General features: G+C 71.1%; 95 protein-coding genes and 3 riboswitches (1 of these 98 running past the window's edge). Of the genes, 35 read left to right on the top strand and 60 right to left on the bottom strand.

The window, feature by feature from the left end; translation table 11 throughout:
• On the top strand, window positions 1–209 hold the final stretch of the coding sequence (locus ACGF8B_RS30130; RefSeq protein ID WP_392744897.1) for a hypothetical protein. Its footprint begins 562 nt before the window's first position; 209 of the gene's 771 nt are visible here — the last part of the coding sequence; the start codon falls outside the window, past its left edge; it ends in the stop codon at window positions 207–209.
• Between the two features lie 71 nt (window positions 210–280).
• Here the strand turns inward: ACGF8B_RS30130 and ACGF8B_RS30125 are convergent, their stop codons facing one another.
• Entirely contained in the window at window positions 281–940 is a 660-nt protein-coding gene (locus ACGF8B_RS30125; protein ID WP_392744894.1) for an HAD family hydrolase, read from the bottom strand.
• Window positions 941–1,370: 430 nt separating this feature from the next.
• Between ACGF8B_RS30125 and ACGF8B_RS30120 the strand changes: the two genes are divergently transcribed.
• Window positions 1,371–2,090: a hypothetical protein gene (locus tag ACGF8B_RS30120; protein WP_392744891.1), complete on the top strand. Its 720-nt coding sequence runs from the start codon at window positions 1,371–1,373 to the stop codon at window positions 2,088–2,090.
• A gap of 291 nt (window positions 2,091–2,381) precedes the next feature.
• Here ACGF8B_RS30120 and ACGF8B_RS30115 read toward each other — a convergent pair whose 3' ends face one another.
• The 4 genes from ACGF8B_RS30115 to ACGF8B_RS30100 all read right to left on the bottom strand — a co-directional run bounded on the left by ACGF8B_RS30115 (window position 2,382) and on the right by ACGF8B_RS30100 (window position 5,455).
• Complete coding sequence (locus ACGF8B_RS30115) at window positions 2,382–2,897, bottom strand: lytic polysaccharide monooxygenase auxiliary activity family 9 protein (protein WP_392744888.1); 516 nt, start codon at window positions 2,895–2,897, stop codon at window positions 2,382–2,384.
• A gap of 329 nt (window positions 2,898–3,226) precedes the next feature.
• Window positions 3,227–3,742 (bottom strand): DinB family protein, encoded by a 516-nt coding sequence (locus ACGF8B_RS30110; protein WP_392744885.1) that lies wholly within the window; start codon window positions 3,740–3,742, stop codon window positions 3,227–3,229.
• 42 nt (window positions 3,743–3,784) lie between these two features.
• Window positions 3,785–4,561: a DUF4389 domain-containing protein gene (locus tag ACGF8B_RS30105; protein ID WP_392744883.1), complete on the bottom strand. Its 777-nt coding sequence runs from the start codon at window positions 4,559–4,561 to the stop codon at window positions 3,785–3,787.
• 156 nt (window positions 4,562–4,717) lie between these two features.
• Window positions 4,718–5,455, bottom strand: coding sequence for a tyrosine-protein phosphatase (locus ACGF8B_RS30100; protein ID WP_392744880.1), 738 nt, complete (start codon window positions 5,453–5,455; stop codon window positions 4,718–4,720).
• A 75-nt stretch (window positions 5,456–5,530) separates the two neighbouring features.
• On the opposite strand from ACGF8B_RS30100, the gene ACGF8B_RS30095 reads away from it, so the two are divergent.
• Entirely contained in the window at window positions 5,531–6,205 is a 675-nt protein-coding gene (locus ACGF8B_RS30095; RefSeq protein ID WP_392744877.1) for a YoaK family protein, read from the top strand.
• 193 nt (window positions 6,206–6,398) lie between these two features.
• Here the strand turns inward: ACGF8B_RS30095 and rpmG are convergent, their stop codons facing one another.
• Window positions 6,399–6,569, bottom strand: coding sequence for a 50S ribosomal protein L33 (gene rpmG / locus ACGF8B_RS30090; RefSeq protein WP_392744875.1), 171 nt, complete (start codon window positions 6,567–6,569; stop codon window positions 6,399–6,401).
• Window positions 6,570–6,959: 390 nt separating this feature from the next.
• On the opposite strand from rpmG, the gene ACGF8B_RS30085 reads away from it, so the two are divergent.
• Complete coding sequence (locus ACGF8B_RS30085) at window positions 6,960–8,432, top strand: PP2C family protein-serine/threonine phosphatase (protein WP_392744873.1); 1,473 nt, start codon at window positions 6,960–6,962, stop codon at window positions 8,430–8,432.
• A gap of 167 nt (window positions 8,433–8,599) precedes the next feature.
• Here the strand turns inward: ACGF8B_RS30085 and ACGF8B_RS30080 are convergent, their stop codons facing one another.
• A complete protein-coding gene (locus ACGF8B_RS30080) occupies window positions 8,600–10,099 on the bottom strand; it encodes a hypothetical protein (protein WP_392744870.1) in 1,500 nt (499 codons plus the stop codon).
• Window positions 10,100–10,330: 231 nt separating this feature from the next.
• On the opposite strand from ACGF8B_RS30080, the gene ACGF8B_RS30075 reads away from it, so the two are divergent.
• On the top strand, window positions 10,331–11,467 hold the full coding sequence (locus ACGF8B_RS30075) for an aminoglycoside phosphotransferase family protein (RefSeq protein ID WP_392744867.1): 1,137 nt from the start codon (window positions 10,331–10,333) through the stop codon (window positions 11,465–11,467).
• Between the two features lie 66 nt (window positions 11,468–11,533).
• On the opposite strand, the gene ACGF8B_RS30070 is transcribed toward ACGF8B_RS30075, so the two are convergent.
• The 6 genes from ACGF8B_RS30070 to ACGF8B_RS30045 all read right to left on the bottom strand — a co-directional run bounded on the left by ACGF8B_RS30070 (window position 11,534) and on the right by ACGF8B_RS30045 (window position 20,286).
• A complete protein-coding gene (locus ACGF8B_RS30070) occupies window positions 11,534–14,629 on the bottom strand; it encodes a ThuA domain-containing protein (protein WP_392744865.1) in 3,096 nt (1,031 codons plus the stop codon).
• 72 nt (window positions 14,630–14,701) lie between these two features.
• Window positions 14,702–15,574 carry a sugar phosphate isomerase/epimerase family protein gene (locus tag ACGF8B_RS30065; protein ID WP_392744862.1) on the bottom strand — a complete coding sequence of 291 codons (873 nt, stop codon included), beginning with the start codon at window positions 15,572–15,574 and terminating at the stop codon, window positions 14,702–14,704.
• Window positions 15,571–16,785, bottom strand: a complete 1,215-nt coding sequence (locus ACGF8B_RS30060) for an ABC transporter substrate-binding protein (RefSeq protein WP_392744859.1) — start codon at window positions 16,783–16,785, stop codon at window positions 15,571–15,573. The genes ACGF8B_RS30065 and ACGF8B_RS30060 overlap by 4 nt, the downstream gene beginning before the upstream one ends.
• Window positions 16,782–17,789, bottom strand: coding sequence for an ABC transporter permease (locus ACGF8B_RS30055; RefSeq protein WP_392744856.1), 1,008 nt, complete (start codon window positions 17,787–17,789; stop codon window positions 16,782–16,784). Before ACGF8B_RS30055 ends, ACGF8B_RS30060 begins: the two co-directional genes overlap by 4 nt.
• On the bottom strand, window positions 17,786–18,802 hold the full coding sequence (locus ACGF8B_RS30050) for an ABC transporter permease (protein WP_392744853.1): 1,017 nt from the start codon (window positions 18,800–18,802) through the stop codon (window positions 17,786–17,788). The genes ACGF8B_RS30055 and ACGF8B_RS30050 overlap by 4 nt, the downstream gene beginning before the upstream one ends.
• A complete protein-coding gene (locus tag ACGF8B_RS30045) occupies window positions 18,799–20,286 on the bottom strand; it encodes a sugar ABC transporter ATP-binding protein (protein WP_392744850.1) in 1,488 nt (495 codons plus the stop codon). Before ACGF8B_RS30045 ends, ACGF8B_RS30050 begins: the two co-directional genes overlap by 4 nt.
• Window positions 20,287–20,451: 165 nt before the next feature.
• Here ACGF8B_RS30045 and ACGF8B_RS30040 point away from each other — a divergent pair, with 165 nt between their 5' ends.
• The gene (locus ACGF8B_RS30040; protein ID WP_392744847.1) at window positions 20,452–21,639 is read left to right on the top strand and encodes an ROK family transcriptional regulator; all 1,188 of its coding nucleotides are present in this window, start codon (window positions 20,452–20,454) and stop codon (window positions 21,637–21,639) included.
• A gap of 55 nt (window positions 21,640–21,694) precedes the next feature.
• Here the strand turns inward: ACGF8B_RS30040 and ACGF8B_RS30035 are convergent, their stop codons facing one another.
• Both ACGF8B_RS30035 and ACGF8B_RS30030 read right to left on the bottom strand, forming a co-directional pair.
• Entirely contained in the window at window positions 21,695–21,967 is a 273-nt protein-coding gene (locus ACGF8B_RS30035) for a hypothetical protein (protein WP_392744844.1), read from the bottom strand.
• Window positions 21,968–22,053: 86 nt separating this feature from the next.
• On the bottom strand, window positions 22,054–23,385 hold the full coding sequence (locus tag ACGF8B_RS30030) for an N-acetylmuramoyl-L-alanine amidase (RefSeq protein ID WP_392744842.1): 1,332 nt from the start codon (window positions 23,383–23,385) through the stop codon (window positions 22,054–22,056).
• A gap of 384 nt (window positions 23,386–23,769) precedes the next feature.
• Between ACGF8B_RS30030 and ACGF8B_RS30025 the strand changes: the two genes are divergently transcribed.
• Window positions 23,770–25,983 carry a germacradienol/geosmin synthase gene (locus ACGF8B_RS30025; protein WP_392744839.1) on the top strand — a complete coding sequence of 738 codons (2,214 nt, stop codon included), beginning with the start codon at window positions 23,770–23,772 and terminating at the stop codon, window positions 25,981–25,983.
• On the opposite strand, the gene ACGF8B_RS30020 is transcribed toward ACGF8B_RS30025, so the two are convergent.
• From ACGF8B_RS30020 to ACGF8B_RS29990, 7 genes are all read right to left on the bottom strand, one after another.
• Window positions 25,959–28,352, bottom strand: a complete 2,394-nt coding sequence (locus ACGF8B_RS30020; protein ID WP_392744837.1) for a glycoside hydrolase N-terminal domain-containing protein — start codon at window positions 28,350–28,352, stop codon at window positions 25,959–25,961. The two genes, ACGF8B_RS30025 and ACGF8B_RS30020, sit on opposite strands and share 25 nt — an antisense overlap.
• A gap of 153 nt (window positions 28,353–28,505) precedes the next feature.
• On the bottom strand, window positions 28,506–29,006 hold the full coding sequence (locus tag ACGF8B_RS30015; protein WP_018550733.1) for a hypothetical protein: 501 nt from the start codon (window positions 29,004–29,006) through the stop codon (window positions 28,506–28,508).
• Between the two features lie 323 nt (window positions 29,007–29,329).
• Window positions 29,330–29,572: a DUF397 domain-containing protein gene (locus tag ACGF8B_RS30010; protein ID WP_392744833.1), complete on the bottom strand. Its 243-nt coding sequence runs from the start codon at window positions 29,570–29,572 to the stop codon at window positions 29,330–29,332.
• A 101-nt stretch (window positions 29,573–29,673) separates the two neighbouring features.
• Window positions 29,674–30,840 (bottom strand): thiolase domain-containing protein, encoded by a 1,167-nt coding sequence (locus tag ACGF8B_RS30005; protein ID WP_342283471.1) that lies wholly within the window; start codon window positions 30,838–30,840, stop codon window positions 29,674–29,676.
• Window positions 30,830–31,885: a thiolase domain-containing protein gene (locus ACGF8B_RS30000; protein WP_392744830.1), complete on the bottom strand. Its 1,056-nt coding sequence runs from the start codon at window positions 31,883–31,885 to the stop codon at window positions 30,830–30,832. The genes ACGF8B_RS30005 and ACGF8B_RS30000 overlap by 11 nt, the downstream gene beginning before the upstream one ends.
• Window positions 31,886–32,830, bottom strand: coding sequence for a Zn-ribbon domain-containing OB-fold protein (locus ACGF8B_RS29995; RefSeq protein WP_392744828.1), 945 nt, complete (start codon window positions 32,828–32,830; stop codon window positions 31,886–31,888).
• A 15-nt stretch (window positions 32,831–32,845) separates the two neighbouring features.
• On the bottom strand, window positions 32,846–33,646 hold the full coding sequence (locus ACGF8B_RS29990) for a crotonase/enoyl-CoA hydratase family protein (protein ID WP_392744826.1): 801 nt from the start codon (window positions 33,644–33,646) through the stop codon (window positions 32,846–32,848).
• Between the two features lie 166 nt (window positions 33,647–33,812).
• On the opposite strand from ACGF8B_RS29990, the gene ACGF8B_RS29985 reads away from it, so the two are divergent.
• From ACGF8B_RS29985 to ACGF8B_RS29975, 3 genes are all read left to right on the top strand, one after another.
• Window positions 33,813–35,441 carry an acyl-CoA synthetase gene (locus tag ACGF8B_RS29985; protein WP_392744823.1) on the top strand — a complete coding sequence of 543 codons (1,629 nt, stop codon included), beginning with the start codon at window positions 33,813–33,815 and terminating at the stop codon, window positions 35,439–35,441.
• Between the two features lie 136 nt (window positions 35,442–35,577).
• On the top strand, window positions 35,578–36,639 hold the full coding sequence (locus tag ACGF8B_RS29980; protein WP_392744821.1) for a nitrous oxide reductase family maturation protein NosD: 1,062 nt from the start codon (window positions 35,578–35,580) through the stop codon (window positions 36,637–36,639).
• A gap of 35 nt (window positions 36,640–36,674) precedes the next feature.
• Window positions 36,675–37,751, top strand: a complete 1,077-nt coding sequence (locus ACGF8B_RS29975; protein ID WP_392744819.1) for a methyltransferase — start codon at window positions 36,675–36,677, stop codon at window positions 37,749–37,751.
• A 70-nt stretch (window positions 37,752–37,821) separates the two neighbouring features.
• Here the strand turns inward: ACGF8B_RS29975 and ACGF8B_RS29970 are convergent, their stop codons facing one another.
• From ACGF8B_RS29970 to ACGF8B_RS29940, 7 genes are all read right to left on the bottom strand, one after another.
• Window positions 37,822–38,154 (bottom strand): TcmI family type II polyketide cyclase, encoded by a 333-nt coding sequence (locus tag ACGF8B_RS29970; protein WP_259928070.1) that lies wholly within the window; start codon window positions 38,152–38,154, stop codon window positions 37,822–37,824.
• Between the two features lie 75 nt (window positions 38,155–38,229).
• Window positions 38,230–38,709 (bottom strand): SRPBCC family protein, encoded by a 480-nt coding sequence (locus tag ACGF8B_RS29965; protein WP_392744816.1) that lies wholly within the window; start codon window positions 38,707–38,709, stop codon window positions 38,230–38,232.
• Between the two features lies 1 nt (window position 38,710).
• Window positions 38,711–38,968 carry an acyl carrier protein gene (locus ACGF8B_RS29960; protein ID WP_072484754.1) on the bottom strand — a complete coding sequence of 86 codons (258 nt, stop codon included), beginning with the start codon at window positions 38,966–38,968 and terminating at the stop codon, window positions 38,711–38,713.
• Window positions 38,969–38,983: 15 nt separating this feature from the next.
• Complete coding sequence (locus ACGF8B_RS29955) at window positions 38,984–40,234, bottom strand: ketosynthase chain-length factor (protein ID WP_392744814.1); 1,251 nt, start codon at window positions 40,232–40,234, stop codon at window positions 38,984–38,986.
• Window positions 40,231–41,499 (bottom strand): beta-ketoacyl-[acyl-carrier-protein] synthase family protein, encoded by a 1,269-nt coding sequence (locus tag ACGF8B_RS29950; RefSeq protein ID WP_392744811.1) that lies wholly within the window; start codon window positions 41,497–41,499, stop codon window positions 40,231–40,233. Before ACGF8B_RS29950 ends, ACGF8B_RS29955 begins: the two co-directional genes overlap by 4 nt.
• Window positions 41,496–41,930, bottom strand: a complete 435-nt coding sequence (locus tag ACGF8B_RS29945; protein WP_124721962.1) for a cupin domain-containing protein — start codon at window positions 41,928–41,930, stop codon at window positions 41,496–41,498. Before ACGF8B_RS29945 ends, ACGF8B_RS29950 begins: the two co-directional genes overlap by 4 nt.
• A 76-nt stretch (window positions 41,931–42,006) precedes the next feature.
• A complete protein-coding gene (locus ACGF8B_RS29940; protein WP_392744808.1) occupies window positions 42,007–43,128 on the bottom strand; it encodes a SchA/CurD-like domain-containing protein in 1,122 nt (373 codons plus the stop codon).
• Between the two features lie 267 nt (window positions 43,129–43,395).
• On the opposite strand from ACGF8B_RS29940, the gene ACGF8B_RS29935 reads away from it, so the two are divergent.
• Window positions 43,396–45,024 (top strand): FAD-dependent oxidoreductase, encoded by a 1,629-nt coding sequence (locus ACGF8B_RS29935; RefSeq protein WP_392744805.1) that lies wholly within the window; start codon window positions 43,396–43,398, stop codon window positions 45,022–45,024.
• A gap of 22 nt (window positions 45,025–45,046) precedes the next feature.
• On the opposite strand, the gene ACGF8B_RS29930 is transcribed toward ACGF8B_RS29935, so the two are convergent.
• Window positions 45,047–46,564 (bottom strand): alpha/beta fold hydrolase, encoded by a 1,518-nt coding sequence (locus ACGF8B_RS29930; RefSeq protein WP_392745293.1) that lies wholly within the window; start codon window positions 46,562–46,564, stop codon window positions 45,047–45,049.
• A gap of 172 nt (window positions 46,565–46,736) precedes the next feature.
• Between ACGF8B_RS29930 and paaK the strand changes: the two genes are divergently transcribed.
• Window positions 46,737–48,038 carry a phenylacetate--CoA ligase PaaK gene (gene paaK, locus ACGF8B_RS29925; RefSeq protein WP_392744802.1) on the top strand — a complete coding sequence of 434 codons (1,302 nt, stop codon included), beginning with the start codon at window positions 46,737–46,739 and terminating at the stop codon, window positions 48,036–48,038.
• 90 nt (window positions 48,039–48,128) lie between these two features.
• On the opposite strand, the gene ACGF8B_RS29920 is transcribed toward paaK, so the two are convergent.
• On the bottom strand, window positions 48,129–49,628 hold the full coding sequence (locus ACGF8B_RS29920) for an acyl-CoA synthetase (protein WP_392744799.1): 1,500 nt from the start codon (window positions 49,626–49,628) through the stop codon (window positions 48,129–48,131).
• Window positions 49,629–49,778: 150 nt separating this feature from the next.
• Here ACGF8B_RS29920 and ACGF8B_RS29915 point away from each other — a divergent pair, with 150 nt between their 5' ends.
• Window positions 49,779–52,196, top strand: a complete 2,418-nt coding sequence (locus ACGF8B_RS29915; RefSeq protein WP_392744796.1) for a penicillin acylase family protein — start codon at window positions 49,779–49,781, stop codon at window positions 52,194–52,196.
• A gap of 41 nt (window positions 52,197–52,237) precedes the next feature.
• Here ACGF8B_RS29915 and ACGF8B_RS29910 read toward each other — a convergent pair whose 3' ends face one another.
• The 3 genes from ACGF8B_RS29910 to ACGF8B_RS29900 are packed head-to-tail and all read right to left on the bottom strand — an operon-like array spanning window position 52,238 to window position 56,061.
• Window positions 52,238–53,344 (bottom strand): calcium:proton antiporter, encoded by a 1,107-nt coding sequence (locus tag ACGF8B_RS29910; protein ID WP_392744794.1) that lies wholly within the window; start codon window positions 53,342–53,344, stop codon window positions 52,238–52,240.
• 60 nt (window positions 53,345–53,404) lie between these two features.
• A complete protein-coding gene (locus tag ACGF8B_RS29905; protein ID WP_392744791.1) occupies window positions 53,405–54,955 on the bottom strand; it encodes an acyl-CoA synthetase in 1,551 nt (516 codons plus the stop codon).
• Window positions 54,952–56,061: an NAD(P)H-dependent flavin oxidoreductase gene (locus ACGF8B_RS29900; RefSeq protein WP_392744789.1), complete on the bottom strand. Its 1,110-nt coding sequence runs from the start codon at window positions 56,059–56,061 to the stop codon at window positions 54,952–54,954. The genes ACGF8B_RS29905 and ACGF8B_RS29900 overlap by 4 nt, the downstream gene beginning before the upstream one ends.
• A gap of 182 nt (window positions 56,062–56,243) precedes the next feature.
• Between ACGF8B_RS29900 and ACGF8B_RS29895 the strand changes: the two genes are divergently transcribed.
• From ACGF8B_RS29895 to ACGF8B_RS29885, 3 genes are all read left to right on the top strand, one after another.
• Window positions 56,244–58,091, top strand: a complete 1,848-nt coding sequence (locus ACGF8B_RS29895; protein WP_392744786.1) for a serine hydrolase — start codon at window positions 56,244–56,246, stop codon at window positions 58,089–58,091.
• 233 nt (window positions 58,092–58,324) lie between these two features.
• Window positions 58,325–59,203, top strand: a complete 879-nt coding sequence (locus tag ACGF8B_RS29890; protein ID WP_392744784.1) for a phosphotransferase — start codon at window positions 58,325–58,327, stop codon at window positions 59,201–59,203.
• Window positions 59,204–59,481: 278 nt separating this feature from the next.
• Complete coding sequence (locus tag ACGF8B_RS29885) at window positions 59,482–60,702, top strand: MFS transporter (protein WP_392744782.1); 1,221 nt, start codon at window positions 59,482–59,484, stop codon at window positions 60,700–60,702.
• 40 nt (window positions 60,703–60,742) lie between these two features.
• Here the strand turns inward: ACGF8B_RS29885 and ACGF8B_RS29880 are convergent, their stop codons facing one another.
• From ACGF8B_RS29880 to ACGF8B_RS29855, 6 genes are all read right to left on the bottom strand, one after another.
• A complete protein-coding gene (locus tag ACGF8B_RS29880; RefSeq protein ID WP_392744780.1) occupies window positions 60,743–61,642 on the bottom strand; it encodes a MurR/RpiR family transcriptional regulator in 900 nt (299 codons plus the stop codon).
• Between the two features lie 28 nt (window positions 61,643–61,670).
• On the bottom strand, window positions 61,671–62,921 hold the full coding sequence (locus ACGF8B_RS29875; RefSeq protein WP_392744778.1) for a M20/M25/M40 family metallo-hydrolase: 1,251 nt from the start codon (window positions 62,919–62,921) through the stop codon (window positions 61,671–61,673).
• Window positions 62,921–63,691 carry an amino acid ABC transporter ATP-binding protein gene (locus ACGF8B_RS29870; protein WP_392744775.1) on the bottom strand — a complete coding sequence of 257 codons (771 nt, stop codon included), beginning with the start codon at window positions 63,689–63,691 and terminating at the stop codon, window positions 62,921–62,923. Before ACGF8B_RS29870 ends, ACGF8B_RS29875 begins: the two co-directional genes overlap by 1 nt.
• Entirely contained in the window at window positions 63,688–64,674 is a 987-nt protein-coding gene (locus ACGF8B_RS29865) for an amino acid ABC transporter permease (protein WP_392744773.1), read from the bottom strand. Before ACGF8B_RS29865 ends, ACGF8B_RS29870 begins: the two co-directional genes overlap by 4 nt.
• A gap of 1 nt (window position 64,675) precedes the next feature.
• Window positions 64,676–65,632: an ABC transporter substrate-binding protein gene (locus ACGF8B_RS29860; RefSeq protein ID WP_392744770.1), complete on the bottom strand. Its 957-nt coding sequence runs from the start codon at window positions 65,630–65,632 to the stop codon at window positions 64,676–64,678.
• 455 nt (window positions 65,633–66,087) lie between these two features.
• A complete protein-coding gene (locus ACGF8B_RS29855) occupies window positions 66,088–66,369 on the bottom strand; it encodes a hypothetical protein (protein ID WP_392744767.1) in 282 nt (93 codons plus the stop codon).
• A 98-nt stretch (window positions 66,370–66,467) separates the two neighbouring features.
• Between ACGF8B_RS29855 and ACGF8B_RS29850 the strand changes: the two genes are divergently transcribed.
• The gene (locus ACGF8B_RS29850) at window positions 66,468–67,028 is read left to right on the top strand and encodes an EamA family transporter (RefSeq protein ID WP_392744764.1); all 561 of its coding nucleotides are present in this window, start codon (window positions 66,468–66,470) and stop codon (window positions 67,026–67,028) included.
• Between the two features lie 70 nt (window positions 67,029–67,098).
• Here the strand turns inward: ACGF8B_RS29850 and ACGF8B_RS29845 are convergent, their stop codons facing one another.
• On the bottom strand, window positions 67,099–68,208 hold the full coding sequence (locus ACGF8B_RS29845; RefSeq protein WP_392744761.1) for a LacI family DNA-binding transcriptional regulator: 1,110 nt from the start codon (window positions 68,206–68,208) through the stop codon (window positions 67,099–67,101).
• Between the two features lie 225 nt (window positions 68,209–68,433).
• Between ACGF8B_RS29845 and ACGF8B_RS29840 the strand changes: the two genes are divergently transcribed.
• From ACGF8B_RS29840 to ACGF8B_RS29790, 11 genes are all read left to right on the top strand, one after another.
• Complete coding sequence (locus ACGF8B_RS29840; protein ID WP_392744759.1) at window positions 68,434–69,702, top strand: ABC transporter substrate-binding protein; 1,269 nt, start codon at window positions 68,434–68,436, stop codon at window positions 69,700–69,702.
• Between the two features lie 12 nt (window positions 69,703–69,714).
• Window positions 69,715–70,683: a carbohydrate ABC transporter permease gene (locus ACGF8B_RS29835; RefSeq protein WP_392744756.1), complete on the top strand. Its 969-nt coding sequence runs from the start codon at window positions 69,715–69,717 to the stop codon at window positions 70,681–70,683.
• Window positions 70,670–71,593, top strand: a complete 924-nt coding sequence (locus ACGF8B_RS29830; protein ID WP_392744753.1) for a carbohydrate ABC transporter permease — start codon at window positions 70,670–70,672, stop codon at window positions 71,591–71,593. The genes ACGF8B_RS29835 and ACGF8B_RS29830 overlap by 14 nt, the downstream gene beginning before the upstream one ends.
• Window positions 71,594–71,657: 64 nt before the next feature.
• Complete coding sequence (locus tag ACGF8B_RS29825) at window positions 71,658–72,422, top strand: SDR family NAD(P)-dependent oxidoreductase (protein ID WP_392744751.1); 765 nt, start codon at window positions 71,658–71,660, stop codon at window positions 72,420–72,422.
• Complete coding sequence (locus ACGF8B_RS29820) at window positions 72,410–74,200, top strand: heparinase II/III family protein (protein WP_392744748.1); 1,791 nt, start codon at window positions 72,410–72,412, stop codon at window positions 74,198–74,200. The genes ACGF8B_RS29825 and ACGF8B_RS29820 overlap by 13 nt, the downstream gene beginning before the upstream one ends.
• Window positions 74,201–74,203: 3 nt before the next feature.
• The gene (locus ACGF8B_RS29815) at window positions 74,204–76,189 is read left to right on the top strand and encodes a hypothetical protein (RefSeq protein WP_392744746.1); all 1,986 of its coding nucleotides are present in this window, start codon (window positions 74,204–74,206) and stop codon (window positions 76,187–76,189) included.
• A 5-nt stretch (window positions 76,190–76,194) separates the two neighbouring features.
• On the top strand, window positions 76,195–76,797 hold the full coding sequence (locus ACGF8B_RS29810; RefSeq protein WP_392744743.1) for a DUF624 domain-containing protein: 603 nt from the start codon (window positions 76,195–76,197) through the stop codon (window positions 76,795–76,797).
• Window positions 76,794–77,873 (top strand): DUF1565 domain-containing protein, encoded by a 1,080-nt coding sequence (locus ACGF8B_RS29805; protein WP_392744740.1) that lies wholly within the window; start codon window positions 76,794–76,796, stop codon window positions 77,871–77,873. The genes ACGF8B_RS29810 and ACGF8B_RS29805 overlap by 4 nt, the downstream gene beginning before the upstream one ends.
• A complete protein-coding gene (locus tag ACGF8B_RS29800; protein WP_392744739.1) occupies window positions 77,870–79,021 on the top strand; it encodes an SGNH/GDSL hydrolase family protein in 1,152 nt (383 codons plus the stop codon). Before ACGF8B_RS29805 ends, ACGF8B_RS29800 begins: the two co-directional genes overlap by 4 nt.
• A 7-nt stretch (window positions 79,022–79,028) precedes the next feature.
• A complete protein-coding gene (locus ACGF8B_RS29795; protein ID WP_392744736.1) occupies window positions 79,029–81,473 on the top strand; it encodes a polysaccharide lyase 8 family protein in 2,445 nt (814 codons plus the stop codon).
• A gap of 4 nt (window positions 81,474–81,477) precedes the next feature.
• Entirely contained in the window at window positions 81,478–82,452 is a 975-nt protein-coding gene (locus ACGF8B_RS29790) for an acetylxylan esterase (RefSeq protein WP_392744733.1), read from the top strand.
• Between the two features lie 10 nt (window positions 82,453–82,462).
• Here the strand turns inward: ACGF8B_RS29790 and ACGF8B_RS29785 are convergent, their stop codons facing one another.
• The 3 genes from ACGF8B_RS29785 to ACGF8B_RS29775 are packed head-to-tail and all read right to left on the bottom strand — an operon-like array spanning window position 82,463 to window position 86,776.
• Window positions 82,463–84,007 carry a phytoene desaturase family protein gene (locus tag ACGF8B_RS29785; RefSeq protein WP_392744731.1) on the bottom strand — a complete coding sequence of 515 codons (1,545 nt, stop codon included), beginning with the start codon at window positions 84,005–84,007 and terminating at the stop codon, window positions 82,463–82,465.
• 52 nt (window positions 84,008–84,059) lie between these two features.
• Entirely contained in the window at window positions 84,060–86,303 is a 2,244-nt protein-coding gene (locus ACGF8B_RS29780) for a tetratricopeptide repeat protein (RefSeq protein WP_392744729.1), read from the bottom strand.
• A complete protein-coding gene (locus ACGF8B_RS29775) occupies window positions 86,285–86,776 on the bottom strand; it encodes a hypothetical protein (protein ID WP_392744726.1) in 492 nt (163 codons plus the stop codon). Before ACGF8B_RS29775 ends, ACGF8B_RS29780 begins: the two co-directional genes overlap by 19 nt.
• A 424-nt stretch (window positions 86,777–87,200) precedes the next feature.
• Between ACGF8B_RS29775 and ACGF8B_RS29770 the strand changes: the two genes are divergently transcribed.
• Entirely contained in the window at window positions 87,201–87,986 is a 786-nt protein-coding gene (locus ACGF8B_RS29770; protein ID WP_392744724.1) for a hypothetical protein, read from the top strand.
• 157 nt (window positions 87,987–88,143) lie between these two features.
• On the opposite strand, the gene ACGF8B_RS29765 is transcribed toward ACGF8B_RS29770, so the two are convergent.
• The 8 genes from ACGF8B_RS29765 to ACGF8B_RS29730 all read right to left on the bottom strand — a co-directional run bounded on the left by ACGF8B_RS29765 (window position 88,144) and on the right by ACGF8B_RS29730 (window position 98,395).
• Window positions 88,144–88,320 carry a hypothetical protein gene (locus ACGF8B_RS29765; protein ID WP_392744721.1) on the bottom strand — a complete coding sequence of 59 codons (177 nt, stop codon included), beginning with the start codon at window positions 88,318–88,320 and terminating at the stop codon, window positions 88,144–88,146.
• A gap of 20 nt (window positions 88,321–88,340) precedes the next feature.
• Entirely contained in the window at window positions 88,341–88,589 is a 249-nt protein-coding gene (locus tag ACGF8B_RS29760; protein WP_392744718.1) for a hypothetical protein, read from the bottom strand.
• Between the two features lie 113 nt (window positions 88,590–88,702).
• Window positions 88,703–89,584 (bottom strand): dihydropteroate synthase, encoded by an 882-nt coding sequence (gene folP, locus ACGF8B_RS29755; protein ID WP_392744715.1) that lies wholly within the window; start codon window positions 89,582–89,584, stop codon window positions 88,703–88,705.
• Window positions 89,581–91,161, bottom strand: a complete 1,581-nt coding sequence (gene aceB / locus ACGF8B_RS29750) for a malate synthase A (RefSeq protein WP_392744712.1) — start codon at window positions 91,159–91,161, stop codon at window positions 89,581–89,583. The genes folP and aceB (ACGF8B_RS29750) overlap by 4 nt, the downstream gene beginning before the upstream one ends.
• A gap of 736 nt (window positions 91,162–91,897) precedes the next feature.
• On the bottom strand, window positions 91,898–94,222 hold the full coding sequence (metE, locus tag ACGF8B_RS29745; RefSeq protein ID WP_392744710.1) for a 5-methyltetrahydropteroyltriglutamate--homocysteine S-methyltransferase: 2,325 nt from the start codon (window positions 94,220–94,222) through the stop codon (window positions 91,898–91,900).
• Between the two features lie 188 nt (window positions 94,223–94,410).
• Window positions 94,411–94,566, bottom strand: a riboswitch (cobalamin riboswitch).
• A 184-nt stretch (window positions 94,567–94,750) separates the two neighbouring features.
• Window positions 94,751–95,890 (bottom strand): bifunctional 2-methylcitrate synthase/citrate synthase, encoded by a 1,140-nt coding sequence (locus ACGF8B_RS29740; RefSeq protein ID WP_392744708.1) that lies wholly within the window; start codon window positions 95,888–95,890, stop codon window positions 94,751–94,753.
• A gap of 88 nt (window positions 95,891–95,978) precedes the next feature.
• The gene (gene prpB, locus ACGF8B_RS29735) at window positions 95,979–96,884 is read right to left on the bottom strand and encodes a methylisocitrate lyase (protein WP_392744706.1); all 906 of its coding nucleotides are present in this window, start codon (window positions 96,882–96,884) and stop codon (window positions 95,979–95,981) included.
• Window positions 96,884–98,395, bottom strand: a complete 1,512-nt coding sequence (locus tag ACGF8B_RS29730; RefSeq protein WP_392744703.1) for an MmgE/PrpD family protein — start codon at window positions 98,393–98,395, stop codon at window positions 96,884–96,886. Before ACGF8B_RS29730 ends, prpB begins: the two co-directional genes overlap by 1 nt.
• A 208-nt stretch (window positions 98,396–98,603) precedes the next feature.
• On the opposite strand from ACGF8B_RS29730, the gene ACGF8B_RS29725 reads away from it, so the two are divergent.
• Window positions 98,604–100,043: a short-chain fatty acyl-CoA regulator family protein gene (locus ACGF8B_RS29725; RefSeq protein WP_392744700.1), complete on the top strand. Its 1,440-nt coding sequence runs from the start codon at window positions 98,604–98,606 to the stop codon at window positions 100,041–100,043.
• Window positions 100,044–100,128: 85 nt separating this feature from the next.
• Here ACGF8B_RS29725 and ACGF8B_RS29720 read toward each other — a convergent pair whose 3' ends face one another.
• The 6 genes from ACGF8B_RS29720 to ACGF8B_RS29695 form a co-directional block, all read right to left on the bottom strand.
• Window positions 100,129–100,557, bottom strand: a complete 429-nt coding sequence (locus ACGF8B_RS29720) for a CbtA family protein (protein WP_392744698.1) — start codon at window positions 100,555–100,557, stop codon at window positions 100,129–100,131.
• 66 nt (window positions 100,558–100,623) lie between these two features.
• On the bottom strand, window positions 100,624–101,400 hold the full coding sequence (locus ACGF8B_RS29715) for an enoyl-CoA hydratase (RefSeq protein WP_392744696.1): 777 nt from the start codon (window positions 101,398–101,400) through the stop codon (window positions 100,624–100,626).
• Window positions 101,397–102,299 carry a 3-hydroxyisobutyrate dehydrogenase gene (gene mmsB, locus ACGF8B_RS29710; protein ID WP_392744693.1) on the bottom strand — a complete coding sequence of 301 codons (903 nt, stop codon included), beginning with the start codon at window positions 102,297–102,299 and terminating at the stop codon, window positions 101,397–101,399. The genes ACGF8B_RS29715 and mmsB overlap by 4 nt, the downstream gene beginning before the upstream one ends.
• Window positions 102,296–103,381 (bottom strand): enoyl-CoA hydratase/isomerase family protein, encoded by a 1,086-nt coding sequence (locus ACGF8B_RS29705; RefSeq protein ID WP_392744692.1) that lies wholly within the window; start codon window positions 103,379–103,381, stop codon window positions 102,296–102,298. The genes mmsB and ACGF8B_RS29705 overlap by 4 nt, the downstream gene beginning before the upstream one ends.
• Window positions 103,378–104,532 carry an acyl-CoA dehydrogenase family protein gene (locus ACGF8B_RS29700; RefSeq protein WP_392744689.1) on the bottom strand — a complete coding sequence of 385 codons (1,155 nt, stop codon included), beginning with the start codon at window positions 104,530–104,532 and terminating at the stop codon, window positions 103,378–103,380. The genes ACGF8B_RS29705 and ACGF8B_RS29700 overlap by 4 nt, the downstream gene beginning before the upstream one ends.
• Complete coding sequence (locus ACGF8B_RS29695; protein ID WP_392744687.1) at window positions 104,529–106,028, bottom strand: CoA-acylating methylmalonate-semialdehyde dehydrogenase; 1,500 nt, start codon at window positions 106,026–106,028, stop codon at window positions 104,529–104,531. Before ACGF8B_RS29695 ends, ACGF8B_RS29700 begins: the two co-directional genes overlap by 4 nt.
• A 193-nt stretch (window positions 106,029–106,221) precedes the next feature.
• A riboswitch (cobalamin riboswitch) is annotated at window positions 106,222–106,407 on the bottom strand.
• Window positions 106,408–106,453: 46 nt separating this feature from the next.
• Between ACGF8B_RS29695 and ACGF8B_RS29690 the strand changes: the two genes are divergently transcribed.
• The gene (locus ACGF8B_RS29690) at window positions 106,454–107,410 is read left to right on the top strand and encodes a cobalamin-binding protein (protein WP_392744684.1); all 957 of its coding nucleotides are present in this window, start codon (window positions 106,454–106,456) and stop codon (window positions 107,408–107,410) included.
• Here ACGF8B_RS29690 and ACGF8B_RS29685 read toward each other — a convergent pair.
• A complete protein-coding gene (locus ACGF8B_RS29685) occupies window positions 107,376–108,779 on the bottom strand; it encodes a short-chain fatty acyl-CoA regulator family protein (RefSeq protein WP_392744683.1) in 1,404 nt (467 codons plus the stop codon). The two genes, ACGF8B_RS29690 and ACGF8B_RS29685, sit on opposite strands and share 35 nt — an antisense overlap.
• A 414-nt stretch (window positions 108,780–109,193) precedes the next feature.
• Between ACGF8B_RS29685 and aceA the strand changes: the two genes are divergently transcribed.
• The 4 genes from aceA (at window position 109,194) to ACGF8B_RS29665 (ending at window position 114,040) form a co-directional block, all read left to right on the top strand.
• Window positions 109,194–110,483: an isocitrate lyase gene (gene aceA, locus ACGF8B_RS29680; protein ID WP_392744680.1), complete on the top strand. Its 1,290-nt coding sequence runs from the start codon at window positions 109,194–109,196 to the stop codon at window positions 110,481–110,483.
• 79 nt (window positions 110,484–110,562) lie between these two features.
• Window positions 110,563–112,161, top strand: coding sequence for a malate synthase A (aceB, locus tag ACGF8B_RS29675; protein WP_392744678.1), 1,599 nt, complete (start codon window positions 110,563–110,565; stop codon window positions 112,159–112,161).
• Complete coding sequence (locus ACGF8B_RS29670; protein ID WP_392744675.1) at window positions 112,158–113,051, top strand: 3-hydroxybutyryl-CoA dehydrogenase; 894 nt, start codon at window positions 112,158–112,160, stop codon at window positions 113,049–113,051. The genes aceB (ACGF8B_RS29675) and ACGF8B_RS29670 overlap by 4 nt, the downstream gene beginning before the upstream one ends.
• A gap of 261 nt (window positions 113,052–113,312) precedes the next feature.
• Window positions 113,313–113,386, top strand: a riboswitch (cobalamin riboswitch).
• 165 nt (window positions 113,387–113,551) lie between these two features.
• Complete coding sequence (locus ACGF8B_RS29665; RefSeq protein WP_392745292.1) at window positions 113,552–114,040, top strand: DUF4430 domain-containing protein; 489 nt, start codon at window positions 113,552–113,554, stop codon at window positions 114,038–114,040.
• Window positions 114,041–114,054: 14 nt separating this feature from the next.
• Here ACGF8B_RS29665 and ACGF8B_RS29660 read toward each other — a convergent pair whose 3' ends face one another.
• Window positions 114,055–114,447 carry a hypothetical protein gene (locus ACGF8B_RS29660; RefSeq protein ID WP_392744673.1) on the bottom strand — a complete coding sequence of 131 codons (393 nt, stop codon included), beginning with the start codon at window positions 114,445–114,447 and terminating at the stop codon, window positions 114,055–114,057.
• Between the last annotated feature and the right edge of the window lie 203 nt (window positions 114,448–114,650).

Genomic DNA, 114,650 nt, shown 5'->3' with positions numbered 1-114,650 from the left:
CCGGGGCGGTGGACGGCCGCTCCTGGACAAGTGTTGTGGAATGCGATGTGAACACCGGAGAGGGGAATGAACGCGCTCGTCTGGTGGAGTTGGGGCGCAAGGGCAACGGTGTCGTGGGCTGGGACATCGAGGCGGACGAGGTCGTCAACGGCATCAACTGCGGGGTCTCCGAGAACGATGTGGTGCGCGCGCCGTTGTGGCGCTCCTGAGGACGGGCCCGGTGGGTTTCTCGGCGCGAGGCAGCCTCTCCTCCGCCACGACCGGTTGATCACGCCCTGCCTCAGTGGGTGACGGCCGCCAGCAGCCCGGGGAGTTGGGCCATGTCGTCGAACACGGTGGTACGTGGCCCTTCGAGCCGTGAGGCCGGTGTGAGACCGCCGCAGTAGCCGAAGGCCCTCATCCCGGCGGCGCGGGCCGCCCGGACCCCGTACGCGCTGTCCTCGATCACCGCACAGAGTCCGGGGTCCACGCCCATGGAGCGGGCGGCGTGGAGAAAGAGGTCGGGGGCCGGCTTGCCCGTCGCGACATCGTCGGCGCTGAAGATGTTCTCCGCGAAGTGGTCGCTCAACCCCGTGAGCCGGAGGTTGCGCCTGATGCCGTCGTGATCGCCGTTCGACGCGACACAGACGGGGGTGGTGAGGCGGTCCAGTACCTCGGCGACGCCTTCGACAGCGGTCAGTTCGGCGTCCAGCGCCGTACGGTACAGATGCTCGTACTTCTGCTGCCAGTCCTTCTCCAGCCGGCGCCCGAGCCGCTGCTCGACGGCCGCCGTACAGACCTCGCCGGACGAGCCGACGAACTGCTCGATGATCTCGGCTTCGGTGAACGGGCATCCCAGGTCGGCCATGACCGTCGCGTCCACCCTGACGCATATCCGTTCACTGTCCACGAGGACACCGTCACAGTCGAAGATCACCAGTTCGAGAGGGCTCCGGGTCATGGGCTGCAGCATAGCGCCGTGCGATGTCCCCAGGTCCCGGCCCGACCCGGGCCGGTATCAGCAGCGGACCAGTACGAGCAGCGGGTCAGGAAGGAGCAAGCACCGGCCGGGCCCGTTGACTCGTGGCATCCAGTTTCGGACATGCGCAGGATGGCCGTGTTCCGTTGCGGGACCGGCGTGTTGGCTCGTCCGCACCCGGCGGCCTCGGCGCACCGACGACCGGTTCGGCGACCCGGCGGTCTCCTGTGGACCGTGCCCGCTGACCACTGCGGCCGGGAGCGGACCGAATCACCACACCTGACACATCGTCAGAAACATGGCTTGCGTACGCCTCCACCTCGGTGCGTTCTATTTCCGGATTTCTACGTTCTTGTCAGTGACATACGCCACGCTGGGCACATACCGCCCAACACCGGCTTGGAGGCCAGTAGTGGACGCCCAGGACCTCGCGCAGCTCGCCGACAAAGAGTTCGAGCAGATTCTCACCTCGAACATTCACCCGCCCACCCGCGACGCCAGAACGTGGGCGGCGATCACGCATCCCGACAATCTGCCGCGCGCCCGGAAGATCCTCACGCATGTCCACGAACGCACCGCGAGCGTACTGCGCCGCCGGAAGACGGAGCGCGAGGAGTTCCGCATCGAGTGCTTCGCCCGGGGTGAGGCCGGCAAGCGCGAGTGGTTCGCCACCCGGGCCGAATTCGAATCGCTGCGGCGCCGCACCGCCAACTTTCACCAGCGCGTCCAGCGAGCCATCTCCGAACTGGGCCAGGAACAGCGCAACGTGAACCGTGCGCAGAGCCTCAACTCCGGTCAGCAGAGCCGGGAGACGCTCCGCGAACTGGCCGTCGCCGTGCAACGCCATCAGGCGGTCCACGCCCGCAACGGCGGCGGCGCCGAGCCGGCGGACCACGAACTGTGGCGGCACCTCGACCGGCTGACCGTGCCCACCGGCCCCGGGCAGGATCCGACGACGCTGCGCACGATGCTCAGCATCTACTGGACCGACATGCACCCGGTCACCGACGATGCGGAGTACCGGACACGGGCCGAGCACATCGCCCGGAGCACGCCCGCCGCCCCCTCCGCCGCCCACTGCTGTGTGCCGCAGGCCCGGCGTGTCCATGACCGGGAGGACCGCGCGACATAGCCGCTGTCCCACCGGGCCGGCGGTGCGGGTGCGGGGCGCGGCGGAGGTCGTCCGTCGCGCCCCGCACCCTGGATCGTCCGGGTCAGGAGGCCTTGTACAGAACCGGCTTCGCCACGTGCGGGTTGGCACGGGCGCCGAGGACGCGCAACCGGACCTCGGTCGTTTTGACGGGCACGCTCAGCTGCTCGATGCTCCTGCACCGGTGCAGGCGGCGGCGATTCCGTGTGTTGGTACGCCGAGGCCCGCGCGAGTGGGCGAGGGCTTCGGCGCACCGTCGGCCGGGCCCCTCGGTCAGCCGACGTTCACATCGATGCAGGCGTAGAAGGCGTTGGCCGTGTCCGCGATGTTCCACACCGCGAGAACCTTCTGCCTGCCCGACAGGCCACCGAAGTCGACCTGATGGGTGACGGTGGAGCCGGGCTGCGCACCGTTGTCGTTGAACTCCGCGATCTTCCGGCCGCCCGCGAAGTACTGCCAGGTGCTCGTGGCGTGCCGGGCGGTCAGGACCCACTGGAACGATGTGCTCCGGCCCACCGGGGTGACCTGCCACCCCTTGGAGTCGTCGTCGAGATCGGCGAACCTGCTGTTGCCGCCACTGCAACTGGTCAGCCCCTTGGGGCCTTCCACACTCTGCGGCTCGTACTTGATCTCCCCGCAGCTCACCGTTCCGGCGGCACACTGGGCCTGGCGGCTCGGAGGCGACGAGATGTATCCGTGGGCACTGGCGGAGCCGACCGGAAGGCTCAGGACCAGTGCGGGGGCGAGTAAGGCACCGATGACTGCGGCCGTTTTCCTTTTCGCGTGCATGCTTCTCCTTCACATGAGGCGTCGCCGCACACGAGCGGGCTGTGGGGGCCCGGGGGTGGCAGACCGGCCTCTCCAGTGTGGGGGCCAAGAAGTGCGAAGGGCACGGCAGGAACCTGCCGCGTACGCCCGGGACTCGCGACGTCCGGCAGGGCCCTGCACTTGGACTAGACCATACCCATCGGCGCGTTCACGTCAAGGAGCCCGGCAACATTCGGTACCACCCCTCGCCGGGCGGGCGGCGCCTCGGCCGCACCCGGCGACGGGCCGGACGACGGGCCGGGCCCACCGGCCCGCGCACCGCCGGCGCGGAGCCTCCGTCCAGTGGCGCGTCACCACCCCGTCGCGCCGTCCACGCCCTCCCGCACCAGGTCGGCGTGGCCGGTGTGGCGTGCGTACTCACCGATCATGTGCAGGTGGATCAGGCGCAGCGAGAACTCCTCGCCGCCATGGACGAAGGTGTCGTCCAGCGAAGCGGTGGCGACGATCTCGTCCGCGAGCCGGCATTCCTCGACGAGGCGGGCGTAGTCCTCGGCCGCGCGGGACGGGTCCAGGTCCTCGAAGTCCGCGTCCTTGCCCTTCGCCGGGTCGTACATGGAGTCGAACGACTGCCCGGCGAACCGCTCCCGGAACCAGACCCGTTCGACCTTCGCCATGTGGCGGATCAGCCCGAGCAGGGTGAGGTTCGAAGGCTGCACGGTCTGTCGGGCGAGTTGCTCCCCGGTCAGGCCCGTGCATTTGTGAAGCAGGGAGCTGCGGAACCATGCGAGGTAGCCGGTGAGCATCTCCCGCTCGCCGGCCACGAGTGAACCGGATGTGCGCGTAACCTCGGGTGCTGTCCATGTCATGCCATGATCATGCCTCGCCCGCCACGTGGCCGTGGAGGGTTTTCACCTGCCGTCGGTGGACCCGCTCGACCGGTCGGTCGTGGAGGACGTGGTGATGGAGGTGGCCGCCCCGAGCACCAGGAACAGGATGAGCAGCCACTTTCCCGCACCGCCCATGACGAGCGGTCGCGTGGCGGAGCGCGGCTGCTGCTGCGGTACGGAGAGGTCGTCGTCGCCGAAGAAGCCCTTGGGGTAGGCCGGAGTGAGCATCATGGCGTAGGCGCAGAAGCGCATTTCGTACCGGAGCACGGCGGCCGTGGCCTCGAAGAGGGGGCGGGGCATGCGTCCCAGGATCAGGGTGATCAGCCACCAGATGATCGCCACAGTCCACCAGCCGGCCACGGCGAGGCTCTGCACGACGGCCGCCGGAATCATCAGGATCAGCCGGAAGAGGACGGCCAGGCGGTTGAGGGCGGTGGGTCTGACCTCGATCCGGGCCGGGTAGTCCGGCGGGGGGTCGAGGGCGAACGGCGGATACCGGTCCACGAGCAGCATGCTGCCGGCGCCGACCCGCACCTGGTAGCCGAGGTATCCGGCGAGGAACCGGAAGAGCGGTTCGGGCAGCCGCCCCAGGACCAGGGCGGCGAACCAGCCCACGATGACGGTCAGCACGGCCGCGATGTGCAGGAAGAACAGCACGATGAAGTGCGGGATCAGGATCAGCAGCCGCACCAGCACGGTGAGCCGGCGCTGCCGTGGCGGCTCGACGATGTCCAGCACGGGCAGCCACTCGGCGGCGGTCCATGCCCTCGGGCCCGGACTCCACTGGGCGTCGGCCATGTCGCTCCTCGTCGGCGGGTGGTCCGTACGCCGTCGGCGCGTACGACGTCTCCCCACGCTGGGCCGGGTGGCGGCGCCCCGCAATCGGCAATGGTCCGAACGGGGGCCGCCCCTTCGAGGTGGTTCCACGGCGTACGGGTGGCCGGGTGGCCGGGTTCACCCGGCGGGTTCGAGCAGCCTTCCGCGCAGTGCGGCCACCAACTTGTCGTCCGTACCGAGGAATTCGGTGACGTAGGCGTGGACGGAGCCGTGTGTGGCGGTCAGGTCGGCCAGGAAGAACCGCATGATGTCGGCGGGCGCCGTGCCGTATCCGGGCCAGCGGGGCTCCAGGCCCGGATGGTCCGCCCGCCAGTCGGCCAGCAGCCGTTCGGTGGCGAGCCCGGTGAGGGCGAAGTCGGCGACGATGTCGTCCTCGGCCACACCGAGCAGGGACAGGACGAGTGCGGCGAGCAGCCCGGTCCGGTCCTTGCCGGACGCGCAGTGGAAGACGACGGGACCGCTGTTCTCGTCGGCGATCACTTCCAGGGCGCGGCGGAGTTCGACCACTCCGTCGTGGGCGACCTCGGCGTAGCGGTCGGCCAGGAAGCGCCCGGTCTCCACCTCCGGCCCCAGGGCGGCCTGGTCGTAGGGCCGGTGCTCGATGCTGAGGTTGTGGTAGCGGAGCCCCGGCGCCTCGGGCACTCGGCCCTTGGCGGCGATCTCCCAGTCGTACCGCAGGTCGATGACCGTGCCGATCCCGAGGGCCCGGAAGCGCTCCTCGTCCGCGCCGCGCAGCTTGCCCAGTGAATCGGACCGGTAGAGCCGGCCCCATCGGACCGGTCGGCCGCCGTCCCCCGGATAGCCGCCGACGTCGCGGAAGTTGTGCAGTCGCTCGAATGCCAGGTGCCTGTTCACGGCGGAGGACTCTAGAGCCCCACGGCCGAGTACGTCGACATCGCGGTGGTGCGGGCTCGAAACGAGAATGCAGGCGTGTCCACTCCCGAGCGTCGCCCTGCCCCCGCCCGCCGTGCCGGGCCCGGCCGATGGGGCGAATGGGCCCTGCTGCTCCTGTCGGCCGCCTCCGGGGCGGCCGACGCGTTCGTCTTCATCTGCGTCGGCCAGGTCTTCGCCGGGGTGATGACGGGAAATCTGGTGCTGCTCGGAGCTTCCGCCGCCGGCGCCGGAGAGCAAGGCGTGGCGCTGCGGGTGATCACCGCGCTGGTCGCGTACGCCGTCGGCGTCGGCTGCGGTGCGCGGATGAGCGAGCGTTTGCGGTGGTCACTGCCGGTGATGTTGCTGGTGGAGGTGGTCCTGCTGGCGGCCGCGGCCGTGCTGTGGGCGCTGGGGCTGATCGCCTCGGGCGGGGACCGGCTCGGGCTGCTGGCACTCATCGCCGTGGCCATGGGAGTCCAGGGCCGGATCCGGGCGACGCCCACGAACTATTTCACCGGCACGCTCACCGCCCTGGTCGGCCGGGCGGCGCTGCGGTCCTGGGAGCGGGGGGACCACTGGGTGGCCGGCCGGCTGGTCGCGGTCGTGGCGGGCGCGGCCGTGACCGCGCTGACCGTGCGCCTGTGGCCCGGTGCGGCTGCCGCGGTGGCGGCGGTCCCGGCAGCGGGCGCACTGCTCGCAGAGCTGGCACACCGGCGGACCTCAGGGAGCTGACCTGCGACGATTCCCGGGACAGAGGAAAGCCCCGGCCGGATCGGGGGAATCCAGCCGGGGCGGCTCAAAGGTGGGCGCGGTGCGCGGCATCCACATATGGGTGAACGATAAACCACCACTTCCCGTTCCCGGAAACGCGCCCCCCGCACTGTGATCCACAGCACGGGACGCGCCCCCTGCACCCCCTACGACTTCACGGTCGGCGCTCCTCACGGAAGAGCACGTGCTGACCCGCCACGGGGTCGAACTTGCGCAGCACCAGCCGGTCGGGGTTGTTGCGACGGCTCTTGCGGGTCACATAGCTCTGCCCCGTTCCGGCCGTCGACCGGAGCGTCACGACAGGGCGGGTCCCACTGCGTGCCATGGGCACCTCCAGACTCTCGCACCGACCCCACTCCCCACGATGGGAATGGGTGTCGTTTTCGTTCTGCTGACGTAACGCGACGGCTCACCGCCGCATTCCCGCCGCCGGGCGACGGCGCCCCGCATATGCCCCCGACCGGAACCGGCGTGCGGTGAGAGGACGCCGCACGCGGGCGCACAACCGTCCCCACACGCCGGATGACTTGCGCCAACGTCCGTCGAGAGCAAGGGTGTTCGACGGACCGACGCCCTGCGCAGCCTGTGACATATGCCAGAAGCAACAACGTCTCGAGTGTTGCCAAATCACTTACGGGCTCCCGCAGGCTGTGCCACAGTCATCTTCGGCCCACCCTTCAGACCTGGTCGTGCCGCGCCTGTATCGGAGTACGAGATGCCGTCCCCTCTGTCCGCGGACCGCCCCGCCCCACAACCGCCCGAGCGCGACACCGTCGATGCCCTGATCAACCGGACCCTCCGGCTCCGTGGCGACGTGGATGCCGTGCGGCGGGACACGGTGCTGATCGACGAGGAAGACCCGCAGCTCCGTTGGCAGCGGGCGCTCTGCGATCTCGCGGTCCACCATCTCGACGACCTCGGGGCACACCTGGGACAGCTCAGGGAGGGCCTGCCGCCCAGGACCGCGCAGCACCACGCACGGATCCCGGCGCCGGGAGCAGCGCAGGACACGTCGTCGCGGGAGGACCCGCGGGAGCGTTACGAGGAGCCCAAGCCCGGCTCGCTGATCGGCCGGGTGGGCAGCGCCGAGTGGAACCTGCTCACCGACGACGTCAGCTGGTCCGAGGAACTGTTCCAGATCTTCGGCAGGCCCCCCGCGGCAGGACCGCTCTCGCTCGACGAGCTCCCGTCCATGCTCCTTCCCGAGGACCAGCCCCTGCTCACCGCTCTGGTGACCGACTGCCTCGTGGACGGCAAGCCGATAGACGGCGAGTTCCGCATCACGCGGACCGACGGCCGGGTACGCACGCTCCACATGATGGGCGAGCCCGTCCTGGATTCACACGGGTGCACCGCCTCCATGTGGGCCGTCCTGCGTGACGTCAGCGAGCTGCGGCGCAGCCAGCAGGCGGTGCGCCGGACCCATGACTCGCTGCGCAGCCGGGAGCACCGGGCGCAGACCGAGCACCGTCTGGCGGTCGAACTCCAGGAGGCCGTGCTCCCGCCGTGGCGGGGTTCGCTGCGGCTTCCCTCGCAGGGGCCCGGCGCCCTGGACATCGCGGCCCACTACCTCCCGTCGGAGTCGAGCTCACTCATCGGCGGCGACTGGTACGACGCGCTGGAAATGCCGGACGGCCGGACCGTGCTCACGGTCGGTGATCTGACCGGGCACGGCGTCCAGGCCACCTCGGCCATGGCGATGCTGCTGGGCGCGCTGCGCGGCATGGCCGTGGCCGGCATCGAGCCGGGTCCTCTCATGGGGCACCTCAATCAGTTACTGGAGTCCTCCGTTCAGCCCGCTCTCGGCAGCGCGGTGTGCTGCCGTGTCGATCCGGCCACCGGCACCCTCGTCTGGGCACAGGCCGGACACCCCGCGCCGCTGCTGTTCCGCGACGGTGTGGGGCGTCCGCTGCCCGCGCCGGACGGGGTCCTGCTCGGCGCGGCCTCCGGGGTCGCGTACGAGCAGGACGAAGTGCGCCTGCTGCCCGGCGACGTGCTGGTACTGCACACCGACGGACTGAACCGTCACAGCGACCGGGGTGCGGGCCCGGACACGCTGCCGGCTCTGGCACCGCGGTTCGCGCAGGCCCGTTCGGCACAGGAGTGCCTGCGGACCGTCGTCGCGGAGTTCGGCGGCGTCGAACGCCTGGACGACGCCTGCGTGCTGATCGCCCGCATCGGGGCATAGCGCACGACGGCATGCGTACAGGATCACGGACACACGGAACACCGGACACGACGCAGTACGCAGGAGGGCGTGCCCGCCCACGGGTGCGGTGCTCGGACGGCCGGTAGCAGGAAAGACGGTGGTCGGATGGTCAGTGCCGGGCGCCCCTTCGTCGCGGCGCCCGCAGGTCAGATCTCCGAGGACCGCCTGCGCTGCTTGATGATGGAGCTCTGCGGCAGGGAGAGCTTGATCTCCTCCCGCAGGTCCTCGATCCTCGCGTAGCCCGCGAACTGGCCCGTGAGCCGGTACATTTCGCGAAGCCGGTCCCAGGTACGGTGCGAGGAGGTCTCCCCCATCGTCACCAGCGCAAGTCGCGCGTAACGGTCGGCCTGCTCGGGATCGTCGGCGATGAAGCAGGCCGAGGCGAGCGAGATGTAGTCGAAGATCTTGGACCGCTGGCGTCCGTTGGCCCGCAGCTCCAGCGCCAGCTTGGCGTGACGCTGGGCCACGATCGCCGCCGACGGATCGTGTTCGGCGAGCGTACGGAAGGCCAGGGCCTGCATGCCGTGCATGTCCGCCTCGTCGAACATCTGCATCCAACTGGGCGGCGGCACATCGGTCTTGTCCGAGGTGAAGAGCTCCTCGGCCTTCCCGAGCGTGCGCCGCATCGCCTGGCCGCGGCCCATGGACGCCTGTGCCCAGGCCTCGATGGTGTGCAGCATCGCCTGGGTGCGGGGCAGAACCATGTCCCCGGAACCGGACTTGGCGAGCTTCATCAGATCCAGGGCGTCGTCGGGACGCCCCAGGTGGACCATCTGACGGGCCGCCCTGGAGAGCGCCTCGCCCGCGCGGGGACGGTCGCCGCCCTCGCGCGCCGCGTGGGCCGCGATGATGAAGTACTTCTGGGCGGTGGGTTCGAGGCCGATGTCGTGGGACATCCAACCCGCGAGTACCGCGAGGTTGGCCGCCACGCCCCAGAGCCTGCGCTGGAGATGATCGGGGTGACGGTAGGCGAGCATGCCGCCCACCTCGTTGAGCTGGCCCACCACGGCCTTGCGCTGGAGTCCGCCGCCCCGTGAGGCGTCCCAGGCGCGGAACACCTCGACGGACCGTTCGAGCGCCTCGATCTCGTCCGACCCGATGGGCGCGGCCTCGTACCGGTCGAAACCGGCCGGGTCCGCGTGCAGCGGGTCTTCGATCCTTGGCGCGTCGGCCGCCAGTACGGGGTCGGAGTGCAGCCAGTCGTGCATGGGGCCGGTGATGGTCGATCCTGCGGCGAGCGCGGCGCCCGCGCTCACCAAGCCGCGTCGGTTGAGCATGAGGTCCATTCCCGTGAATTCGGTGAGGACCGCTGCCGTCCGCTCGGGCGCCCACGGCAGTCCGTCGGGATTGTCCTGCGTCCCGGCCTCCCGCCGCTTCCCCACACGCCCGCGTCGGCCGAACCCGAGGTCCTCGATGGTCACGACACGACCGAGCCGCTCGGTGAACAGGGCAGCCAGCACCTTCGGCACGGGATCGCGGGGGGACTCCCCCATGTCGATCCAGCGCCTCACCCGCGAGGTGTCGGTGGCCAGTTGCGGGTGGCCCATGGCCGCCGCCTGCCTGTTCACCATTCTCGCGAGTTCGCCCTTGGACCAGCCGGCGAGGCCGAACAGGTCGGACAGGCGGGTGTTGGGTTCTCCGGTCACGTCAAGCCCCCAGGTTCTCGGCTGTGTCGACAGTAACCCCCTGTCAGAGGCCTTGCGACAATTCGCCAGGGTTCGCCAGGGTCCGCCAGTTGGTCTGCCACCCGCCTGCCGGTGTCAGGTAGGAAAGCGCCACCCCGCCCGGCAGCCCTAGGTACTCCCCAGGGTGCCGAACGGCCGCCGGCCGGGGCGGTGCACGCAACTTGTCGGCGCGCGAAGGGATCTGTCTCGCCCATGTACACAGCATCGTCCTCCGTGACCGCCCCGCCCCGGCCGCTCCGTCCCCTGGGGGCGGGCGGCGGTCCGTACCTCTCCCCGCACGCCGCTCCCCCGGCGCCCGGCACGGTCCGGCCCCGCCGGCCGGCCGGGACGGTCGGCCCGCCGCTCAGCGGCCGGCTGGACCTGTCCGGCCCGCAGGGGGCGCAGCTGAGAATGGCGATCGCCTCGGTGCACCGGATCTGCCCCGAGTTCAACCCCGTCCAGGTGCTGCGCCGCAGCGGCCGTTCGGTGCTGCTCGTGGGCTCCACCGGCCGGGCCACCGCGGTCGCCAAGTGCTTACTGGACCACTCGCCGGCGTGGTCGGAGCGGTTCCGTCACGAAATAGCTGCATATCGTGCGTTCGTCCGGCACCGTCCGCCGGTGCGCGTGCCGCGGCTCATCGCGGCCGATCCGGAGAACTGCACACTGGTGATCGAGCGGATGCCCGGCCGGGTGGCCGCGTTGACCCGGCATCCCTCGGAGGCTCCGCCCCGTGCCGATGTCCGGGCCGCGCTGGGCGCGATCAGCCGGGTCAACGCCTGGCGGCCGGCGCCGGGGCTGTTCGACGCCCCGCTCGACTACGCCTCGCGGATCGCGCGCTATCACGAGCTGGGGCTCTTCACCGACCGCGACCTGGGTGATCTGCAGAAGCTGCTGCACGGTCTGGCGCACGCGGGCGGGCGGCAGGGCATGGGGCAGTTCTGTCACGGTGACGCCCTGCTCTCCAACATCCTGCTGTCGCCGACGGGTCCGGTGCTGGTGGACTGGGAGCACGCGGGCTGGTATCTGCCCGGGTACGACCTGGCCACGCTGTGGACGGTCCTCGGTGACGCACCGGCGGCGCGGCGTCAGATCAGCCAGCTGGCGCAGGCCAACGGACCGGCCGCGCGAGACGCGTTCCTGGTCAACCTGATGCTGGTGCTGACCCGCGAGATCCGTACGTACGAGACGGCCGTCCAGCGGGCCATGCGGGATTCGACGGCCTCGGGCGCCGGTCATGAACGCCCGGGCGCGCTGTCGTCGAGCGAGGAGCAGCGGCTGTTGCTGCGCCGGCTGCACGACGACTGCGCGATGGCCCGCAGGGCCGTGCGTGCCGCGGTCGGCACCCGCTGACCCTGCCGGGGATGCGCGTTGCGGGTCCGGTGCCGACACACCGGGCCCGCAGCGCGCCGGGGTACGTCAGGGGCTCTTGAAGTCGACCGCGTCGATGTCGAACGAGTTGTCCTGCGGGGACGTGAGGACGAGGTACAGCTTGTGGGTTCCCTTCAGTTCCTGGACGGGCACGGGCGGGGTCGCCTCGTAGTTGTCCCAGCCGCCCGTGTTGGGCACCGGGGTGGTGGCGAGCAGCGGGCCGTCGGCGGAGTCCGCGCGGAGTTCGATCGCGCCGACCCCGTTCGGTGAGGACAGCCGGTAGCTGACGGTGCCGATTCCCTCGACACTCATCGGGTCGAACGCGACCCAGTCGCCGTCGGAGATGTCGCCGATCCGCTTGCCGTTCTCGGCGCCCTCCTGGGCGACGATCCGGGTGCCGGACTGCGCGTCGTAGTACTCCGCCTGCTTGTGCTTCGGCTGGAGCACGGCGCGGCCGTAGCCGGTCAGTGCGGAGACTCCGTCGCCGCCCTTGTCGGTGTACTTGGCGTTGAGTACGTAGGTGAGGTCCGCCCCTTCGGGGTGGCCGCCCAGGTCACCGGTGTCCACGGTGCCCTCGCAGCCGGGGATGTCGGTGGTGGGGTGCTCGTGGTCGTCGTGGCCCAGGGCCGGGTTGACGGTCACCCTGGTGCAGTCGACCGGGCCGTCCTCGGGATCGGTGACCGTGACCTTGTACGGGATCTTGTCGCCGAACTCGATGAGTCTGCCGCTGACCGGGAATTCGATGGTCACCTTCGGCGCCGTGTTGCCTGCGGTGACGGGGATGTTGGCGTAGCCGGACTTGCCGGTGGAGTCGGTGACCTTCAGCTGGGCGGCGAAGTCTCCCTTGGCCGTGTAGGTGTGGCTGGGCGACGCCTCGGTGGAGTCGTAGGTACCGTCGCCGTCGAAGTCCCACGCGTAGCTGAGCGTGTCTCCGTCCGGGTCGTTGCTGCCCTCGCTGGAGAAGTCGACCTTCAGCGGTACGGGGCCGTCCGTGGCGGAGGCGGCGGCCTTGGCCACCGGGGCGCGCTGCCCCTGGGCGTAGTCGATGCGGTAGAGCCCGGAGTCGTTGTTGCCGCCGCCGAACGAGCTGCCCCATTCGAGGACGTAGAGCGAGCCGTCGGGCCCGAAGGTCATGTCCATCGGCTTGTTGAACTTCTGGGTGGCGAGGAAGTCATTGATCTTCAGGACCTTCTGGTCCTTGTCGAAGCGGACTTCCTTGACGAAGTCGCGCGACCACTCGTAGAAGAAGCTCGCGCCCTCGAAGTAGGCGGGGAACTTCGTGGTGGAGGGATTCTTCCCGTCGTAGTGGTAGACGGGGCCGCTCATCGGGGCCGAGCCGCCGCTGCCGACCTCGGGAAATTCCTCGGAGGCGCCGTAGCCGTACCAGATCTCCGGCTGCTGGACGGGCGGGAGTTGGGTCAGACCGGTGTTGTTGGGTGAGGGGTTGACGGGCTTGGCGCAGTCGAACTTGGCGCCGACCTCCTTGGTGTCGGGGTTGTACGGGGCGTAGGCCTGGTTGTTGCCGTGGCAGAACGGCCAGCCGAAGTTGCCGGCCTTCTTGATGACGTTGTACTCGACGAGGCCCTCGGGTCCCCGGTCGGTGGTGGGCAGTCCGCGGTCGGGGCCGTAGTCGGAGGCGTGGACGTAGCCCGTCCTGGGGTCGACGGTGAAGCGGAACGGGTTGCGGAAGCCCATCGCGTAGATCTCGGGTCGGGTCCTGGCCGTACCGGGGGCGAAGAGGTTGCCCTTGGGGACGGTGTAGCCGCCGGAGTCCTTCGGCTTGATGCGCAGGATCTTGCCGCGCAGGTCGTTCGTGTTGCCAGCGGTGCGGGCGGCGTCCAGCATCTGCTTGCCCTCGCGCCAGTCGAGCGGGGCGTATCCCTGCCAGTTCGGGTCGAGGTTGGGCGGGGTGTCGTCTCCGACGCCGAGGTAGAGCGTGCGGCCGGGGCCGAACTCGACGGCGCCTCCGGTGTGTCCGGGTTCGGGGAAGCTGCGGTCGCGGTAGGCGGGGACGTCGATGACCTTCTTCTCGCTGGCGGGGTCGAGGGTGTTGCCCTCGACCGTGAAGCGGGAGAGCCGGTTGACGTCCTCGGTGGCGCCCGCGGGGGCGTAGTAGAGGTAGATCCAGTGGTTCCTCATGAAGTCCGGGTCGAGTTCCATGCCGACCAGGCCGTCCTCGCCGCCGGTGTAGACGTCGAGCTTTCCGGCGGTGGTGGTGGCATGGGTCGCCGGGTCGTAGATGTTGATCTCGCCGCTGCGCTGGACGTAGAAGACCCGGCCGTCCATGGCGACGTCGAGTTCCATCGGGTCGGCGGTGTTGTCGTCGAGAGCGACCTTCTCGTAGCCGCTCCAGACGGTGCCGCCGCAGTCGCCGGGCTTGTTGCCCGCGGCCCACCTGACGCCGCCCATGACATGGGTGCGGAAGGCGGCTTCGCTGTACGAGGCGGTGTCGTGGCCCATGGCGGTCGCCCAGACCCGGCCGCCCTCGGTGTTGCGGCACCAGGAGATCGGATGGTCGGCGCCCATCGCGGAGCCGCCGGGGTCGTAGGTGGTCTCGTCGGCGGTGACCAGGACGTGGACGTCACCGCGGGGGTTCCGGTCGAAGTTGTACCACTCCTCGGGGCGCTCCCAGCGTTCGGGGAGCCCTGCGGTGGAGGGGTGGACCCGGTCGGCGACCTTGGCGGTGCCCTGGAGGACGCCGGGTGAGTGGGCGGGCATGTGGACGCCGCCGTTGATGGCCTCGTCCCACCAGGGGAAGGTGTCCTCGATGCCCATGTCGAGGGTGTTGTGGAGGGCGACGACGCCGCCACCGCCGCGTACGTAGGACTGCATCGCCTCGCGCTGGCCGTCGGTGTCCCAGACCATGCCGGAGTTCTGGAGCATGACGACGACGTCGAAGTCCTTGAGCTTCGCCGGGTCGAAGACCGCGGGGTCGGCGGTCTCGACGAGTTCGAAATTGCCGGCGGCCGCCTCCTCCTTGAACATCTGGATGCCGGCCGGGATGGAGGCGTGCACATAGCCGACGGCGCGGGTGAAGAGCAGTGCGCGGAAGGCAGGGGCCTTGCCGGTGGTGGCTGCGGTCGCGGGCAGTGCGGTCAGCGCGAGGAGCAGTGCGCCCAGCAGCGCGATGAACGTACGTCGCATGTCGCGGACATGACAGCACAATCGGTGACGGCTCACGAGCGGGTCCTCTCTGCGGATTGCGGACGAGCGGGGTCAGGCGGTGGTGCCGAGGGCGTGGCGCAGAAAGGCCAGGCCGTCGACGGCGATGCTGTCCTGGGTGCCGGCGAGCGGGCGCCAGACCGAGGCGGCGACCGCGATGGCGTCGTTGTGCGCGGTGAACGACTCGATGCAGAGCGGGCCCCAGTAGCCGCACGTGGTGAGCGCGGCGAGGAAGCCCGGCCAGTCGAGACAGTCCGCGCCGGGGGTACCCCGGTCGTTCGCGCACACCTGGACGTGGACGATGCGGCCCGCCGCGCGGTGCACGGCCTCGGGCAGCGAGCGCTCCTCGATGTTCTGGTGGTACACGTCGAGCGCGAGGCCGATGGTCCTCTCGGGAAGGCCGGTCAGCGCTTCGAGGGTCTGGTCCACGGTGTTGAGCAGACTCGTCTCGTACCGGTTGAGGGGTTCCACGGCGAGCCGCACCCCCGCCGCGCGGGCGTGCGCGACGACCGGGGCGAGGTTCTCCCGCAACTCCTCGTACGCGGCGGCGCGTTCGGCACGGTCCATCCGCCAGGTACGGCCCACCGCCGCGTACATGGGTCCGGCGACGGTGGGGGCGCCGAGAGCCCGGGCGGCGTCGACGCACCGGTACAGATAGTCCTGGGTGACCCGGACGGTCGCCGGGTCGGTGTGGACGAGATTGCGGTCGGGCGGCATCACGGCGATCACCGCGGCGGGGGCGAGACCGGAGGCGTCGAGCAGCTTGGCGACGGATCCCGGTGCCCAGTCCCGCTCGTTCTCCAGCGGGATCTCGACACAGTCGAAGCCCCATGCGGACAGCTTCGGCAGCACGTCACCGAGCGTTTCGTAGGTCACCGGCGAGTGCCAGATCCACGGGTTGGCGCCGAGCGGCAGGGCGACGGTCATTTCCTGCCTCCCCACTTCTCGGGGAATCCGGGCAGGTTCTCGCAGCCGCACATCGCGTAGTGCAGTGGCGGCATGCCGGGTTCGAAGTACCGGTCGAGGGTCTCCTGGGTGACGGTGGGCTGCGGCAGCTTCCACTCCTTCGGGACCTGCTGCCCCTTGAGGATCCTCAGCGCGGCGATGACCGGTGTGCGCCACTGGAAGGTGGGGTAGGAGGGGGCGATCGCGGTGAGCTTCTTCTCCTTCCATGCCTGGAGGAAGTCCTGCTGGTCCTCACCGGTGATGGGCGGCACGTCCCGTCCGGCGTCCTCGAATGCCTCCACCGCGGCGACGGAGGTGGCCCCGGAGTCCATCCAGACGCCGTCGATGTCGCCGTTGCGGGTGAGGGCGTCGGTGACGATCGCCTTGGTCTTCGCCGGGTCGCCGTCGGTGAACTTCACGTCCACGACGTCGAGTCCGCTCTTGTCGAACGCGAGCTTCGCCGCCGACCAGCGGGTCTCCAGCACATCGACGCCGGGGGAGATCCGCAGGGCGAGGACCTTCCCCCCGGGCTTCACCTTTCCGACGAGGAAGTCGGCGGCGACCGCTCCGTAGCCGTAGCCGCCGATCGGGTTGATGAAGGTGACGGCGCAGTCGGTCTCGACGCCCCGGTCGAAGACGATCACGGGCACCTTGCCGCAGGCCTGCTCGACCGCGGGGGTGAGGGTGGCGGTGGTGTTCGGGGAGACGATCAGCGCGTCACAGTCCTGGCCGGCGAGCTCCTGGATGTCGGAGATCTGCTTGTCGTCCTTGCCCTGGGCGTCGAGCACGGTGAATCCGGTGATCTCCTCGTGGAGTGCGGCCTCGGCCCGCATGTTCTTGAGGCCGACCTGACGCCAGGGGTTGAAGACCCCTGCGTTGGAGAAACAGAGATGGATTCCGCCGGAGCCCTTCTTCTTGTACTGGCCGGTGTCGACGAGCTCGGGGCTGAGCATCTGCTCCCACGGCCTTCCGGCGGGTCCCTGCGGGGTGACCTCGGCGAGGCCGAGCTGGCGGTCGTACTCGGCCCGGTCGAAGAACCGCGACTGCTTGCCGGTGCCCGGGGCGCCCGTGCCGCCGCTCGCTCCGGCGGCGGGCGCGTCGGGCGGGGCGTCGCTGGTGCAGCCGGCCAGCAGGGCCGCGCCGAGCAGTGCGGCGACCGGCGCGAGGACGTGTCCGAGCTTTCGCGTACTCATGAGGTTTTCGCTCCCGGGGATTCGGTGCCGCGGCGGCGCAGCCTGGACCAGTCGGCTGCGCCGAGGGCGACGGCGGCGATGACGATGACGCCTTGCACGGTCGATTCCAGGGCTCCGGAAACGCCCTGGAGATTGAGCAGGGTGAACAGTGCCTGGAGCGAGAACGCCCCGGCCATCGCGGCGACGACGGAGCCCCGGCCGCCGCCGAGCACCACGCCGCCCAGGACGACGGCGGTGATCGCCTCGAACTCGTAGCCGCGGCCGGCCTGTGCCGAGACCCCGGAGAACCCGCCGACCAGTACGGCCGCGAGCGCGGCGGCGGCGCCGGAGAGGACGAACGCGACGGTCCGGGCGCGTGCGACCCGGACTCCGGCCAGTGCCGCGGCGCGTTCGCTGTCACCGGTGGCCAGGAGAGTACGGCCGAAGTCGGAACGCATCAGGCGTACCGCCAGCAGACCCGCGACGGTGCAGGCCAGTACGGCCCACGGCAGCCAGCCGAACGCGGTGCCGCGCCCGAGCCTGCGGAACTCCGCGGGCAGCGCGCCGTGCGGTGAGCCGCCGGTCCAGAAGAAGACGGCGCCTTCGAGGATCAGCATCATGCCGAGCGTGGTGATGAACGAGGGCACCCGCAGCAGGGTGGTGATCAGGCCGCTGACGAGTCCGGCGAGGGCTCCGGCGAGCAGCAGGACCACGGTGACGAGCGGCCAGGGCGCAGCCGGGAACGAACCGTACAGTTCGGCGGCGACGACCACCCCGGCGGTGACGATCGCTCCGACGGAGAGGTCGAACTCGCCGCAGACGATGACCAGGTACTGGCCGGCGGCCAGGATGACGAGGGGGGCGGCGCGCTTGACGAAGGCGAGAAAGCGGTCGGGTTCGTAGAAGCCCGGATCGGTGAGGGCGAGCGCGGCGAGGAGCGCGGCGAGCAGGAGATAGACGGGTGTGCCGGTGCTGAGGACGCGCAGGACTCGGCGGCGTCCGGCGGGTGCCTGGGCGGTGGTCATGCGGTCCGCTCCTTCGGGGTGCGGCGGCCTCGGGCGTAGAGGGCGACGGCGGCGATGATGACGACGCCCCGGACGACGTTCTTGAAGAACGGGTCCACGGACAGCTGGTTGAAGACGCTGTCGAGCACGGCGAGGACGAGGACTCCGCCGAGGGTGCCCGCCACTCCCCCGCGTCCCCCGGCGAGCGCGGTGCCACCGAGGACCACTGCGGCGATGGACTCCAGGTCGTAGCGGGCCTCCGTGCCCGCCCAGGGGGCTCCGGCGCCGAGCCGTGCGGCGAGGAAGAGGGCCGCGGCGCCGACGCACAGTGAGCACAGGAGGTGTGCGGCGACGACGGTGCGCCGGGTGCGTACGCCGGAGAGCCGGGCGGCGTGCTCGTCGCCGCCGGTCGCGTACATGTGGTGGCCGAGCCGGGTGCGGCGGGTGATCAGCCAGAGCCCGGCGGCGACCGCGAGCAGGAGGAAGAGCGAGACGGGGACCGGTCCGATCCGGTCGTAGCCGAGGTGCTGGAAGGAGGCGGGGACCTTGCCCGCGGGGCCGGTGTAGTTGTCCTCGATCCAGCCGCGCAGGATGAAGGCGGTGCCGAGGGTGGCGATGAAGGCGTTGACCTTGAGACCGGTGACGATCAGCCCGTTGGCCAGGCCGACGGCGGCGCTGAGGGCGAGGACCGCGACGACCGCGACGGGCACGCTGCCGCTCTGCATCGTCTCCGCGGCGACGAGGGTGCCGAGGCTGATGAGGTGGGCGACGGAGAGGTCGAGCGATCCGGTGAGAATGACGACGGACTGGCCGACGGCCACAAGGCCCAGGACGACGCAGTTCTGAAGGATCGTCACCACGTTGGTCACGCTCAGGAAGTCCCCGCCGCGGGCCGCGACGACGATCCAGCCGAGCACGGTGACGGCGAGCGCGGCGAGCCAGACCCCGGCCACGGGGCCGGTGAGGCGCGGGCGGGCGGTGCGCGGTGCGGCGGCGGGGGGCCGGGTGCCGAGGCCGGGCCGGAGGGCGGTCATGCCGCTCCCTCCGTCGCGCCGGCACCGCCGGTGGCGACACGCATGACGGCTTCCTCCGTTGCTCCGGCGGGCAGTTCACCGGCGAGACTGCCTTCGGACATGACCAGGATCCGGTCGCTCATCCCGATCAGCTCGGGCAGTTCGGAGGAGATGATCAGTACGGCGAGGCCCTCGCGGGCCAGTTCCCGTACGAGGGTGTGGATGGCCGCCTTGGCGCCGACGTCGACGCCGCGGGTGGGTTCGTCGAAGAGGAGGATCCGGGGGCGGGCGGCGAGCCATTTGGCGATGACGACCTTCTGCTGGTTGCCGCCGGAGAGGTACTGGACCTGCTGGTCCTCGCCATGGGCATGCAGGCGTACTCGTTCCAGCAGCGCGGTCGCGTCACGGTTCGCGGCCGGTCTGCCGCGCGCGGGGACGGCACGCGTCACGAGCAGTGCGTTGTCGGCCACGGACTGGTGGAGCGCGAGGCCCTCCCCCTTGCGGTCCTCGGTGACCAGGGCGATTCCGGCCCGGACGGCTTCCCGGGGGGTCGCCGGGCGCAGTGGTTCCCCGCCGACGGTCATGGCGCCCGTGGTGAAGGGGGCGGCGCCGAAGAGCGCGCGGGCCAGGGAGGTGCGGCCGGAGCCCTGGAGACCGGCGACGCCGACGACCTCGCCGGCCCGCAGGGTCAGGTCGATGCCGGAGATCCTGGAGTTGCCGCCGCCGCGCACCGTGAGCCGCTCCTCGCCGCTCTCTCCCGGGCTCGCCCGGGGCGGGTAGTAGGCGCCGAGCTCCCGTCCGACCATGGCGCGCACCACCGTGCCGGCGTCGGTGTCGCGGGTGTCGAGGGTGGTGACGCGGCGGCCGTCCTTGAGGACGGTGATGCGCCGCGAGAGGTCGAAGACCTCGCGCAGGCGGTGCGAGATGTACAGGATGCCGATGCCGCGGGCGGTCAGGCGGTGTACGAGGGAGCCGAGTTGCTCGACCTCGTGGTCTGCGAGCGCGGCGGTGGGTTCGTCCATCACCAGGATGCGGACGTCCGACGCGAGGGCCTTGACGATCTCCACGGTCTGTCTGCGTGCGACCGGCAGTTCGTGGACGGGGGTGCGCGGGGTGATGCCGGTCTCGTCGAGTTCGGCGAGGAGTTCGGCGGTGCGCCGCTCCATGGCGCGCCGGTCGACCAGTCCGTACCTGGTCGGTTCGCGGCCGAGGAAGACGTTCTCGGCGACCGTGCGGTGGGGAAGGAGCGCGAACTCCTGGTGGATGATGCCGATTCCGGCGGCCTGGGCCTCGGCCGGGTGGCCGAAGGAGTGGTCGGTGCCGTCGATGGTGATGGTCCCCGCGTCGGGTAAGTGCTCCCCCGCGAGGATCTTCATCAGGGTGGACTTTCCCGCGCCGTTCTCCCCCACCAGGGCATGCACTTCTCCGGCTTCGAGGTCGAGCCCCACCCCATCGAGCACACGCACCCCGAGGAAGCTCTTGGACACACCCTGCATCGTCAGCATCGAACTGCTCCTCGCTCAGTGGTCTGCAGAGCAGAGTCGTGACAGGCATTGGGAGTGTCAAGGGCTCAAGCGCCCTTGTTTCAGGGTGACTTGGCATGCACTTACGCCGATGGCCGAACAATTGATGCCTTGTGAGCAGCGGAAGTCGTCCCTAGGGTGACTGCCATGTCTTCGCCGTCGGATCGCAATTCCGCTGCCGCGTCGCACTCGCCGGGCGAGGTGCTCGCGCTGATCGGCTCGGGGGCGGTGACGACCCGTGCCGACATCGCCCGGGTCACCAGGATGGCCCGCTCGACGGTCTCCCAGCGGGTGGACGCACTGATCGCGCACGGCCTCGTGGACGAGGACGCCGACGGCGGTTCCACCGGTGGCCGGCCCCCGCGACGGCTGGCACTGCGCACCCGTGAGCACGCGGTGGCCGGGGTGGATCTGGGTGCTTCGCACTGCCGGGTGGCGCTGATGGACATCGGTGGGACCATGCTCGCCTCGCACGAGGAACCGCTGTCGATCGGCGACGGCCCGGATTCCGTGCTGCGGCATGTGGAGCGCACCGTCCGCGCCCTGCTGGAGGAGACCCGCAGGGAGCCGAGGACGCTGCGGTCCATCGGCGTCGGGGTGCCGGGTCCGGTGGAGTTCTCCACCGGCCGTCCGGTCGATCCGCCGATCATGCCGGGCTGGCACCAGTATCCGATCCCGGAGTTCTTCGCCTCCCGGTTCGGGGTGCGGGCACTGGTCGACAACGATGTGAACGTGATGGCGCTGGGCGAGCAGCGGCGCGCGTTCCCGGACTGCCGCTATCTGCTGTACATCAAGGTCGGTACGGGGATCGGCTGCGGAATCGTCGCGGACGGCAGGCTGCACCGGGGCGCGCAGGGGTGTGCCGGCGACATCGGCCACATCCGGGTCGGGGATCTCGACGATCCTTGCCGGTGCGGCAACTCGGGCTGTCTGGAGGCCGTCGCGGGAGGCGCGTCACTGGCGGCGAAGCTGGTGGCCCTGGGGCTGGACGCGACATCGGGCAGCGATGTCGTGCGCCTGGTGCGGTCCGGGAACCGGGACGCCGTGCGGATGGTCCGGGAGGCCGGACGGGCGGTCGGTGAGGTGCTCGCCGGCCTGGTGAACTTCTTCAATCCGGACACGGTGGTGATGGGCGGCGCGCTGGCCGCCGTTCACGACCAGTTGCTCGCGGGGGTCCGGGAGGCTGTGTACCGGCGCTCGCATCCGCTGGCCACCCAGTTGCTGCGGATCGAGCCGAGCCGTACGGGCGAGAACGCGGCGGCGGTGGGAGCGGGGATCCTCGCCATCGAGCACGCGATGTCTCCCGCGCAGGTGAATCGGCTGGTCGCGGGATGAGACGGAGTGCCCCTCCTCACGCCCCGGGGCGTGAGGAGGGGCACTCGTCGGACGGTCAGGCCGGAGTCATCAGGTCCCACCGCGCCTCGAACAGCACGCACCGGTACTGCGCCCAGCTCCCGTCGGCGACGCCGGCGTCCCCGGCCGCGACGCACTCCTGCTGGGTGTCGAACGAGCCGGAGACGTCCCAGCCCTGCGCCCCGGTCCCGGACGCCACGGTGGCGGCCGAGGCCGTCGCCGTCGTGGCGACGGCTCCGGCGCCGGTGAGTGCGAGTGCCATGACGACGCCCGCGGCGGCGGTGGCGGCGGTCCTGGTCGGCTTGTGCATGAAGGCCTCCTTCTCGGGGGTGCGGATTTCCGGTGGTACGGGTTCCCGGCGCTCCGTCGTCGCTGCGGCGGAGGGCCGGGACGATCTCAGCGGGTGCGCACGATGTCCACGTCGGACGCCTTCACGAAGGCGATCCGGTGGCCGATCTGGACCGTCACGTACTTCTCCCCGCCCGCGAAGTACGTGTGGTCGAACGGGTACGAGGAGTCGATCGTGGACGCGTAGAAGAAGCCCGTGGGCGCCTCGCCGCCCCCGGGGTAGGACTGTCCGGCCTTGATCGTGTACGGGAGCGGCGCGCCGACCCGCTTGTCCGTGAAGTCGGCGGGGTACTCGGACTGCTCCGGGTACGCGACGCCGTAGACCGGTACATCCGTGCGGCCGGCCTTCGGCCTCACGACATGACCGGAGGTGGGCGTGGTGTTCCGGCTGCGGGCCGGGGTCTCGAACCAGGCCTTGCTGCCGTACCACCAGATCGCCGTCCAGCCGGGCGCGTGGTCGGCGACCACGGCCTGCTGGGTGGCGCTGATCTTGCTGCCCCAGTCTGCGACGCAGTTGGTGCCGGGCGAGCCGTCGGTGTGCAGGCCCGGGTCGGAGAAGAAGGGTGCTTCGGTGGACGGCGCGGTGTGCAGCGGCAGTGCGCTGGAGCCCTGGACCGGCAGGTCGACGCCCTTCTCGCAGTCTCGGAACGCCTGCTGGTTCCTCTTGAAGTCCGGGCTGACGGTGATCAGTTCGCTGCTCCTGGGGGCGCTCGGCACAGTGGGTTTGCCGAGCAGCGCCATGAAGCGGTTCCAGTCCCAGTACGTGCCCGGGTCCCAGTGCATGTTCTTGGTGCCCGCCGCACTGGTGGGCGGCACCCCGTCGTGGCCGATGATGTGCTGGCGGTCGAGCGGTATGTCGTACTTGGCCGCGAGGTAGCGCACCAGTCTGGCGGTGGAGCGGTACATCTCGGGGGTGTACCACTTGGCGCCGTCGACGGCGACGCCCTCCTGCTCGATGCCGATGGAGTGGCTGTTGAGGTACCAGTTGCCGGCCTGCCAGGCGACGTCCTTGCCCTTGACCATCTGGGTGACGTGCCCGTCGTCCGAGCGCACCACGTAGTGGGCCGAGGTCTGCTTCAGCGGGTTCTTGAAGATCTTCAGGGTGGTGTCGAAGTCTTCCTCGGTGTCGTGCAGGACGATGAATCTGACCTTGTTGGTGTGCGGCCGGTCCGCGGTGTCGTAGTTCCCGTACGTCTCCTTGTCGGCCGGGTCACCCGTCTGCTGGTAGGCCGCCGGTACCCAGTCGCATGAGAGGCTGCGCGGGCATTCCGGTCGCACCCCGTCCGCACCGGCCTGCGTCACGGGGCTGAGCAGCGTCATGCTCAGTGCGCCGACACCCGTCAGCGCGAGTGCGAGTCCGGTCCTCTGCTTGGACGTCATGACAACCCTTCCTGGAGCCGTGCGTGATGGAGCCGTGCGTGTTCCGATCCCACTGATCCGCTGTGCGCGCACACTCTCCGACCTGAGATGACAGCGCGTCAAGGGATCCGTGGAGGTCACGGTTCGAGCCAGTGGACCAGACCACTGGCAGGGTGTCTGACCTGCGTGGGAAAGATTCAACCGGTCATTGCCAAAGGCCTGTTGTCCGCGTCCCGGGCACGTTCCCGGGATCCGGCCGGGCGCACCCGGGCACCACCAAAACCCGATCCTTTTATGTGACTGATCCGGAATGTGCGTACCCCGAACGGCCGAAGGGTAGTGCTCGCGCCGACACGATCACGTCCGCGCGATGTCCGCGCGGCGCCCCAGGAAGGCCGTACGCACATGGCTCAGCCCTTCACACTGCCGGACTTCTATGTTCCGTATCCGGCGCGGCTCAACGTCCATGTCGAGGAGGCCCGGGTACACACCAAGGAGTGGGCACGCACCATGGGGATGGTGGAGGGGTCGGGCATCTGGGAGGAGAAGGACATCGACTCCCACGACTACGCGCTGCTGTGTGCGTACACCCATCCCGACTGCTCGGCCGAGGCTCTCTCGCTGGTCACCGACTGGTACGTGTGGGTCTTCTTCTTCGACGACCACTTCCTGGAGCTGTTCAAGCGCAACCCCGACCGTGAGGGCGCCAAGCACTATCTGGACCGGTTGCCCGCGTTCATGCCGATGGAACGCGGGGCGCCGATGCCGGAGCCGACCAATCCGGTCGAGGCGGGGCTGGCCGATCTGTGGACACGGACGGTGCCGGACATGTCCGACGCCTGGCGGGCCAGGTTCGCCGAGGCGACGGAGAACCTGCTCAACGAGTCGCTGTGGGAGCTCGCCAACATCAACGAGGGACGCATCGCGAACCCCGTCGAGTACATCGAGATGCGCCGCAAGGTGGGCGGCGCCCCCTGGTCGGCGGGGCTCGTGGAGTACGCGGCGGGCGCCGAGGTCCCCGAGGCGGTGGCCGGTGAGCGTGCGCTGCGGGTGCTGCGGGACGCCTTCTCCGACGGCGTGCATCTGCGCAACGACCTCTTCTCGTACCAGCGGGAGGTGGAGGAGGAGGGTGAGAACAGCAACGGTGTGCTCGTCCTGGAGCACTTCCTCGGCTGTTCCACACAGGAGGCCGCCGACGCGGTGAACGATCTGCTGACCTCCCGCCTCCACCAGTTCGAGAACACCGCGCTCACCGAACTCGGGCCGCTCTGCGCCGAGAAGGGACTCGACCCGGCGCGGACCGCGGCGGTGCTCGCGTACGTCAAGGGCCTGCAGGACTGGCAGTCCGGCGGCCATGAGTGGCACATGCGCTCCAGCCGTTACATGAACGACGGCGCGGTCGAGGCGGCCGCCACCGGCTTCGGGATGGCCGCGGCGTCGATCCGGTTCACATCGCGATCGGAGACGGCCCGGCTGCGCAGCCACACCCATCTGCCCCACCAGCGCGTCGGCCCGTCGCTGCTGCCCGACATCGAGCTGCCCTTCGGCACGACGCTCAGTCCGCATCTGGACGGCGCGCGGGTCCGCATCGTCGACTGGGCGGGCCGGATGGGCATCCTGGAGGCGCAGCCGGGGGTGCCCGGTTCGCACATCTGGGACGAGCGACGACTGATCGCGATCGATCTGCCGCTGTGCGCGGCGGGGATCCACCCGGACGCGACACCCGAGGAGCTGGACCTGTCCTCGCAGTGGCTGACCTGGGGAACGTACGGCGACGACTGGTTCCCGGTGGTGCACGGGCGGGCCCGCGATCTGACGGGGGCCAAACTGGCCAATGAGCGCCTGTCGCTGTTCATGCCCCTGGACGGGGGCGGGACGCCCGAGCCGGTCAACGCCCTGGAGCGGGGGCTCGGTGATCTCTGGGCGCGCACCTCGGCGCCGATGGACGCGGACGGGCGCCGGGCGTTCCGGAAGGCGGTCGAGGACATGACCGCCAGCTGGGTGTGGGAGCTCGCCAACCAGGCGCAGAACCGTATCCCCGACCCGGTGGACTACGTCGAGATGCGGCGCATGACGTTCGGTTCCGACCTCACGATGAGCCTGTGCCGGCTGGGCCACGGCAGGAAGGTTCCGCCGGAGATCTATCACAGCGGGCCGCTGCGCTCCCTGGAGAACGCGGCGGCGGACTACGCCTGTCTGCTCAACGACCTGTTCTCGTACCAGAAGGAGATCGAGTTCGAGGGTGAGGTGCACAACGGCGTCCTGGTCGTGCAGAACTTCTTCGGGGTGGACTATCCGACCGGGGTGGCGATCGTGTACGACCTGATGAAGTCGCGGCTGAGGCAGTTCCTGCACGTCGCCGAGCAGGAACTCCCCGTGCTCTACGACGACTTCGGGCTGGACGCTGAGGCGCGGGAGGTGCTGGCGGGGTATGTGCTGGAACTCAGGCACTGGCTCGCGGGCATCCTGATCTGGCACCGGGACTGCCGGCGCTACCGCGAGCAGGATCTGCTGCGCGGCACCGGAACCCCGTGGCACATCAGCGGTCCCACGGGGATCGGTGTCTCGGCGGCGCGGGTGACCGCGCTGTTCGCTCAGCCCTCGGCGACCAGGGTGTAGCGGCCGCCCGCGCGTGCCTTGAAGACCTTCTCGCCGCTCGCGAACAGGGTGCTGCGGACGGTCACTTCGCGGGTGCGGCTCGCCGTGATCAGCACACGGCGGGCCTGCCCGGCGGCCCATTCGATGTCGACGGTGAACCCTCCCCTGGCACGCAGCCCGCGCACCGATCCGTCCGGCCAGCCCGACGGAAGGGCGGGCAGGATGTCGACGGTGTCGTGCTGGCTCTGCAGCAGCATCTCGGCGATGCCCGAGGTGGCGCCGAAGTTGCCGTCGATCTGGAAGGGCGGGTGGGTGTCCCAGAGGTTGGGCAGGGTGGAGCTCTTCAGCTGCTCGGCGAGCATCCGGTGGGCGTGGTCGCCGTCACGCAACCGCGCCCAGAAGTTGATCTTCCAGGCCTTCGACCAGCCGGTGCCACCGTCGCCGCGCGCCCCGAGGGAGACCTCGGCCGCCCGTGCCCATGCGCTGCCGGGTTCGATCTGGCGGCCGGGGTGGAGGGCGAAGAGGTGCGAGACATGGCGGTGGGTGTCGGCCGGGTCGTCCCGGTCGGTCTTCCACTCCTGGAGCTGGCCCCACGACCCGATCCGCAGTCCGGGATCGAGCCGCTCCAGGGCCGTCTCCAGCCGGCCGCGGAAGGCCGGTGAGTCACCGAGGGTGCGGGCGGCCTCCAGGGTGTTGGTGAGGAGGTCGTGCACGATCTGCTGGGACATCGCGCCACCGGCGGTGAAGTCGCCGTGCTCGGGTGAGTAGCTGGGGGTGACGACGAGCAGTCCGTCGCGCGGGTCGGTGCGCAGATTGGCCAGCCAGAATTCGGCCGCCTCCTTCATCGCCGGGTATGCGGTGGAGCGCAGGTAGCCGGTGGAGCCGCCGAACCGGTAGTGCTCGTACAGCTGCTGGGTGAGCCAGGCGGCGGCCTCCGGGAACCAGAAGGCGGTGGACCAGTCGTGGACGCCGGTGAAGCCGTACGGGTTGGTCTCGTTGTGCACCACCCAGCCGGCGGTCCCGAACATCTCCTTCGCCGTCCTGCGGCCGGGGGCGCGCATGGCCTCGATGTAGCGGTCGTACGGCGCGGTGGTCTCGGCGAGGTTGGTGACCTCGGCGAGCCAGTAGTTCATCTGCAGATTGATGTTGCTGTGGTAGTCGGCCGACCAGGGCGGGGTGGTCGAGTTGTTCCACACTCCCTGGAGGTTGGCGGGCAGCGACCCGGCACGTGAGGAGGCGATCAGCAGATAGCGGCCGTACTGGAAGAACAGCGCCTCCAGGGCCCGGTCGGCGGGGCTCGCTCCGCCCGTGTAGCCGGCGAGCAGCCGGTCGGTGGGCAGGTCGGGCAGTTCCTGGCCGATGTCGAGGGCGACCCGGTCGAAGAGGGCGCGGTGGTCGCGTACGTGGGTGTCGCGGACCTTCTCGTACGGCGTCCGGGCGGCCAGGTCGACGGCGGCGGTGACCGCGGGGTGCGGGTCGGCGCCCCGGTAGGCGGGGTGGCTGTCGGCGTAGTCGGTGCCCGCGGCCAGGAAGAACCAGGCGCTGTCGGCGCCGGTGACGGTGAGGGTGCCGTCCGTGCCCGCGGTGACGGTGCCGCCACTGGTCAGGACGCGGACCTGGGCCTCGAAGCGCAGGCCGTTGTCCTTCAGGGCGCCGCGTACGGTGAGCCGGTCCCCGTCCGCGGTGACGGTGCAGTCGTCGCGGGGCGAAGTGTGGCGCAGGGTGAAGGACACCTGTCCCGGACGGTCGGCGGCGAGGCGCCCCGCGATCACTCTGCCCGGGTGGGAGGCGAAGAACTCCCGTGTGTGGGAGACCTGTTGGTGGGTGTAGGTCACGGTGGCGAGGGCATTGCGCAGGTCGAGGGTGCGGCGGTAGGAGGCGTCGGGGGCTGCCGGGGCGTCGGGCAGATCCAGTCCGAGGTCGCCGAATACCTGGTAGGCGCCGTAGCCGCGCCGCGCCTGGCCCAGTTCGGCGGCGACGGCGTCCGGGCCGAGCGCACCCTCGCTGTCGAGACGCTGCCGCACTCCGGCGAGGGCGCCGGGTCTGGGAGCGGTCCAGTTCCCGAAGTCGTAACCCTGGGCGGAACCGGGGCCACCGGTCCACAGGGTCTTCTCGTTGAAGGTGAGCTGCTCGGAGGCGAGCGTCCCGAAGACACTCGCGCCGAGGGCGCCACCGCCGATGGGCAGCGACTCGCGCTCCCAGTCCGCAGCGGGCGCGTCGTACCGGAGCGTCGGTTCCGCCTGTTTCTTCGAGTGGGCGCCTCCCGTTGATTCATCGGAGGTACCGGCAGCAGCAGCCGTGCCGGAAAGGGCCGGAACTCCCAGTGCCAGCGCACCGGTTGCTCCTATCGCTGTCTTCACGGTGGTACGTCGCGTGATCCCGGATGTCATGCGGCCGACGGTAAAGGTCCGACGACTGACCCGACAAGGAGCATGACAAAGCGGCCTCTTGGACGGAGGCCGCGAGCACTTGGACGGATCTCGGGATACGCGCCCCGCAGCCGCCCGGTAGGTGCGGACGGCCTGCGGGCGGGAGGGGCGGATTCAGCCCTGCTGGAACAGCTCGGCGGGCAGCGGCTTGAGCAGGGTGTACAGGTCGTCGGTGATCGGCCGGTCCCAGCTGGCGATGGTGACGAGCACGCCGTCGCTGCGGTCGAACTGGACGCAGGAGATCCGGCTCTCGGAGAGCTTGACGCGGCGCACGATCAGCAGGTTGTCGCCCTGCATCACGGGCATGTCCTCCGTGCCGGTGACCTCGACCGGCTCGTCGTTCTCCAGCGCGAGCAGCAGCTGGGCGACCTCGAACGGGACCTGGCCCTCCTCGGTCTCGCGGGCGGGCGAACCCTCCGGGAGGTTGCCGATGATCATCGCGGGGCCGCGGCCGCCGAACAGGTCGTAGCGCAGGAAGACGCCCTGACAGCTTCCGTCGGGCGCGGGCAGCAGACCGGCGCCGAGGTTTCCGGGCCAGTCCCCCGGGTCCATGGCCAGGACGTCGAAGTCGGGGCCCGCGGGTGTGGCGGCGCTACGGCGGCGGAGGAAGGACATGCAGACATGTTACGTGTCCGGGCTCACCTTGCGGAGCCGGGTCCGCGCAGGCCGGGGCGCCGACGGGTGTGCGGCCCGTCGCACGGAACGGACAGGTCGTCGCGTCGGCGAGCGGCCCGGCCGCCACCGGCACGGCACCGCCGGGCACGGCCGCGAGGACCCGGCGGCCGGTCCGGCCCCGGTCGCGGTCCGCTCGGCGGGGTCCGGCCACTCCCGGCGCCCGTACCGTCCACGGTGCGCGATCCCCGTGGACGGCACCGCGCACCGCCGTGCCGCCGATCGGGTGATCACGGCCGGACACCGGATCACGGCACGGCTCGCCCTCAGGTGAGGTCGAATTCGCCGTCGCGGGCGTTCACCACGAAGGCGCGCCATTCTGCCGGGGTGAAGACGATCGACGGGCTGCCGGGCTTCCCGGCGTTGCGCATCGCGATGAATCCCTCGACGAAGGCGATCTGGACGTCCCCCACGCCCCGACTTCCCGATCTCCACTGCGCGTTGCTGAGATCGAGATCCGGTTTGTCCCAGCCCGCGAAGGGCTGCTGGGTCGTGGTGCGCTCCGCCACGTCGGCTCCTCCCGCTCGTCGTCCCGGGCCAAGGCTAGTCACCCCCGGCGGTCCCGGACAGGGCGCGCAGGGGGCTTCCGGCGGCCCGGGACCGAGCGGTGTCAGCTGCTGGGCGGCTCGGCTCCGACCAGCCACATGGCGAAGAACTGCGCCCCGCCCCCGTACGCGTGGCCGAGCGCCTTCCGGGCCCCCGCGACCTGGTGTTCGCCGGCCCGTCCCCGTACCTGCAACGCGGCCTCGGCGAAGCGGATCATGCCGGAGGCACCGATGGGGTTGGTGGAGAGCACACCGCCCGACGGGTTCACCGGCAGGTCGCCGTCGAGTTCGGTGACGCCGGACTCGGTGAGCTTCCAGCCCTCCCCCTCGTCGGCGAAGCCGAGGTTCTCCAGCCACATCGGCTCGTACCAGGAGAAGGGTACGTACATCTCCACCGCGTCGATCTCCCGTCGCGGCTCGCTGATGCCCGCCTGCCGGTAGACGTCGGCGGCGCAGTCCCGGCCCGCCCGCGGCGAGACGAAGTCCTTCCCCGCGAAGAGCGTCGGCTCGCTGCGCATCGCGCCGCCGTGCACCCAGGCGGGCGGATGCGGCGAACGGTCCGCCCCGGCACGGTCGGTGAGGATCATCGCGCAGGCCCCGTCGGAGGACGGGCAGGTCTCCGAGTAGCGGATGGGATCCCAGAGCATCGGTGCCGACCGGACCTTCTCCAGGGTGATGTCCGGGTCGTGGATGTGCGCGTACGGATTCTTCAGCGCGTTGCGGCGGTCCTTGTACGCGACGAGGGACCCGACCGTGTCGGGCGCGCCGGTGCGGCGCATGTACGCCCGCACGTGCGGGGCGAAGAAGCCGCCCGCTCCGGCGAGCAGGGGCTGCTGGAACGGGATCGGCAGCGAGAGCCCCCACATGGCGTTCGACTCGGACTGCTTCTCGAAGGCGAGCGTGAGGACGGTGCGGTGCACCCGCGCGGAGACCAGGTTGGCGGCGACGAGTGCGGTGGAGCCGCCGACGGAGCCCGCGGTGTGCACCCGGAGCATCGGTTTGCCGACCGCGCCGAGGGCGTCGGCGAGGTACAGCTCCGGCATCATCAGGCCCTCGAAGAAGTCGGGTGCCTTGCCGATGACGACGGCGTCGATGTCCGCCCAGGTCAGGGCCGCGTCCTGGAGGGCGCGGACGGCGGCCTCGCGGACGAGTCCCGCGATGGACACGTCCCGGCGTGCGGACACGTGCTTCGTCTGGCCGATGCCGACGACGGCCACGGGCTCACTGGACATGAGCGCTCTCCCCTTCGAGGACGGCGACCAGGTTCTGCTGCAGGCAGGGCCCGGAGGTGGCGTGGGCGAGGGCCCGGTCGGACTCGCCGCGGTGGATGCGGGCCGCGGCCTCGCCGAGGCGGATCAGCCCGGCGGCCATGACGGGGTTGGCGGCGAGCGCGCCGCCGGACGGGTTGACGTCGACGCTGTCGTCGAGCCGGAGCGCCTTGCGCAGCACGACCTCCTGGGAGGTGAACGGGGCGTGCAGTTCGGCGGTGTCCACGGGCCGTTCGAAGACCCCGGCGCGGGTCGCGGCGAGCCGGGTGGAGGGTGATTCGGTCAGCTCCCGCACCCCGAGGGAGTGCGCCTCGATGCGGTGGTCGATGCCGCGGATCCAGGCGGGGCGGGGGCACAGGGCCCGTGCGGTGTCACCGGCGGCGAGCATCACGGCGGCCGCGCCGTCGCCGACCGGCGGGCAGTCGCCGGTGCGCAGCGGCTGCACGACGTATTCGCCGGCCGGGACCGGCCCCCCGAGCTGGGCGTGCGGGTTGTCCGCCGCGGCGGCGCGGCTGCGGTGGGCGATCGCGGCGAGGGCGGCCTCGTCCGTGTCGCCGGCGTCGATCAGGGCCCGGGCCTGGAGGGCGGCAAGCGCCACGGAGTCCGGCCAGAGCGGGGCGGCGTAGTACGGATCGAGCTGGCGGGTGAGGACGTCGCGGACCTCGCCGGGCGAGGACTTTCCGTAGGAGTAGACGAGCGCGGTGTCCGCCTGCCCCGTCTGGATCTTCACCCAGGCCTCGTACAGCGCCCAGGCGCCGTCCATCTCCACATGGGACTCGGAGATCGGCGGGTACGCGCCGACGCCGTCGAGCGCCATGGTGAAGGAGAAGGCGCGGCCCGCGAGGTAGTCGCTGGAGCCGGAGCAGGTGAAACCGATGTCACTGGCCTTGAGCCCGGTCGCGTCGAGGACCTTGTGCAGGACGGGCATCAGCATCTCGACTTCGGAGAGCTCGTCGGTGTGGCGCACGTGGTCGGTCTGCGCGAAGGCGACGATCGCCGTGTCTCGCATCTACAGCAGCTCCTTGTACGCGTCGTAGTCGGCGTCCGGCTCGCCGGTCGGCCGGTAGTGGTCGGGGTGCCGCCCGCTCTCGGTCCAGACGGGTTCGACGCGCAGGCCCATGCGCACCTGGTCGTACGGAATGCCGCCGATGCGGGCGTGCAGTGCGAGGTCCGCGCCGTCGAGGGCGATGTGCGCGTAGACGTAGGGGACTTCGATGTCGAGGGTCTTCGCCTTGATGTTGACGATGCAGAAGGTGGTGACGGTGCCGCGCGGGCCGACCTCGACCCGTTCGGTGGTGGCGACCCCGCAGGTGGGGCAGGCGCCGCGGGGCGGTACGTACACCTTGTGGCAGGACGGGCAGCGTTCGCCGACGATCCGCTGTCCGCAGAGCGCGTCGAGGTACGCGCTCTGGGCGCGGCCGGGGGTGTAGCGGTAGTCGAGCCGGGCGGGGGTGACGATGCCGGTGATCGGGTCGGTGAACTCGCCGTCGTGCGGGGCGCAATGCCCGGTGTCACCGCCGTCGTACGGTTCGAAGCAGGCGATGTCGGTGATCGCGCCGGTGCGCTCGGCGGCCCAGCGGATCCGTACCCGCATGCCGGTGCGCACCGCCTCGGGGCCGGGGGCGTCGAGGGCGTGCAGCAGCGCGGTGTCGGCGCCGTCGAGGCGGACGAGAACCCAGGCGAAGGGGGTGTCGAGGGGTTGGGCGGGACGGGGTGCGGGGTTCCAGGCCCAGGTGGTGACGGTGCCGGTGGTGGCGACCTCGGTCAGTTCGCGGAGTTCCTCGGCGGTGACCGGGTCGTACTCGACGGGCGGGACCAGAACCTTTCCTTCGGCGGTGCGGACCCCGAGCACGGTGCGTTCGCGCAGTCCCGTGAGGAAGGCGCTCTGTACGGGGCCCAGGGAGCGGGTGAAGGGGAATTCGACCACCAGCGGTGCGCTGAGGGCTTCGGGCACGGTTGCCTCCTGGGCTCAGGTGCGCCGGTAGACGGGCGGGCGCTTCTCGGCGAAGGCGCGGGCGCCCTCCTTGGCGTCTTCGGTCGCGAACACCGGCCAGCCGCGCTTCAGTTCTGCGGCCAGCCCCTCGGTCTCGGTCATCTCGGCGGTCTCGTACACGGAGGCCTTGACGGCCTCGACGGCCAGCGGTCCGCAGGCATTGATCCGCTCGGCGACGGCGAGGGCCTCCTCCAGCGCGGTGCCGTCCGGGACGACCCGGCCGATCAGTCCGATGCCGGCCGCTTCCGCGGCGCTGTACGGGCGTCCGGTGAGGAGCATTTCGAGTGCGTGCGTCCGGGCGATCTGGCGCGGCAGCCGGACCGTGGAACCGCCGATGGGGAAGAGGCCGCGCTGCACTTCGAAGAGCCCGAAGGTGGCGCCCGCTCCGGCGATCCGGATGTCGGTGCCCTGGAGGATCTCGGTGCCGCCCGCGACGCAGTGGCCCTCCACGGCGGCGATGACCGGTTTGCGGGGGCGGTGGTGGCGCAGCATCGCCTTCCAGTGCAGATCGGGGTCGGCGGTCATCCGGTCCCGGTACCGCTCGCCCTCCATTCCCTTGCCCGCCAGGGCCTTGAGGTCCATGCCCGCGCAGAAGCAGCCGCCCGCGCCGGTGAGGATCACCGAGCGGATCGTGTCGTCCTCGTCCGCCGCCAGCCAGCCGTCGTGGAGCCCGACCAGCATCGGCAGCGACAGGGCGTTCTTCGCCTCCGGCCTGTTCAGCGTGAGCACCAGTGTGGCGCCCTCGCGCCGCACGACGAGGTGTTCCGTACCACCCATTGTCCGCCTCCCGTCTAAAGACCTAGAACAGGTTGCAGTAGGTGGTGGCCCAGTTCAATAGTTTTCTGACAGCTAGTCAGATTTCTTCGACGGCACCCTTCCCAGTTGCGCCTCCCGGCGCTCTAATGACCGCCGGGCCAGTCAGCTTCCGGGGTCAGGAGGAACGGTGGAGTACAACCTTGCCGACCTGTTCGAGTCGGTCGTCGACGCGGTTGGGGAACGCGAGGCGCTCGTCTACCTCGACCATCCCGGCACGGGGGCGGAGCGACGGCTGACGTACGCGGAGCTGGACGCGGCCGCCAACCGCCTGGCCCACCACCTGATCGAGGCGGGCATCGCCCCGGGCGAGCACCTGGGGCTGCACCTCTACAACGGGGTGGAGTACCTCCAGACCGTGCTGGCCTGCCTGAAGGCCCGCATCGTTCCGGTCAATGTGAACTACCGTTACGTGGAAGAGGAGTTAATCTACCTCTACCGTGACGCCGATCTCGCCGCACTGGTCTTCGACGCCGAGTTCGACGAGCGGGTCGCGGCCGCCGCGCCGAAGGCGCCGGGCCTGCGTCATCTCGTGCGGGTGGGGGTGCCGGAGGCGGGTGTCCGTGGTCCGGACGCGGTCTCCTTCACGGACGCGGAGGCGGCCGGCAGCGCGGAGCGCGGGTTCCCACCGCGCTCGGCCGACGACCAGTTCATCATCTACACCGGCGGCACCACCGGAATGCCCAAGGGTGTGATGTGGCGGCAGGAGGACCTCTTCTTCTCCGGCCTCGGCGGGGGCGCGCCGACCGGTGAGCCGGTGAAATCACCGCAGGAGCTGGCCGAGCGGGTCGCCGCGGGCGGCGACGGGATCACCTTCTTCCCCACTCCCCCGCTGATGCACGGCACCTCGACGCTCACCGCCTTCATCGGCTTCAACTTCGGGCAGCGGGTCGTGGTCCACCGCAAGTTCGTACCGCACGAGGTGCTCCGTACGATCGAGAAGGAGAAGGTCACCAGTGTGTCGCTGGTGGGCGACGCGATGCTGCGGCCGCTGATCGACGCGCTGAAGGGCCCGCTGAAGGGCACCGACTGCTCGTCGATGTTCTCGGTGTCCAGTTCGGGCGCGATCATGTCGGACTCGGTGCGCGCGGAGTTCCAGGAACTGGTGCCGACAGTGATGCTGCTGAACAACTTCGGCTCCTCGGAGTCCGGGTTCAACGGCACGGCGACGGCCGACTCGGGCCCGGAGAACGGGTTCCGGCTCCGGGTCAACTCCCGTACGGCGGTGGTCGATCCGACGACGTACGAGCCGGTGGCCCCGGGTGAACCGGGACGGATCGCCCAGCGCGGGCACGTGCCGCTCGGCTACTACAACGACCCCGGCAAGACCGCGGAGACCTTCTTCCGGCGGGGCGAGGAGCGATGGGTCCTGCTCGGGGACATGGCGACGGTCGACGAGGAGGGCATCGTCACGGTCCTCGGCCGCGGCTCGCAGTGCATCAACACCGGGGGCGAGAAGGTGTACCCCGAGGAGGTCGAGCAGGCGCTCAAGGCCCACCCGGACGTGTACGACGTACTGGTCGCCGCGGTGCCCGACGAGCGGTGGGGCAACCGTGTCGCCGCGGTGGTGCAGCTGCGCGAGGGAGCGGCCGAGCCCTCGCTCGACGATCTCCAGACCCACTGCCGGACCCGGCTGGCGGGCTACAAGATCCCCCGCCGGCTGGTGATCGCCCACCGGATCCAGCGCTCGCCGAGCGGCAAGGCCGACTACCGCTGGGCCCGCTCGGTCGTCGCGCCCGGGCCCGAAGCCGGGGAATGAGGGCGGGCCCGGCCGCGCGGGCGGACCGGGCCCGGGTCACCGAGCGGCGGAGCCCGCGTCACCCGTTCGGGCACGCTGCGGACCCATCCGCTCACCCTATGTGGCAACGGGGGGAGATCGCCCATAGTTTCGGCTCATGAAGAAACGAAACATCAGGGCTTTTGTCCCGATCTTGGCTCTATCAGCTGCTGGGTGCGGAATGTCCTCCGCCTCGGCCACGGATTCGCACGAGGTCCGTCCGGGCGAGTCGATCCAGAAAGCGGTGGACGCCGCCCAGCCGGGTGACACCATCGTCCTGCTGCCCGGCACGTACCGGGAGAGCGTCCTGGTCACCAAGCCCGAACTGACCCTGCGCGGCTCCGGCAGCAGGACCGTGATCCGGCCGGCCGAGGCGGGCACCAAGGCCACCGACGCCTGCGCGAAGGCCGGCAGCGGAATCTGCGTCCAGGGCCGCTCGGGCAAGACCGTGGACGGCGTCCGCGTGGAATCGCTGACCCTGTCCGGGTTCAAGAAGAACGGCGTCTGGGCCTCCTGGACCGACCGGCTGACCGTCCACCGCGTCACCTCCGAGCACAACGGTGTCTGGGGCATCGCCCAGGAGCGCTCCACCCGCGGCGCGTTCATCGGCAACACCGCCCGTGCCAACGGCGACGCCGGCATCTTCGTCGCGAACACCGTCGACAAGGAGGGCGGCGCCACCGACACCCGGGGCACCGAGGTCCGGGACAACGCGCTGAAGGACAACCGGATCGGATTCACCGCCAGACGGGTCCGGAACCTGTCGGTCCACGACAACACGGTCTCCGGCAACTGCACCGGTGTGTTCGTCGTGGGCGACGAGGGAAAGCCGCAGGCCGGCGCCATGACGATCGAGTCCAACAACATCACCGGCAACAACAAGTTCTGCTCCGCGACCGAACGGCTGTCGGCCATCCAGGGCTCCGGCCTCGTGCTCACCGGCGCCGCGGACACCAAGGTCCGCTCGAACACCATCCGCGACAACTCCGGCACCACTCCGATGTCCGGCGGCGTCGTCCTGTTCAAGAGCTTCGTGGGCACGAAGAACACCGGCAACACCATCAGCGGCAACGTCGTGCTCGGCAACAAGCCGGCCGACCTCGCCAATGGGGACACCGGCAAGGGCAACACCTTCACCGACAACGTCTGCGCCAAGTCCGCACCGACCGGCATGTGCTGAGTGGTGCACCCCCGCACGAGGAGAAGCGAAACAGCATGACCACTGTGAGCCCCAACCCCACCCCCTCCCCCGTACACGCCGCCCTCCCGCACCCCGTCACTCCCCCGCAGCCGGCCATGCAACTGCGTGAGCTGGTCTTCGGCGCGGCCCGGGCCGCCGCCGTGCGCGCCGCCGCCCGTCTGGGCGTCGCCGACGCGCTGGGCGAGACGCCCGCCTCCGCGCAGGAGCTCGCGGCGCTGGTGAAGGCCGAGCCCGCGCCGCTGCGGCGGCTGCTGCGCGCCCTGGCCTGCTACGGGATCTTCACCGAGACCCCGGACGGGGAGTTCGCCCACACGGAGATGTCGCGCCTGCTGCGCAAGGACGACCCCCACAGCCTGCGCGACATCTCGCTGTGGTGCACCGAGCCCTGGACCTGGGACGTCTGGCCGCGCCTCGACGACGCCGTACGCACCGGCAAGAGCGTCTTCGCGGACGTGCACGGCAAGGGGTTCTTCGACTACCTCCACCAGGAGGCCCACGAGTCCGCGCAGATCTTCAACCGTGCGATGACCACCTCCAGCATGCAGTCCGCGCTGGACGTCGCCGAACTCCTCGACCTCGCCGGGGTCTCCACGGTCGCCGACATCGGCGGCGGCCAGGGGCACGTGCTGGCGAGCCTGCTGGAGAAGCACCCGTCGCTGCACGGCACGCTGATGGACCTGCCGGGCGTGGTGGCCCGGGCCGACGCGCGGCTGCGGGACGAGGGCGCGCTCGTCGACCGGACCCGGATCGTCGCCGGGGACTGCCGCGAGGCCATCCCCGTCCAGGCCGATCTCTACATCATCAAGAACATCCTGGAGTGGGACGACGAGAGCACCCGCCGGACGCTGCGCAACATCGTCGCCGCGGCCCGTCCGGGCGCCCGGGTCGTCGTCATCGAGAACCTCGTCGACGACACCCCCTCGATGCGGTTCACCACCGCGATGGACCTGCTGCTGCTCCTGAACGTCGGCGGCGCCAAGCACACCCGGGAGAGCCTGGTCACCCGGATCTCGGACGCCGGGCTGCTGATCGGCGACATCGTCGCGGTCAACCCCTACCTGCACGCCTTCGAGTGCGTGGTCCCCGACTGACCCTTCCTCCCCGGGCACGCGAATCGCCCCGGGTTCGGCCGAAGGGCCGGACCCGGGGCGATCGTCCGTCTCAGGCGGGGGTGCCGCGCTCCCACCGGTAGAACTCGTGGGCCATGGCGTCCTTGGGGCTCCGCCAGGTCTGCGGGTCGTACGCGCTGACGTAGGCGGTGAGCTTGTCGCTGATGTCCTTGAACTCGGGGTGCTGCGTCACCTTCGCGATCTCGGGGCCCGGCGGCTGCTCCGACTCGATCAGATGCAGGTACACATCGCCGAACTGGAACAGCTTGCGCCTGGTCACACCGACGAGGTGGGGCAGTTCGCCGCTGTCGGAGGCCGCGAACAGTTCGGCGATGTCCGGCGCCGAACCCGGTGCCATCCGGGCGACGATCAGAGCATGGTGCATCGGGAGATGCCTTTCTGGTTCCCGGCCCGGCACCCGGCCCTGGGGCGGGGTGCCGGGCCGTGGGCGGACGGCGGGTCAGCGGGCCCCGACCGGGGCGGTGCGGCGCTCCCGGTCGCGCTGCTCGATCTTGTCCCGGATCAGCTCCATCTGGACCTTGGAGTTGCGGTTGATGTTGTCGGTCATCCAGGCGTCGTCGACGGGGGCGTCGGGACGCATCGCGAAGTCCTGGGTCCAGTGCATCCTGGTGCCGCCGGGCACCTCCGAGTACTCCCAGCGGATGTTCATGTGCTGGAACGGACCGGGCTCGACACGACGGGCGCGGACCGTGCGCCCGGCACGGTCCACGGTCCGCTCGGAGACCCAGCTCCACACCTTGTCGTTCTCGTCGGGGTGCATCGTCAGCCGGAAGGTGGTGCTGTCGCCGTCCCGCTCGATGATCTCCACCGCGGCGTACTCGCTGAACAGTCGCGGCCAGTTCTCCAGATCGTTCGTCACGTCCCAGACCAGGTCCAGGGGGGCGGCGATGGTGATCTCGTTCTCGGTGTGTCCGGGCACGTCAGGCTCCTGTCATGAGGCTGTTGTTGACGAGGTCGAGAAATTCCTGGGGGGTCTTGCAGCGGTCGGCGTCGGCCGGCAGCGCCCGGCCGTGCCGGTTCTCCAGCACGCCGACGATGCCGAGCAGGCCCAGCGAGTCCAGGCCGTACTCGTCGAAGGCCGAACCGGGCCGCTGCTCCATGTCGCGCGGGTCGACGGTGACTCCGGCGCCCTTCTTCATCAGGACGGCGAGTTCCGTGTAGGTCAGTCGGTCGGTCATGAGGACATCTCCTTCTCACGTTCGGGGGTCGGTGGAGCACCGCAGCACGATCGCCGCGTTCGAGCCCATGAGCCCGCGGCTGAGCACCAGCGCCGTCCGCAGTTCGGCGGGGCGGGCGCAGCCGGTGACGACATCGAGGTCGTGGCACACCTCGAAGACGTTCGGTGTGGGCGGTATGAGCGCGTTCTCCATGGAGAGCACCGCGGCGGCCGTGTCCAGCACCGGCGCACCGCAGTAGGCCCGGCCGATCCCGGTCTTGGGCGCCGTCACCGGCACCCGCTTGCCGTGCGCGCCGAGTGCGTCGGCGATCGCCAGCGCCTCGGCGCGGTCGGCCGCGGGTACGCCGAGGGCGTCCGCGAAGACGACGTCGATCTCGTCCGGCGCGCAGTCGGCCTCCCGCAGGGCGCCGATGATCGCCTGGGCGAGGCCCTCCCGGGAGTCCTCCCACCGGGACGCCCCGGTGAACGTCGCGGCGTGCCCGGCGATCTCGGCCCGTACCTTGGCGCCGCGCCGGCGCGCCGACTGCTCCTCCTCGACCACCAGCATGGCGCCGCCCTCGGCCGGCACGAAGCCGCAGGCGTCCGAGGTGAACGGCCGGTAGGCGCGGGTGGGGTCCTCGACGGTGCTCAGGTCCTCGTACCCGAGCTGGCAGACGACCGAGTAGGGCGCCAGCGGGGCCTCCGCCGCGCCGACCACCACCGCCTCGGTGCCGCCGCGGATCGAACGGGCGGCGTGCGCCAGTGCGTCCAGGCCTCCGGCCTCGTCGCTGGCCACGACCGCGCACGGCCCCTTGAAGCCGCCGCGGATCGAGATCTGGCCGGTGCTGGCCGCGTAGAACCAGGCGATGGACTGGTAGGGGCCCACATAACTGGAGCCCTGTCCCCACAGCCGCTGGAGTTCCCGCTGGCCGAATTCGCCGCCGCCGGACCCGGCCGCGGTGACCACGCCGACGTCGAAGGGTGTGTTCTCGTAGTCGGCGCGGCCGAGCCGCGCGTCGTCCAGCGCGATGTCCGCCGCGGCCATCGCGAAGTGCGTGAACTTGTCGGTCTGGACGAGGAAACGCTCCTCGATCAGCTCGACCGCCTCGAACCCCCGCACCTCGCCCGCGACCCGCAGGGGCAGGTGCTCGCAGCCCTCGCGGGTGACCCGGTCAAGGACGCTCATTCCCTCGTGCGTCCGCTTCCAGAAGGCCTCGGTGTTGTTGCCGTTGGGGGCGACCACACCGATGCCGGTGACGACGGTACGCCGGGCTTTGCGGGTTCTCATGGTGTCCTCCCACCTGTTCGGGTCAGGGCCACCGCGGACTGGAAGCCGCCGAAGCCGCTGCCCACCGAGAGGACGCTGCGCAGCTTCATCGGGCGTGCGGTGCGGGGCACGTAGTCGAGGTCGCACTCGGGGTCGGGGCTCTCGTAGTTCGCTGTGGGCGGCACGGTCTGGTGCTCAAGGGCGAGCACGCAGGCCGCGATTTCTATCGCGCCGATCGCCCCCAGCGAGTGGCCGACCATGGATTTGATCGAGCTCATCGGGATGTCGAAGGCATGGGCGCCCAGAGCCCGCTTCACGGCGGCCGTCTCGTGCCGGTCGTTCTGCTTGGTGCCCGAGCCGTGCGCGTTGACGTAGTCGATCTGCGAGCCGTCCATGCGGGCGTGGCCCAGTGCCCGGTTGATCGCCTCGGCCATCTCCAGGCCCTCCGCGGTCAGCCCGGTCATGTGGTAGGCGTTGCCGAAGGTGGCGTAGCCCGCGATCTCGCAGTACACCGTGGCACCGCGGGCCCGGGCGTGTTCCAGCTCCTCCAGGACGAGGACCGCCCCGCCCTCGCCCATCACGAAGCCGTCGCGGCGCGCGTCGAACGGCCGGGAGGCGTGCTCCGCGTCGTCGTTGTTCGCCGAGGTGGCCTTGATCGCGTCGAAGCACGCCACGGTGATCGGGGTGATCGGTGAGTCGGACGCCCCGGCGATGCACACATCGACGCGGCCCTCCTCGATGGACTGGAAGGCGTACCCGATCGCGTCCAGGCCGGAGGTGCAGCCCGTGGAGACGGTCTGCACCGGGCCGTGCGCACCGACCTGCTCGGCGACCGCCGAGGCGAGCGAGCTGGGTGAGAAGGCCCGCTCCAGGTGCGGACCGGCCGGCAGGTGGTCGACGTCCCAGCGCGCACCGCTCTCGCTGACCGCGACGTAGTCGTGCTCCAGCCGGGTGGTGCCGCCGACGGCGGTGCCCAGCGACACCCCCATGCGCCAGGGGTCCACCTTCTCCGGGTCCAGGCCCGCGTCACCGAGGGCCTCCCTGGCCGCCACCATCGCGAACTGGATGTAGCGGTCCGACCGCTCGACGGTGTCGGTGTCCAGCCCGTGCGCCGCCGGGTCGAAGTCGCACTCGGCGGCGATCCGGGAGCGGAAGCCCGCCGGGTCGAAGAGCGTGATGCCCCGGGTCGCGGTGCGTCCGTTCGCGAGGAGGTCCCAGAAGGCCGGTGCGCCGATGCCGCCCGGGGCTACGACGCCGACGCCGGTGACCGCCACGCGGCGGGTCATGAGGCGGCCTCCGTTCGTTCCGGAGGCGCGACGCGGTCGGCGGATTCGGTGTGCTCGGTGTCGACGTGGCCGAGCTCCGGGCGCGGGGCGAGCGGGCCGAGGTGGAAGACCATGCGGGCCTCGACATCGCCCACGTTGCGGAATCGGTGACGTACATGGGGAGGGATCAGCAGGCCCTGGTCGGGCCGCATCCGGTGCGGTTCACCGTCCAGATCCACTTCCAGCAGTCCGTTCACGACGTACACGAACTCCTCGGAGTACGGGTGGTAGTGCTCGCCGATGCGGTCGCCGGGCTGAACGATCGCCAGCCCCATGAAGCCGCTGGTGGCTCCCACCGCCGTCGGGGTGAGCAGGGCACGAAGGTCTCCTCCACGCCTGCGGTTGGGCTGCGTCTCACTGAGGTCCACGATGCGTGGCCGGTGCATGGTCATGACTGCTTTCCTCCTGGCGCATTGCGCGTTGTAATGACGGGTTGAGCGAGAACCCCCCAGGGTGCGGATGCGCGGTTCAGGACTCCAAGGCCCGCCGATCTGTGATCAGGGTCATCTCGGACTGCCCGAGGAAGCGCGAGATGCTCTGCTCGTCCGTGGGCACGGCGTTGTCGCCGTCGTCGAGGAGACGCCCGAGCCTGGCCACCTTGCCGGCGCCGTCGATGCCCACCGCCTGGGCGGGCTGTGCGTCGATGGGTTCGACCGCTTCGAGCAGACGGACGACGACGTCGTCACGCTGGAAGATGGTGCTGCTGTCGATGATGCTCGCCGGGTCGTCGGCCGCCTCCTCGTCGTGCTCGGCCAGGAGCCGGGCGAGTGCCATGCCGCAGCCTTCTTTGGCCTGGTAGAAGAGCGCGTGCCGGCGGACGTCCTCGGCCTTGTGCCGGCCGGCGGTGACGTGATGGACGGTGGGGAGCGCCGCCCGGGTGAAGAACATCCGGGCGGAGTCCGGGTCGCTGAGGTCCCGGTCCTGCTCCAGGTACGGGTTGATCGCCTCCTCGACGGCCCTGACCTCGGGCTGCCGGGCGACGTGACGCAGTGCGGCGAGCAGGTCGCCCTCGACCTCGACGGCCCGCACGACGCGGTTTCCGTGCATGAAGAGCGAGGTGCGGCGCAGTCGGGTGTCCTCGTCGACCCGTGCGTTGGGGGAGTCGTAGTCGGCGAGGATCTTCGCCACGATGTCCTCGGTGCCCGGCTTGACGGTGAAGGTGAGCGCGTGGCGCACCACTCCGTCGCCCAGGCGCGGGGACGCCTGGAGGCGGCCCTTGGCCGGCTCGGGCGTCATCTCGAAGGCCCTCCCGGTCTCCCGCAGCACACTGAAGCGCAGCGAGCGGGTGTCGCGCACGCAGTTGTGCAGCGGCTGGACGGTCGCCACGTGCTCCTCGCTGTTCACCCAGGCGAGGAACGGGGGCGCGCTGTCCCACTCACTGGTGATCAGCCACTGGGAAGGGTTCTCGATGGACTGGCACAGCTGGTCGCTGATGTGCCCGGGGACGGATGCCACCTGATTGCGCAGGTGTTCGTACGCCTCCAGGAACTCCTTCTGGGCCCCGTCGTAGAGGTCCAGCAGCAGCACGACACGCAGCCGGGAACCGTCGAAGGCGGACTGGGAGATCCGTTCCGAGAGGGTGGTGGTCATCTTTCGATCTCCTTCGAGACGGTTTCGTGATCGAGCCGGGTGGCAGGCCGTCAACCGTCGGTTGGCGAGTGGATTCGGAGCGGGGACTCTCCCGGCGGATGTGATTGGTCCGCCCCCATGACCGCGGGCGTCGTCTCCGTGACCGATCGTGAAACGCTGGTCCGGGTGGCGCGAGATTTATGAACCGTTCAGGTGAGCGGGCGTCCGAACCGCTCTCACCAGGGCATTGAACAATGCATCCGAACAGCGTCCGAGCTGGAGCAACTGATGAACGAGAACGTCGACATTCGCGTACCGGTCCTCATCGTGGGCGGCTCCCTGGTGGGTCTGTCCGCCTCCCTGTTCCTCGGCCGGCTCGGCATCGAGCACCTGCTGGTCGAGAAACACCGGGCCACCTCGACACACCCGCGCGGCCGCGGCAACAACGTCCGCACGATGGAGGTGTTCCGTACGGCGGGCGCCGAGGCGGGCATCCGGCAGGCGGCGTCGGTCCTCGCCGACAACCACGGCATCCTGCAAGCCGGTTCGCTCACCGGGGACGACCAGGAGTGGCTGTTCAAGGAGATCGACCCGGGGGGCGGGATCGCCCGGTTCAGCCCGACCGGATGGTGCCTGTGCAGCCAGAACGATCTGGAGCCGGTGCTGCTGAAACAGGCCCGGGAGCAGGGCGGTGACCTGCGGTTCTCCACCGAGATGCAGAGCTTCGACCAGGACCCGGCAGGGGTGGACGCGGCGCTGAAGAACCGGGAGACCGGCGAGCACATCAGTGTGCGCGCGGACTACCTGATCGCGGCGGACGGGCCGCGCAGCCCCATCCGCGACCAGCTGCGCATCGACCGTACGGGCCCCGGAGACCTGTTCCACAACGTCAGCATCACCTTCCGCTCCCGGCAGCTCGCCGATGTGCTGGGCGACCGGCGGTTCATCGTCTGCTATCTCACCAACCCCGAGGCGGACGGTGCCCTGTTGCCGGTCGACAACAAGAAGGAGTGGGTTTTCCACGCTCCGTGGAAGCCCCAACTCGGGGAAACCCTGGAGGACTTCACCGACGAGCGGTGTGCCGAGCACATCCGTACCGCGGTCGGCGCCGCGGACATCGACGTCGAGATCACCGGCAAGGCGCCGTGGCACGCCGCTGAGCGGGTGGCCGAGCGGTACTCCTCGGGCCGGGTCTTCCTCGCCGGTGACTCGGCGCACGAGATGTCCCCGACCGGGGCGTTCGGATCCAACACCGGCATCCAGGACGCGCACAACCTGGCGTGGAAGCTCGCCGCCGTGCTCAAGGGCGAGGCGGGCCCCGGCCTGCTGGACACCTACGAGGCGGAGCGGCTGCCGGTGGCCCGGGCGACGAGCGCACGGGCTTCGGCGCGCTCCGGCGAGCACAGCCACCCGGGGTACTCGGCGGCTCCGGGCGTGGGCGGCGGGAAGCAGGGCGGCATGCTCAGTGTGGCGTTGTGCTACCGCTATGTCCGCGGCGCGGTGCTGGACACCGATCCCGAGCAGCCGGTGGTGCCGCGGGGAGTGCAGTTGAACGGTGAACCGGGTAGTCGCGCGCCGCATCTGTGGGTCCATCAGGACGGTGAGCGCAAGTCCACGCTGGATCTGTACGAGCAGACACTGGTGTTGCTCACCGACGGTGCGGACGTGGCGTGGCGGCGGGCGGCGGCGCGGGTCGCCGACCGGCTCCAGGTACGGCTCCAGGCGTACGGGATCGGCCCGGGCGCCGATCTGGAGCCGGAGAACGGCGCGGACTGGGCCGAGCTCCACGGGACGACGGCCCAGGGTGCGGTGCTGGTGCGCCCCGACGGTTTCGTGGCCTGGCGGTCGACGGGCCCCGCGGCGGATGCCGAGAGCACCCTCCACGAGGTCCTGACCACCCTGCTGCACCGCTCCTGACGCGCCGGCGCCCGCGGCACACTCAGGACAGGCCGAACGCCCTCAGTTCCGCGAGGAATTCTTCCGGCCGGTCGGTATGTACGAGGTGCCCGGCGTCGATGGTGACGAACCGGCCGTCCGGTATGCGCCCCGCCAGCCGGACCAGCTCCTCCTGGGCGATCTGGCTGGTGGGGCCGCCGCCGATGACGAGGGTCGGAGCGGTGATCCCGCCGAGCCGTTCCGACCAGTCGGGATCCGGTGCGTTCAGCTGGGCGTCGGTCGACGGCACCACCGGCCAGTCGAAGTCGAGTTCCCCGCCCGGCCGTTCGGCGCGGGCGCGCGGTGGATCGAGCGGGAACGGCGGCGGCATCTCCTCCAGGACGAGCCTGCCGATCAGCCCGGGTTCACGTGCGGCGAGCAGACAGGCGGCAGCGGCGCCCATGGAATGCCCGATCACGGTGGCTCCGGCCAGGTTGCGGGCCTCCAGAAAGGCGTGCAGATCGTCCCGGAACAGCTCGAAGGAGTAGCGGCCGGGCCAGTCGCTGAGCCCGTGGCCGCGGAAGTCGAAGGCGTACACCCGGTGTTCGGCCGCGAGGCGTTCGGCGATCGGGATCCAGGTGCGGCTGTCGCCGCAGCGGCCGTGGGCGAGCACGACGGGCGGCGCCGACGGATCCCCCCACACCCGGTGGGCGAGCCTGGTGCCGCCGGCCTGCACACTGTGCACTTCCGGGTCGAGGAAGGCCGCCACGGCACGGACGAAGGCGCCCGGGTCGTCCAGCCAGGGAAAGTGCGCGGCGCCGCGCTGCACGACGAATTCGGCGTCCGGGAAGAGCGCGACCAGTTCGGCGGCCCGGTCCGGAGTCGGTCCCGCGTCGTACTCCCCGGCGAGGACGAGGACCGGCGCGGTGACCGCGGCCAGGGCGGCTTTCGTGGCGGCCGGGTCGAAGACGCCGTCCTGGTAGAACACGGCTGCGGCAGCCGAGTTGGTCTGTCCGGGGCCCGCCGCGGCGTGGGCCCGGGCGGTCTCGTCCCAGCGGCCGTAGGCGAACGGTGCGACAGCGGCCCGGTCCGAGGCGCGGCCCGCGAGAAAGCCGTCCAGGGCCGCACGTGCGTCCGCGAACCACGGTTCACCGCGGCGGAGTTCGCTCGCTTCGCGCCAGTCCCCGTCGGTGACCTCGATGCCCACGGCCCGGGTGCCGGGGGTGACGAGTGTGAGGGTGCGCAGCCGCTGCGGGTGCCGGGCCGCGTACAGCGAGGCCAGGTTCCCGGACGCCGAGTGGGCGAGCAGGTCGATGCGCTCCTCGCCGAGGTGTTCCCGCAGCGCCTCGATGTCGTCGGTCAGCCGGTCGCAACGGTAGCTCGTCGGGTCCTCGGGTGCCGCGGAGTCTCCGCTGCCGCGCAGATCGAGCACCACGAGCTGCCGGCGGGCACGGAGTCCGCCGAGGTCCCCCAGGTACGCACCGGCCCTCATCGGTCCGCCGGGCAGACAGATCAGCGGTGCGCCCTTCCCCAGAAGGCGGTAGGCGAGTTCGGTCCCGTCGTGTGCGTGGAAGATCGGCATGCCCGTCATCCAAACAGCGTCCGAGCGGCGGCGCAGCCGTGTTCGGTACGAGCGAAGCCGCGATGTGGATCAGCTCCGTCTCCCCTCTTGCCATCGGACGGAACATACTGAATTACTGCTACCGAAAGATCGACCGAATGATCGGTCGCCTGCTCGGGAGAGGGAGACCCGGATGACGCCCCTGCTGGACGAGGCGGAACGGCTGGGCCGGGACGAGCTGGAGGCACTCCAGCTGGAGCGGCTGCGGGCCACCCTGCACCATGCGTACGAGAACGTCGGCCACTACCGGGCGGCGTTCGACCGGGCCGGGCTGCGCCCGGACGACTGCCGCACGCTCGCCGATCTCGCCCGCTTCCCCTTCACGACCAAGGCCGACCTGCGGGACAACTACCCCTTCGGCATGTTCGCCGTCCCCGAGGAACAGGTGAGCCGGATCCACGCGTCCAGCGGGACGACGGGCCGCCCGACCGTCGTCGGCTACACCCGTCGGGACCTGGACACCTGGGCCGACATGGTGGCCCGCTCCATCCGGGCCGCCGGCGGGCGCCCCGGGCAGAAGGTCCATGTCGCGTACGGGTACGGGCTGTTCACCGGCGGGCTGGGCGCGCACTACGGGGCGGAACGGCTCGGCTGCACGGTCATCCCCGCCTCCGGCGGCATGACCGCCCGCCAGGTCCGGCTGATCCAGGATTTCCGCCCCGAGATCATCATGGTGACCCCGTCGTACATGCTGACCCTCCTCGACGAGTTCGAACGGCAGGGGGTCGATCCGCGGTCGACCGCCCTGAAGGTCGGGATCTTCGGCGCCGAACCGTGGACGCAGGAGATGCGGCGCGAGATCGAGGAGCGCTTCGCGATCGACGCGGTCGACATCTACGGGCTCTCGGAGGTGATGGGGCCGGGCGTGGCGCAGGAGTGCGTCGAGACGAAGGACGGGCTGCACATCTGGGAGGACCACTTCTATCCGGAGGTCGTCGACCCGTTCACCGGTGAGGTGCTGCCCGAGGGCGAGGAGGGCGAGCTGGTCTTCACCTCGCTGACCAAGGAGGCCATGCCGGTGATCCGCTACCGGACGCGGGACCTGACCCGGCTGCTGCCGGGCACGGCGCGGGTGTTCCGGCGGATGGAGAAGGTGACCGGGCGCAGCGACGATCTGGTCATCCTGCGCGGTGTGAACCTCTTCCCGACGCAGATCGAGGAGATCGTGCTGCGCACCCCGGGGGTGGCCCCGCACTTCCAGCTGCGGCTGACCCGCGAGGGCCGTCTCGACGCGCTGACGGTGCGGGCGGAGGCACGCGCGGAGGCCACCTCGCAGCAGCGGGCGGCGGCCGCGGCGTCGATCACGGCGGCCGTCAAGGACGGGATCGGGGTGTCGGTCGGGGTCGAGATCGTCGATCCGCAGACGCTGGAGCGGTCGGTCGGCAAGTTCCGGCGGATCGTGGACGAGCGCGACGGGGCCGGGGCTCCGGAGTGACGGGCCGGCCGGCCCCGCCCGCCGCTCCTTCGCCGACCGCCCCGGGACGCGGAGGCGGTCGGCGAGCCGGTCGCGCAGGCGGCCGGCAGACTATGCGAACCGGTCGCGCAGCTCCCGCTTGAGGATCTTCCCGCTGGCGTTGCGCGGGAGCTCGTCCACGAAGAGGACCTTCTTCGGGGCCTTGAAATGGGCGAGCCGTGCGCGGGCGTGCTCGATGAGTTCGGCCGCGGTCGCGTCGCCGCGCAGCACCACGACGGCTGTGACGGCTTCGATCCAGCGCTCGTCGGGCAGTCCGACGACTGCGGCCTCGGCGACGGCGGGGTGGGTGTAGAGGGCGTCCTCGACCTGCCGGGAGGCGACCAGGACGCCACCGGAGTTGATGACGTCCTTGACCCGGTCGACGACAGTGAGGAAGCCCTCGGCGTCGCGCACCGCGAGGTCGCCGGAGTGGAACCAGCCGTCGCGGAAGGCCTCCGCGGTCTCCCCGGGCTTGTCCCAGTAGCCCTCACACAACTGGGGTGAGCGGTAGACCACTTCGCCGGCCGTGCCGTCGGGGACCTCCTTGCCGTTCTCGTCGACGACCCGGGCCTCGACGAAGAGCACGGGCCTGCCGCAGGAGTCCATCCGGCCCTCGTGCTCGTCCGGTCCGAGGACGGTGGCGAGCGGGCCGATCTCGCTCTGCCCGAAGCAGTTGTAGAAGGCGAGCGCGGGCAGCCGCTCACGGAGCCGTTCCAGCACGGGTACGGGCATGATCGACGCGCCGTAGTACGCCTTGCGCAGACCGCCGAGTTCCCGGGTGGTGAAGCCGGGGTGCCGGGAGATGCCGATCCAGACGGTCGGCGGGGCGAAGACGCTGTCGGCCTGCCCGCTCTCGACGAGGTCGAAGATCCGGTCGGCGTCGGGCGCGTCGAGGATGGTGTTCTGCGCCCCGACCGCGAGGTAGGGCAGCAGGAAGACGTGCATCTGCGCGGAGTGGTAGAGCGGCAGCGAGTGGACGGGCCGGTCGGTGGCCCGCAGGTCGAGTGCCGTGATCGCGCTGACGTACTCGTGCACCAGTGCGCCGTGGGTCATCATCGCGCCCTTGGGCAGGGCGGTGGTGCCCGAGGTGTAGAGCAGCTGGACGAGGTCCGTCGCGCCCGGTTCCCACTCCGGGACGAAGGGGCGGGGGGTGGCGGTCGCCGCCAGCAGTGAGTCCGGTGCGTCGCGCAGCGGGCGTACGGGGAACGCCGTCGGAATCCGGTCGGCGAGGTCCGGGTCGGTGAGGACGAGGGCGCTGCCGGACTGTTCGAGGATGTACGTGAGGTCGTCGCCGGTGAGGTTCTGGTTGACCGGTACGTGGACCAGGCCCGCGCGGGCGCAGCCGAGGTAGCCGATCAGATACGCGTCGGAGTTGTGCGCGTAGCAGGCGACCCGGTCGCCGGGGCGCAGTCCGTGCTCGCCGCCGAGGACGGCGGCCGCGGTACTGACGGCCGCGTCGAGCTCCGCGTACGTCCAGGTCCTGTCCGCGTACCGCAGGGCGGTGCGGTCGGGGGTGCGCCGGGCGCTGCGGGCCACGACTCCGTCGACTGTGCTGCTCCGTACACCTGTCATGGCGTGATCCTGTGCGGCTGGCACCCGGGGGTCAAGTGGCCTGATGGCGGTGTGGAAGTTGACAGGGGCGCCCGGGTGCTGGCTGAGTGGCGCGTGGCGGTCCGAACCATCGGGCAACCGCCTTACACAACCGCGCAGTTGGGAGATCCCTTGCCTCTCCGCAACCGTCTGAGACTACTCGCGATATCGGGCCTCGCGCTGTTCACCGTTTCGGCTTCGCTGCCGCCCGCCGCGGCCGACGGCCCGCGTTCCCACCATCCTTCGGGCGGTGGGCTGTCCGCCACGATCCGGTACACCGAGTACGGCATCCCGCACATCCTGGCGAAGGACTACGCGAGCCTGGGCTTCGGCAATGGCTGGGCCCAGGCCGCCGACCAGGTGTGCACCCTCGCCGACGGCTTCGTGACCCTGCGCGGCGAGCGGTCCCGGTTCTTCGGCCCGGACGCGGCTCCGGACGGTTCGCTGTCCTCCGCGACGAAGAACCTCTCCAGCGACCTGTACTTCCGCGGGGTCCGCGAGAGCCACACCCTGGAGAAGCTGCTGAGGACGCCCGCTCCGGCGGGTCAGAGCCGGGACGTCAGGGAGCTGGAGCGCGGCTGGGCGGCCGGCTACAACGCGTGGCTGGCGCAGAACCGGATCGCGGACCCGGCCTGCCGGGGCGCCGACTGGGTGCGTCCGGTGACGACGCTGGACGTGGTGGCGCGCGGCTTCGCGCTCTCGGTGCTCGGCGGTCAGGGGCGCGCCATCGACGGCATCACCGGCGCCCAGCCTCCCACCGGGGCGGTGCAGGTGCCCGAGGCCCCGTCGCCGGGTGACGCGGCGGACGCGGCCCGGCGGCTGCTGTCGACGCAGAACGCGGACATGGGCTCCAACGCGGTCGCGTTCCGCGGTGACACGACGGCGAACGGGCGCGGCCTGCTGCTCGGCAATCCGCACTACCCGTGGCAGGGCGGCCGTCGCTTCTGGCAGTCCCAGCAGACGATTCCCGGCGAGCTGAACGTCTCGGGCGGTTCGCTGCTCGGCGCACCGACCGTGTCGATCGGGCACAACGCGTACATCGCGTGGAGCCACACCGTCGCCACCGGGGTGCCGCTCAACCTCCATCAGCTCACCCTCGATCCGGCCGATCCGACGGTGTATCTGGTGGACGATCGGCCCGAGCGGATGACGAAGCGCACGGTCTCGGTCCCGGTGAAGGGCGGCGGGGCCGTGACCCGCACCCAGTGGTCGACCCGCTACGGGCCCGTCTTCACCTCGCTCGGTGGCGGGCTGCCGTTGCCCTGGACGGCGACGACCGCGTACGCGCTCAATGACCCGAACGCGGTGAATCTGCGGTTCTCGGACGCCGGTCTCGGCTTCAGCCGGGCGCGCAGCACCGCGGACGTCGCGGCGGCGCTGCGCCGTACCCAGGGGCTGCCGTGGGTGAACACCATCGCCGCCGACTCGTCCGGGCACTCGTTCTTCTCGCAGTCGCAGGTGCTGCCGCGGATCACGGACGAGCTCGCGGAGCGTTGTTCCACCGAGCTGGGCAGGGCGACGTATCCCTCGTCCGGGCTGGCGGTGCTGGACGCTTCGCGGAGCGGCTGCGCGCCGGGGTCGGACCGGGACGCGGTGCAGCCGGGCATCTTCGGTCCGGGCCGGATGCCCACCATGAAGAACGCCCCGTACGTGGAGAACTCCAACGACAGTGCCTGGCTGACGAACGCCGCCGCGCCGATGACCGGCTACGAGCGGGTGTTCGGCGCGGTCGGCACGCAGCGCTCGCTGCGGACCCGGGGCGCGGTCGAGGACGTGTCCGCGATGGCGGCGAAGGGCCGGCTGACCGTGGCCGATCTTCAGCGTCAGCAGTTCGCGAACCGCGCACCGGCCGGTGATCTGGTCGCCGGGGACCTGGCCGCGGCCTGTGCGGCACTGCCCGGCGGCAACGCGGTCGGCAGTGACGGCGGGGCGGTCGATGTGTCGGCGGCGTGCGACGTGCTGCGGCGCTGGGACCGGAAGGTCGACACCGGCAGCCGGGGCGCGCTGCTCTTCGACCGGTTCTGGCGCCGGGCGACGGCCACGGTCGCGGGGGCCGAGCTGTGGAAGGTGCCCTTCTCCCCCGCCGATCCGGTCGGGACGCCGAACACGCTGAACACCTCGGCGCCCGGCGTCGCCACGGCGCTCGCCGACACGGTGGCCGAACTGCGGGCGGCCGGGATCGCGCTGGACGCCCCGCTGGGCCGGCACCAGTGGGTGGAGCGGAACGGGAAGCGGATCCCGATCGGCGGCGGCACGGAGTCGCTCGGCATCTGGAACAAGACGGAGCCGTTGTGGGACGCGGCGGCCGGCGGCTACCGGGAGGTGCCGGCCGGTTCCAGCTATATCCAGGCGGTCGGCTGGAACGGCAGCGGTTGCCCGGTGGCGCGCACCCTGCTCACGTACTCCCAGTCCTCCGACCCGGGCTCGGCGCACTACAGCGACCAGACCGAGCTGTACTCGGCCGAGCGGTGGGTGACGTCCCGGTTCTGCGAGCGGGACATCCTGCGCTCGCCCGCGCTGCGGGTCGTGCGGGTCCACGAACGCCGGTAGTCCCTCGCGGTGCGATCGGCCCCTGCCCGTCCGGCGGGCGGTCAGGGGCTGATCGCGAGGAAGACGAACGCGGCGAAGATCGACAGATGGACGCCGCCCTGGAGCAGGGTGGCCCGTCCCGGTACGACGGTCAGCGCGCCCACCATCACGGTGAGGGCGAGCAACACCATATGGGTGGCACCGAGGCCGAGATGGAGCGGTCCGTCGAGCCAGATCGAGGCGAGGGCGATGGCCGGGATGGTCAGGCCGATGCTCGCCATCGCCGAGCCGAGGGCGAGGTTGAGACTGGTCTGGATCCGGTCGCGGCGGGCGGCCCGTACCGCCGCCAGGGTCTCCGGCAGCAGCACCAGCAGTGCGATCACGACGCCGACCACCGCCTGGGGCATTCCGGCCGCCTCCACCCCGGACTCGATGGTCGGCGACACGGACTTGGCGTCACCGACGACCGCGACCAGCGCGACCAGCAGCATCACCAGGCTCAGCGCGGTGGCGCCGCGCCCGGGCAGCGCCGCGTGGTGCTCGTCCGGCTTGAGCGCGCCCTCGGGTGTGAGCGGCAGGAAGTACTCGCGGTGCCGCACCGTCTGTACGGCGACGAACAGCCCGTACAGCAGGAGCGAGGCGACGGCGGCGAAGGTCAGTTGGGCGGTGGAGAACTCGGGGCCGGGTTTGCCGACGGTGAAGGTCGGCAGGACCAGGCTGAGGGTGGCGAGGGTGGCGACGGTCGCGAGGGCCGCCCCGGAGCCCTCGGCGTTGAAGACGACGACACGGGAGCGGACGGCGCCGACCAGCAGCGACAGTCCGACGATCCCGTTGCAGGTGATCATCACGGCGGCGAACACGGTGTCGCGGGCGAGCGCGGACGTCTTGGGGCCGCCTCCCACCATCAGGGTGACGATGAGGGCCACTTCGATGACGGTGACGGCGACGGCCAGGACGAGCGAGCCGAACGGTTCGCCGACCCGGTGGGCGATGACCTCGGCGTGGTGCACGGCGGCCAGGACGGCGCCCGCCAGGCAGAGCGCGACCACGGCGACGGCGAACCCCGGCAGTTCCCGGCCCCAGCTGAAGACCAGCGCGAGCGCGGCGACGAGCGGCACGACCACCGTCCACCGGGTCGCCAGCGACCGGATCGTAGCGCTCGCGTTCATGGGCCACACCCTGCCAGAGCCGGTACGGGGGCGCTCGTCGGGCGGCGGCCGTACGGCGGCTCACACGGCCCGTGAGTGACCTTCCCAGTACGGGTCGCGCAGCCGACGCTTGTAGAGCTTGCCGTTGGGGTCGCGGGGCATCACCTCGATGAAGTCGATGCTCCTGGGCCGCTTGTATCCGGCGAGCCGCTGTTCGCAGTGGCCCAGGATCGCGGCGGCGAGCTCCTCCCCCGCCCGGTGTCCCTCGGCCGGTTCGACGACCGCCTTGACCTCCTCGCCCCAGTCGGGGTGCGGGATGCCGAAGACGGCGACATCGGCGACGGCGGGGTGTCCGAGCAGGGCGCCCTCGATCTCGGCGGGGTAGATGTTGACCCCGCCGGAGATGATCATGTCGATCTTGCGGTCGCGGAGGAAGAGGTAGCCGTCCTCGTCGAGGATGCCGAGGTCGCCCACGGTGAAGAAGTCGCCGATGCGGTTCTTCTTCGTCTTGGTCTCGTCCTTGTGGTAGCTGAAGCCGCCGGTGTTCATCTTCAGGTAGACGGTGCCGAGCTCGCCGGGCGGCAGCCGGTTGCCGTCGTCGTCGAAGACGGCGAGTTCACTGATCGGCCAGGCCCGGCCGACCGTGCCCGGCTTCTTCAGCCAGTCCTCGGCGGTGGCGAAGGCGCCGCCGCCCTCGCTGGCCGCGTAGTACTCCTCGACGCACCTGCCCCACCAGTCGATCATGGCGCGCTTCACATGGTCGGGGCAGGGCGCGGCGCCGTGGATGGCGTGCCGCATGGCCGTGACGTCGTACCGCCGTTTCACCTCGTCGGGGAGAGCGAGGAGGCGGTGGAACTGGGTCGGGACCATGTGGGTGTGGGTACAGCGGTGGGTGTCGATGAGCCGGAGCATCTCCTCGGGCGTCCACCGGTCCATCAGGACGAGCGGGTGTCCGATGTGCAGGGACGCGCCCGCGAACTGCAGGACGGCCGTGTGGTACAGGGGCGAGCAGACCAGGTGGACGTTTTCGTCGAACGGTCCGATGCCGAAGATGCCGAGGAATCCGCCGAGGTGGCTCTCCTCGGGAAGCCGTCCGGAGAGCGGACGGCGGATGCCGCGCGGGCGGCCCGTGGTGCCCGAGGTGTAGTTCATGACCCAGCCCAGGGTGCGGTCCTCGGGGGCTGCCCCGGACTGCCCTTCGAGGAGTTCGGCGTACGGGCGGAAGCCGTCGACCGCGCCCACGGCGAAGCGGTGGCTCGCCGGCAGTCCCGCCTCGTCGGCGGCCTCGGTGGCGGCCGGTGCGAACCGCTCGTGGGCGATGAGCACCTTGGCGCCGGAATCGGCGACGATCCAGGCGATCTCGGGGCCGACGAAGTGGTGGTTGACGGGGACCAGGTAGAGGCCGGCCTGGGAGGCGGCGAGGTAGGCGGTGAAGAACTCGACGCCGTTGGGCAGCACGACCGCGAACGCGTCACCCTTTCGGAGCCCGGCCGCGCGCAGTCCGTGGACGAGGCGGTTGGCGGCGGCGTGCAGCCGGCCCGCCGTCCAGCTCTCGCCGTCGGGTGCGATCAGTACCGTGCGGTCGGGGTCGGCGGTGGCCTGGGCCCAGAAACCGTTGGGCGGCTGACTCATGAGGCGCTCCGTCCGGCGATGCGGTTGATCCGGTCCACGGCTCGCTCGAAACCGCGGGTCAGGTCGTCGAAGACGGCCTGCACACTGCGTTCGCTGTTCATCCGGCCGACGATCTGGCCGACGGGGGTGCCGAGCAGCGCGCCGGTCTCGTACTTCTGGATGCGCGAGACGGCCTCGGCCACCAGCAGCCCCTGGAGCGGCATGGGCAGGGTGCCGGGCCCGGCCGGGTCGTCCCAGGCGTCGGTCCATTCGGTACGGAGCTGGCGTGCGGGCTTGCCGGTGAGGGCGCGGGAGCGGACGGTGTCGCCGGAGCCGGCGGCGAGGAGCTTGCGGGTCAGCGCGCGGGAGTGCAGATCGGCCTCCTCGGCGGTCAGCCAGAGGGAGCCGAGCCAGACGCCCTGGGCACCGAGGGCCAGTCCGGCGGCGATCTGCTCGCCGCTGCCGATTCCTCCTGCGGCGAGGACGGGAAGCGGTCCGACGGCGTCGACCACGTCCGGGACCAGGACCATGGACGCGATCTCACCGGTGTGGCCGCCCGCCTCGTAGCCCTGGGCGACGACGATGTCGATGCCCGCTTCGGCATGGTGGCGGGCGTGCTTCGCGCTCCCGGCCAGGGCGGCGACGAGCACGCCCCGATCGTGGGCGCGCCGGACGACGTCGGCGGGCGGCGATCCCAGGGCGTTGGCGAGGAGCTTGATGGGGTAGTCGAAGGCGACGTCCAGCTGGTTGCGCGCGACCTCCTCCATCCAGCCGGTGATGCGCCAGCCGGACGCCTCGCCCTCGGCGAGTTCCGGCACTCCGTGCTCGGCGAGGGTGTCCTGGACGAACTTCCGGTGGCCGGCCGGGATCATCGCCTCGACATCGGCCTCGGTCACCCCCTCCACCTTCTTCGCGGGCATGACGACATCGAGGCCGTACGGCTTGCCGTCGGTGTGCTCCTGCATCCAGTCGAGATCGCGCGCGAGGTCGTCGGGGGCGGTGTAGCGGACCGCGCCGAGTACGCCGAATCCGCCGGCCCGGGTGATGGCCGCGGCCACCGCGGGGAACGGCGTGAAGCCGAAGATGGCGTGCTCGACTCCCAGTTTCTTGCTCAGCTCCGTCTCCATGGGGCGCAGGATGCCTCAGCCCGACATCCGAGGGAAGAGATTTTCTGATGCAGTGTCAGATTCTTTGTGACGCAGGGGGCCTCCGTGGCGGCGGGGGTGACAGTAATCTCTGCGGCGGCAGGAAGTTTCATTGCCGGACGAATTTTCGAAAGTTACTTTCGCGCAGTGAGAAGGAGTTCCGGATGACCGAGGACGCGGCGGGCAGAGGGATCAGCCGGCGGAGGCTGGGCGGTGGGATGCTGGCCCTGGGCGGGGCACTCGCCCTGGCGCCGATTCCGTTCGCGGAGCGGGCGTCGGCCATGGAGTCGGGGGCGGGGTCGTCGGACATGAGCACAGGGGCCGGGGGCGCCGCGCCGGGACACGGCAGGCCGACGTTGCGGCGCGGTTCGGCCGAACGCGCCGGGCTGCTCCAGGAGCCCCTGGACCAACTGGTCGTCGAGGCGGAGAAGTTCCTGGCCGCCTCCCCGAAGCACCCCTGGTACGCGGGGGCGGTGCTGCTCGCGGGGCGGGGTGGCACGGTGGCCCTGCACCGGCCGGTCGGCAAGGCCGTGCGCTACGCGGCGTACGACGAGAAGTCCGACACCGGCGTGGAGTTCCCGCCGGACCGGCAGATCCCCATGGCCGAGGACACCGTCTTCGACCTGGCTTCGGTGTCGAAGCTGTTCACCTCGATCCTGGCCGTGCAGCAGATCGAGCGCGGGACGCTGGAGCTGGAGGCGAAGGTCGCCTCGTACCTGCCCGATTTCGCGGGCGGCGGCAAGCAGGACATCACGATCCGTCAACTCCTCACGCACACCTCCGGGTTCCGTGCCTGGATCCCGCTGTACAAGGCGCCCACCCGCGAGGGGAAGCTGCAGCTGCTGTGGGACGAGGTGCCCGCGAGCCCGCCGGGCACGGTGTACCTCTACTCCGACCTCAACCTGATCTCGCTGCAACTGGTGCTGGAGAAGCTCACCGGCCGCACGCAGGACGTCCTGCTCCGTGAGCAGATCACCGCTCCGCTCGGGATGCACCGCACCCGGTACAACCCGCCGTCCTCCTGGAAGCCGAAGATCGCCGCGACCGAGGACGCCCGGCTGCCGTGGTCCGGGCTGGAGCGCGGACTGGTCTGGGGCGAAGTGCACGACGAGAACGCGTACAGCCTGGGCGGGGTGGCGGGCCACGCCGGAGTCTTCTCCTGCGCCTGGGACCTGGCGGTCCTCGCCCGTACGCTGCTCAACGGCGGGGTCTACGGCCGCGCGCGGATCCTGTCCGCCGAATCGGTCGACCTGCTGTTCACCGACTTCAACACCGCGTTCCCCGGCGATGCCCACGGCCTCGGCTTCGAGCTCTACCAGCACTGGTACATGGGGGCGATGGCCACCCCGCGCACCGCGGGCCACACCGGCTTCACCGGCACCAGTCTCGTACTGGACCCGACGACCGACTCGTTCCTGATCGTCCTCGGCAACTCTGTTCACCCTGTGCGTAGTTGGCGCTCCGGCAGCGCCCCGCGCGTCGCCACCGCGAATCAGATGGCGCGCGCCGTCGCGGTCCGCCCCGCCCGTGGCCGTACGGCGTGGTTCTCGGGGATGGCGAGCGCCGCCTCGGCCACGCTCACACTGCCCCCGCTGCGCCTCGCCTCCTCGCACGGCCGGCTGAGCTCGGCGCTGTGGTGGGACACCGAGCCGGGGTCCGACTCCCTCTTCCTGGAGGCGTCGGCGGACGCCGGGGCGACCTGGCAGCCGGTCCCGTTCACCACCGTCCCGACGTCGCGGAGGCCCCGCCCCGAGCCAGAGCCGCATCCCACCGGAGCGGTCTCCGGCTGGTCCGGCCGGGTATGGCACCGCCTCGACGCGGACCTCGCCGCCTGGCGCGGCAAGGAGGTCCGGCTGAGGTGGCGGTACACGACGGACCAGCTGTACGTCGGACGCGGGGCGTATGTGGACACCGTCCGGGTCGAGGACGGCAACCGGACGCTCTTCGACGAGAGCCGGTCCGGCGACGCCGCGCGCATCGAGGCGCTGGGCTGGACGGCGTCGGCGGACTGAGCCCGCATCGCACCGGGCGGACCGGTTTTCGGCCGGTCTCCGGGCCGGTCTCAGGGGCCGGGGCGCCGCACCCGAAGCGGTGGCCCCGGCGGCCACCCGGGAAGTCCGTCCGGATCACCGTGACCCGACCGGACTCCACCGCCCCACTCGAAGCGGACGGAGCGGGGAAGGCGTCGCGCCGCAGCCGGGCACCCTGACCGGCACCCGTTTCGTTCCCCCCGGAGAATGGTCCCATGACCACCTCGACGCAGCCGCCCTGGGAACGTGCCGAGCGCCTCGACGCCGGCCGGACGGCGGATGCCGTGCACGCCGGGACCGGCGTGCGGCTGGTCGTCGAGGGGCCCTGTCCGGGCGGCGAGGTGGGTGCCGCGTACGTCCGTTGGCCCGACGGCCACCGGTCCGTGCTGAAGCGACGGCCGGGCACCCGGCTCGACGCGCTGCGGGCGGGGCCCCTGGCAGTCTGCGAGGCGCTGCGCGATCAGGGGTATCCCTGCCCGTCCACGGAGCTGGCGCTCCAGGTGGATGGAGGGGTGGTGCTGGTCCAGGAGCTTCTGCCGGGCGCACCGCCGGAGTTGCTGGACCATCACGGCCTGGATCAGGCTCTCGCCCTCAACGAATCCCAGGCCGGGCTGCTGGCCGGGCGGGCGGACATCCCTTCGGTGCACCTGTATCTGCTGGACGACGGTCCCGGCTACTGCCTTCACGAGCCACTGCTTCTCCACAGCCCGCGCAGCGCCGCCCTCGAACGCCGGGTCCGTTCGGTCGGCGCCGGTCGTCCTCCCCGTCTGGCCGGGGACGATGCCGTGCACCAGGACTTCCACCACGGCAACCTGCTCACCGTGGACGGCACGGTCACCGGGGTCATCGACTGGGACGGCGCCGGGCGGGGAGACCGCCGATTCGACCTGGTCACGCTGCGCTTCGGGCTGCACGCACAGGAACAGGCACCGGGGGTGGTCCGCCGGCTCGACGACATCCTGGACACACTGCCCGACGACGTTCTGCGCCCCTGCTGGGCCCACATGAGTCTGCGGATGACCGACTGGGCCATCCGGCACTTCGCACCGGGCGACGTGGAACACTGGCTTGATCTGGCCGAGCAACGCCTGTGACGGAGGCGGGACGTACGGGTCCGGGGTAGGTTCCTGCCGTGGCCGCACGCCCGTGTGTGGCCGCGTCACGCGTGGGAACCGGCCGATCCGGTGGGCATACCCGTCCGGCCCCGTCCCCCACGACCGGTGGACCGACGAGCGCAACGCGATCGGCCCGCAGCACGACGCCCCGCGGGTGAGGACCGGTGAGGAGCCGGACGAAGCGCCGACGGTGAGCTGACGGTTCGGCCCCACCGTGAGCCGGAACGACCACCGCGACCTCGTGCGGCAGGAGAACCATGAAGTCCACCATCGAGGCGCCCGCGACCCGTCCGACGCCCTTGCGGGTTCCGGCCTTCCGGCGGTTCGCGCTTGCCTCTCTCGTCTCGACGACCGGCTCGGCGATGACGCCCCTCGCACTCGCCTACGCGGTGATCGGCCAGGGCGGCGGAGCCGGGTCGCTCGGTGTGGTGCTGGCGACCAATTCGGTCCCCACCATCGTCTTCATCGTCGCGGGCGGTGTGCTCGCGGATCGACTCTCCCGCAGCCGGATCCTGTTCCTGAGCAACCTGCTGGCCGCGACCGCGCAGGGTGTGCTCGCGACGCTCGTGGCCACCGGCCACGCCACGACGGCCTCGATCGCCGGGTGCGGCTTCGTTTCGGGGATCGCCACGGCCTTCACGGCTCCGGCCGCGACGGGTGTCGTGGCGCAGATCGTCGCGGCCGAGCATCTACAACGGGCCAACGCGCTGCTCCGGCTTCCGAGCAATGCCGTCAAGGTGCTCGGCCCTGTTGCCGGAGGGGTGATCGTCGCGGTCGGCGGGCCGGCCTGGGCCCTGTCCTGGGACGCGCTCAGCTTTCTCGTCGCGGCGCTGCTCCTGCTCGGCCTGCGGCTGAGCGCACCGGTCACGACGAGCAGCGCCCTGGCCGATCTGCGGGCGGGGTGGTCCGGGTTCCGGTCCCGCACCTGGCTGTGGACGTACACCGCCGCCGGAACGGTGGTGGTCGCCGCGTGGCTGGCCGGTTTCCAGCTTCTCGGTCCCGTGATCGCTGACGAGCACTACTCGGGGGCGCGTTCCTGGGGGCTCGTCCAGGGCGCGTTCGCCTTCGGGCTGCTGGCCGGAACGGTGGTGTGCCTGCGCTGGAAGCCGTACCGGCTGCTGGCCGTCGCCGTGATCACCGGGGCCGGGCTCTGTCTGCCGCCTGCGGCACTGGGCTTCGGGCTGGCCCTGCCCTGGGTGCTCCTCGCCGCCGTACTGGCGGGCGTCGGGCTGGATGTCGCCATCGTGGCGTGGAGCACCGCGCTCCAACAGCACGTGCCCCAGGAGGAACTCGGCCGGATGAGCTCGTTCAACGGCGTCGGGGAGCGGATCGCCATCCCACTCGGCTACCTCGTCACCGCCCTCGCCGCGCATGCCTGGGCCGACCGGACCGTACTCCTGGTCTGTGCCGGTGCCATCGTGGCCACCACGGTCCTCAACCTCTGCGTGCGGGACGTGTACCGCGTCAATCGCGCCTGAGCGTGCGGGCATGCGTGTGCGGGAGAGCGCGACCGCCGTCTCAGAGCGGCCCGGTGTCGTCCGGCTGGATGCCTGCCCGGCGGGACACGTCCTCGCTGTGCTCCAAGTGGTCGCGCCCCTGTTCGCCGAGCTGCCCGAGCACCCCGGCGAGCACCGTCTCGACGGTGGCGAGCGTCGGGACCATGCTGTCGTACGGCGACGGCGCGGCGACATGGCTTGGCAGGACGACGTCGGCGAGGCTGGTCACCGGCGAGAGCCAGGCGTCGGTGAACAGGACGACCTTGCTTCCGCACCGCGCTGCCATCTCGGCGATGACGACCTTGTCCGGCTCGTAGCGCCGGTAGTCGAAGACCACGAGGACGTCCTGCCGCCCGAGACCCGCCAGGACCGCGGTCCGCTCCACGTCACGGTCCGGCAGGACGACCACGTCGTCACGCAGTTGCATGAGGTGGAGCCCCAGGTACTGCGCCAGCAGATGCGTGAACCGGCCGCCGGCCAGGATGATGCGGCGCTTGGGGTGGCAGAGCAGGGAGATCGCCGCCTGCACGTCGTGGGGCGGCAGTTCCCGCAGCGTGCGGGCGACCTCGGAGCTGAACACGTCCGGTCCGCCCTCGGGGTGCGCCGCGTCCCGCCCCTCCGCGTCCGGTGCGCCCGGTGACGCGGCGCCGTATCCCCGTGTGCTGTAGAGCTGAAGAGGTGAGGCGCTGCGTTCCTCCAGTTCTCCCCGCAGCGCCGCCTGGAAGTCGGGGAAGCCCTTGTAGCCGAGCCGGTTGACGAAGCGGATCACCGTGGGCGCGCTCACCGCGGCGCGTTCGGCGAGCGTGGCCACCGTCTCGAAACCGGCCGACGGGTAGCCGGCGAGCAGAACCCGGGCCACCTTGCGTTCGGCGGGGCTGAGGTCACCGAATCGTTGCCGGATCTCTTCGGCGAGTGAGGACATGGGCCGGGTGCCACCTTTCTGAAGGGGTTCAGATTACGTGGACCGGCGTGCTCCGGGCATCCGGGCCGGCTGCCGTCGTGGAGCCGAGAGCCGTGATCAGTGCCGCGAGCAGGGCGACCCGGTGCGGGACCGTCGTCACGTCCAGCCACTCCTCCGGGCTGTGGTCACCGCCGCCGACCGGGCCGAGGCCGTCGAGCGTCGGAACCCCGGCTCCGGCGATGGTGTTGGCGTCGCCGACGCCACCGGTGGCGGCGGCCCCCAGGTCGAGTCCGAGCTGCGCCCCGGCCTCCCGGGCGCGGGCGAACACGGCGCGGGCCGCCGGGGTGTCCTCCATGGCCGGGCAGGTTTCCGTCTGCCGCACGGTGGCCCGGGTGCCCGGTACGGACAGTTGGGCGGCGGCCACGACGATGGCCTGCCTGGCCCTCTGGATGCCCGATTGGGTCGAGGACCGTACCTCCACGTGCAACTCGGCCTCGGGGCAGACGATGTTGATACGGCTGCCGGCCCGGACCATCCCCACATTGACCGTGACGTCCTCCCACCGTCCGTTCATCTCCTGGCAGGCGATGAGCAGATGAGCGGCGGCCAGCGCGGCGTTGGCTCCGCGTTCCGGTTCGATGCCGGCGTGGGCAGCCCGTCCCGTGACGGTGATCAGGAAGTCCGCCACCCCCTTGCGGGCGATGACGAGGTCGCCGTTCTCCCGGGCGCACTCCAGGCCCAGCCCGTAGTCGACGGCCGAGGCGAGCTCAGCGGTCACCCGGCGGCTGGCCGGTGAGCCGATCTCCTCGTCGGGGGTGGCCAGGAAGACGATCTCCGCGAAGTCCTTCAGCCCGCGGCGCAGCAGGATCTCCACGGCGGCGAGGCCGGCCAGCAGGCCGCCCTTGTCGTCGCTGACTCCGGGGCCGTGGGCGAGCGGACCGTTACGGGTGAAGGGGCGCCGCGCCGCCGTCCCGTCGTCGAAGACGGTGTCCAGGTGCCCGGCGAGAAGGATGCGCCGACCGCCCTGTTCGGCGGGGGTCCGGCCGGGCAGCCGCCCCACCACCAGGTCACCGAAGCGCATGTCCCTGCCGGGGACGGCGACGGGCGTCCGGTCCACCTCGAATCCCAGGCCGGTCAGGCGACGCCCGGTCCATGTCGCGACGCGGTTGACCCCCTCGGGGCTGTACGAGCCGGAGTCGATGGAGACCAGATGTTCCAGGTCCGCCAGGTAACGGGGCTGGAGGGCGAGGGCGTCGGAGAGCAGCAGGGCCGCCGTATCCCGCTGCCGTGCTTCGGGCATCACAGGACCTTCGACAGGAAGGTGCGGGTGCGTTCCTGCCGGGGATCGCCGAGTACCTGCCGGGGGTCACCGGCCTCAACCACGACACCGCCGTCCATGAAGACCGCCGTGTCCGCGACCTCCCGGGCGAATCCGATCTCGTGCGTGACGACCACCATCGTCATCCCTTCCGCGGCCAACTGCCGCATCACATCGAGCACTTCGCCGACCAGTTCCGGGTCCAGCGCCGACGTCGGTTCGTCGAAGAGCATCAGTTTGGGCTTCATCGCGAGCGCTCTGGCGATCGCGACGCGTTGCTGCTGGCCGCCGGACAGCTGGGCCGGATAGCGCTCGGTACGGTCGGCGAGGCCGACCCGGCCCAGCAGTCGCAGGGCGTCGGCACGTGCCTCGGCCCTGGTGACGCCGGCGACCTTCACGGGCGCCTCCATGACGTTCTCCAGCGCTGTCATGTGCGGGAAGAGATTGAACCGCTGGAACACCATCCCGATGTCGCGGCGGGCGCGGGCGATCTCGCGTTCCTTCAGCTCGTACAGCCGGTCGCCCTGCTGCCGGTAGCCGACCGGGGCGCCGTCGACGGAGAGGCTGCCTCCGTCGATCTTCTCCAGATGGTTGATGCAGCGCAGGAACGTGGACTTCCCCGAGCCGGAGGGGCCCAGCAGGCAGCAGACGCGCCCGCGTTCGACGGTCAGGTCGACGCCCCGGAGCACGGAGACCTTCCCGAAGTGTTTGCGCACGCCCTCGGCGTGCACCATCGGCGTTTCCACAGTCATCCCTTCGTGTCGGTCGTTGCGGCGGGGGCGGTCCGGGAGATCCGGAGTGCGGCGCCCGTGACGAGGCGTCGCAGCGGCCCGGCGGCCGGGGTGGTGGGTGCGGTGCCGCGGCCGTAGCGGCGTTCCAGCCAGGACTGCGGCAGGCCCAGTGCCGTGACGAGGATCAGGTACCAGATGCCGGCGACCACGAGCATGGGGATCACCTGGTAGTTCTGGGCGTACACGTCCTGGATGTTGGACATCAGGTCGTGGGCGGAGATCACCGAGACCAGCGCGGTCATCTTGAGCATGTTGATCGTCTCGTTCCCCAGCGGAGGGATGATGACCCGCATGGCCTGGGGCAGCACGATGCGCCGGGTGGTCAGGGCCGGGCGCATGCCGAGCGACTGGGCGGCCTCCGCCTGTCCCGCGTCGACGGACTGGATGCCCGCTCGGACGATCTCGCTCGCGTACGCGGCCTCGTTCAGTCCCAGCGCCAGAAGCGCGGCGACGGCGGGGGTGAGCACCGTGTTGGTGTCCAGGTCCAGGAACGTGATGTGGGTGAACGGGATGCCGATCAGGATGTGTTTGTAGAGGGCACCCGCGTATCCCCAGAAGATGATCTGGACCAGGAGCGGGGTGCCGCGGAAGACCGAGACGAACACGTGGGCCAGGGCGCGGAGTACCGGGTTGGACGACAGGCGCATCACGGCCACCAGTACGCCCAGTCCGAGGCCGACGGCCATGGCTGCCGCGGTGAGCCACAGGGTGGTGGCCAGGCCGTCGAAGACGAGGTCGGCGAAGACGTAGTGCCCGACGATGTCCCAGTGCAGGTTCTTGTTCCCGGCGAGGGAGCCGGTCAGGCCGACGAGGGCGGCGAGGGCTGCCGCGGCGGCCAGCCATCGGCCCCAGTGCCGGATCGGTACGCCGGTGAGGCTCTGCCGGGCAGGCGCTGCGGTGGCTGGGGCGCCGCGTACGGCCCCGGCGGGTGTGAGGGCGGCCATGTCAGGACACCGCCGCGTTCCTGGTGGCCTGCTTGACGGCGATGGAGGCGGCGCCGTACTTGTCGCAGATCTTGCCGAGCGTGCCGTCGTCGATGAGTGCCTGCAGGGCCTTCTGGATCGCGTCGGTCAGCCCGGGAAGCTGTTTGCTGACACCGATGCCGTTGGGCGTCGCCTCGTAGCCGCCGCCCGCGGCGGGATCCTCGACGACCTCGAAGGCACGGCCGCCGTCGGCGGTCTTCGCCGTCCAGCCGGCGCCGGGCTTCGTCACCAGATCGGCGACCACCTTCCCCGAGCGCAGGGCAAGTTGGGCGTCGGAATCCTTCGGGAACGTCTGGATGGAGACGGCGCCCCGGCCCGCTTCGGCGCACTTGGACTGGTGCTTCTTCAGCACTTCCAGCTGGTGACTGGCCGCCTGGGTGGCGACCTTCTTGCCGCAGAGATCGTCGAGCCGTGCGATCCGGTCCGGGTTTCCCTTGGCCACGAGGATCCCCGAGCCCGATACGGAGTAGTCCACGAAGTCCAGGACGCGCTGGCGCTCCCTGGTGTCGGTCATGGCCGAGATGACCGCGTCGAACTTGCCGGCCTGGATGCCGGGCACGATGCCGTCGAACTTCTGTGCCGTGAAGGCGAATCGCACCCCCAGCTTGGCGCCGAGCGCCTGGCCGAGGTCATGGTCGAGCCCGGTGAGCTCGGGCCGCCCCTCGGTCTTGAACATGACGAACGGTGCATACGGTACGTCGGTGGCCACCCGGACCGTGCCGCTGGACCTGATGGCCGAGGGCAAGGAGGCGTGGAGTTTCGCGTCGCGGGTGACGTGCACACCCGCAACGGCGACATCGCCGGCCGGGGCGGCGGCGTCATCGACGGCGCCGCCTTCTCCGCATGCGGACAGCGCCGTGGACGATGCGATCAGCAGTGCGGTGGCCGCTACTGCGCGGCGGACTGGGCGGGTAGGCAAGACGGACCCCTCTCGCGGAACTGCCGTGCGGTTGGTTCAACCGCCGACCAGATGCCCGCACGTTACATGCAAGGATCAATTTGACCACACTGTAATTCCCGTAACAGGTCGATAACAGTCGACATCCGCAGCGAAATGATCCACTATCGATGGATTCACCACTCATTGGCGCGACTCGCGCGTCACACCTCGCACCGGAGACTCGTTTCAGAATGTCGATCTTCAGGCGCATGTGTAACGCGCTCGACATGCGACGCCCCGGGACCGGCCGTCCGGGTCAGTACGTGTGGTCGGCGGAGAGCCGGAGGGTCTGTTCCGCCGTGGTCGCGCGAAGGGTGAGGAGGGTCCGGGTGAGCGCGCCGACCGTGCCGAGGCGGGCGATCCGGCCGGCCGTGGTCTCCAGCCCGAAGACGGGGTCCCGCCCCCGGCGACGAGAGTGTGCGTGCAGGTCTCGCTCAGGGGCGACTGCGCGTAGCTGGTGAGGCCGATGACCTCGACGCCCGCGCGGCGGCACGGCGAGCGGTGTCGACGGTGCCCCGGGTGGCGCCGGTGTGGCTGGTGGCCCGGCAGACCGCACCGGAGAGCAGTTGGGCGGCGGCGAGCTGGGCGGTAAGCGGGTCGGCCGGTGCGTCGACGACGCACCCGAGGGCATGCAGGCGGTAGGCGGCCGCGGAGAGGCCGGCCGCCGCGACCACGGTGCGGGACGCGGCATCCAGCGCGGTGGCCGCGGCGACCAACCGGTCGTCGGTCAGCGTGGTGGCGGGGTCGTCGAGGGCTTCACGGGAGGCGTGCCATCACCCGTGGCGCCGCGCCGCCGCTCGTGGCCGTCGCCTCCGTGACGGTACCGAGCCAACCGCTCGGCGCCGCCGAGATGGCGGGCGTACTGGTCATCTCGACCGGACTGGCCGGGCCGGCCTTCGCGGACGGGTGGCCCGGGCGCGCACAGCTGGCCGCGCTCGTCGCGGCGGTGGCCACCGGTACGGTCATCGCGGCCTACACCGTCGTCGACGGCACAGGAGTGCGCCGGTCCCAGACCGTCATCGGCTACATCGCCTGGGTCTTCCTCTGGCTCTTCCTCCGGCTCTTCCTCTGCCAGGGCCCCGCTCTGCCCCTGCCGGCGCTCGCCCGGCGGGGTCGTCCGCTGCTCGCGCAGCTGAAGCCGGTCCGCGGGATCGGCCTGACCGGCGGCGTCATCTCGCCGACCGCCTACGGCCTGGTCATCCGGGCGCAGGCCCACGGCGACCTCGCGACCATCGCGGCCCTGCGCGAGACCAGCATCCTCATCGCGGCGCTGATCGCCACGCCCCTGTTCCGCGAACGGTTCGGGCGACTGCGCCTCACCGCCGGCGCGGCCGTCCTCGCCGGCATCGTCGTACTCGAACCCGCCCATCCCTGAACCTTCGATCCGACAGGGTGGCAGCGGCCGCGCCGTGTCCGCGTCCCATGATCCGCCGGACCCGCCACGGCTACACCGCCCGGCCCACGACCTGCTGTTCCGGCACGCCCGGTGCCGGGATCGCGGCGGTCGCACCGACCGGCGCCGGGGCCGTCGACTCCCGTACGACCAGCCTCGGCCGGATGAGCAGCGACCGCCCCGCCGCCGGGGCCGAGTCGATCCGGGCCCGCAGCTGCTGGAAGGTCTCCGCGGCCATCTCCGGCAGCGGCTGGCGGACCGTGGTGAGCGGCGGTTCGAAGAGGTCGGCGAGGAGGATGTCGTCGAAGCCGACCACGGAGACGTCCTGGCCGGCGCTGCGCCCGGCGTCCTTGGCCCCCCGGCAGATCCCGATCGCGCACATGTCGTTGATGGCGACGAACGCGGTGGGCGGGCGGGGGCCGCCGAGGAGCTCCCGGGCCGCGTTCCGCCCCAGCTCGGCCGCGTCCTTGTCACCGAACTCGGTGGCGTCGGCGCCCGGCCAGACGATCGCGTCGGCCGGGTCGAGCCCGGCCGCCTCCAGGGCGGCCCGGAAGCCGCGCAGGCGCTCACGGCGGTTGACACTGTTGACCGAGCCGGAGACGAACGCCAGCCGGCGGTGACCGAGTTCGACCAGGTGACGGGTGGCGATCTCGGCGCCCATCGCGTTGTCGACACTGATGGAGGCCAGCGACGGCGGATCCCCCGCCTGCGCGGTGCGGTCGAAGGCGACCATCTTCAGCCCTCGGCTCAGCAGTGGTGTCATGTGGTCGAGCGAGGGCAGCGAGGAACAGAGCACCACTCCGCTCACCCCGTCCGCGAGCAGTTCCTCGCCGTACTTGAGCTCGCGGGCCGCGTCGCGCTCGCTGTTGCACAGCAGTACGTGGTACCCCTCGGCCAGCGCGATGGCCTCCAGCTCGCGGGCGAGCGCCCCCCAGAAGGGGTTGGCGACCGACGGCACGATGAGGCCGATGACCTTGATACGGCCGGTGCGCAGCATCCGGGCGGCGCGGTTGGGCCGGTAGCTGAGCTGCTCGATCACCTGCTCCACGCGAGCCAGCGTGGCCGCCTGCATACGGTCCGTCCGCCCATTGAGGACGTTGGAGACCGTGCTCGCGGAGACCCCCGCGGCCTCCGCGACCTGATGGATCGTTACCCCGCTCATGCCACCTCCGGTTCGGAACTCGCTAGACCATACCAGTGTATCGATTTACTGAACTTCGTTTACCGGTACACCCGTTAACATCCCCGAAAATTCATGTGCATCAGCTGTTGACGTCGCTCTCAAGGCGTTCCTAGCATCAGTGCATCGATTTACCAGCACTTCCCAGCCATGGCTGGGTCTCATCGCTGGATCGATCCACAGCCTCCACCTCAAAAGGGGTGTTCCATGCAACTCAAAAGACGGTCGCTGCTTGCCGCCATCGGCGCCGGTACCGCTGCCGCCGCGCTCAGCGGGTGCGGAACCGGCACTTCGGCGGCAGGCTCCGCCGACGGTCCCGCCGAAGGTGAGATCACTCTGCTCACCCCGATCTACGAAGGTGCCGACGGCAAGACGCTGTTGGAGAAGGAAATACTGGGCGGTTTCCGGAAGAAGTACCCGGACGTCAAGGTGAACGTGGACTACACCACGTACGCCCAGCTCAACGAGAAGATCACCACCGGGCTCGCGGGCGGTCTGCTGCCCGACGTGCTGATGATGGGCGTGGGCTGGATCCCGCCGTTCGCCGCGAAGAAGGCGATCGCGGAGCTGCCCGAGAAGTTCGCCACCGCGCACGACTACGAGAAGCGGGTGCTGGAACCGTCCCGGTACGACGGCAAGCTGTACGCGCTGCCGGTCGTCCTCGACACCCGCATCGTCGTCTACCGCAAGGACCACTTCGCCGAGGCCGGCATCAAGAAGACCCCGGCGAACTGGGCCGAGCTGCGCGCCGTGGCCAAGCAGCTCACCAAGGACGGCCGGATCGGATTCGACCCGTTCTCCATCGATCTGCGCCAGTGCTGGGAGACCTTCCTCTTCGCCAACGGCGGCCAGCTGTTCAGCTCGGACGGCAAGAAGGTGCTGTTCACCGACGCCCGCGGCGTCGAGGCGCTGCAGTTCTTCAAGGACCTCGTCAAGGACGGCTCCGCCGACTACGCCAAGAAGACGGACGCCGGCGCCCCGTCGAACGTCCAGACCGGCAAAGCGTCGATGATGATGACGACCAGCGCGCTGTGGAGGCAGGCAGGCGACCAGTCGCCGGACCTGATCAAGGACGACAAGCTCGGGGCGTTCATCCTCGCGAACCGCAAGCCCGCGATGCTCCAGGGCGGCACGCTCGTCACCCAGTCCGCCAGTTCCAAGCATCCCGCGGCGGCCCGTGCGCTCGTCGAGTACCTCGCCACGCCCGAGTCGATCCTCGGCGCGGCCAAGCAGCGCGGTTCGGTGCCCGGCCTGAAGGACCTCAGCGACTCCTCGTACGTGAAGGAGAACAAGTTCGTCGACCTCTCCTTGCAGAGCATGGGCGACGCGTGCTCCGAGGGCGGCACCGCGGCGTGGATGGAGATCCGCGAAAAGATCAAGCCCACGCTGGAGCCCGCGATCGTGGGCAACCAGTCCGCGAAGGACGCCATCGCGGAACTCGGCAGGCTCGCCGAGGCCGCAATCGGCCGGATGTAAGGACCCGTCGCTGTGGGAGCTACATCCGTATTGAAGGCGCGCCCCGCGCCGCCCTCCGCCCCGGACGGACGCACGGTCGCGAAGAAGCGCACCGGCCGGGTACCGACGGGGCCGGGGCGCCGCAGGCAACGCGCCGGCATGCTGATGGTGGCGCCCGCGCTGCTGCATGCCTCGCTCTGGATCGGTCTGCCGGTCGTCGCATCGGTGGTCCTGGCCTTCACGAAGTACGACGTGCTGACGGCGCCGCAGTTCGTGGGTCTGGACAACTTCACCGAGATGTTGGACGACGCGGTCTTCCGCAAGTCCATCGTCAACACCGTCATCTACACCTTCTTCACCGTGCCGTTCGGCATGATGCTGGGGCTGCTCGTCGCCCTGGCGCTGCACACCGGTCTGAAGGCCCGCGGCATCTTCCGCACCGCGGTCTTCCTGCCGCAGGTGACGGCGACCGTGGCGATCGCACTGGTCTGGCTGTGGATCTACAACCCGGGCAACGGGCTGCTGAACACGCTCCTGTCGTTCCTCGGGATCGACGGTCCGGCCTGGCTCGCCTCGACCTCGTGGGCGATGCCCTCGGTGATCCTGGTCGGCATCTGGCAGGGCATCGGCATGAAGATGCTCATCTACCTCGCCGCGCTCCAGTCACTGCCGAAGGAGCTGTACGAGGCGGCTTCGGTGGACGGTGCCTCGAAGGTGCGGCAGTTCTTCTCGATCACCCTGCCGCTGCTGAAGCCCGCGACGTTCTTCGTCCTCATCACGTCGATGATCAGCGCGTTCCAGTCCTTCGACCAGATCTACATCCTGACCGACGGCGGCCCCGCCAACAGCACCACGATGATGACGTACGAGATCTACAAGTCCGCCTTCCGGGAGTTCCGCGTCGGCTACGCCTGTGCCCAGTCACTGGTGCTGTTCGTGCTGCTGATGGGCTTCACCCTGGTCAACCGGCGGATCATGGGAGGCACCCGTGGCCACAACTGAGCTGCACGCGCCAAGGGTCGCGAAGAAGTCCCGGCCGGTGAAGAACGGCAAACCGCTCACCGCCGGCCGGATCGCGCTCTACGCGACCCTCACCCTCGTCTCGCTGCTGATGGTGGTGCCGTTCGTCTGGATGGTGCTCACCTCGCTCAAGACCCCGGTGGAGATCGCCTCCCAGGACGCCGGACTGCTGCCGGAACACTGGGAGTTCGGGAACTACGTCGAGGCGCTGAAGGCGGCACCGTTCGCGACGTACGCGCGCAACAGCTTCATCATCGCCTTCAGTCACACCCTCATCAACGTGGTCGTGGCGTCGATGGCCGGGTACTCGCTGGCACGGATCAAGTTCCGGGGCAGCGAGGTCATCTTCTACCTCTTCATCGCCGCGCTGATGATCCCCACGTACACCAAGGTCCTGCCGGAGTTCCTGATCGTCCGCTTCATGCCGCTGGCCGGCGGGAACGACATCCTCGGCCAGGGCGGCAGCGGCTGGCTGGACTCCTGGTGGGCGCTGATCGTTCCCGGCGCCGTCACCCCCTTCGCGGTCTTCCTCTTCCGCCAGTTCTACCTGGACCTTCCGGTGGAGCTGGAGGAGGCGGCCAGGCTCGACGGCCTGGGCGAGTTCCGGATCTACGCCCGGATCATGACGCCGCAGGTCAAACCCGCGATCATCACCGTGGCGCTGCTGACCTTCGAGTCGTCGTGGAACAACTTCCTCTGGCCACTGCTGGTGACCCATACGGACAGCCTGCGGGTGATCCAGGTCGGACTCTCCGTCTTCAAGACGGAGAACGGCCCCCAATGGCACTTCCTCATGGCCGGCACCACGCTGGCCACGCTGCCCATGGTCATTCTCTTCCTCATCGGCCAGCGCTACTTCGTGCAGGGCTTCGCGACCGCCGGTCTCAAGTGACCGGTTCCGGTCCCCGGTGACCGGCTCGGGCCCCAACGGTTCTTCCTCGAAAGGTACTTACTCCATGTCTGCTGATCTCAACGGCTCCCGCGCACTGGTGACAGGGGCGGGTCACGGCATCGGCCGTGCCATCGCCGTCGCGCTCGCCGAGGCCGGCGCGGACGTCGCCGTCCACTACAACTCCTCCGCCGACGAGGCCGCGAAGACGGTCTCCGCGATCGAGGCGCTGGGCCGCCGGGCCAAGGCCTTCAAGGCCGATGTCACGGTGACCGCCGATGTGGACCGGCTCGTCGAGGAGGCGACCGGCTTCCTCGGCGGCCTGGACGTGCTGGTCTGCAACGCGGGTCATCTGATCGGCCGGGCCACCATCGCCGAGATGTCCGACGACCACTTCGACCAGGTCATCTCCACCAATCTGACGTCCACGTTCCGCACCGTGCGCGCCGCCGTCCCACATCTGAAGGAGTCGTCGGCCGGCCGCGTCATCACGATGTCCTCGCTGGCCGCCCACAACGGCGGCGGCCCCGGCTCGGTGGCCTACGCGGCGGCCAAGGCCGGTGTGCGCGGCTTCACCAAGGGCCTGGCCAAGGAGCTCGGGGGCACCGGCATCACGGTCAACTCCGTCGCGCCCGGCTTCATCAAGGGCACCGCCTTCCACGACACGTTCACCGCCCCCGAGGCGCAGCAGGCCATGGAGGCCGGCATCCCGGTAGGCCGGGCCGGCACCCCCGAGGACGTCGGCGCCGCGGTCGTCCACCTGGCCTCGCCGTCGTCCGGCTTCCTCACCGCCACCACGGTGGACATCGACGGTGGCGTGTGGCCGCGTTGAGGCGGATCGCCCGGGAGCGGGGCGGCTGGTGGCACGCGTACGTCTGCCCGGCGCACGGCGTGGAGCTCGACCACGGTGATCTGCTCTCCGGGGTGTTCCCCGAGGGCGGTGCGCGCTGCGCGTACGGCTGCCGGGTGGACGACGAGGCGGTGCGCGGCGCCTGGCTGGTGCTCTCGCACCAGGCGTGGGCGCGGCACCTGCGGGTGCTCGCCCACCGCAAGGAGCGCGCGGAGTCGGTGTCGCGGCTGGTGGAGTACGCGGGGCTTTACGCCTCGCTGGCCACCGAGCGGCACGGCGAGGCGCAGTCCTGGATGCTGCGCGGCCGGCTCTTCCACCAGGCGCTGACCGACGCCATCTGGGCGGTGAACGTCGGGCACGCCGTGATCACGCTCGCCGAGCAGTCGACCGAGGACCTGGCGCCGGTGCTGCCACTGCTGGACGCGCTGGAGCAGGCCGCGCTCGACGCCCGGGACGTGCTCACCGGTCAGGGCCATCTCGCCTCCAACTACACCGCGTGGCTGAACGCGGCCGGCGCGGCCGCGAGCCGGGGCGGTGCGGCGGCCCGCGGCCAGGAGTGGGACGGTGCCGGGCGGTGGCTGGAGGGCGAGCACGGGCTGTACGCGCATCTGCGCGTCGCGGTCGCCGACGACGGCTGGGAATGGGAAGGCAGCACCTACTACCACGGGTTCGTGCTGCGGGCGGCGCTGCTGGCGCTGCGGGGCACCGACCCCGCCGCCATGCCGTCCGACGTGGTGGAGGTGCTGGCCGGGATGACGGATGTACTGGCGGCGATCGCCACGCCGGGCGGCATCCTGCCGGCGCTGCACGACGGCCCGTATCTGCGCCACCCGCTCGCCCTGGAGTGGCTCGAACTCGTGGCTCTGGCACAGCAGTTGGTGCCCTCTTCGGCACTGGAAGCGGTGGCCGGGCGGGCCCGTGCCGAGCTCGGCACGCAGGACGACGGGCTCGATCGCGAGCTGGACGGCTGGTTCGCCGGGCCGCCGCTGCCGCAGCGGCCGGCGCCCGGTCCGGTGACGGTGTTCCCGACCGCCGGGTACGCGGTGCTGCGGCATGCGGGCGTCCACGCGCTGGTGGACTTCGGTCCGCACGGCGGCTCGCACGGCCATCGGGACAAGCTGTCGCTGTATCTGTACGGGGACACCACGCCGTGGCAGCCCGACCCGGGCCAAGTCCCCTACGCGCACGCGGAGTTCCGGGACCTTTACGCGTCCACGGAGGCCCACCCGGCGTTCCGGGTGGACGGCGCCGAACAGGCCGAGTGCACCGGGCGGCTGCTCGGCTCGGACGGTTCGTCCGTCACCGCCGAGGTGAGAGCCGCGTACGAGGGTGTGCGCGCGGTGCGACGGGTGGTCCTCGGTGACAGCTATCTGGTCGATCTGCTGACGGTTCGGGCCGTGGAGGAGCGGCGCCTCACCGCGCAGCTTCGTCCCGGTGTGGCGCTGGACGTCCAGCTCCAGGCCCCGGGCGAGGTCCGCACCACCTGGTACGGCGACGAGACCCTGCACGGCTGGCACACCCACACCCCCGGTGCGGCCGTGCGTCCGGTCTCCCGGCCGGGCCCCGGCCCGGCGGACGACCCGCAACGGGTGCGCACCCGGGTCGACTTCACCGCCCAGTCGGACCTGGTCACCTTCGCCTCGGTGTACCAGGCGGCGTCGGCCGGGCCCGCCGTGGCCGACGTGACGCTGGACGGTGACGGGGTACTGACGGTCTCGCTGACCGACGGCAGCACCGCACGGTTCCGGACGGAGGACTGACCCTTGTTGCTCTCGGCGACCCCGCCGCCCGGCCCGCGCCCCGCGCAGCAGGCCCGGCTGTACGAGGAGGCTGCCCGCCACCGCGGGCTGACCCCGCCCCGTACGCATCCCCTGGCCAGCATCACCTGGCTCGGCCCGGCCGCCTCCAACCCGGCGCTGGCCCACCGGGTGAGCGGCGACCCGGCCCATCTGGCGGAGAGCCGGCGCTGGATCGAGGCCGCGGTGCGGCTGCCGCACTGGGGCAAGGCCCATATGCCGGACCACGATCTGGACGCCGGCTGGCTGCTGCACCATCTCTCGCTCGCCTACCGGTGGATCGGCGACGACCTGCCGGACGGCGTGCGGGCGCTGCTGCGGTACAAGCTGCTGCTCCAGGGGCGGCGGATGTACGAGTTCGCGGTGGCGAGCGAGGGCCGCTGGTGGTCGTCCTCGTACTGGCAGAACCACAACTGGATCTGTTACGCCGGGCTGGCGACGGCCGGATACGTGCTGGGCAAGGAGGAGTGGACCGAGCGCGCCAAGGACAATCTCGGCACGGTCCTCGATCTGATGCCCGACGACGGTTCACACGCCGAAGGGGTCGTCTACTGGCGTTACGGAGTGCCGTTCCTCGCCATTCACCTGGATCTCCTCCAGGAGGCGGAGGGCATCGACTGGTGGGGGCGGGGCGGCTTCCTGACGAACACCTTCCGCTACCGGCTGCACCAGCTGGCCCCCGGCTTCGCGTTCAACGTGGACCACGGAGACTGCCACGACCGGCGCAGCGGACACAGCGCCGGCCTGTACTACCGGCTCGCGGCGCAGTACGGGATTCCCCAGGCTCAGTGGCTGGGCGATCTCGCCTCGGGTGAGCTGCTGTGGCAGGAGGCGGCACAGAGCGGGGTGCGGCCGGGGATCCTGCCGGAGGCGTATCTCGAATACCTCTGGTACGACCCGTCCGTGGCCGGCGCCCGGCCCACGGAGACACGAGCCTTCTTCCCGGACCTCGGGTTGCTCGCGGCCCGCACCGGATGGGACGACGACGCCACGCTCGTCTCGTTCAAGGCGAGCCCCGGCGGTGGCCACAAGGCGTGGGAGACCTCCGAGAAGCACCGGGCGGAGCTGGGCTGGGAGACCCTCAACCAGGGCCACCACCATCCCGATTCGGGCTCGTTCGTGCTGGTGTCGCAGGGCGCGTTCCTCGCGGTGGACGAGGGTTACAGCAACCGCAAGCGGGCCGCGCACCACAATCTGCTGCTGGTGGACGGCCAGGGTTACGCGGACGAGGACCGCTACCACGTCTACAAGGACATCCCGTACGAGCGGCAGGCCCGGCAGCGCGATGTGCTCGCCGGTCCCGGCTGCGGGTGGGCGCACGCCACGGCGGAGATCGCCGCGATGTACGACCCGGACCTGGGCGTGCGGCGGCTGGACCGGACGCTGGTGTTCACCCCGTCGGGGCGGCTCGTGCTGCTCGATCTCGCCCAGGCGGACACGGAGCGGGAATGGACGTTCCTGCTCCAGACCGACCGGCCCACCGAGCCGGGGCCGGACGGCGGCCGGCTGATCCGGTCCGGGGCGGCCTCCGCCCTGGTGCGGCAGTTCGCGCCGCAGGACGCCTCGGTCGTCTCCGAGGCCACCGAGGTGGAGGCCAATCCGACGTCCAGCACGCCGGAGCTGCGGCTCACCCGCACCCTGCACACCCTGAGCGCGACAACCGCGCGCTCGGCGGACGCACTCTTCCTCACCACGATCGTCCCGGGCCCGGCACCGGCCGCCGCCGAGCGGGTGTCGTGCACGCAGGGCCAGGGCGTCACCTTCGGCGAGGAGACCGTGCTCCTGTCCCCCGTCGCCCGCCGGATCCGTACCGCCTCGGTGTCGGCGAACGCGGCGGCGGTGCTGCTCGGCGCCGAGGGCTCGGCGCCGTACGTGGTGGCGGCCACGCGGCTGGAGCTGGACGGCCGCGTGCTGCTCGACGTCCCGGAGCCGTACACAGGAAAGGTCGGCTGATCACCATGCAGGCAACCCTCTCGTCCACCTGGCCGACGCTGCTGCGGCGGCTGGAGTTCGTGGCCTACCCGGCGGCCGCCGGGGCCGCGTTCACCGTGCTCTCGCTCGGTGTCGTGACCTGGCTTCCCGCGCTCGCCGCGATGGGGCACGCCCTCCAGCGGTGGCGGGCGGAGGGTGACAGCCGCTGCTTCACCAACACCTTCGCCGCCTTCCCGCAGTACTGGCGGTCCCTGTGGCGCCACTCCCTGGCGTCCACCGCAGCGGCCGTCGTACTGGCCGTCAACATCGTCCATCTGCTGGGCCGTCCGGAGCCGTGGACGTTCGTGCTGCTCGCCGCGCAGGTGGGCATCGCAGCCGCCCTCACCATCCACCATGTGGCGCTGGCGGCCGAGGCGGGCCGCTCGCCGCACGGAACGGTCCGCGCCTGGTCCCGCGGTGCGCTGGCCCTCGGCTTCGGGTCGGCGGCCCGTGGCACCGCACTGCTCGGCGCAGTGATCTCCGCCGCGCTGATCTCGCTCGTCGTACCGCTGGGGCCCCTGCTCCTCGGCCCCAGCATCCCCGTACTGCTCGCTCTGTCCTTCGCAGACCCCAGGAGGCACACCCCATGAGCCGTGTACTGCGCACCACCCTCGTCGCCGCGCTCGCCGCCGGCGCGCCGCTCGCCTTCCCGCCGCCGTCCGTCGCCGCCGAGGCCGCCACGGCGTACTACGTGTCGCCGTCCGGCAGCGACTCCAACGCCGGTACGTCGGCGGGGGCCCCGCTCGCCACGATCCAGAAGGCGGTCGATCTTGCGCCGACGGGCGCGGTGGTGAACCTCGCCGCCGGTACGTACAAGCAGGACGTGGTGACCAAGCGCGCCGGTGTCACCGTCACCGGACCGGCAAACGCCGTGGTGAAGGGGGCCGGCGACGCCCGGATCATCCAGGTGCAGCACGACTCGACGACGCTCAGCGGCTTCACCGTGGACGGGCTGCACGGGTCGTCCACCGATGTGTCGGGTTACCGCCTCAAGCTCATCTATGTCATGAGCACGACTCCCGGCAACGGTGTGGGCGGTCTGCGCATCACCGGGATGACACTGAAGAACGCCGCCGACGAGTGCCTCCGGGTGCGCTATCTGGTGACCGGCGCGGACATCTCCGACAACACGATCACCAACTGCGGGGTCAACGACTTCAAGTTCGGCGGCGGCGGCAAGAACGGCGAGGGCATCTACCTCGGCACCGCCCCGGAGCAGCAGGGGGCGAACGGCGCCCCGGACGCGGCCCCCGACATCAGCAGGAACAACCGCATCCATCACAACACCATCGCCACCCAGGGCAACGAGTGCGTGGACGTGAAGGAGAACTCGACCAACAACTACGTCGAGTACAACGACTGCAGCGGGCAGAAGGACTCCAGCTCCGGCGGCCTGGACGCGCGCGGCAGCGGCAACATCTTCCGTTACAACACCATTCACGACAACGTCGGTTCGGGCATCCGGCTCGGCGGTGACACCGCGACCGACGGCGTGAACACCAGTATTTACGGCAACACCATCACCGGTAACGCGGGCGGCGGCATCAAGTTCATGCGCACCCCGCAAGGTCCGGTGTGCACCAACACCATGAGCGGCAACACCGGTGGCGACGCGGTCGGCACCTACGGCGGCGAGTACGACCCGACGGGTGCGTGCCCCCAGTGACCGGGCGAGGGCCCGCGAGACGCGGGGTACTGACGGCGGCGGCCTCTCTGGCGGCGGTCGCGGCCACGGCGCCCGGGGCGCAGGCGGCCGAGCGGTCGGGCGGCGGCGCGGCCCGGTCGCGCTGGACGACGTCGTGGGCGACCGCGCAGACCGCGCCGACCGCCACGGACACGGTGGCGAGCGCCGGCCTGACCGACGGCACGTGCGTCGCCAACGTACGGCTCTCCGCGGGCGGAAACGTCCGGCTGCGCTACGCACACGCCTTCGGCACGGTCCCGGTCCTGGTCGGCCCGGTGACGGCGGGCGGCCTGCCGGTGACGTTCGGCGGCCGGCGGCAGGCGTGGCTCGCCGCGGGGTCCTCGCTGACCAGCGACGCGGTCGCCGGGCTGCGTGCCCCGCAGGCCTCGCGGCTGACGGTCGAGACCCGGCTTCCCGGCCCCACCGGTCCGCTCTCCTTCCACCGCAACACCCACGCCTCGCACTCCGTCGACGGCGAGCGCACCACCTCGGTGTTCCTGCTGGCGGGCGTCGACGTGACGGGGGCGCACGGGCCCGTGATCGCGGTGCTCGGCGACTCCATCACGGAGGGCGTCGGCACACCCGACGACGCCGATCTGCGCTGGCCCGACCAGCTGGCCAGGCGGCTGCCCGGCTCGGCCGTCGCCAATCTCGGCATCAGCGGCAACCGGCTGCTGCTGGACGACGCCAGGTTCGGGCCGGGCGGACAGTCCCGCTTCGACCGCGATGTGCTGTCGTTGCCCGGACTGCGCACCGTCCTCGTCCACCTCGGCGTCAACGACCTCCAGCAGCCGCCCAGCCAGACCGATCCGGCGCTCGTCCTGGCCGGGTACCGGCAACTGGTGCTGCGTGCCCGCAACGCCGGGCTGCGGACGGTCGGCGCGACCATCGCCCCGTTCGGCGGCTGGACCCGCTGGACGCCCGAGCTCGAAGCGGTCCGGCAGCGGATCAACGCGGCGGTGCGCACCGGCCGGATCTTCGACGCCGTCGTCGACTTCGACGCGGCACTGCGCGACGCGCGGAACCCGGCACGGCTGCTGCCCGCGTACGACAGCGGGGACGGACTCCACCCCAACCCTTCCGGTCACGCCGCGCTGGCAGCGGCCGTCGACCGCCGAGATCTCCTGTGAGGGCCGCATGACGAACCCAGGCACCACTCCAGGCACCATTCCGGGCACCACCCGGCGCACCGTTCTCGCCGGGGCGGCGGCGCTCGGCGCGGCCGCCGCGCTTCCGCTGGCGCTCACCGCCGCCACGGGCACCGCGCACGCGACGACCCCGGCCGCCGTCACCGACGACCCCGCCTCTCTGCGCATCCGCTGGCACACCCTGCTCACCGGCGGCCCCGGCCTCGACCTGACGGACCCGCAGATCGCCGCCGCCGTGGCCCGGATCGGCAAGGCCGCGACCACCTCGGTCAAGGGTCTCGACCCGGCCCGGACCGACGGGCTGTTCCCCGATCTGACCAGCACCACGCTCTCCAACCATGTGACGACGTCGTTCAAGCGGCTCGCCACGGTCGCGACCGCCTGGGCCGTCCCCGGTACCCCGCAGTACGGCGACACCGCGCTGCGCGATCTGCTGCTGGCCGGCCTCGACTGGATGCTGACCAACCGCTACGGCGCCGACCACACCCGGTTCGACAACGACTGGGACTGGGAGATCGGCTCCGCGCTCGCCCTCAACGACGCGGCCGTGCTGCTGTACGACGTGCTGGGCACGGAGCGGCTGGGCCGGATCACCGCGGCCGTACGGCACTACACACCCGACCCGAACCTCTGGCGGGCCGACCGGCAGATCGCCACCGGTGCCAACCGGGTCTGGATCTCCACCGTGGTCGCCGTCAACGCGGTGCTCACCGGGACCGGCGGCGACCTGGCCCGGGTCCGTGACGCTCTTTCGGACGTCGAGGGTTCGGGCGCCAACAGCGTCCTCGCCTTCAACGACGCGAGCGCCGCGGCGGAGGGCACCGGCGAGGGCTTCTACTCCGACGGTTCCTTCCTCCAGCACTACAAGCACCCGTACAACGGCGGGTACGGCAAGGAGCTGCTGAACAACCTGTCCCGGCTGCTGAACCTCCTCGCCGGGACCGAGTGGGCGGTCACCGATCCCGACCTCGACAACATCCGCGGCTGGGTCGACGAGGGCTTCGACCCGCTGCTGGTGCGCGGCGACGTGATGGCCTCGGTGTGCGGGCGTGAGATCGCCCGGCCCAGCAAGCAGGGCCATGTGTCGGCGCAGACGGTCATCGAGGCGGTGGTGCGGCTGATCCCGAGCTTCCCCGGCGAGACGGCCGACCGTTTCACCTCCCTGGTCAAGCAGTGGATCGCCGAGGACACCTACCGGGACTTCCTGGCCGTCACCGACCTGGCGTCGCTGGTCGCCGCCCGGCAGGTCATCGCCTCCGCGGTGCCGGCGCGGGGGCCGCTGGTAGCGCACAAGCAGCACCCGCGGATGGACAAGGCGGCCCACCACCGGCCGTCGTTCGCGCTCGGCATCTCGGCGTACTCGTCCCGGATCTACAACTACGAGTCGATCCAGAACGAGAACCTGCACGCCTGGCACCTCTCCGACGGCATGGTCCTGCTCTACACCGACGACCTCGGCCACTACAGCGAGGACTACTGGCCGACCGTCGACCCGGCCCGGCTGCCCGGCACCACCGTCATCGCGGGTCGCCCGGCCGACGCGGCGGGGCAGCGCACCACCAGTACCGCCGACTGGACCGGCGGCACCTCGCTGCCCGGCACCACGCTCGGCGCGTACGGCATGGAGCTGCGCGCGTACGGCAGTTCGCTGCACGGGCTGAAGAGCTGGTTCTGTCTGGACGACGTGATCGCCTGCGTCGGCTCGGGCATCGGCGCCGACGCGGGCACGGCCGAGACGGTCGTGGAGAACCGGAAACTGCGCGACCCGAAGGCGGCCCTGCTGGTCAACGGCGTGGCGGCACCCACGGACGCCGGCTGGTCGGCCCGCCTCGACAAGGTCCGGTGGCTGCACGTGGCCGGAACCGGCGGCTATGTCTTCCCCGAGCCGGCCACGCTGAACGGTCTGCGCGAGGAGCGCACCGCGACCTGGCGCGAGATCAACCTCAAGTACGGCACGGACACCTCGGTCACCCGCCCGTATCTGACGCTCTGGCAGGACCACGGTGCCGCACCGAGCGGGGCCGGCTACTTCTGGCTCCAGGCCCCGGCCGCCTCGGCCGAGCGGACCGAGCAGTGGTCGGCCGCGCCGCCGGTGAAGCTGATCGCCCGCTCCACCGCCGTGCACGCGGTGCAGCGCTGCGCGGACGGGCTGGTCGCCGCGAACTTCTGGACCGCCGGCACCGTCCGGGACCTCGCCTCGGACGGCCCCGCCTCGGTGCTGGTGCGGCCGGACGGGAAGACGGTGAAGGTGTCGCTCTCCGACCCGACCCAACTGCGGTCCTCGGTCGTGCTGGACCTGGCACAGCGTGGCCTGAGCCTCGTCTCCGCCGATCCCGGAGTCAGCGCCGCGCCCAGGGGCAACGGCATCAGGATCACCGCCGACACCGCCGGACGCCACGGCGCAACCCTCAACCTCACCCTGAAGAGGAGCTAGACCCTTGCTGTTCGACATGCCTCTGGACCGGCTGCGCGACTACCGGCCGGAGCCGGAGGAGCCGGCCGACTTCGACGCCTTCTGGGAGAAGACGCTCACCGAAACGGCCCGCCACGACCTGGACGCCCAGTTCGTTCCGTACGACGCCGGGTTCGCGACCACCGACGTGTTCGACGTGACGTTCCGGGGCTGGGGCGGGCAGCCGGTCAAGGCCTGGCTGATGCTGCCGAAGACGCGTTCCGGACCGCTGCCCGCCGTGGTGCAGTACATCGGCTACAACGGCGGCCGGGGCATCCCGTACTCCTGGCTGACCTGGAGCGCGCTCGGCTACGCCCATCTGGTGATGGACAACCGGGGCCAGGGCGGCGGCGGCAAGAACACCGCGGACACTGCGGACATCGGTCCGGACGGGCACGGCTCCTCCTCGCCCGGCTTCCTGACCCGCGGCATCGAGGACCCCTACCGCCACTACTACCGGCGGCTGATCACGGACGCGGTGCGGGCGGTCGACGCGGCGAAGGCCCATGAGGCGGTGGACGCCTCCCGGGTGGCCGTCCTCGGCGGCAGCCAGGGCGGCGGGCTGGCGCTGGCCGTCGCCGGACTGCGGGACGACATCGCGGCCACCGTCGCCGATGTGCCGTTCCTCTGCCACTACCGGCGCGCCTCGCAGATCACGGACGCCGGACCGTACGCGGAGATCGCCCGCTGGCTGTCCGGGCACCGCTTCCGGATCGACGAGGCGATGGAGACGCTGTCCTACTTCGACGGGGTCAACTTCGCGGCGCGGGCGAGTGCCCCGGCGTGGTTCTCGGTCGGTCTGATGGACAAGATCTGTCCGTCGTCCACGGTGTTCGCCGCCTACCACCGCTATGCGGGTCCGGCCGAGATCGAGGTGTTCCCGTACAACGGGCACGAGGGCGGCGCCGAGTACGACCTGCCGCGCAAGCTCGGCGCGCTGCGGGGCGTGTTCGGCGGGTAGCGCACCACGGTCACCGGCCCAGCGCCGCCATCGCGGCGTTGTGGCCGGGCACCCCGCTGACCCCGCCGCCGCGCACCGCACCGGCCCCGCACAGCAGCACATTGGCGTGCGCCGTCTCCACCCCCCACCGGCCGGTGGACTCCGTGGCGTACGGGAAGGCCAGATCCCGGTGGAAGATGTGGCCGCCGGGCAGCCGCAGGTCCCGCTCCAGGTCGAGCGGGGTCTTCGCCTCGATGCACGGTTCCCCGTTCTCGTCGCGGGCCAGGCAGTCGGTGACCGGCTCCTCCAGGTGCGCGTCGAGCTCGGCGAGCGTCGCGGCGAGCAGTTCGGCGCGGGTCGCCGCGTTGTCGGCGGCGAAGAGCCGGGCGGGGGTGTGCAGACCGAAGAGGGTGAGGGTCTGGTAGCCCCGGGCGGCCAGATCCGGACCGAGGATCGACGGGTCGGTCAGCGAGTGGCAGTAGATCTCGGAGGGCGGGGCGGCGGGCAGCCGCCCCGCAGCCGCGTCCCGGTAGGCGTCGGCGAGCTGCCCGTACCCCTCGGCGATGTGGAACGTGCCGGCGAATGCCTCGCGCGGGTCGACGGAGCGGTCGCGGAGCCGCGGCAGCCGGGTGAGCAGCATGTTCACCTTCAGCTGCGCGCCCTCGGCCGGGGCGGGCGGTTCGTCCCCGAGGAGGGCGGCGAGCGCCTGCGGCGAGGCGTTGACCAGGACCTTGCGGGCCGCGACGACGTGTTCGGAGCCGGGTGAGCGGACGGTGATCTCGGCGCGTGTTCCGTCGGTCTCGATCCGGGTCGCCTCGTGCCCGACCCGGATCTGTGCCCCGGCCTCGCGGGCGGCCCTCGCCAGGGCGTCGGTGAGCGCGCCCATCCCGCCGACGGGGACGTCCCAGTCGCCGGTCGCGCCGCCGATGACGTGGTACAGGAAGCAGCGGTTCTGGAGCAGTGAGGGATCGTGCGCGTCGGCGAAGGTGCCGATCAGAGCGTCGGTGAGGACGACTCCGCGCACCAGGTCGTCGGCGAAGTTCTGCTCGACGGCGACGCCGACGGGCTCCTCGAAGAGCATCCGCCAGGCCTGCGGGTCGTCGATCCGCCCGCGCAGCGCGTCGCGGTCGGGCAGCGGCTCGGTGAGCGTCGGGAAGACGCGTTCGGCGACGTGCCGGGTCATGCCGTAGAACCGCTCCCACGCCCGGTACTCACGGTCGGATCCGGTGAGCGCGGCGAAGGAGTCCCGGGTTCCCTTCCCGCCGACGAGGAGTCCGGTGGCGCGGCCGCCGCGCACGGTCGGGGTGTACGAGGAGACGGTCCGCTTGCGCACCGTGAAGTCCAGTCCGAGCTCGCGGACGATCTTCCGCGGGAGCAGCGACACCAGGTACGAGTAGCGCGACAGGCGGGCGTCGACCCCGTCGAAGGGGCGGGTCGAGACCGCCGCTCCCCCGGTGGTGGCCAAGCGTTCCAGGACCAGGACGGACTGTCCGGCACGGGCGAGGTAGGCGGCGGCGACCAGACCGTTGTGGCCGCCGCCCACGATCACTGCGTCATAGCTGTCGGGTGCGGGCATGACCCTTCGTAGCACGGCGCGCTCACCGCTGACCAGAGGCCGCGGTGCCCGTTCAGTGCGGTGGCTGCTGTCCGCCGCGCAACGCCGCGACCTGTCGGTACAGCTCCACGGCCTCCGTTCCCCGGCCGAGCTGTTCCAGGCAGTGGGCCTCGTCGTTGCGGGCGGCGAGGGCGTCGGGGTGGCCCGGGCCCAGGAGCCGGTCGCGGGCCGCGGCGACCGTGCGGTAGACGGTGAGGGCGTCGGCCCAGCGGCCGAGCCAGCCGAGGCCGACGGCGACCTCTCGGCGGCTGACGAGGGTGTCGGCGTGGTCGGGGCCCAGGACACGTTCGCGGATCGCGCACACGTCGCGCGCTTCGGCCAGCGCCTCCTCCCAGCGGGCGAGACGCCCCAGGTTGACGCCGAGGCCGTGGCGGGCACGGAGCGTCTCCGGGTCGGTGGAACCGCCGACCCTGGTCCGGTCCGCCACGAGGGCGCGGTACAGCTCCAGGGCCTCCGCGCTGCGGCCGAGCCGGCCGAGGCTGATGCCGACCTCGTAGCGGGCGGAGAGTGTGTCGGGGTGGTCGGCGCCGAGCGACCGCGACCGGGCCCGGGCGACTTCCTGGTACGCCTGCAGGGCCTCCGTCCAGCGCCCCAGCCGTCCCAGGGTGTACGCCACCTCGTAGAGCGTGACCAGGGTGTCGGGGTGGTCGGCGCCCAGCAGCCGGCCGCGGGCCGACGCGACGTCCCTGGCCATCCGGTACGAGTCCTCCAGGCGCCCGAGGCGGCTGAGGTTGAAGGCGAGGTTGTGGCGGCAGCGCAGGGTGTCGGGGTGGTCGGGGCCCATCGACCGTTCCCGGGAGGCGAGAACCGTCGCGTACACCTGATGGGCCTCGAAGTGCCGGCCGAGCCGGCCCAGCACGTACGCCGTCTCCTGGCGGGCCGCCAGGGTCTCCGGGTGGTCGGGGCCGAGGGCGCGCTCGCGGCCCCGGGCGACGCGGTCGAACTCCCGCAGGGCGTCCGGGACACGTCCGGTGCGGCTGAGGGTGAAGCCGATCTCGTACCGGCTGGCGAGTGTGTCGGGGTGGTCGGGGCCGAGGGCGTGCTCCCGTTCGGCGGCGACCGCCCGGTGTACTTCGCCGGCCTCCTCCCAGTGGCCGAGGCGGCCCAGGTTGAGTCCCGCGCTGTGCCGGCTGGCGAGGACCGACAGCAGTTCCGGCGACGGGGTGGGCCGCTCGGCCCCGGCCGGCGGCAGTTCACCGGTCGGGCCGCGCAGATCGGTGCCGGTGGTCCACTCGCCGGTGAGCCCGGCCCAGTGATCGGGCGGGGCGAACCCGGGGTGGGTGCCGGTCGCCCTGTGACCGATCGTCATGGAGTGGGCCCAGGCCGGCAGCTGCTGCCCCGGCCGTACGACGGGAACGGGCGGTGCCAGCGGTACCTGCCCGGTGGGCGGCAGGTGCGGCTGCTCACCGGTACGGCCGACGGCGATCCGCTGCCGGAGGTCGCCCGCGTCGAAGGGGCGCTCCTCGGGGGTCTTGGCCAGCAGTTCCAGTACCACACGGTCGAAGAAGCCCGGGAGTTCGGCCCGGTGGGTGCGCAGCGGCCGGGGCTGGGTGTCGCGGTGTCCGACCAGGACGGCCCAGGCGTCGTCGAGGTCGAACGGCGGTACCCCGGTGGCGATCTCGTACAGCACGCAGCCCAGTGAGTAGAGGTCGCTGCGGTGGTCGATCTGGCCGCCGCTGATCTGCTCGGGCGACATGTAGTGCGGGGTGCCCATGGCGATGCCGGTGCCGGTGAGGCGGGAGGTGAAGCCGATGTCGTGGCCGAGCCGGGCGATACCGAAGTCGCAGATCTTCACCGTGCCGTCGGCCAGCCGCATGATGTTGGCGGGTTTGAGGTCGCGGTGCACGATGCCCTGCTGGTGGGTGTAGCCGAGGGCGTCGGCCACCTGCTCGGCGATGTCGACGACGTCGGGCACCGGCAGCGGGTGCTGTTTGTTGTCCTCCAGGAGCTGGCTGAGGTTGCGCCCGTCGAGGAGTTCCATGACCAGGTAGAGGACGCCCTCGTGCTCGCCGAAGTCGTGGACGACGGTGACGCCCCGGTGCTGGAGTGCGGCGGCGACCCGGGCCTCGCGGCGGAAGCGTTCGCGCAGGACGCGGGTGAAGGACTGGTCGTGCTGGGACCCCATGGGCTTGAGGCACTTGACGGCGACATGGCGGCCGAGCGATTCGTCGCGGGCGCGCCACACCTCTCCCATGCCTCCGCGCCCGATCAGATCGAGCAGTCGGTACCGGCTCTGGATCAGCCTGGTGTCCGCCATCGCCTGCTGTCGCCCCCGTTTGTTCTGCCTGCTGTCTGCTGCTGCGCCCTCCCCGGCCCGTCCAGTATGGCGGCCCCGCCGCGCAGTCTGTACGGGGTGGGGCGGCTGCCGGGACCCAGCCGGGCCATCGCGTTCGGAATGTGACCGGTCGGGAGTCGCCGGCGGCGCCGGGCGGGGATGCGGCCCCGCACGGTTCCGGCGGTGCGCGGACGGCGGTCGACGGTGTGCACCGGTGCGACGGGGCTGCCGTGGAGCTCGTGGGCGTACGGGAGCAGTGACCGGTGGGCGAGTGCCGCGACGCGCCGCCACAGCGGGGCCCGCGCATCCGGGTTCTGCGTGCCGCCGCGCACGGCGCGCGGATGCAGCGCCTGGAGGCGGAGCGCCCGGACCCCTGCGATCCACGTCATCGGGTCGCCGTGCATCTGCCAGGTCACGGATTCGGGCCCCAAGAGCCCCGGGTCGGCGTCCGCCATGCTGTGCGCACCTCCCCGCCTGGCGACTTACTCACGCGAAGGATACGTGCGGGCACCGACATCTCCCAGGGGTGCGTGCGCGGGTGCCCGGAGGGCCCGTTGCGGTGCACCTGCCTACCTCCGGGGTCCGTCGTTGGATCAGGCCGGATCAGGGAACGGGGCCCGGTGTCGTGCATCGCAGGGCGGAGGAGGGAGTCGGGGTGGCGCCCTGGCGACCGACGACAACGCGGCGGGGCGCGGCACCGGGCCACACGAGCCCGGCGTGATCCGAACGAGAGGCCCCAGGGTGACCGCAACGGGCTCCCCGGTCGTCGGGCCGCGCTGACCTGGGGCGCGGTCCGACGGCCGGGGCCGGCGCGGCCCGAGCGAGGTGATCGTTAATCTGTCCCTCCCTGCCATCGGGCGGGGAGAACAGGGGTGGGACATGCACAGACGAATGCAGGTGGCCTCCGTGATGGCGGCGGTGGCGATCGGGATGACGGTGGCGCCGGCCGCGCATGCCGAGGGGCGGGGCGACATCCGGGTCGTCAAGACCGTGGTGAACGGCGGAAACAGTGTGATCGTCGGGGTCAAGGCCCCCAAGCAGTTCCCGATCACCATGACCATCAAGGACAACTCGGGGGTGAAGGGGGTCACCGACGTGTCCGCGTTCACCACGAAGGGTGGTCACGGGCCCGTGGACCACCTCGGGACGACGTGCCGGAAGACCAGCTCGACGACGTCCGTGTGCACCGCGACGATGCGGATCGACCCCACCTGGATCGACTTCTACGGAAGTGGCAACGAGGGCTGGGACGCCAACGCGGTCGCGGGGACCTGGCAGGTCAACGCCACGGTCAAGGCCAACGACAGCAGCTACTGGATCTCCGACCGCATCGCCCTGTTCAAGGTCAAGCGCGCCGCGACCCTGACCACGGTCGCCACGCCCGAACCGGTCGGGAAGGGCGGCACGCTGACCGTCACCGGAAAGCTGTCGCGGGCCAACTGGACGGACCTGAAGTACCACGCGTTCACCAAGCAGGTGGTGAAGCTGCAGTACAAGAAGCCCGGTGGCAGGTACAGCACCGTGAAGACGGCGACCACGGACAGTAAGGGCCACCTCCGGGCCACGGTGAAGGCCACCGCCTCGGGCAGCTGGCGCTGGGCCTTCCTCGGGACGACCACGACGATGAAGGTCGTCGCCACCGGCGACGCCGTCACGGTGAAGTGACCACGCGGCGGGCCGGAAACGGCCCGCCGACGCGGCACGGTGTCCGGGGCGCGCGAGGGGACTTGGTTCCCGTTGCCGGTCCCGTGCCGGTCGTCCCACCGCTCGGCGGGTGCTCTCCTCCGCGCGACCGTCTCGGGCGGGATGACGCTCCGGCTGCTCACGCCTGTTCCTCCCGCGCTGCGGCCGGGCTCGCCTCGATGGCCTCCTCGTCCGACATCCCGCTGCGCGTCAGGTCGCGCGAGCGCCACGGATCGTCGCAGCTCGTCCAGGTGCGGTTGATCGCCTCCTGAAGCCGGGACAGATAGGCCTCGCCGTCACGTTCGTACCGCCTCACCTCGGCGGTCTCCAGGCGGATCAGCCTCGACCCGGCTTCTCGATTGCGCCCCGACTCAGCCCGGGGATCAGGGTGCTGAGCCCCGTGAAGCCGCGCGGCGCCGCCCCGGTGGGCTGGACATGGAAGAGGATCGCCGTCACCGCCCCGTCCCGGAGCATGATCCCGCCGTCCGAGCCGAACGTCAGATACCGGTCGTGGTGCGCGGGCGCACCGACCTCGAAGTCGCTGATCACCTGATTCGAGCCGAGCAGATCGATGACACGCCGCACGGGGAATTGCAACCCCAGTAGGCAGCCACACCGTGGGGAAGTCGAGGCCTGGACGGACGGAGGACAGCGCTGTGTCGGAGCAGCCCGGACCGCCAGGTGAGCCGATCGACGCCTCATTCCGGAGGGGTGAGCGCGCGGGCGACCCGGACCGCGTCCGCTGTCGCCCGTACGGCGTGGACGCGGACGGCCCAGGCGCCTTCGTGGGCGGCGATGGCGGACAACGCGGATGTCGCCGCGTCCCTGGCACGAGCTGGTGGTGGTGTGCCGTCCGGCCCCGCCAGGACGTGTCCTAGGAACCGCTTGCGGGAGCCGCCGACCAGGACGGGGCGGCCGAGGGTGCGGAGGTCGGCCAGTCCTGCCACCAGGGCAAGGTCGTGGCGAGCCTCCTTGGCGAATCCGAGGCCGGGGTCGACCACCAGGCGCTCCGCCGCGATGCCGGCGGCGAGCGCGGCGTCGACGCGGTCCTGGAGTTCCGCGACAACCTCTGCCACCACGTCGCCGTAGACGGCCCGGCTGTTCATGTCGTGGCTGAAGCCGCGCCAGTGCATCAGCACGAAGGGGACGCCGCAGTCAGCGACGGTGGGGATCATGCCAAGGTCGGCGAGTCCTCCGCTGACATCGTTGACGAGCACTGCTCCTGCTTCGACGGCACACCGGGCGACGGTGGCGCGCATTGTGTCGACGGAGACCAGTGCTCCCTCGGCGGCCAGCTCCCGGACGACCGGGATGACCCGCCGCATTTCCTCGTCCTCGTCGACGCGGGAGGCACCGGGCCGGGTCGACTCGCCGCCGACGTCCACCAGGTCGGCGCCGTCTGCCACCAGGCTCAGGCCGCGCTTGACCGCAGCGGCCGTGTCGAACCAGTGGCCGCCGTCCGAGAAGGAGTCCGGGGTCACGTTGACGACGCCCATCACCGCGCAGCGGTCCCAGTCGGGCAGGCCTTCGACGGCGCCGCGTCCGCGGCGGCGGTCGGACCTGTGTACGGCGGTGCTCATGATGGAGACTCCGCCCGGTGGACAAGGTGCCGACGGTACGCCTCGGTGGTGAAGAAGGCCGGCAGCTCCCGGCTGAGGACCGTGTGCTCCAGGATCTCGCGGGCCTCGGCCACCCGTGCGTCAGGGCGTTCGCCGACCAGGGCAGAGCACTCCTGATCGATGAGTCCGAGCAGCGCGTCTCGGCCGATCAGCCGGTGCCGCAGCCACTGCCAGAGCTGGGTGCGGGTGATCTCGGCGGTGGCCGTGTCTTCCAGCAGTCCGTCCAGAGCCACGGCTCCGCGTCCGCGCAGCCAGGCATCGAAATACCTGAGTGCGACTGCGACGTTCGTACGGATGCCCTCCGGGACCGGGGGTACAACGGCCCGCCTGACGGAGAGCAGGTCCGACGGCTGGATGTCCGACGACGCTCGTCGGTCCTCGATCTGGTGGGGCCGGCCGGCGAGCACACCGTCGAATGCCTCGCGGCACACGGGTACCAGTGCGGGGTGTCCCACCCACGCGCCGTCGAAGCCCTCCGCAGCCTCGCGCCCGGCGTCGAGGCGCACCTTGGCCCGCACAGCACGGTGGTTCGCCGGGTCGTCGCCCGGCACGTGGGTGACCATGCCGCCGATGGCGTGCGCGCCGCGGCGGTGGCAGGTACGGACGAGGAGTTCCGCGTAGGCCCGCATGAACGGGGCGTTCATGGTGACGGCGGTCCGGTCCGGGAGCAGGAAGTCGGTGCCGTATCCGAAGGTCTTGAGCAGGCTGAACAGGTAGTCCCGGCGTCCGGCGTTGAGCCCTGCGGAGTGCTCGCGCAGTTCGTAGAGGATCTCCTCCATCTCGAAGGCCGCCGGGACGGTCTCGATCAGCGCGGTGGCCCGGATCGTGCCCTGCGGGATCCCGAGGAGGTCCTGGGAGAGGACGAACACGTCATTCCACAGGCGTGCCTCGTGCCGGTTCTCCAGTTTGGGCAGGTAGAAGTACGGGCCGCTGCCCTGGTCGATCTGCCGCACCGCGCAGTGGAAGAAGTACAGGCCGAAGTCGACGAGCGCGGCCGGCAACGCCCGTCCGTCGTTCGTGAGGTGCGCCTCGTCCAGGTGCCGGCCTCGCGGGCGGACCATGATGGTGGGCAGCCGGTCCTCCCCTCCTTCCGAGGGCGCGAAGTCGCTCCGGTGCTTTACGGCATCGAGCAGCGTCAACTGGCCCGCGATGACGTTCTCCCAGGTGGGGGACGTGGCGTCTTCGAAGTCGGCCGTCCACACCTGCGCACCCGAGTGGAGGGCGTCGAGCGCCGCACCCCGCTCGGGCGGCACGGTGATCTCCACTCTGCGGTCGGTCAGGCCGGGTGCGGGAGGAGCGACCTGCCAGTTCGTGTCGTCGCGTACCGCCGAGGTGGCTCGGGGGAAGTCCAGGCGGGAACCCGAGGCGAGCCGGTCGGAACGGTGGCGGCGCTCCGTGAGGACGTCTGCGCGCCGCTTCGCGAAGGCCGAATCCAGCCGGGCGAGGAAGTCCAGGGCCGCTGAGGTGAGGATCTCCTCGAAACGGGGACCCGGAGCACCGAGAACCTCGGCGCGACGGAAGGTTGCTGGCGGTGGCATACGGTCTCTCCAAGCGAGACGAGTGGGACGGGCTGGACGGGCGGGGCGAGCGTGACGTGACGGAAAGCGCGGGAGCGCGACGGGTGCCGGCCGTCAGCGGATGACTTGCCGGTTTCGGCCCACCCGCCTGCTGCACGGGGCGCGGTGCGGGACCGCCCCGTCGTCGACCGGCGATGCTCCGCGCCTGCCCCAGCAGTCGGGGTGTGGTGGCCAGCAGTGCCTGAACCCGGCTGTCGGGATCGGTCCGTCGCGCGGACGGCCCTTCGGCCTCCAGTGCTCGCACCAGCGCTTCCAGGAAGCCCGACAGGGCCACCAGTTCGTCGCGGACGACGCGGAGCCGGGATCCCATTCCGCCGACTTGGCGTCGCATGGCGGCCAGTTCACCGTATTCCTTGGGCGTCAGCGCCACCATGGGCCGCCCGTCGGCCACGATGTGCCGGGGTTTGTGTCCGGCCACAGGTGACCTTCCGTCGCTCGGCCCGCCGTGGCGGGTCCGTCCCGTCTCTCTTGGCCTGTCGCGGGGGGGGGGGGGGGGGGGGGGGGGGCGCCGCCCCCCGGGGGGGTGGGGGTTTTGTTGTGGGGGGGGGGCGGGGGTCTCGCCCGCGGGCGGCGGCGGGCCGAGCGAGGGGGCGGGCGGGGGGGGCGGGGCCCGCCGGGGGGGGGGGGGGGCGCGGCGCGGCGGGCCGCGGGGGGGGGGGGGGGGGGGGGGGGCCCCCCCCCCCCGCGACATGATTGATCAGGAGTTGTCGGTCGTCAGCTCCGTACGGACTTCACGCGCGGCAGCGACGAGGCTCTCCAGGGAGGCGCGGGTCTCGGTCCAGCCGCGAGTCTTCAGACCGCAGTCGGGGTTGACCCACAGCCGTTCGGCGGGGATCGCCTTCAAGCCGGTGCGCAGCAGGTTCGCGGCTTCTTCGGTGCTGGGAACGCGCGGAGAGTGGATGTCCCAGACTCCGGGGCCGGCCTCGCGGGGGTAGCCGTGGGCGGCGAGTTCGCGGGCGACCTGCATGTGGGAGCGGGTGGCCTCCAGGCTGATGACGTCGGCGTCGAGGTCGTCGATGGCCTGAACGATGTCGCCGAACTCGGCGTAGCACATGTGGGTGTGAATCTGCGTGACCGGCCGGACGCCACTGGTGGTGAGCCGGAAGGACTCGGTGGCCCAGCCCAGGTAGGCGGCGTGGTCGGCGGCGCGCAGCGGGAGGGTCTCGCGCAGAGCGGGCTCGTCGACCTGGATCACGGACGTTCCGGCCGCCTCCAGGTCGTTCACCTCGTCGCGGAGGGCGAGGGCGACCTGGATGGCGGTCTCGCCGAGTGGCTGGTCGTCGCGTACGAAGGACCAGGCGAGCATGGTGACCGGGCCGGTCAGCATGCCCTTGACCGGCTTCGAGGTCAGGGACTGGGCGTACGAGGTCCAGCGGACGGTCATCGGCTCGGGGCGGGAGATGTCCCCGGCCAGCACCGGCGGCCGCACGTAGCGGGTGCCGTAGGACTGCACCCAGCCGTGCTGGGTCGCGAGGTATCCCGTCAGCTGCTCGGCGAAGTACTGGACCATGTCGTTGCGTTCGGGCTCGCCATGGACGAGGACGTCGATGCCGGTCTTCTCCTGGAAGGAGATCACCTCCTCGATCTCGCCCTTGATGCGGGACTCGTACCCGGCGGCGTCGATCCGCCCGGCGCGGAGGTCCGCCCGGGCGACGCGCAGTTCGTCGGTCTGCGGGAAGGACCCGATGGTGGTCGTCGGCAGGAGCGACAGGCCCAGGTGCGCCCGCTGGGCGACGGTACGTTCGGCGTACGGCTGGGCGCGACGCCCGTCGGCATCCGTGACGGCGGCAGTGCGGGCCCGAACGGCCGGGTCGTGAGTGAGGGCGGAGGCTGCCCGGGAGGCCAGGTCGGCGCGGTTGGCGGCGAGTTCGGGCGCGATCGCGGCGGTGCCCTGGGCGAGTCCGCGGGCCAGGGTGGCGATCTCCTGCGTCTTCTGGCGGGCGAAGGCGAGCCAGCGGCGGACCTGCGGGTCGATGTCCCGCTCGGCCCAGGCGTCGAGCGGGACGTGCAGGAGGGAGCAGGAGGCGGCGACGTCGACCCGTTCGGCGAGGCCGAGGAGGGTGCCAAGAGTGGTCAGGGACTTCTGGTAGTCGTTGATCCAGATGTTGCGGCCGTTGACCACACCCGCGACGAGGCGCTTGCCGGGCAGGCCGCCCACGGAGGCCAGGTCGTCGAGGTTGGCCGCGCCGCTGTCGGTGAAGTCGAGCCCGATGCCTTCGACGGGAGAGGCCGCGAGGGCCTGGAGCGCATCGCCCAGCCGGCCGAAGTACGAGGCAACGAGCAGCTTGGGCCGTTCGGTCAGGGCGCCGAGCTCGCGGTAGGCGCGGGCGGCGGCGTTCAGGTCGGCCGGGGTGCGGTCCTGGACCAGCGCCGGTTCGTCGAGCTGCACCCACTCCGCTCCGGCGGCCCGCAGGTCGGCGAGAACCTGTGCGTACACGGGCAGCAGCCGGTCCAGCAGGGTCAGCGGCTCGAAGTCGGCGGCGACGCCGGGAGCCGGCTTGGCCAGCAGGAGGTAGGTGATCGGGCCGACGAGGACCGGCCGAGCGGTGTGGCCCAGCGCCAGGGCCTCCTCCAGCTCGGCCACCTGCTTGGACGAGTCCGCCGTGAAGACGGTGTCCGGGCCGACCTCGGGGACCAGGTAGTGGTAGTTGGTGTCGAACCACTTGGTCATCTCCAGCGGGGCGACGTCCTGGGTGCCGCGCGCCATGGCGAAGTAGCCGTCCAGGGCGTCCACGTCGACGGCCGCGCGGTGGCGTGCGGGGACAGCGCCGACCATGACGCTGGTGTCCAGCACGTGGTCGTAGTACGAGAAGTCGCCGGTCGGTACCTCGGTGATGCCGGCCTCGGCCAGTTGCCGCCAGTTCGAGCGGCGCAGTTCGGCGGCGGCGCCCCGGAGGGCGTCGGCAGTGACGTGACCCTTCCAGTAGCCCTCGACGGCCTTCTTCAGTTCGCGGTTCTGGCCCTGGCGGGGGTAGCCGTACGCGGTGGCTCGTACTGTCGCGGCTGCGGGCTTCGCTGTCACGGAACTCTCCTTCGCGAGATGTGTCCAGGAACATCCCGGCGACGGGACGCGGACGCGAAGGGAACGACAGAACACACGGACCACGCAACGGAATCAAGGCCGCACGTGCCGCTCGCTGTGTACGCCGACCCGCCCACGAGGTCACCGGGATATCCGCGCACGGCATCGGCCGCGCACGGGCAACGGGCAGGTCTTCGGACTCGCGGGCACGCCTGCCGGTCTCCCGGCGGGCACCTACTGGCCGTCGCTTCCCAGGACCGTTGTCCGATCCCAGTGCGTATGACGGCGGTCGTTCCCGCTCACCGCTGCGGGGCAGTCCCGGATTCCCACCGGGTTCCCTCTTACGACGCATCCCGCCTGGCGGACGGGGCGAACCAGCTGCACCGGCCACCCTAGGCCGTTCCACCGAGGCGCGAGTACAGCGGTCCACATGTCGGACGTCGGAAATGAGACGCGACGGGCGAGGGCCGCGGTGCGTGCTTCGGCCGGGGCCGGACCCGTCAGGCAGGTCCGGCCGACGAACCGGGCTCAGGATGCTCGGAGCGGCACCTCGCGCTGGCCGGGGCCGTCGTAGGAGGCCAGGGGCCGGATGAGGGAGTTGTGGGCGAGCTGTTCGGTGATGTGGGCGGTCCAGCCGGTGATGCGGCTCATCACGAAGATGGGGGTGAACGCGGGGATGTCGAAGCCCATGAGGTGATAGGCGAGGCCGGCCGGGTAGTCCAGGTTGGGGTGGATGCCCTTGCGGCTGCTCATGGCGTGCCGCAGGGCGGCGTGGAGGGTGGCCAGGCGGGTGGTCTCCGGGTCGCTCGAGCGGGCGATGAGGTCCGCCAGGGCCTTCTGCATGATGGGGACGCGGGAGTCGCCGTGCTTGTAGACGCGGTGCCCGAAGCCCATGATCCTGCGCTTGGCGGCGAGGGCGTCGTCCAGCCAGCCCTCCGCCCCCTCAGGGTCGCCGATCTCTTCCAGCATGTGCATCACGGCCTCGTTGGCGCCGCCGTGCAGGGGGCCCTTGAGGGCGCCGATCGCAGCTGTGACCGCGCTGTGCAGGTCGGAGAGGGTAGAGGTGACGACACGGGCGGTGAAGGTGGAGGCGTTGAAGCTGTGCTCGGCGTAGAGGATCAGGGAGATCTCGAAGCAACGGACCACTGCCGGGTCGGGGACCTCGCCGAAGCACATGTGGAAGAAGTTCTCGGTGTACCCGAGGTCCCCGTCGGGCCGGATGGGCTCCAGGCCGTGGCGGCGCCTGTGGTCGGCGGCCACCACGACGGGCAGCCGGGCGAGCAGGGTCAGGGACTTGGTGAGGTTGGCGGCCGGACTGCCGTCGTCCTCCGCGGGGTCCTCGGCGCCGAGGAAGCTGACGGCGGTACGCAGCACGTCCATCGGGTGGCAGGTGTGCGGCAGTCTGGCCAGGAGTTCGGTGGTGGTGCGGTCCAGTGGGCGCAGGGCGCGTTCCCGGGCGGTGAACTCGCGAAGCTGTCCGGCGTCGGGCAGCTCACCGTGCCACAGCAGGTGGGCGACCTCCTCGAAGGAGCAGCGGGCGGCGAGGTCATGGACGGGGTAACCGCGGTAGGTGAGTGAGTTGGTGTCGGCGACCACGGTGGAAATGGCGGTGGTGTCGGCGACCACGCCGGCGAGGCCGCGGTGGATCTCCGGGGCGGTGCTGGTCACGGGGAGCCTCCGGGGGCTGAAAGGGGCAGCGGGGCTGTGCCGGGGCTGATGGAGCCCGGCGCGGCCGTCGGGTCTGCGGATGTCGGGTTCAGGCGCTGGGCGGGAGGGTGAAGTCGAAGACGGCCGCGTCGAAGGAGCCGTAGCTCTCGTAGTCGAGGACCTCGTAGAGGCGCGATCGGGTCTGCATGCCCTCCAGCAGGCCTGCCTGGGTGCCCTCTGCCGCGATCCGGCGCAGTCCGTCCTCCACGGCACCCATGGCGTAGCGGAAGAGGGTGACCGGGTAGAGGACGATGTCGTAGCCGAGGTCCTCCAGAGCGGCGGCTCCGAGGAGGGGGCCCTTGCCGAACTCGGTCATGTTGGCCAGGAGCGGGACGTCGACGGCCTTGCGGAAGGCCTCGAACTCGGCTTCGTTCGCGAGGGCTTCGGGGAAGATCGCATCGGCACCCGCGTCCACGTACGCCTTGGCCCGCTCGATCGCCGCTTCCAGGCCTTCCACGGCGCGGGCGTCGGTGCGGGCCATGAGGAGGAAGTCGGGGTCGCGGCGGGCGTCGACGGCGGCCCGGAGCCGGCGCACCATGTCCTGGGCCGGTACGACGCTCTTGCCGTCGAGGTGGCCGCAGCGCTTGGGGTTGACCTGGTCCTCCAGATGGAGGCCGGCGAGGCCGGCGTCCTCCATGAGCTGGAGGGTGCGAGCGGCGTTCATCGGCTCGCCGAAGCCGGTGTCGGCGTCGATGAGCACCGGCAGGTCGGTGACCCTGGTCGTCTGGGCGGCGCGGGCGGCGGTCTCGGTGGAGGTGGTCAGCCCGATGTCCGGCAGCCCCAGGTCTGCGGCGAGAACCGCGCCGGAGAGGTAGGCGGCCTCGAAACCGGCCTCCTGGATCAGCCGGGCGGAGTAGGGGTTGATCGCCCCCGGCATGGCGAGGATTCGGCCCTCGGCGAGGCGGGCGCGCAGGGCACGGCGGCGCTCGGAGGGCGTGGTGCGGGTGTGGAGCATCAGAACAGGCCCTTCGGGAGGCCGGCGTCGTGCCGGGCGACGGCTTCGGTGTCGACGGTGGGGAAGAGTCCGGTGAGCTCGTCGGCGGACAGCTCGGCCAGCCGCTCCGCCGTGGACAGGAACCGGTCCTGGCCGTCCGGGGTGACGATGCCCTCGGCCAGGGCACGGAACTTGCGCTCGTAGGCGGCCCGGTCGAAGGGTCGGGCGCCGGCCGGGTGGGCGTCGGCCACCGCCAGCTCGTCCTCGACCACCGAGCCGTCCTCGAAGGTGATGACGATCCGGCCGCCGAAGGCACGGCGCAGCGGGTCCGGGTCGTGGTAGCGGCGCGTCCACCGCGGGTCCTCGACCGTGGTGATCTTCCGCCACAGCGCGACGGTGGAGGTGCGGGCGGCGCGCTCGGGGGCGTATGAGCGTTCGTGGTGCCAGGTCCCGTCCTCCAGGGCGACGGCGAGAATGTACGGGATGGAGTGGTCGAGGGTCTCGCGGCTGGCGGACGGGTCGTACTTCTGGGGATCGTTCGCACCCGAGCCGATCACCTGGTGGGTGTGGTGACTGGTGTGCAGGACCACCGAGCGGACCCGCTCCAGCGGGCCGGTCTTGTCGCGCAGCCGACGGGCCAGGTCGATGACGGCTTGGGCCTGGTACTCGGCCGAGTGCTCCTTCGTGTACGTGTCGAGGATGGCCCGGCGGGGCTCGCCCGGCTCGGGCAGCAGGACCGCGTAGTCGGAGTCCGGCCCGTTCAGCATCCGTGCCAGGAAGCCGTCCTCACCTTCGTAGATCGGGGAGGGTGAGCCCTCGCCGCGCATCGCCCGGTCCACTGCCTCGATCGCGGCCTTCCCGGCGAAGGCGGGCGCGTACGCCTTCCAGCTGGAGATCTCCCCCTTGCGGGACTGGCGGGTGGCGGTCGTGGTGTGCACGGCCTGCTGCACCGCCTGGTACACCGTTTCCGTCGGCAGCTCCAGCAGCGCTCCCAGCCCACAGGCGGTGGCCGCGCTCAGGTGGGCGACGTGGTCGATGCGGTGCTCGTGCAGGCAGATGCCCTTCACCAGGGCCACGTGGACCTCGTACGCGGCGATGATCCCGCGCAGGAGGTCGGCTCCGCTGCGGCCGGTGTGCTGTGCGACGGACAGGAGCGGCGGGATGTTGTCGCCGGGGTGGGAGTAGTCGGCGGCCAGGTAGGTGTCGTGGAAGTCCAGTTCTCGTACGGCCGTGGCGTTTGCCCAGGCCGCCCATTCCGGTGAGACCCGTGCGCCGCTGCCGAAGACCGACGCGCCGCGGCCGGCGGGCTCTGCGTGGGCGGTGGCCTGCGCCCGGGCCACGGCGGCCGGGCGGCGGGTGAGGGAGGCGACGGCCACGGCGGCGTTGTCGACGACCCGGTTCACGGCCATCGCCGCAGCCCGGGGATCCTGCGGCGCGCCCGAGGTCGCGGTCAGGGCGAGTTGCCAGGCCAACTGCTCCCGCCGGGGCAGCCGGTCGGAGCTGGGGTGGACGCGGACGCGGTGCTCGATCACGGGACTCCTCACAAGCCGGTACGTGAGGCCGGTTCGCCCCACGAACAAGAGACTGCCCGCCAGTGGGCCCCGTCGCGACAGAGCGAAACTGCGGATCTCGTACAGGCCTGACCTGCGAATCTGCGAAGGTTTGCGAATCCTGCGGATGCTAGATTCACGAATGCCGCTCCTGGCTGTGCCGGGGCCCGGGGCTGAGGAAGGGGTCGTCGTGCCGCGGGAACTGCCGAAGGTCTACGCGCAGGGGAAACTGCGCCGGCTGCGCCGCGAGCACGGCATGAACCAGGTGGAGATGGCCCGCGCCCTGCACATCTCGGCGAGCTACGCCAACCAGCTCGAACAAGGTCAGCGTCCCCTCACGGCCGCGGTGCTGCTACGGATCGCCGAGGTGTTCGGCGTGGACGCCGAGTTCTTCTCCGACACCGACGACGACCGTCTCGCGGTGGACCTGCGGGGTGCTCTGGCCGACGAGGCGTGCGGCACGGCCCTGCCCGACACGTCGGAGATCACCGAGGCAGCGCGGGCGCATCCGGAGATCGCGCGGGCCCTGGTGGCTCTGCACCGGCGCTACCGCGACACGGTCGAACGCGCCGCCGCCCTGGCTCCCGGCGGCGACGGCGCGGCCCTGTCGGCCGGGGAACCGCACGACGAGGTCAGGGACTTCTTCTACGCCCACCACAACCACTTCGAGCCCCTCGACACTGCCGCCGAGGATCTGACCTCGGAGCTCGACCTGCTGCCCGGACGCATCTCGGACGCGCTGCGGGAACGCCTCGGAAAGCTCCATGGCGTCACCGTCGTCCAGGCCGCCCCGTTCCCTGCGGGAGACACCCGGCGCTTCGCGCGCCAGGAGCGTCTGCTGTTCCTGTCGCCCTGGCTCACCGAGGGACGGCGTGCCTTCCAGCTCGCCACCCAGCTCGCGCTGCTGGAACACCGGCCGCTGCTGGACGCCCTCGCCGCGCGGGGGCCGGAGCTCACCTCCCGCGAGTCCGTAGGACTGGCCCGGATCGGGCTGGCGAACTACTTCGCGGGCGCGCTGCTCATGCCGTACACCGCCTTCCACGAAGCCGCCGAGCGCGTGGGATACGACATCGAACTGCTGTCGGCCCGGTTCGGCGTCGGCTTCGAGACCGTCTGCCACCGGCTCAGCACCCTCCAGCGCGTCGGGCGGCGCGGCATCCCGTTCTCGTTCCTGCGCGTCGACCGGGCCGGGAACATCTCCAAGCGCCAGTCCGCCACCGACTTCCACTTCTCCCGGCTCGGCGGCACCTGCCCGCTGTGGACCGTGTACGAGGCGTTCTCCGCACCCGGGCGGATCCTGCACCAGGTCGCCGAGATGCCCGACGGGAAGAGGTACTTCTGGATCGCCCGTACCGTCACCCGAGGCGGATTCGGCCACCAGGCACCCCGGGCCGAGTTCGCCGTCGCCCTCGGCTGCGAACTGCGCCACGCCCCGCGCCTGGTCTACTCGCGCGGCACGGCCCTCGACGACCCTGCCGGCGCCACCCCCATCGGACTGGGCTGCCGGATGTGCGAGCGCCGCGACTGCGCGCAGCGCGCCCGTCCCACCATCGGCGGCCGCCTGGCGGTCGAGCCGGACCGCAGCAGCCAAGTCCCCTACCCGGTCGACGACGGCGGTCGACAGGACTGAAAGGGCTTGGGCTGGGCAACGGACCGAGCCCTGTCGCTCCGGATGTCCGGGGTGGCAGGGCTCTGCAGGTGGTGCGGTGCGCGGATCAGCCGAGGGTCGACGCCGACTGGGGCTCGGCCGTCTCCGCACCTGCGGGATCGGTGCGGTGGGCCAGAGGCCGCTGGGCGAGGACGCCGAAGACGACGGCGAACACGGTCCACAGCACGAGCTGGACGGAGATGGACGCGACCCGGAACTCCCACAGCAGGGCGGCGGGGAACTCGGGCTCGACGGCGTCGGTGTTGTCCGGAAGGAACAGGAAGGCCAGACCCGTGGCGACGGCGAAGCCCGCCCCGGCGGTCAGCGTGGCGTTCCAGTTGCCCAGGCGCGGTGCCGGCCGTCGCCCGAGGATGATCGCCCCGGCACCGAGCGGCACGCTCAGAAGGAGCATCAGGAAGAACAGCGTGGTGCGCTGCCCGATCGTGTCCGGGTTGCCGGGACCCGCACCACGGTGGACCGCCGCGCTGACGAGCACCGTTCAGACCCGTACCCGGGTCCGGGGGCTGGGGCTGGGATCTGCCGCCCCCGGACGCGAGTGCGGTCAGCCGTGGGTGAAGTGCGGCGTGCGCTTGTCCACGAAGGCGGACATGCCCTCCTTCTGGTCGGCTGTGGCGAACACGGCGTGGAACAGGCGGCGTTCGAAGCGGACGCCCTCGGCGAGGGTGGTCTCGAAGGCTCGGTTCACGGCTTCCTTGGCCATCATCGCGACCGGCTTGGACATCTCGGCGACGGTCGTGGCCACAGCGAGGGCCTCGGCGAGCAGTTCGCCGGCGGGGACGATGCGAGAGACCAGTCCGGACCGTTCGGCCTCGGCGGCGTCCATGGTGCGGCCGGTCAGGCACAGCTCCATGGCCTTGGCCTTGCCGACCGCCCGTGTGAGGCGCTGGGAGCCGCCGATGCCGGGGATGACGCCCAGCTTGATCTCGGGCTGGCCGAACTTCGCGGTGTCTGCGGCAAGAAGGATGTCGCAGAGCATGGCCAGTTCACACCCACCGCCCAGGGCGAAGCCAGATACCGCGGCGAGGGTGGGCGTGCGTACCTCGCCGAGCCGGTCCCACGCCGTGAACCAGTCGGTGAGGTACATGTCCATGTAGCTCTGCGGGCGCATCTCCTTGATGTCGGCACCCGTGGCAAAGGCCTTGGCGGAGCCGGTGAGGACGATGCAGCCGACGTCCGGGTCCCGGTCCAGTTCCTCCGTGGCGGCCACGACCTCCTTCATCACCTGAAGGTTGAGGGCGTTGAGCGCCTGGGGCCGGTTGAGGGTGAGGATGGCGACGCGGCCCTTGCGTTCCAGCAGGATGGTCTCGTGGGCGGTCATGCGGGGGGTCCGTTCTGAGTTCGGAGGGTGCGGACGATCGCGGAGAAGTCGAGGTCCGCGCCGTCGGCGGCGGCGAAGGCGGTGTACATCTCGGCGGCCATGAGGCCGAGCGGCGCCTCCACCCCGCCGGCCCGCAGGGCGTTCGCGGCGAGGCCGAGGTCCTTGGCCATGAGCGGGGCGGCGAATCCGGGGCGGTAGCCGCGGTTGGCCGGGCTGGTCGGGACCGGTCCGGGGACGGGACAGTTGACAGTGAGGGCCCAGCACTGGCCGGAGGCGGTGGAGGCGACGTCGTAGAGGGCTTGGTGGTCGAGGCCGAGGCTCTCGGCGAGGACGAATGCCTCGCTGACGCCGATCATCGAGATCGCGAGGATCATGTTGTTGCAGATCTTCGCGGCCTGCCCGGCGCCGGGTCCGCCGCAGTGCACGGCCTTCTTGCCCATCGCGCCGAGCAGCGGCTCGGCGGCGGCGAACTCCGTCTCTCCCCCTCCCGCCATGAAAGTGAGCGTGGCCGCCTCGGCGCCGACCACGCCGCCGGACACCGGTGCGTCGAGGGCGCGGTGACCAGCCGCGACGACGGCCTCATGGGCGGAACGGGCGTCAGCCACGTCGATGGTGGAGCAGTCGATGAACAGGGTCCCCGGCCGGGACGCGGTCAGGAACCCCTGCTCGGCGTAGAGGGCGAGGACGTGGCGGCCGGCGGGCAACATGGTGATGACCACGTCGGCTTCCGCGGCGGCCTCGGCAGCGGAAGCCGCGGGCTCGACTCCGGCCGCTGCCGCGCCGGCCAGCAGGTCGGGGACGAGGTCGAAGCCGAGGACGCGGTGTCCGGCCTTCACGAGGTTGGCTGCCATCGGGCCGCCCATGTGGCCGAGCCCGATGAATGCGACGGTGCTGCTCACCAGACGACCTCCTGGGACGAAGCGGCCGCGACGAGCCGGAGCTCGTTCGCGTCGAGCGGGGCGAAGTACCGGTCCACTCCCGCCGGGGTGACGGCCTCCAGCGTGGCCGGGGACCAGTGCGGGGTGCGGTCCTTGTCGATGACCTGGGCGCGGATGCCCTCGACCAGGTCGGGTGAGGACAGGGCCACGCACGAGACGCGGTACTCCTGTTCCAGTACGCGTTCCAGCGGTCCGAGGTGGCGGGCCCGACGCAGCGCCGCCAGGGTGACCTTCACCGCGGTCGGGGACTTGGACAGCAGAGTGTCCGCCGCGTCCTGCGCCGCGGGCACGCCCGAGGCGAGGAGCCGCGCGACGATTTCCTCGGCGGTGTCGGCGGCGTAGCAGTGGTCGATCCACTCCCGGGCGGCAGGGAGTTCCCCGGCGGGAGGCTCTGCCACGTGCCGCTCCAGGACGGCGTGTACGGAGTCCACGGCCAGCTCCCGGGCCAGCGCGGGCAGCGCCGACGCCGGTACGAAGTGGTCGGCGAGCCCGCTCAGCAGCGCGTCGGCGGCGCCGGCAGGCACACCGGTCAGCGCCAGGTGGGTGCCGAGTTCGCCGGGGGCCAGGGCGAGCAGGTACGTCCCGCCGACGTCGGGGACGAAACCGATCCCGGTTTCGGGCATGGCCACGCGTGAGCGCTCGGTGACGATGCGGACGCTGCCGTGGGCCGAGACGCCGACCCCGCCGCCCATCACGATGCCGTCCATGAGGGCGACATACGGCTTGGGATAGCGGGCGATCAAGGCATTCAGCCGGTACTCGTCGCGCCAGAAGTCCGCCGAGGCGGTGCCGCCGGTGCGGGCGTCCTCGTGGATCACGCGGATGTCGCCACCCGCGCACAGGCCGCGTTCGCCGGCGCCCTCGATGACGACCAGCTCGACCGAGGGGTCGTCGGCCCAGGTCGTGAGGGCCTCTTCGATGCGGAGCACCATGGGGTGGCTGAGGGCATTGAGCGCCTCGGGGCGGTTGAGGGTCATGTATGCGGCGCGGCCCTCGGTACGCAGGAGGACGTGGTCGGGGCCGGTCCGGGCGTCGTTGGTCATCGCAGGTTCTCCGTGAGTCCGCGCGCGACGATGACGCGCATGACCTCGTTGGTGCCTTCCAGGATCTGGTGGACCCGCAGGTCGCGGACGATCTTCTCGATGCCGTACTCGCTGAGGTAGCCGTAGCCGCCGTGCAGTTGAAGGGCGGCGTCGGCCACGGCGTATCCGGTGTCGGTGGCGAACCGCTTGGCCATCGCGCACAGGCGCGGGGCCAGCGGATCGCCCGTGTCGAGAGCCTCGGCGGCCTGCCGGACCAGTGCCCGGGCGGCGGCCATCTCGGTGGCCATGTCGGCGAGCCGGAACTGGAGCGCCTGGGCGTCCAGCAGCCGGGTGCCGAAGGCCTCACGCGTGGCGAGGTACGACAGGCTGCGGTCGAGGGCGCTCTGCGCCCCTCCGAGGGAGCAGGCGGCGATGCCGAGCCGGCCGCCGTTGAGGCCGTTCATGGCGATCCGGAACCCGTCGCCCTCGGCGCCGAGACGTCGGTCGGCGGGAACGCGGACGCCGTCGAGGATCACCTGGCGGGTCGGCTGGGCGTTCCAGCCCATCTTCTGTTCGTTCGGACCGAAGGATACCCCGGGGTCTTCGCGTTCCACCACGAACGCGGAGATTCCGGCCGGTCCGGGCTCACCCGTCCTGGCCATGACCACGTAGACGCCCGCGGCTCCGGCGCCGGAGATGAACTGCTTGACACCGGTCAACACGTAGTGGTCGCCCTGCCGCTCCGCGCGGGTGCGGAGGGCGGCCGCGTCGGATCCGGCTCCCGGCTCGGTGAGGCAGTAGCTGCCCAGGACGGTGGCCGAGCACAGGCCGGGGAGCTGGCGTTCGCGCTGGGCGTCGTCGCCGTAGCGGTCGATCATCCAGGCGACCATGTTGTGGATGGACAGGTATGCGGCGATGGAGGGGCAGCCGGTGGCGAGGGTCTCGAAGACGAGGACGCCGTCGCTGCGGGACAGGCCGGAACCGCCGTGCTCCTCGCGGACGTAGACCCCGCCGAGGCCCAGCGAGGCCGCCCGGCGGATCACGTCGACGGGGAAGTGTTTGGTCTGGTCCCAGACGACCGCGTGGGGAGCCAGCTGCTCCTGAGCGAAGTCGAGGGTTACCTCGGCCAGGGCGAGCTGGTCCTCGGTGAGGGTGATGGTCACGACGCTCACCCCATCGTCGGGATGGTGAAGCTCGCGCCTTCCTTGACCCCGGAGGGCCAGCGCGAGGTGACGGTCTTCGTACGGGTGTAGAAGCGGATCGAGTCGGGACCGTGCTGGTTCAGGTCGCCGAAGCCGGACCGCTTCCAGCCGCCGAAGGTGTGGTAGGCGACGGGCACCGGGATGGGGACGTTGATGCCGACCATGCCGGCGCCCACCCGGCGGGTGAATTCGCGGGCGGTGTCCCCGTCCCGGGTGAAGATCGCCACACCGTTCCCGTACGGGTGCTCGCTCGGCAGACGCAGTGCCTCTTCGAAGTCGGCGGCGCGGACGACGGACAGGACCGGGCCGAAGATCTCCTCGCGGTAGATGCGCATCTGCGGGGAGACGCGGTCGAAGAGGGAGGCTCCGGCGAAGAACCCGTTCTCGTGGCCTTCGAGGGTGAATCCGCGTCCGTCGACGACGAGTTCGGCTCGCTCGCTCGCGCCGATGTCGACGTACCGACGGACCCGGTCGAGCGCGTCCCGGCTGATCAGGGGTCCGAAGTCGGCCTCGGGGTCGTCGGAGCGGCCGATCTTCAGCGTTGCGATGCGCTCCGTGAGGGCGGCGACCAGACGGTCGGCCGTCTCCTCCCCCACGGGTACGGCGACGGCGATGGCCATGCAGCGCTCGCCCGCCGAGCCGTAGCCGGCGCCGATGAGTGCGTCGACGGCCTGGTCGATGTCCGCGTCCGGCATCACGATCATGTGGTTCTTGGCGCCGCCGAAACACTGGGCGCGCTTGCCGTGCGCGGCGGCGGTCGCGTAGATGTGCGCGGCGATCGGTGTCGAACCGACGAAGCCCAGCGCCTGGACGCGCGGGTCTTCGAGGAGGGTGTCGACGGACTCCTTGCCGCCGTTGACGACGTTGAGGACGCCCGGCGGCAGCCCGGCCTCCAGGAACAGCTCCGCGAGGCGCAGCGGTACGGACGGGTCGCGCTCGGACGGCTTGAGGATGAACGCGTTCCCGCAGGCGAGAGCGGGTGCGGCCTGCCAGAGCGGGATCATCGCGGGGAAGTTGAAGGGGGTGATGCCGGCGACGACGCCGAGCGGGCTGCGCAGCGAGTGCACGTCGATGCCGGTGCCCGCGTTGTCGGTGAACTCCCCCTTGAGCAGGTGCGGAATTCCGGCGGCGAACTCGACCACCTCCAGGCCGCGTTGCAGGTCGCCGTGGGCGTCGGCGACGGTCTTGCCGTGCTCGGCGGACAGCAGCCGGGCCAGGCTCTCGCGCTCGCCCTCGACGAGCTGGAGGAAACGCAGCAGTACGCGGGCACGCCGCTGCGGGTTCCACTGGCCCCAATCCGCCTGCGCTTCCTCGGCGTTGGCGATTGCGGCTTCGGTGTCGGCCCGGCCGGCCAGCGGCACACGCGCCTGGACGGTGCCGGTGTTCGGGTCGTACACGTCGGCGAAGAGCCCGGACATGCCGGTGGTGTGCTTTCCGCCGATGAAATGGGTGAGTTCACGGACCATGGGTGCCTGCTCTCGTCAGGTTGGATCCGGGGATGGCACGGCGGACCGGCGGACGGCACCCGGATGAGGGGTGCACCGCTGCGGAGAGCCGTGAGAACTACGAGCGCGCGGAAGTGGTGTGTGCGCGATCCGCCGGATCACCAGGGTCGTGGGTACAAACCGGTGCCATGCGTGTCTGCTCCATCCTCGTGGACAACACGGAACAATCCGCGGCCGGTATCCTGACTCCCGGATCCCCGCGCGCCGCCCGCCTTCCCGACAGCCCTCGTCAGTGGCGTGTGGATGGCAGCACACTCCCCGGTCACAGTGGCGGGACCGTGCCGGTTTCTCACCGGCTTCCCTGCACCGCGGACCTTGTGCCACGAACATATAGTTGGACGTCCTAGTAAGTCCAGAGCCTCCGACTGCGCGTCTACAGTCGGTGCATGCGCATCGTCTCCCTGCTCCCGGCGGCCACGGACATCGTGGCGGACCTCGGACTCGCCTCCGACCTGGTCGGACGCACCCACGAATGCGACTGGCCGCCCTCCGCGGTCGCCTCCGTGCCCGTTGTCACCCGCACCGAATTCGCCGCGGACCAACTCAGCAGCCGGGAGATCTCCGAGGCGGTCGGCGGGGCCGACCACTCCGGCTCCTCGCTCTACACACTGGACACGGAGGCCCTGGCCGAACTCGCGCCGGACGTCCTGCTCACCCAGGACCTGTGCGACGTCTGCGCGGTGTCCTACGAGCGCGTCTCCCGAGCGGTGCGCGTCATGGAGACCGGGCCCCGGGTGCTGAGCCTGGAACCCAAGACCCTCGGCGATGTCCTGGACTGCCTGGTCACCGTCGGGGATCTGCTCGGAGTGCGGGAGCGGGCCGAGCAACGGCGCACCGAACTCCACGACCGACTCGACGAAGTCCGTCGGCTCACCGGGGGCCGGACCCGGCCGCGGGTCGTCGCCATCGAATGGCTGGACCCGCTGTGGCCTGCGGGCCACTGGGTCCCGGAGCAGATCGCCGCGGCGGGTGGAGAAGCCCTGCTGGCCGAGCCCGGTGAGCACACCGAGCCGATGACTTGGGGGTCGGTACGCGCCGCACGCCCGGACGTGGTCCTCGTCCTGCCGTGCGGTTTCCCGCCCGAACGGACCCTGGCGGAGCTCGACCTGCTCACCGGACTGCCGGGCTGGGAGGAGTTGCCCGCCGTGCGGGCCGGGGAGGTATGGGTACTGGACGGTCCCGCGTACTTCAACCGGCCGGGCCCGCGCGTGGTCCGCGGGGCTGAGGTGCTCGCCCACGTCCTGCACGGCGTACGGGCAGGGGATCCGGTGACCGGGGCGGAAGCCCGGCAGCTGACCGGACGTGAACTCACGCCCGGTCGGGGGCCACGGGGTAGGGAATGAAGGTGCTGCTGTTCTCGTCGACAGCCAGGGGACGTCCCAGGGGCGGGACGGCACGCTGAGGGCAGTCGAGGCGTTCGCAGAGCCTGCAGCCCATGCCGATGGGGGTGGCCGCCGCCGCGTTGTCGAGGTCGAGGCCATCGGAGTACACGAGCCGCGAAGCGTGCCGGATCTCGCAGCCGAGGCCGATCGCGAAGGTCTTGCCGGGCTCGCCCCAGCCGCCGCGGTGGCGGGTCACGGCGCGCGCGGTCCACAGGTACCGCTGCCCGTCGGGCATGGCGGCGACCTGGACGTGGATGCGGCCGGGCGCGGCAAAGGCTTCGTAGATGTTCCAGAGCGGGCAGGTGCCGCCCGCGCGGGAGAAGTGGAATCCGGTGGCGGACTGCCGCTTGGACATGTTCCCGGCCCGGTCGACCCGTACGAAGGAGAAGGGCACCCCGCGCAGTCTCGGGCGTTGCAGGGTGCTGAGGCGGTGGCAGACGGTCTCGTAGCCGAGGCCGAAGTGGTCGGTGAGCCGCTCGATGTCGTAACGGAACTCCTCGGCCGCCGCGTGGAAGGTGCCGTACGGAAGGATCAGCGCGGCCGCGAAGTAGTTCGCGATGCCGATCCGGGCCAGCCGGTGCGCAGGGGAGCCGGACGGGAAGTCCTCGGCGGCCAGCCGGTCCAGCCCGGCTCCGTGTTCCAGGAGTGCGAGCTGGGTTGCCATCCGGAACACCTGCTGGCCCGGCCGCAGCCGGCCGGACAGGTGCAGGATCCGGGCCTCCGCGTCGAAGTGGTGGAGGCGGTCGGAGTCGGACGCGAGACGGATCCCGTGCTGGCCGGTGAGGCGGTCCGACAGCACCCGGACGACCTCTCCGGGGCGGAGACCGATCTCCTGGGCCAGGGCTTCGGCGGCGAGGTCGGTGTCGTGGAGGTAGTTCTGGCGACGGTAGAAGAACTCTCGGATCTCCTCGTGCGGTGAGCGCGGTGCGGCCGGGCCGCCGTCCCGCCCGTCCTCGGTGTCGGCCAGTCGCTCCGCCAGGAGCTGGCTCCGCCGGCCCAGGTCCAGCAGCACGGAGGCGACGGCCGGCATCCGCGCGGCCAGTTCGGCCAGGTCGGAGGGAGAGACCAGGGCTTCGGCCACCTCACTCGCCAGAGCCTCGCGGAGATCGGCGACGAGCCGGCTGGTGTCACGTTCCGAGAAGAACCCGGGGTCAACGCCGAACGCCTCGGTCAGGCGCAGCAGGACGGGCACGGTGAGCGGGCGGGAATCGTGCTCCATCTGGTTGAGATAGCTCGGTGAGATGCCCAGCACCCTGGCCAGATCGGCCTGGGTCATGCGGCGCTCCTCGCGCAACCTGCGCAGCCGCGCTCCTGCGTACGTCTTGCTCACCTGGCTCCTCCGGCTCGTCCGGCTCGTCCGGCTCGTCCGGCTCGTCCGGCTCGTCCGGCTCGTCCGGCCTCAGGTTACGCGCGATTCTCCCGCCGCCACCCTTTGCAACCTTGGCAAATCCGTCCCGGAAGATTCGCGGAACTTGGCACATGTACCTCATTGATGGCACTGCGTGCCGCTGCAAGAGTCTGTCGTGCGGCCCGCCGGATCCCGGCGGCCCAGGCGGACAGTTCAGGCGCGGCTCATGCCCTGACGTCGGAGATCCCGACAGTCCGACTGGGCCGACCTGCACCATTGCTCAGCTCCTCCCCAGGTGGGGCCGGCGGCCGCAACCCACGATCAAGGCACACAGTGCCAATTCGCCGTCTCCCGGGACGGGAGTTGGCAGAAGCGACTGATGGAGACGGTGACGTCATGACAGAAATGAACACGACGACGGCTGCGGCCGAACAACTGGCGCAGCGGTGGGCCACGGACCCGCGGTGGGCGGGCATCGAGCGCACCTACAGTGCCGAGGACGTCGTCCAGTTGTCGGGGAGCGTCCGGGAGGAGCACACCCTGGCCCGGCGCGGCGCCGAGCGGCTGTGGCGCCAACTCCACGAGCAGGACTACATCCACGCACTCGGCGCGCTCACCGGCGGCCAGGCGGTCCAGCAGGTGCGCGCCGGCCTCCAGGCGATCTACCTCTCCGGCTGGCAGGTCGCCGCCGACGCCAACCAGGCGGGCCACACCTACCCCGACCAGAGCCTGTACCCGGTCAACTCCGTTCCGCAGGTGGTCCGCCGCATCAACAACGCCCTGCTGCGCGCCGACCAGATCGCCACCGCCGAGGGCGGCTCGGACACCACGGACTGGCTGGCGCCGATCGTCGCCGACGCCGAGGCAGGCTTCGGCGGCCCGCTCAACGCCTTCGAGCTGACGAAGGCGATGATCGCGGCGGGCGCCGCCGGCATCCACTACGAGGACCAACTGGCCTCCGAGAAGAAGTGCGGCCACCTCGGCGGCAAGGTCCTCGTCCCCACCGCCCAGCACGTGCGCACCCTCAACGCGGCCCGCCTCGCCTCCGACATCGCCGACACCCCGACGCTGATCATCGCCCGCACCGACGCGCTCGCAGCCACCCTGCTGACCAGCGACGTCGACGAGCGCGACGCGGAGTTCTGCACGGGCGAGCGCACCGCCGAGGGCTTCTACCACGTCCGCAACGGCATGGCCCCGGTCATCGCCCGCGGCCTGGCCTACGCCCCGTACGCCGACCTCATCTGGGTCGAGACCGGCACCCCGGACCTGGCCCAGGCCCGCGAGTTCGCCGAGGCCATTCACGCCCGGTACCCCGGCCAGATGCTCGCCTACAACTGCTCGCCGTCCTTCAACTGGAAGGCAGCGCTGGACGACGACCGGATCGCCAAGTTCCAGCGGGAGCTCGGTGCGATGGGCTACCGCTTCCAGTTCATCACCCTCGCCGGATTCCACTCGCTCAACCACGGCATGTTCGACCTCGCCCGGGGCTACGCCGAGCACGGCATGACGGCCTATGTCGACCTCCAGGAGCGCGAGTTCGCCGCTCAGGAACACGGGTTCACCGCGGTCAAGCACCAGCGCGAGGTCGGCACCGGCTACTTCGACCTCGTCTCCACCGCCGTCAACCCGGCCTCCTCCACCACCGCGCTCACCGGTTCCACCGAGGAAGAGCAGTTCCACTAGGAACGCCACTCCCCACAGCCATCGGCGTCCGGGGGCTACCCCCGGACGCCGACCACCACACGCCGAGGAGCAGAACCGCATGTCATCCACGTCCCTGACCCCCGGTGTCCGAATCCTCGGCACACCGGCCGAGCGCCACGGCGAGATCCTCACCCCGGAAGCGCTCGACTTCATCGCCCGCCTCGACGCCGTGTTCGCGGGCCGCCGCCTGGGAATCCTCAAGGAGCGCCGCCGCCGGACCCTCAACCTCGCCTCGGGCACGCCCCTGGACTTCTCCCGCGCCACCTCCGCGGTCCGCGCCGACCCCGACTGGCGGGTCGCGCCGCCCGCGCCCGGACTCGTCGACCGGCGCGTTGAGATCACCGGATCCCCCGACCGCCGGACGGCCGTCAACGCCCTCAACTCCGGCGCCAACGTGTGGATGGCCGACTTCGAGGACGCCACCGCCCCCACCTGGAGCAACATCATCGGCGGCCAGCTGACCCTGCTCGACGCCATCGAACGGCGCATCGACTTCACCACCCCTGAGGGCAAGGAGTACCGCCTCGGCACGGACCTCGCCACGATCATGATCCGGCCGCGCGGCTGGCACCTCCTCGAAGAACACCTGGAGATCGACGGCCGGCCCGTCCCCGCCTCGCTGGTCGACTTCGGCCTCTACTTCTTCCACTGCGCGCAGCGGCAGATCGACGCCGGTCATGGCCCGTACTTCTACCTCCCCAAGCTGGAGAACCGGTACGAGGCCCGGCTGTGGAACGACATCTTCCTGTTCGCCCAGGACCTGCTGGGGATTCCGCGCGGCACCGTCCGGGCGACCGTCCTCATCGAGACGATCACCGCCGCGTTCGAGATGGAGGAGATCCTCCACGAACTGCGTGAGCACAGCGCCGGGCTCAACGCGGGCCGCTGGGACTACCTGTTCAGCCTCATCAAGACCTTCGGCCACCGCACCGACTTCCAGCTCCCGGACCGGACCGCTGTCACGATGACCGCCCCGTTCATGCGGGCGTACACCGAACTCCTGGTCCGCACCTGCCACCGACGTGGCGCACACGCCGTCGGAGGTATGGCCGCCCAAGTTCCGAGCCGCGACGCGGACGCCAACACCGCGGCGCTCGCGAAGGTGCGACTCGACAAGGAACGGGAAGCCGAGGACGGCTTCGACGGCTCCTGGGTCGCCCACCCCGGCCTCGTTCCCGTCTGCCGCGAGGTGTTCGACGGAGTACTGGGCGACCGGCCGAACCAACTGGAGCGGACGCGCGAGGACATCGAGGTCACGGCCACCAGCCTCCTGTCCGTCCGCCGCAGCGCCGCGCCCCCCACCCGGGAGGGGATCCGCTCCAACGTCGCAGTGGCCTTGCGGTACTTCGACGCCTGGCTGCGCGGCAGCGGCGCCGTTGCCCTGTACGGCCTGATGGAGGACGCCGCGACCGCCGAGATCGCCCGCGTCCAGATCTGGCAGTGGCTCCGCCACGACCGCGTGGACCGGAGCACGGTCATCGACCTGCTCGACGCCGAATGCGCCGCACTGGATGCCGAGGACCCGCACGCCCTCGTGCTGGACGCGCGGGAGGTCTTCGTGGACACCGCCCTCTCCGTTCGGCTCCCGGCGTTCTTCACCCCGGAGACCTACTCCCGCCACCTCGTTCGCCTCGCCACCGGATCGGTGGCCGCGTGAACGCCCCGTCGCACCCGACCCCGGCTCTCTCCACACAACGCGTGGGGATCGTGGGCGGCGGGCAGATGGGCGCCGGCATGGCCGAGGTCTGCGCCCGCGCCGGACTCGACACCGTCGTCGCCGAAGCCGATGCGACGGCCGCCCGTGCGGCCCGCGAGCGCGTGGCCGCTTCACTGGAACGTGCCGTCCAACGCGGAAAGCTCGACCGCCTTTCCGCCGAAGACGCCCTGGCACGCCTGTTGTTCACCGGCGACCTCGACGACCTCGCCGACCGGCAGCTCGTCATCGAAGCGGTGACCGAGAACGCGGATGCCAAGATCGAGATCTTCTCGGCACTCGACAAGATCGTCGAGGATCCGGAGGCGATCCTTGCCACCAACACCTCCGCCATCCCCGTCATGAGGCTCGGCATGACCACCCGCCGCGCTGACCACGTGCTCGGCCTCCACTTCTTCAACCCCGTCCCCGTACTGCCGCTCGTGGAGATCGTCTCCTCCCTCCACACCACCCCGACGGTCACCGATGCCGTCGAGGCGTTCGTCCGCGACACCCTCGGCAAGACCCCGATCCGCTCCCAGGGCCGGGCCGGCTTCGTCGTCAACGCCCTGCTGATCCCCTATCTCCTCTCGGCGATCCGCATGGCCGAGTCCGGATATGCCGGCGCCGCCGACATCGACACCGGAATGGTGCTGGGATGCGCCCACCCCATGGGCCCGCTCAAGCTCGCCGACCTCATCGGCCTGGACACGGTCGCCGCGATCGCGGAATCCCTCTACGACGAGTTCAAGGAACCCCTCTACGCCCCGCCCCCGCTGCTCCGGCGCATGGTCCAGGCGGGGCTGCTCGGCCGCAAGACCGGCCGGGGGTTCCACACATACGCCCGGGACTGAGATCCCGTTGCGCCGCCCGGGCTCCGAGGGTGCCCCGGCAGCTGAGGAAGGGGACAGGGTGTGACGAGTGGTGTCTTCGTGCCCGGCCCCCATGCTGCCGACCCGGTGCCCCGCAGCAACCCGGAGCATGCGCGGCCCGGTTGGCAACGAAGGTGGCGTTCATCTCTCCGGATTCCCTTCCGGCGCCCGACCGCCGGACCGTACGATGCCTTCTGCCCCGGCCCATACGGCGGGGCACACAACCGAATGCACGCACAACTGGGGGAAGCCGGTGGGAATCCGGCGCTGACCTGCAACCGTGAACGGGCCCGAGGGCTCCGTGAGCCGGAGTACCCGGGGTGCGACGCGTACCGCTTCTCACTGTCATGGTCTGCAGGGCGAAGCCCCCACCCCGGGTTGGTGTTTCCTGCCCGTCTTCTCAAGGAGACGGGCAGGGCATGCGCACATGGGGCGAGGGACCGCCGGCGCAGACCCGTCGTCCCTCTCAGGAAGAAGGCACCATGCGCCGGATACCCGCCCGCCGTTCCGTGATCACGACTGCCGCTCTCGCCCTCGCGCTCGCCGGTGCTCCCGCCATGGCCGAGGCTGCCCCCACGGCGGACACGAACAAGGCCGTCACCGTCGACCTGACCGTTCAGGGCCCCAGCGGGCTGCTGTTCACGGGCAAGATCAAGACCAAGGGTCACGATGTCACCACCACTACCGGTGGCACCCACAAGTGCGACGGCACCAACGGTGGCGCCAACCCGTCCAAGGTCCCCACCCCGACCGCAGCCCTCGACGACGCCGCCCACAAGAAGGGCTTCACGTGGGACGGCACGTGGTATGCGTCGTTCGACGACTTCTCCGTGGACACGATCAAGAACACGAGCGGTGGTGGCTCCGCCTACTGGAGCATCTCCGTCAACGGCACCCCGACCCCGGTCGGCGGCTGCCAGTTCAAGATCGACGCGGGCGACGAGGTGGCGTTCACCTGGACGTCCTTCTAGCCCGGCCCGAGGGCTCACGGGGGCAGGTGCATACCCGACTCCGGCCTCTGGCGCTTGCCCCGGGGGCCGAGTCCGGCGCCTGAGGGCATGCCGGCCTGTTTCCCGATCACCCGCTGGGCCTGCTCGACCGCGCCCTCAAGCGCCCCGAGCAGGCCCTTCGGCGAAGTCCGTGCGCCTGCGGACGCCTTGAGGAGCGCCTCGACCGGGGCCTCGCCCGATCGAAGCAGAGCACACATGGCCCCTGCCGCCCGGGTCAGGGAGATCAACGCCTCACGGGTCATGCGCAGCCGTACCACGTGGGAGCCGAACTGTCTGCGTGACGCCGCGAGGCTCTCGTACTCGTGTTCCGTGAGGGCCACCATTTGCACCCCGTCGATGGTTAAGTGACGCGGCACAATCTTGGCCATCCCCGACCTTTCTGACACTGCGGGAGAACGTTCCTCTTTCACCTTGCCCTTCCCCTCGATCGGAGTGCAATGGTGCGGGGTGGGGGGCGGGGGCCGCCCCCCCCCCCCGCGGCGGGCGATCAGGCACCCCCCCCCCCTGGGATGGTGTCGCCCACGGTGTTGTCCGTGTTCCTGGGCCCCCCCGCCCAGGAGGCGCCGTCCCC

Origin of the sequence: Streptomyces sp. NPDC047917, from assembly GCF_043204345.1 — a bacterium.
Lineage (GTDB): Bacteria > Actinomycetota > Actinomycetes > Streptomycetales > Streptomycetaceae > Streptomyces > Streptomyces sanglieri.
This window is presented reverse-complemented; position numbering and strand designations above follow the sequence as displayed.

Coding starts and splice junctions, on each gene's coding strand:
- ACGF8B_RS29875 (WP_392744778.1), bottom strand. CDS start 62,921: ATGCCCGAAGCACGGCAGCGGGATACGGCGGCCCTGCTGCTCTCCGAC.
- ACGF8B_RS29695 (WP_392744687.1), bottom strand. CDS start 106,028: ATGGTCCGTGAACTCACCCATTTCATCGGCGGAAAGCACACCACCGGC.
- rpmG (WP_392744875.1), bottom strand. CDS start 6,569: ATGGCACGCAGTGGGACCCGCCCTGTCGTGACGCTCCGGTCGACGGCC.
- ACGF8B_RS29870 (WP_392744775.1), bottom strand. CDS start 63,691: ATGACTGTGGAAACGCCGATGGTGCACGCCGAGGGCGTGCGCAAACAC.
- ACGF8B_RS29930 (WP_392745293.1), bottom strand. CDS start 46,564: ATGCCGATCTTCCACGCACACGACGGGACCGAACTCGCCTACCGCCTT.
- ACGF8B_RS29840 (WP_392744759.1), top strand. CDS start 68,434: ATGCAACTCAAAAGACGGTCGCTGCTTGCCGCCATCGGCGCCGGTACC.
- paaK (WP_392744802.1), top strand. CDS start 46,737: ATGACGCCCCTGCTGGACGAGGCGGAACGGCTGGGCCGGGACGAGCTG.
- ACGF8B_RS29940 (WP_392744808.1), bottom strand. CDS start 43,128: ATGACCACCACCCTCTCGGAACGGATCTCCCAGTCCGCCTTCGACGGT.
- folP (WP_392744715.1), bottom strand. CDS start 89,584: ATGAGCACCGCCGTACACAGGTCCGACCGCCGCCGCGGACGCGGCGCC.
- ACGF8B_RS29910 (WP_392744794.1), bottom strand. CDS start 53,344: ATGAACGCGAGCGCTACGATCCGGTCGCTGGCGACCCGGTGGACGGTG.
- aceB (WP_392744712.1), bottom strand. CDS start 91,161: ATGCCACCGCCAGCAACCTTCCGTCGCGCCGAGGTTCTCGGTGCTCCG.
- ACGF8B_RS30060 (WP_392744859.1), bottom strand. CDS start 16,785: ATGAGTACGCGAAAGCTCGGACACGTCCTCGCGCCGGTCGCCGCACTG.
- aceA (WP_392744680.1), top strand. CDS start 109,194: ATGACAGAAATGAACACGACGACGGCTGCGGCCGAACAACTGGCGCAG.
- ACGF8B_RS29895 (WP_392744786.1), top strand. CDS start 56,244: ATGACCGAGGACGCGGCGGGCAGAGGGATCAGCCGGCGGAGGCTGGGC.
- ACGF8B_RS29920 (WP_392744799.1), bottom strand. CDS start 49,628: ATGACAGGTGTACGGAGCAGCACAGTCGACGGAGTCGTGGCCCGCAGC.
- ACGF8B_RS30050 (WP_392744853.1), bottom strand. CDS start 18,802: ATGACCGCCCTCCGGCCCGGCCTCGGCACCCGGCCCCCCGCCGCCGCA.
- ACGF8B_RS30025 (WP_392744839.1), top strand. CDS start 23,770: ATGGCTCAGCCCTTCACACTGCCGGACTTCTATGTTCCGTATCCGGCG.
- ACGF8B_RS30015 (WP_018550733.1), bottom strand. CDS start 29,006: ATGTCCTTCCTCCGCCGCCGTAGCGCCGCCACACCCGCGGGCCCCGAC.
- ACGF8B_RS29935 (WP_392744805.1), top strand. CDS start 43,396: ATGAACGAGAACGTCGACATTCGCGTACCGGTCCTCATCGTGGGCGGC.
- ACGF8B_RS29810 (WP_392744743.1), top strand. CDS start 76,195: ATGCAGGCAACCCTCTCGTCCACCTGGCCGACGCTGCTGCGGCGGCTG.
- ACGF8B_RS29660 (WP_392744673.1), bottom strand. CDS start 114,447: ATGGCCAAGATTGTGCCGCGTCACTTAACCATCGACGGGGTGCAAATG.
- ACGF8B_RS29900 (WP_392744789.1), bottom strand. CDS start 56,061: ATGGAGACGGAGCTGAGCAAGAAACTGGGAGTCGAGCACGCCATCTTC.
- ACGF8B_RS30045 (WP_392744850.1), bottom strand. CDS start 20,286: ATGCTGACGATGCAGGGTGTGTCCAAGAGCTTCCTCGGGGTGCGTGTG.
- ACGF8B_RS29690 (WP_392744684.1), top strand. CDS start 106,454: ATGCGCATCGTCTCCCTGCTCCCGGCGGCCACGGACATCGTGGCGGAC.
- ACGF8B_RS29775 (WP_392744726.1), bottom strand. CDS start 86,776: ATGGCGGACGCCGACCCGGGGCTCTTGGGGCCCGAATCCGTGACCTGG.
- ACGF8B_RS29945 (WP_124721962.1), bottom strand. CDS start 41,930: ATGACCATGCACCGGCCACGCATCGTGGACCTCAGTGAGACGCAGCCC.
- ACGF8B_RS29975 (WP_392744819.1), top strand. CDS start 36,675: ATGACCACTGTGAGCCCCAACCCCACCCCCTCCCCCGTACACGCCGCC.
- ACGF8B_RS30065 (WP_392744862.1), bottom strand. CDS start 15,574: ATGACCGTCGCCCTGCCGCTCGGCGCCAACCCGTGGATCTGGCACTCG.
- ACGF8B_RS30125 (WP_392744894.1), bottom strand. CDS start 940: ATGACCCGGAGCCCTCTCGAACTGGTGATCTTCGACTGTGACGGTGTC.
- ACGF8B_RS29825 (WP_392744751.1), top strand. CDS start 71,658: ATGTCTGCTGATCTCAACGGCTCCCGCGCACTGGTGACAGGGGCGGGT.
- ACGF8B_RS30070 (WP_392744865.1), bottom strand. CDS start 14,629: ATGCGACGTACGTTCATCGCGCTGCTGGGCGCACTGCTCCTCGCGCTG.
- ACGF8B_RS29890 (WP_392744784.1), top strand. CDS start 58,325: ATGACCACCTCGACGCAGCCGCCCTGGGAACGTGCCGAGCGCCTCGAC.
- ACGF8B_RS30085 (WP_392744873.1), top strand. CDS start 6,960: ATGCCGTCCCCTCTGTCCGCGGACCGCCCCGCCCCACAACCGCCCGAG.
- ACGF8B_RS30105 (WP_392744883.1), bottom strand. CDS start 4,561: ATGGCCGACGCCCAGTGGAGTCCGGGCCCGAGGGCATGGACCGCCGCC.
- ACGF8B_RS29970 (WP_259928070.1), bottom strand. CDS start 38,154: ATGCACCATGCTCTGATCGTCGCCCGGATGGCACCGGGTTCGGCGCCG.
- ACGF8B_RS29805 (WP_392744740.1), top strand. CDS start 76,794: ATGAGCCGTGTACTGCGCACCACCCTCGTCGCCGCGCTCGCCGCCGGC.
- ACGF8B_RS30040 (WP_392744847.1), top strand. CDS start 20,452: ATGTCTTCGCCGTCGGATCGCAATTCCGCTGCCGCGTCGCACTCGCCG.
- ACGF8B_RS30005 (WP_342283471.1), bottom strand. CDS start 30,840: ATGTCCAGTGAGCCCGTGGCCGTCGTCGGCATCGGCCAGACGAAGCAC.
- ACGF8B_RS30000 (WP_392744830.1), bottom strand. CDS start 31,885: ATGCGAGACACGGCGATCGTCGCCTTCGCGCAGACCGACCACGTGCGC.
- prpB (WP_392744706.1), bottom strand. CDS start 96,884: ATGCTCCACACCCGCACCACGCCCTCCGAGCGCCGCCGTGCCCTGCGC.
- ACGF8B_RS29795 (WP_392744736.1), top strand. CDS start 79,029: ATGACGAACCCAGGCACCACTCCAGGCACCATTCCGGGCACCACCCGG.
- ACGF8B_RS29785 (WP_392744731.1), bottom strand. CDS start 84,007: ATGCCCGCACCCGACAGCTATGACGCAGTGATCGTGGGCGGCGGCCAC.
- ACGF8B_RS30035 (WP_392744844.1), bottom strand. CDS start 21,967: ATGCACAAGCCGACCAGGACCGCCGCCACCGCCGCCGCGGGCGTCGTC.
- ACGF8B_RS29905 (WP_392744791.1), bottom strand. CDS start 54,955: ATGAGTCAGCCGCCCAACGGTTTCTGGGCCCAGGCCACCGCCGACCCC.
- ACGF8B_RS29715 (WP_392744696.1), bottom strand. CDS start 101,400: ATGACCGCCCACGAGACCATCCTGCTGGAACGCAAGGGCCGCGTCGCC.
- ACGF8B_RS30075 (WP_392744867.1), top strand. CDS start 10,331: ATGTACACAGCATCGTCCTCCGTGACCGCCCCGCCCCGGCCGCTCCGT.
- ACGF8B_RS29665 (WP_392745292.1), top strand. CDS start 113,552: ATGCGCCGGATACCCGCCCGCCGTTCCGTGATCACGACTGCCGCTCTC.
- ACGF8B_RS29955 (WP_392744814.1), bottom strand. CDS start 40,234: ATGAGAACCCGCAAAGCCCGGCGTACCGTCGTCACCGGCATCGGTGTG.
- ACGF8B_RS29980 (WP_392744821.1), top strand. CDS start 35,578: ATGAAGAAACGAAACATCAGGGCTTTTGTCCCGATCTTGGCTCTATCA.
- ACGF8B_RS30055 (WP_392744856.1), bottom strand. CDS start 17,789: ATGACCACCGCCCAGGCACCCGCCGGACGCCGCCGAGTCCTGCGCGTC.
- ACGF8B_RS29770 (WP_392744724.1), top strand. CDS start 87,201: ATGCACAGACGAATGCAGGTGGCCTCCGTGATGGCGGCGGTGGCGATC.
- ACGF8B_RS29950 (WP_392744811.1), bottom strand. CDS start 41,499: ATGACCCGCCGCGTGGCGGTCACCGGCGTCGGCGTCGTAGCCCCGGGC.
- ACGF8B_RS29780 (WP_392744729.1), bottom strand. CDS start 86,303: ATGGCGGACACCAGGCTGATCCAGAGCCGGTACCGACTGCTCGATCTG.
- ACGF8B_RS29845 (WP_392744761.1), bottom strand. CDS start 68,208: ATGAGCGGGGTAACGATCCATCAGGTCGCGGAGGCCGCGGGGGTCTCC.
- ACGF8B_RS30030 (WP_392744842.1), bottom strand. CDS start 23,385: ATGACGTCCAAGCAGAGGACCGGACTCGCACTCGCGCTGACGGGTGTC.
- ACGF8B_RS29990 (WP_392744826.1), bottom strand. CDS start 33,646: ATGGGTGGTACGGAACACCTCGTCGTGCGGCGCGAGGGCGCCACACTG.
- ACGF8B_RS30020 (WP_392744837.1), bottom strand. CDS start 28,352: ATGACATCCGGGATCACGCGACGTACCACCGTGAAGACAGCGATAGGA.
- aceB (WP_392744678.1), top strand. CDS start 110,563: ATGTCATCCACGTCCCTGACCCCCGGTGTCCGAATCCTCGGCACACCG.
- ACGF8B_RS29880 (WP_392744780.1), bottom strand. CDS start 61,642: ATGTCCTCACTCGCCGAAGAGATCCGGCAACGATTCGGTGACCTCAGC.
- ACGF8B_RS30110 (WP_392744885.1), bottom strand. CDS start 3,742: ATGACATGGACAGCACCCGAGGTTACGCGCACATCCGGTTCACTCGTG.
- ACGF8B_RS29865 (WP_392744773.1), bottom strand. CDS start 64,674: ATGGCCGCCCTCACACCCGCCGGGGCCGTACGCGGCGCCCCAGCCACC.
- ACGF8B_RS29705 (WP_392744692.1), bottom strand. CDS start 103,381: ATGACCAACGACGCCCGGACCGGCCCCGACCACGTCCTCCTGCGTACC.
- ACGF8B_RS30115 (WP_392744888.1), bottom strand. CDS start 2,897: ATGCACGCGAAAAGGAAAACGGCCGCAGTCATCGGTGCCTTACTCGCC.
- ACGF8B_RS29960 (WP_072484754.1), bottom strand. CDS start 38,968: ATGACCGACCGACTGACCTACACGGAACTCGCCGTCCTGATGAAGAAG.
- ACGF8B_RS29885 (WP_392744782.1), top strand. CDS start 59,482: ATGAAGTCCACCATCGAGGCGCCCGCGACCCGTCCGACGCCCTTGCGG.